Source organism: Janthinobacterium sp. 1_2014MBL_MicDiv (assembly GCF_001865675.1).
Lineage (GTDB): Bacteria > Pseudomonadota > Gammaproteobacteria > Burkholderiales > Burkholderiaceae_D > Janthinobacterium.
On record NZ_CP011319.1, the window covers coordinates 2,162,943 to 2,277,653 of the forward strand.

A 114,711-nucleotide genomic window follows, 5' to 3' on the forward strand; every position below is an offset into this window, starting at 1 on the left:
CAGCTGATCGAGCACGAGCTTTTCCGCATCGGAAAAATTCAGCGTCTCGATCGCATTTGCCATCGCCAGAGCGGCTTCTCGGTCTGACTGTTGTATGGCGGGGTGCAGGGCGTGGAAGCGGGCCAGCGCCTTCAGGTTGTTGTTGCGGATCAATACGAGCAGTTCGGCCAGGCCGGCGCGCAGGTCGACCTGCGCCGCGCCGGCCAGGTCAGCCGCCGGCTGGCTGCGCGGCAGGGGCAGGGTGCGCGCCGCTTCGATGACTTCGGCCATCGCCTGTTCCAGCCGGGCCAGCGCAGTGGCCGTGGCGTGCGCATTGCCCGTCTTCAGCGCCTGTTCCGCTTCGGCGGCGAGGCGCGCGATGTCCGCCGCGCCCAGGTTGGCCGCCACGCCGCACACGCGGTGCAGCAGCTGCGCCGCCTGCCGGCTCTGGCCATCGGCCAGCAGGCGCCGCGTTTCCTCGACGGCGTCGCCTTGCGAATTTTCGAAGCGCTTGAGCAAGGCCAGGAAGGCGCCATAGTCGCCGCCGAAGCGGTGCAGCGCCGCTTCGAGGTCGATGCCGGGCACCGTGGCCGGCACTTCCAGCGCACCCGTGGCCGCGTCGTCCAGGGCAGCGCCAGCGCCGCCGGCGCTGCCCTGGCGGGCCGGCACGAGGCGCGTCAGGGTCTGGATCATCTCGTCGACATCGATGGGCTTGGCCACGTGCGCATTCATGCCGCTGGCGATGGCGCGCAAACGGTCCTCGTCCATGGCGTTGGCCGTCATGGCGACGATGGGCAGGTCCGGCAAACCGAGCGCGCGGATGGCCAGCGTCGCTTCATAGCCGTTCATGACGGGCATCTGCAAATCCATCAGCACCACGTCGAAGGCGTGCGGCGTGCGCGCGAGCACGTCGACGGCCAGCTGGCCGTTGGCGGCCACGGCCACGCGCGCGCCCGAGTGCAGCAGGATGTATTGCGCCACTTCCTGGTTGATTTCATTGTCTTCCACCAGCAGCACGCGCATGCCCGCCAGCAAGCCCGACAGGGGAGTGGAAACGGGCAGCACGGCCGGCGCGTTGCGGCCATTGCGCCCCTCGCGCACGGCCGCCACGGCCGCCAGCAGGCGCGCCGGCGTGGCCGGCTTGGCGACGATGCCGGCGAGCATCAGGCTGTCGGCCAGGCGTTCGAGGTTTTCGCTATCCTGGTCGGCCACCAGCATGATCACGGGCGGCAGCGCCAGCGCGCCGTCGCCGCGCGCCTCGGTCAGCATGGAAATGCCATCCATGCCGGGCATGGCCGCGTCGAGCAGCACGATGTCCGCCGCCGGCAGGCCGCCCGTGCCGCTGGCGTGGGCGCGCAGCAGGGCCAGGCCGGCGGCACCGCCATCGGCGCTGCGGCTGTGCCAGCCCTGCGCCGCGCACCACGCTTCCAGCATGGCGCGCACGCTGGCATTGTCGTCGATGATCAGCAGCGACAGCGGCCTGGCGGCAGCCTTGCCCGGCGCCTCGGCCACGGCGGCCATGGCGGCGACGCGCTCGAAGCGGCAGCTGAAGCGGAAGTCCGAACCTTCGCCCAGCGTGCTCCTGACGCTGATCTGGCCGCCCATCAAGTCCACCATGCGCCGGCAGATGGCCAGTCCCAGCCCCGTGCCGCCATATTTGCGGCTGGTGCTGGTGTCGCCCTGCGAAAAGGCGTCGAAGATATGCTCCTGCTCGGCCGCGCCGATGCCGATGCCCGTGTCGCGCACGGAAAACTCGAGCGTGACGCTGGCCGCATCCTCGGCCACGGCGCGGATGGAGAGCACCACTTCGCCCTGCTTGGTGAACTTGACGGCGTTGCCGACGAGGTTGATGAGGATCTGTTCCACGCGCAAGGCGTCGCCGACCAGCTCGGCCGGCACGCCCGGGTCGAGCACGAACACGGGTTCCACGCCGCGCGCCCAGGCGCTGCTGGCCAGCAGCACGCCGACGCTGCCCAGCATGCGCTCGAGCTGGAAGCGGCGCTGCTCGAGCACCATCTGGCCTGCCTCGATCTTGGAAAAATCGAGCACGTCGTTGACGATATTGAGCAGCGACTGCGTGGCCATCTGGATCTTGCTGACGTAGCTGCGCTCGCGCCGTTCCAGCGGCGACTCTTCCAGCAGGCGCGCCAGGCCGATGATGGCGTTCATCGGCGTGCGGATTTCATGGCTCATGTTGGCGACGAACTCGCTCTTCGCGATGCTGGCCGCCTCGGCCTTGTCGCGCGCGCGCACCATCTGTTCGTTCAATTCGTGCAGGCGCAGTTCCGTGCGCTTGAGCTCGGACACGTCCGAAGCCAGCACGAAGAAGCCCCGCACGCCGCCGCTGTCGTCGAAATCGGGAATGTAATTGGTCCAGGTATGGCGCACCTGGCCCGTGGGGTCGAGCAGGTCGCGCTCGAAGCTTTGCGGCCGGCCCGCCAGCACGCCTTCCACGTGGGGCGCATACACGTCGAACAGCTCCTGTCCCAGCAGCTCGCTCATGTGGATGCCGGCCAGCTCGGCGCTGCTGCGGCCAAACCACTCGTTGTAGAACTTGTTGGCAAAGCGGCAGCGCAAGTCGTGGCCCCAGTACGACACCATGCCGGGCAGGTTGTCGGTGACGGTGCGGATGAAGCGCTCGCTCTGTTCCAGGCGCCAGGTGGTGGCGTGCAGCACTTCGCTGGCGCGCTTGCGCTCCGTGACATCGATGGACACGCCCAGCACGTGGCTGGCGCGCCCCGCGTCGTCGCGCAGCACCACCTTGCGAGTGGTGAAATGGCGCGTCGTGCCGTCGGCCGTGTTGATCGCTTCCTGCTCGATTTCCACCATCTGCCCCGTCGCCAGCAGCTTGCGGTCGGCGCTGATGAACGCGGCCGCCTGCTGCGGCGGGAAGAAATCGTGGTCGGACTTGCCCAGCAATTGCTCGCGCGAGCGGCCCAGGGTCAGTTCCGTATGGCGGTTTACCATTTCAAAGCTCAGCTTGTCGGCGCGCTTGACGAAGACCATGGCCGGGATGTTTTCGATGATGGTACCGAACAGGTGCTTGGAACGGCGGAATTCCGCTTCGCTGCGCTTGCGTTCGGTAATGTCGAGCCACAGGCCGGACACGCCCAGCAATTGCTGTTCCTGGCCGAAGATCGGATGGTAGGAAACGATCCAGTGGCTGGCCTGCTCGCGTTGCTGTCCGCTATGGCCTTTCAGTTCGACATCGACGATGGCTTGCCCCGTTTCCAGCACCTGGCGCAGGCAGCGCTCGACTTCGACGCGCACGACGGGGTCGAACAGCATGGCGCCCACGGGACGGCCGATGTGCTGCGCCACGCTGGCCGCGTTGATGGCGGCCAGGTACTGGTTGATCATGACGATGTGCAGTTCGCGGTCGACAAACAGCATGCCGATGGGCGCCGTCGCATACACGGTTTCGAGCAGGCGCGTGGATTTCTCGAGCGCCAGCGTGCGTTCGGCCACCAGGCTTTCCAGTTGCGTGCGGTGGCGCCGCAAGTCGCGTTCGAGCGCGCCCAGGGCGCTCGCCATGTCGACTGATTCGCGGTCCGTATGTTTGCCCAGTAGCAAAGGTTTGCCTTGCGCCAGCGTCTGTATCTGCTGCGTCAGTTCCTGCAAGGTGCGCGCCAGGCGTCCGCCCATGCGCCACGCCAGGGCGAAGGCGGCGCCCAGCAGCAAGGCCAGGATCGCCGAACCCGTGACCACCGAGCGCAGCAGGGCTTCGGCCACCGTGCTGGTGCGCATGGTGACGGCCACCGTCCAGGCGTCGTCGCGCGCGCGGCGGAAGCCGGAATAGACATCGATGCCATCGAGCGTGACATGGCGCAGCACGCCTTCGCGCGCCTGGCGTATCTGCTCGAGCAACGGTGCCGCGCTGCGCTGGCCCACATAGCGTTGCGGCGCCAGCGTGCGGGCCACGTTGATGCCGTCGGCGTTGATGATGGCCGCGCCCAGGTAGGCCGGCAAGTTCAGTTCGCGCAGCAGCATGGGCAGGTAGTCGGCCGGGTACAGCGCCGTGAGCACGTAGGCGCCGCCGCGCGCGCGCGGCAGCGGCAGGTTCAGGGCCAGTTGTGGCACGGCGCCGGGAGCGTCGAGCAAGCTGGTCAGGCGTGGCTTGCCGTAATCGCGCGCGCGCTGCATGCTGGCGGTCCATTTTGGCGGCAAGGGCGGCGGCGTTTGCGCGGCCGGCAGCGCGGTATTGACCAGCGGGCGTCCCGCCGCGTCGGAAATGATGAAGGTACTGACGGCCACGCCCGGCTGCAGCAGGCTGGCCGCCAGCGCGCGCAGGGCGCCGGTGTCACCGTCCTGCAGGGCGGACGAGCTGGCCAGGATGCGCGCGGCCATCTGCGCGCCGCCCAGGTCGCGTTCGACGGCGGCGGCCACGGCGCGCGCCGCCTGCGCCGTCTCGCTGACCACATGGTCGCGTTCGCGCGTATAGCTTTGCGCCACAAGCAGGATAAATACCAGGGCCGTCGGCATGCCCCAGGCGAGCACCAGCCATGAAATTCTTGAGCGTATCGAAGGCAAATCTTGCACCCGGAAGGCTCCCAGAATGGATGAGTCGACAGGCCGGCTCACGCTGGCGCTGGCTGACGTAGAATGAAAAGATGCTAGACGAAATTGATTGTTCTGACAAGCCTAGTTTCTGGCAGTAAAAAAAGGTTGCGCGGGGCACACAGAAGCGGGGGCGGGCGGAGGAGGCGATGGCGGGGAAAGCGTCCCGCCGCAGGAGCGGCGGGAGGATAAACTGGCTTATTGCACGACGGTCAGCACGTCGACGTCGATTTCCGGGCTTTCCAGGAAGTCCTTTTCCACTTCGCCGCGGATTTCCACCTGGGTCTTGGCGTCGATCTTGCGGTTCATGAAGACCTTGTCATCGATTTCCACGCGGATTTCCGCCGTGCCGTCGGAGAAGCTGTATTTTTCATTGCCGACCTTGCGCAGCAGGTAGCCGCGCAGTACGACGGCCTGGTCGTCGACGGGATTTTTCAGGATGGCGGCCACGTTCTTCGGCGCTTCGGGACCGCTCGACGGACCCACGTATTGCGCTTGCGCGCCGCCGGCCAGCAAGGCAGCGGCGGCGGCCAGGGAAATGATCAAGGTGCGGTGCAGTGGCATGGTGTTCCTTTCAGTGATGCGCGACGGGCGCGGAGCATGCGGCGGGATGGCGCTGCGCTTGCGCAGGCTCCCGGCATGATAGTGACTGCCTGCTCAGAAAAACACGGCGGTGCGGGGAATGATAGCACCGGTATTGCCATATGGCATGTTCGCCCGGACGGAACCCGTGCTGGCCATGCCATCGTCGAGTTTGCTGTCGATCTGCTCCGCGTAGCCTTCGGGCAGGTTGTCGAAACGGATGCCGTTGCCCGCCCGTCCGCCCACTTCGTCGTTGTACAGGTAGACGGCGCCGCCCTGGGCGCTGGTCATGAATTGCGAGGTGCCGTTGTAGGAACCCGTGATGAAGCCGCCCAGCGCCAGGTGCTGCGGCGCCAGGGTGAATTCGCGCGGCTGGCCGTCGCCGATCTGGCCGTCGCCATTGCCGTTGCCGGCCGAATTGGGCACGTGCACGGTGCCCTGGATATCGTCGCCGGGCAGGGCGCGGAACTTGTCCTGGTAGGCGTTGACGGCGGCCGTCAGCGAATTCGACTGCTGGATGATGTTCTTCACCTTGGCGCTGTCGATCAAGCCTTGTCCCTTCAGCACGCCGCCGAGCAGCAGCCCGATGATGACCAGGACGATGGCGATTTCGACGAGGGTAAAGCCTTGCTGGCGGCGTGGAGTCATGGGATTTCCTTATCAAGAGCATGGACCTGCGGGGCAGGTCATCGGCAGTTTACTGCAAATGGCCACGCGCGGGGGGCGCTCCCGTCGCGTTGCCGGTGGCTGTATCAGTGCGTCGAGTGTGCTTTCTTTGCGCTAATTTGGACGGCAAGTTCGTCGAGGCGGCGCGCGAGGAAGGCCAGCTCGTGCGGGTCGGTGATCTGGCCGCTCTGGATCAGGCCGCCGATCACGAGGCGCGCGCTGTCGAGCTGGTCCATGTCTTCCAGGATGAACGCTTCCATCTCGCGCACCCACGGCGGCACGCGCGGCCCCGTCGCCAGCAGGCGCAGCTGGCGCGCATAGGTCAGGGCCAGCGGCAAGTCGCGCAGCTGGTGCTTCGCCGCCAGCACGGCTTGCGCCATGGCGGGCCAGCGGCGCGCCGGATCGGCCGCGAAACTGGCGGCGACAAACGCCAGCATGATGCGCGCGCGCCGCGGGTCGGCCACGCCCGCATACACGGCGCTGGCGGCCACCAGCGCGTACTGGCTGCGCGGGTCGAGCGCCTGCGCCGTCTCCAGCCAGGCCGCCAGGCGGTCGTAGTCGAGTTCGCGCCACGCCAGGCTGACGCCGGGCTGGTCCTCGAACGCCTGCAGGTACAGCAGCATCGCTTTCGACATGGCCAGCGGTTCGCCCAGGCTGGCCAGGCGCGCCACGGCCGCCGGCGGCGGCGCGGGCAAGGGACGCGCCTGTGGCGGCTCCGCCTGCCGCGCCAGCTGCCAGCCCAGCTGCAGCAGCAGGCTGGCCGCCAGCAGCCAGCGCAGGGCGCGCGGCACGCCGGACCAGGGGCGCAGGGCGATTCTCATCAGATATTCCGGCGGTAAAAGTCGCACAGGGCGCAGCTGGCCAGCAGGGTGACATAGATGGCCGTCTGCGCCGCGATGTGCGCCGCCGCGTGCCAGCTTCCCGTGGCGTACAGCAGCCATTCCGTGCGCGTGAAATCGTCGAGGCGCGGCAGCAGCAGGGCCAGCACGTCGACGGCGCCCGCCATCGTTTGCCGCGGCCAGGACGGACCCGCTTGCGGGCCGTGCGCCAGCAATTGCAGGCTGCCCACCGTGCGCGCCAGGACATAAAAGCCGCCCGTCGCGGCCAGCGCCGGCAGCGCCTGCTGCAGGCTGGCCGCGCACAGCAGGCTGAAGGCGGCCATGATCCACAATTCTCCCAGCAGGGAGGCGGCCCACAGGGCGCTGGCGGCGGGCGCGGCGAACGCGCTCATCAGCGCGCCGAACAGCACGGCCGGCACGGCCGCCAGCGCCGCGTAGCCCAGCAGCTTGCCCAGCAGGTAGGCCCAGCGCGGCATGGGCAGGGCCAGCAGCAGTTCCAGGCCCTTGTCGGCCGCTTCGCGCGCCATGCTGGTGACGATGAAGGCGGCCAGCAGGAAGACGCTGGCCAGGCGCAGCACGGCCGCCAGCAGGGCCGCCTGCACGGCGCCGCTTTCCGTCAGCGCCAGTTGCTGCAAAAAGCCGGCCAGGCCGGCGCCGGCGCAGGCGGCCAGCACGAATAGCCACAGCAGGCGGCTGCGCAGCGCTTCGAGCACGGTGTAGCGGGCGATGGTGAGGGCGGGGGCGAGCATGGCCATCAGCGGGGCAGCCTTTGCGCCGCCACCATGCGGTTGAACAGGATGTTCGGCGACAGCCAGACGACGAGGTCGTCGAACTCGCCGCCGGCCTGCGCTTCGCCGCTGGCGGCGCGGCTGATGAAGATGTTGGCGCTGGCGGCGTTGCTGCGCTCGTCGATGTGCCGGCCTGCGGGCTGCGCCTGGCGCTGGCCCTGCTCGCTGGTGGCGCCCAGGCCGTTCTTGCCGTGGGACATGATCATGGCGGGAATGTCGTTCAGCGCCGTCGCCTGCACCAGCGCGCCGCCGTTGCGCGTGACGATGCTGATGTCGCGCGGCGTGCCCAGGCTGAACTGCTGCTCGCTGTCGCTGAAGGCCGGCGTCACGCTGTAGCGGAACAGGTGGTTCCAGCTGTCGCTCTGGCGCAGTCCCAGGGTGGCCCAGGGCAGGAAGCCGACGCGCTTTTCGCCCGTGCAGCGGGTGCCGCGCCGGTCTTCCAGGCCATTCATGGCGGAAATGGCGGGGCAGGGCAGGTAGCCGTAGCGCAGCGCATGGCCCATCAGCGCTTCCTTCGCCTCGTCCAGCGCTTTTTGCGTCTCGGCCACCTTGCGCTGTTCCAGCTGCACCGTCAGCGGCGTGACGAGGCCGCCTATCATCAGGCCGACGATGACCAGCACGATGGCGATCTCGATCAGGGAAAAGCCCCGCTGGCGGGCGTGTTTGGCGGGGCCGTTCATGGCAGGTTGCGCGCGGCGCGCATGCGTTGGTAGAGGGCGGGCACGGTAATCCAGGTCAATTGGTCGTCGAAGGCGCCGCCTGGCATGGCGTCATTGCCGCTGGCGGGGCGCGAGATGAAGCTGCGGCTGGCGCCGTCATTGGCGGCCGCGTCGATGGCGCCGCGTGCCGCAGGGCGTTGCGCGACGCCGGCGCCGGACGTGCCATGGCCGTCCTTGCCTTGCGAGAACAGCACGGCGGGCAGGCACTGGGCGCTGACATCGCACTGCTCCTGTCCCGCCACGTAAATGAATTGGCCGCCGCCATCGCGCCCCAGCACGACGCGGTTGGCGACGGCGGAAAACGAGACGATGGGCGCGCGCGCCATTTCCGGCGTGACGCTGTAGCGCAGCAGCTTGCCCCAGGCGTCGACACCGGCCACGCCCAGCGCCACCCACGGCAGGAAACCGCTGCAATCGGCGTCGCCGGCGCAGTCGGCCGGGCGTTCGCGGCCATCGAGGGCGGAGGCGGCCGGACGCGGCAGGCGGCCATGCGTGGCGGCAAAGCCCAGCAGGGCCTCGCGCGCCTGCGCCAGGGTGGACAGGGTGCGCAGCTGGCGCTCCGCTTCGGCCGTGTTGCGGCCGAAGGCGCCGATCAGCAGGCTGGCGGCGCCCAGGCCCAGCACGGCCACCAGCAGCAGCAATGCGGTGCCGCGCTGGCGGCCGTATGGCGGCAGGGGTTTCATGGCTGTGCCTCGGGTGCTTCCGTGACGCTGCCGCTGGCCGGATCGTAGCGCTGGCCCGGTTTCAGCACCACCAGCTGGCCATTCGACAGGCGCAGGGTCAGGCTGCCCGGCGCTCCCGCCTTGCCGGGCGTCAGCTGGTTATGCGGCTCCTGCTGCGGCGTCTGGTTCAGCCAGATGGTGGAGCGCCCGCTGCTGCGCTGCACCACCCCGTTCAGTTCCACGGGCGGGGCGGGCGGCGGCGGTGGCGGAGGTGGCGGCGGGGCCAGGACGGGCGCGCCGGGCGGCGGCCCGTAGCGCTGGGCATCGAGCTGCGCCCGCTGTTCGGGCGAGGAAAACAACCGTCCCAGCGGCTGTCCCTGGGCGTGGACGGCGCTTGCCGCGCCGAGCAGCAGCGTCCACAGCATGGCGCGGCCCTTCATGGCCGCCCCTGCGCGGGCACGGGGGCGCTGCCCAGGGTCAGCCACAGCAGGCTGCAATCGGCGCTCAGCGTGGGCGCCATGGCTGCCGCGCCGCCGCCCGCGCCATGGCGCTTGAGCATGCAGTCGTGCACGGCAAAATAGCCGGCCTGGCGCAAGTCGCCCAGGAAATTCAGCAGATCGAGCTCATGCAATAAATCCATATGCAGCTGCATCTTGCTGGCGCGCAATTGATACTGGCCCGTGGCCACGGACGACGGCAATTGCAGCAGCTGCTGCGCGCCGATGTCGTAGCTGATCGGCAGCAGCTTGCGCTGTTCCTGGCTCAGGCGGATGGCGTCGATCCAGGCCAGGCGGTTTTCCTCGCCGATCAGGCCGCGCAGGCGCAGGGCGAGGAATTGCGGTTCATAGGCGCGGATTTCCTGCTTTTCCGCTTCCACGTGATTGAACAGGCTGGCGGCCGCCGAGCGCGCGTGGCGCGCCGTTTCCAATTCGTCGGCCTGGCGTTCGCGGTAGCCGATGCTCAGGCTGAGCAGCGCCAGGCTGGCCAGCATGGTCGCGGTAAAGCACAGCAGGGCGCGGCGTATCAGCGCCAGTTCGCCCAGCCACAGGGGCAGGGTGCGCGCGGGTGCGGCGGCTTTTTTCATGCCGGGCAGCGGCGGCTGCTTGAGGGGGCCGCTCATGGCTGCCACACGAGCAAGAGGGTGAAACGGGCCTGGCTGTCGGGCGCCGGCGTGGCGCTCCTGCCCGACAGGGCCACGCTGGAGCGCAGGTCCAGCGGCGCTTCCTCGATCGCCACCTGCAGGCCCGGCTGGCGCGCCAGCGTCTGCGCGAAGGCCGTGATGGCGGCCAGCGCGGCGCGGTAGTCGTTGTTCGGCATGTCGACATCCGCTTCCAGGCGCAGGGCCTGCGGCGGCGCGACGGGAATACCGGCCAGTATGCCGCCCAGCGGCGCGGCGCCGGCGCCATGCTGGGGCGGTGGCGGCTGCTGGCTGGCGGCCGTGCGCAGCGGCGCCGCGCCCGCATTCCATTGCAGCTGGCCCAGCTTGACCTGCGGCGCCTGGTCCAGCGCCGCGCTCAGCATGCCCAGCAGCCTGCCCGGCTCGGGCGCCTGGCTGGCGATCATGCGGCCCAGGGTCACGGCCACCTTCATGTTCTGCGTCTGCGCCGGCGCCGGCGGCAGGTTGGCCATGGTGCTGCGGTAGCGTTCCTGGTAGGACGCCGTTTCCTGCCGCAGCCGCTGCGTGCCGGCCGCATCGTTGATGCCGCCGAGCAGATTGATCACGCACCACAGGGCCGCCGACGTGCCGATCAGGGCGCTGGCGCCATACAGCGTCTTGCGCGCGCGCTGGAAGTGGTAGTAGCGGGCCAGCGGACCCGGCGGATAATGGCTGGGCGGCGGGTGCTTGCCCAGCAAAGTCAGCATTAACTGGTCGGCCAGGGCCGGCGTTTGCCGCAGGCCCACGCGCTCGCTGGCCAGCTGCAGGTCGATGAAGTGGTAGGCCACTTCGACGCCGTTGTCGCACAGCAATTCGAGCTTGGCGATCTGCGCGGCCGGCGCCAGGATGACGGTATTGAGCACGTCGCCGCGCGCCAGCATGCGCGTGCTGGTGAGAAATTGCCGCGTTTTTTCCGTTTCCAGCACGATGTTCACGGCCACGCCGTCGAGTGCGATGGTCGCCGTCTGGCGCGAAAAGCGCAACTGGCCCTTTTCGTAATAGCTTTGCCGCAAGCCGCCCGATTGCTGCGTCACGAGCAGCAGGTGTTCGTGCGTGAGCGCCAGTTTTTTTACCAGGGCAATACTCAGCAGGCTGGTCGAATACAGGCCGGCCACGGGGATGCGCAAGTGTTCGAGCGCTTCCGTCCACGGCTGCAGCAGCGAGGGATTGGTCAGCGCAAAGAACAGCACCTGGTCGTCGTGGCGGCCCGTGCTTTCGCGGCCCAGCAGGGCGCTGCCCCGGTAGGGCGTGTCGCGGTGCAGCTGTTGCTTGCGCCGTTCGAGCAGGGCGCGCCCCGCCTTGCCGCGCACGTGGGGCAGCAGCTGGCGCTGGAAGTCTTCCTCGATCAGGTCCGTCAGCAGGTAGGCGGGCACGTCCAGCCGTTGCTCGCGCGGGTCTTCCAGCCAGGCGGCAAAGCCGTCCAGCCCGGCCGCGCTGGCGGGAAAGCACTGGCCCGTGCCCAGCGCGCCGTTGCGCCAGTCGTAGGCGCACAGGGCTTCGCTGGTCAGGTAGAGCAATTGTTTGCGGAACACGGCGGCCTCAGGTTTTGATAGTGCTGATGGTGTCGTAGATGGGACCGAGCACCGAGAGCATGATCCAGCCCAGCAGCAGTCCCAGGATCACCGTCATCGTCGGCTCGATCATGGCTTGCACTTTTTCTATCAATTCCTTCACTTCGCGGTTGTAGAAATAACTGACATTGCGCAAGGCCGTGTCGAGCGAACCCGTCGCTTCACCCACCTTCAGCATGCGGATCACCAGCGGCGGGAAGATGCCCGTGTGCTGGAAGGCGGCCGTCACGCCATGGCCTTCGCTGATCAGCCGGGCGGCGCGGCGCAGGCCGGCGGCCACCACCTGGTTGCCGGCGATGCCTTCGGACAAACGGATGCATTCGAGGATGGTGATGCCGGACGCATACATCAGCGCGAAAAACGTGGCGAAACGGGCCAGGATGATCTTGTGCAGCACGGGGCCGACCAGCCACAGCCGCAGTTTCAAGCCGTCCCACGCATAGCGGGCCGCCTCGCTGCGGCGGATCGCCGCGCGCAGGCCGAAGAACAGCAGCAGGGGCAAGGCCAGCAGCACATACCAGTAATCGATGAACACATTCGACACGGCAATGAGCACGCGCGTGTGCAGCGGCAGTTCGCCGCCCATGTTGCGGATGAAGGCCGTCAGCTGGGGCACCAGGTAAATCATCAGGAAAAACGTCACGGCGCACACGACCACGGCGACGACGACCGGATACATGACGATCTTGCGCGTCTGCGAAGCCAGCTCATCCTGCCACTTCAGGCTTTCCGACAGGTTCTTGAAGACGTCGGCGATCTTGCCGCTTTGCTCTCCCGCAAGGATCAGGCTGGTAAACGTGGCGTCGAAGATGTCGCCATGCTGGGCCAGCGCCCCCGACAGGGGCAGGCCGCCTTCGATGCTCTCGATCAGGTCCGTGACGACTTCGCGCAGGCGCGGGTGATCCGTGCTTTCGCGCAAGTCGTTCAAGCCCTCGAGGATGGGCACGCCCGCGCCCGTCAACTGTTCCATGTGGAAACAGAAATTGATCAGGTCGCGGCGGTGGATGACCCGCTTGCCCAGCAACACCAGATACTGGCCCGTGATCTTGCAGTCGATCAAGTCGAGCTGCATGCGGTGCAGGCGCGCCTCCAGGTCCGGCACATTGGCCGCCTCCATGCTGCCGGGAATCATCTCGCCGGCGGCATCCATGGCGCGGTAGACATATTGCGCCATCAGCTGAGCCTATCCGTCAGGTCGACGACGCGGGCGACTTCCTCGAGCGTCGTCACGCCTTCGCGCACGCGGCGCATACCGTCGTCGACGAGGGCCTTGAAGCCTGCCGCGCGCGCGGCGGCCTTGAGTTCGCGCAAGCTGGCGCGGCGCGCCGTCAATTCATCGAGTTCGGCCGTCATCTTGAGGATTTCCATGATGGCCAGCCGTCCCTTGTAGCCCTGGTGCGCGCAGCGCTCGCAGCCGGCGGCGCGGCAGATGTTCACCGGCGGCGCTTCGGACGCCAGGCCCAGCAGGCGGCGCTCGACGTCGTCGGCGATCGCCGTTTCCTTGCAATGCGGACACAAGCGGCGCACCAGGCGCTGCGCCACGATGCCGATGATGTTGCCGGCCATGATGTCGGGCAGGATGCCGATGTCGAGCAGGCGCGAGACGGAGCCGATGGCCGAGCTTGTATGCAGGGTGGAATACACCTGGTGCCCCGTCATGGCGGCGGCAAAGGCCATTTCCGCCGTTTCGCGGTCGCGGATCTCGCCGACCAGGATGATGTCCGGGTCTTGCCGCATCATCGAGCGGATGCCGTCGGCAAAGCCCAGCTTGACGGAATCGTTGACCGAGGTCTGGCGTATCATGTTCATCGGATACTCGACCGGGTCTTCCAGGGTCATGATGTTGACGCTTTCCGTATTGATATGGTTGAGTATCGAATACAGGGTGGTGGTCTTGCCGCTGCCCGTCGGCCCCGTCACGAGGATGACGCCGTCGGGGCGGGCGATCATCAGTTTGAGCAGGTTCAGTTCCGTTTCGGCCAGGCCCAGCGCGTCGAGCGGGACGATGCCTTTTTGCCGGTCCAGCACGCGCAGCACGAAGTTTTCGCCATGCGTGGTCGGTTGCGCCGAGGCACGAAAGTCGATTTGCCGGCCGGAAAACTTGATGCTGATGCGCCCGTCCTGCGGCGCGCGCGCCTCGGCGATATTCATGTTCGACATCACCTTCAGGCGCACGGCCATGGCCGGCCAGTACGATTTGTGCAGGCTGCGGATTTGCCGCAGGATGCCGTCGATGCGGTAGCGGATGCGCAGGAACGACTGTTCCGGTTCGAAATGGATGTCGGACGCGCTGTTTTGCACGGCATCGGCCAGCAGCGCGTCGATCAGGCGCACCATGGGCTGGCTGTACTCGTCCGAAGGCGAGGCCATGCTCTGGTAATTGACTTCGCCCGTCTCGATCTCGTGCAGGATGCCGTCGATCGACAGCTCGAAACCGTAATACTGGTCGATGGCGCGCGAAATGTCCGATTCGTTGACCAGCACCGTGGAAATCGTGATGCCCTTGACCAGCATGGCGCTGATCTGGTCCAGCGCAACGATGTTGCTGGTGTCGGCCATGGCCAGTATCAGATTGTCGGCTTGCCGCTCGTAGACGATGGGAAAGACGCGGTAGCGTTTGGCCACGTCCTTCGGGATCAGTTTCAGGGCGATGGCGTCGACCACCAGGCTGGACAGGTCGGCGCTGACTTGCTTGAGGTTTTCGCTGAGTGCTTCGCGCACCGTGGCTTCCGTGACGAAGCCCAGCATGATGAGCAGCTTGCCCAGCGGTTCGCTGCTGCGTTTCTGCTCGATCAGGGCGATGCGCAGCTGGTCTTCGCTGATCACGCCTTTCTGGATCAGCAGCTTGCCAAGTGGAAGTTTTGCTTGTTCTGCCATGTAATGCTTATTCCTGACGGATGATGACGATGGCCGGGTCGGCGGGCGCGGCGGAGGAGGCCGCCGTAGGTGCGCCGCCCAGTTCGCGCAAGCGCGTCTGCACGACGGCGCGGTCGAAGGCGGCCGGCGCCGTTTGCGCCAGGACCAGCGCGCGCTGGTAATAGGTGGCGGCCAGCTTCGGCTGGTTCAGCCGGTCCAGGCCGACGGCCAGGTTGAAGGCATAATCGGGATTGCCGGGCACGGCGCTGTAGGCGCGGAAGAATTGCTGCTGCGCCTCGGACCAGCGGCGCTGCTTGGCGTACACATTGCCCAGTGCAAACAAGACGGGGCCGCTGTCGGGCGAACGGGCCAGGATGGCTTTCAATTTCGCTTCGCTCTGCACGACGTCGCCCTGGCGCAAGCCGATCAGTCCCGCCAGCGCCACGCCATCGTCGGGATTGATCTCGAGCAAACGCACATACAGGGCCGCCGCCTGCGCGCCCTGGTTTTCGCGCTGGGCCACGGCCGCCAGGCCCAGCAGCGCGTCGCGGTTGCTGTCGTCCTGCTGCAGCACGGCTTCATACTGCTGGCGGGCCGTGCCCAGCTGGCCGCCGTTCAGCGCCTGATACGCCTGCTGCACGCCGGGATGGACCTGCGGCGCGGGCGCGTTGCGCAGCACCTGGATCTGGCTGTTGTCCGGCGCCATCACGGGCGGCAGGCTGGGCGGTGCGGGCGGAGGCTGCTGCGCCAGCTGCGCGGCCACGGCCGCCTGGGCCGCCGCCTGTATCATCGCCTGCTGTTCCGCCGCGGCCGACGGGCTGCGCGCCTCGTGGCGCGGCTCTGGCGGCGCATATTCCGGCGCGGTGGCCGCTGCGGTGGCTGGCGCTGCCGCACCTGGACCGGGCAAGACGAGGATGGGACCGGCGGCGCCGGCCGTGCCCGGAGCGTCCGTCAGCGGCATGGGCACGCCGGGCAGGTTGGCGCCCGCGCCAGGACTGTTGCTGGCGCGCCAGTACCAGTAAGCCATGGAACCGGCCACCAGCAGCAGGATGGCCAGCAGCACGGCCAGGCGCACGGTGGCCGGATCGACGCTGATGGGTCCGCGCGGCGGCGTCTTGCTGCGGCTGGCGCCGGCCGCGGGGCGTGGCCGGGCCGGCGGCGCTTCGCTGCGCGCGCGCTGTGCCTCGGGACGCGGTCCCGCGCCCGGCTGGGCCGCGCTGGGGTCAGGTTGGGGCCTGGCCGGCGGCGCGGGCGTCGGTGTCGGTGTCGGTCCCGGTCCCGGCGCCGGTCCCGCTGAAGGCGCCGGCGCCTCGGCCAGCGGTTCCAGGCTCAGGGTGCCTGACGAGGGCGCCGGCGGCGCGGCGGCTGGTGCCGGCCGCAATGGCGCGGCATCGGCTGGCGCCAGTGCCAGCACCTGGTCGTACGCTTCGGACGGCTTTTCCAGTTCGTCCTCGTGCAGGCTGTTCTGCTTGGCGCGTTCGGCTTTCTTCAGCGCCTGCATGAGCAAGCTCATGGGACATCTCCCTGCAGGCGGGCCTGCGGCTGGACGGCCGCAGCGGGCTGCCCATCCGAGTACGGCTGGGTGTTCAGCGGCGCCTGGCCCGGCAGCAGGTAGCGGTAGTCGCGGTAATCGCCGTCGATGCTGGCATCCTTGACGACCACGGGGCGCATGAAGATCACCAGCTCCGTCTTGCTGCTTGCTTCGTTACGATAGGTAAACAAGTTGCCCACCACGGGCAGGCTGGACAGGCCAGGTACGCCATCCTTGGCATTGTCGATGGAATCCTGCATGAGGCCGCCCATCACGGCGATCTGCCCATTGCCCACCTTCATGATCGATTCCAGCTCGCGCGCCTGGATCACGGGCACGCGGCTGACCACGCTGGCCGTGGCCAGGGCCGGATTCGGATCCTGCACATAGCCGACGATGCGCGTGATGGTGGGGCGCACGTTCAAGGTCACTTCATCGCTGTCGGAAATCTGCGGCGTGACGCTCATGACGAAGCCCACGGGCACGGTTTCCAGCTTCGATTCATAGGTGGCCGGCGTGGTGATGGTGCCGGTCGAGCTGATCACGGCCGGCGTCACCTTGATGGTGAAAAAGACATTGTTGTCGACCACCTTCAGCATCGCCGTCTGGTTGTTCAGCACGCTGATCTTCGGGCTGGACAGCACTTTCACCTTGCCGAACGATTCCAGCAGCTGGATGGTGGTGGTAAAACTGTCTTTCAGATAATTGAGCACGAAGAGGCCGGGCGTGGTGCCGGGCACTACGCCGCTACTGAGCGGGGTAGTGCCCACTTGCTTCTGGGTCAGGCTCAGGCTGCCCGTCAGGCGCGACCAGTTGATGCCCTGCTGGTATTCGTTGCTCAGGCGTACCTCGATGATGGTCGCCTCGATCAGTACTTGCCGCTTGGCGCTGTGCAGCACGACGTCGAGGAATTCGGCGATTTTCTCATGCTGGCGGCCCGTGGCCCGCACGGCGATCAAGCCGCCCTCGACATTGACCACCACCGACGACGGGCTGCCCTTGTTGGCCAGTTTTAACAGGGGCATGCCGTTCGCATCCGTGGGCTGGGCCTGGTTCGCGCCGGGGTTGGCCTGCTGCTGGCCCGGCGCTGCCTGGCCTTGCACATACTGGCCGCCATTCTGCTGCGGGAGCTGGTTGCCGTACTGGCCGCCATATTGCCCGCCATACTGGCCCGGCACAGGCTGGTTGCCGCCCTGGTTCTGGCCCTGTTGGCCCTGCTGGCCTTGCATCGTCGTCAGTTGCTGGTTCAGCTGCGCCAGCGGATCGACTTGCACATCGTTAAGCGTGGTTTCGCGCAGCAAGTCGCGGATATTCCTTTCCAGGCTGTACCAGAAATTATTCTCTGAACGATTCACCACCAGGGTAGTCGAATTGTTATTGCCGTTGCTGCCGCCCTGGTTGCCGCCATTCGGATTGTTTCCGCTATTCGTGCCGCCGCCGGCCGTGGAAATCTGCGTGGCGATATTGACGCTGCTGTTGGTGCTGCGCGCCATGTTGACGTAATCGATCTTGTAGTTGCGCCAGACGGGCGCGTCGGGCAGCACCAGCAGGTTCTTGCCATCGATTTCGTAGCGCATATCGACTTGCTTGCTGATACGCGCGAGCAATTGCGGCAGGGTCTGGTTCAGCGCGTTGAGCGTTACGCTGCCGTCGATCTGCGGGTGGATGTCGATATTCATGCCGGCATCGCGCGCCAGCGCGAACAGCAGCGACTGCACGGGCACCTTGTGCACGGTGACGCTGTAGGTTTCGGCCTTGGCGGCCGGCAGTGGCGCGGCCAGCACGCTGCTCTGCTGTACGGGTTCGGGAATGGCGCCAGCGGGGCGCGGTGCTTCATTGATATGTCCGGGCGATACGGGCATTTGATGCGAAGCACAGCCGGCCAGCATGGCGCAGCAGGCAACGGTGACGCAAGAGGCCAGCACAGGAATAGGGTGTTGAGTCATGAAAAGTTCGCCCTTGGAGTCGTGTTGTGCTTTTGCAATTTTAACCACCATGATCCTCTAAAAGCAATCGTGTGTGCAGGCCCGGGAGGGAATATGAACAAATAAAGTTGGTAACCACCACGTCAGGGTTTTTCCTGGGAAATGGATATCATTTCCTTGCGGATACTGTCGATGTTGCTGAGTAATGGTTTCTGTGGTGAGGTAGTCGTCAATCTCGCCCACACGGCCTGTGCGCTGGCGCGGTCGGCGAAGCTGCCATAGACGATGGCCAATCGCCAAGCGGCGCTTGCCGGCGTGTCCTTGGCCGCGTTGGCGCGCGTATGGGCGCTGGTTTTGGCAGTGGCACGCGCACCGGCATGCAGATCTGCCTGTGCCGCGGCAAGCGTGGCGTCGGGCGCGTCGGGCGCGTTGGCGCGCAGGCGAAAGACGTGGATGTCGCGCAAGCCGATGGCTTGTTGCGCTTGTTGCAGGAATGCTTCCGCCGTCGCCGCGTCGCTGGCGGGCATGCTGGCGACATGCAGCACCAGCTGCTGCGGCTCTTGCCGCGCCAGCCATGCGCGCGATGCGGCCAGGCTGCTGTCGAGCAGCGGCGTGGGTGCCGGCCGCTGTGCGGGCGCCGTTGGCCCGGGGCTGGCCTGGGCGCGTGCTTCGCTGCGTGACGGCCTGCTGCTGGCTGCTCCGGCCGGCGTACTGGCTGTTGCCAGCAGTGGCGCCGCCGATGCCGATGCCGATGCCGATATCGATGCTGGCGCGCTGGCCGGCCTGACGGGCGGCGCCGATGACGGCATTGACGCCGGTGCTGGTGCCGGTGCCGGTGCCGATGCTGCGGCGGTGGCCGGCGCCGATACGAATGCGAATGCGGCGCTTGGTGTCTGTGCTGTATCCGATGTGCCTGGCGCCTTGCCCGCCCGTGTGCCTGGCATGCTGCCAGCCGGCACGTTTGCCGGCGCACCTGCCGGCGCCGGTGTTGCCAGCGGTGCGGGCGTCGGTGCGGGCGCTTGTCCATCCGTGCGCACTGCCGCCGTCGCAGGCGCGCCTGTGCCTGTAGCGCCTGTGCCTGTATCCGCTGCCGGCCGTGCCATCGACACAGGGGCAGGGGGGCTTGCCGCCAACGGCGCCAGCCATTGCCACAGCAACGCTCCGGCCAGCAGCAGCATGACGGCGATCAAGGCGCGCGCCAGCAGCGTGCCGGCATGCCATGGCGCGGGGCCGAGCGTGCCGAACGGGCTGTCGGCGATCGCCAGGCGCAGGTGGCGCGCCGCCACTTGCTGCGCATCGTCGGCGTACGCGGCCAGCAAGGCCTTGTCGGCGAGGATGTTGATCCTGCGCACGATTCCCTGCGACGCGCGGGCCAGTCGCCGCAGCGCCTGCGGCGTGAAGACGAGCGGCGTGGCGCGGCCGGCGGCCGCCAGCCGGCATGCCAGGTAGTCGCCCAACAGGGAGGGCGGCAGGCGCGGCACGGTAAAGCTGTGCGTGATGCGTTCCTTCAATTGCCGCAGCTGCGGCAGGGCCAGCGTGTGCTCCAGTTCCGGCTGGCCAAACAGCACGATTTGCAGCAGCTTGTGACTGGCCGTTTCCAGGTTCGTCAGCAGGCGCAGAGCTTCCAGGGTGGCCACCGGCATCGCTTGCGCCTCTTCGGCCAGCAGCACCACCTGGCGGCCCGCCGCATGCCTGGCGATCAGTTCGCCGTGCAGGGCGCGCAGCACGGCATCGGCGCCATGGCCGGTCGTGTCGAGCCCCAGCTCGGCGGCGATGGCGTGCATGACCTCGTCCGCTTCCAGGCTGGGGTTGAGCAGGTACAGCACATCGACCGGCGCCGGCAGCCGTTCGGCCAGCATGCGGCACAGCATGGTCTTGCCGCTGCCCACTTCGCCCGTCAGCTTGATGATGCCTTCGCCTTGCGTGACGGCGTACAGCAGCGCGGCCAGCAGCTCGCCCCGCGTATTGCCCGGATAAAAGAAGGCGGGATCGGGCGTGATGCCGAACGGGGCCGTGCGCAAGCCGAAATGGGCCAGGTACATGCCGTGCGGCGACCTTGCGGGCTTCATGCCGCGATGCAGTTCAGGAACGCCTGCTCGAGGCTGGCATCGGCCGCGCCGCCGTGGCGCGCGCGGCATTCGGCCGGCGTACCCGTAAACAACATGCGGCCTTCATGCAGGATGGCCATGCGGTCGCACAGTTCGTCGATATCGGCCAGCGCATGCGAGGTGAGCAGGGCGCCGCGGCCCTGTGCCCGCAGTTGCCGCAGCGCCTGCTTGAACAGGGCGCGCGCCTTCGGGTCGAGTCCGCTCATCGGTTCATCGAGCACCAGCTGCGGCTTGCCTGACAATAAACAGGCAGCCAGTCCCAGTTTCTGCATCATGCCTTTCGAATAGTCGCGCGCGGGCCGGCTCAGGGCGGACGGCGCCAGGTCGAGCGCGGCGATGGCCGCTTGCACGGCTCCCTCGTCGTAGCGCACTTTGTGCAAACGCAACAGATAGCGCAGGAAATCGCCGCCCGTCAGGTAATGCGGCGCCTGGAAGCGTTCCGGCAGGAAGGAGATGGGCTGGCGCGCCGCGCTGTGCCGGTGCGGCTGGCCAAAGATGGCGATGCTGCCCAGGTCGGGCGTGCAGAAATCGAGCAGGCATTTGAGCAGGGTGGTCTTGCCCGCGCCATTCACGCCCACCAGGCCGAACAGCTCGCCGGCGCGTATGTCGAGGTCGACGCCGCGCAGGACGGCATTGCCGGCCAGCTGCTTGTGCACGTTGTGGTACTCGATGGCGCAGGCGTTCATAGGGGCAATGGTGGATGGGGACGGTGAACGACCGCCATTATTGCCATGCGTTCCGGCGCCCGGCAAGTGTTTCCTTGTCGTCTGCGGAAATGCGCAAATATCAAACGATGGAATGTATTTTCTTTAAGAAACAACAGGTTCTGGAATAAAATACCAGCGCACGCCGTTGGCGTGCATCGTCTGTCGAATCTGTCGAGGAGCAAGCATGGCAAGGCCAGAGAAAGTCCGGCTCGGTGAAATTTTGGTGCAGCAGAAATTGCTGACGGAACAACAGTTGGGCCAGGCCTTGACGGAACAGAAGCGCTCGGGGCGCAAGCTGGGGCGCGTCTTCGTCGAGCACGGCTTTGTCACGGAAGAGCAGATTTCGGGTGCGCTGGCGCGCCAGCTCGACATTCCCTACATCAATCTGAAGTTTTTCAACATCAATCCCGAACTGGTGCGGCTGTTGCCGGAAACCCAGGCGCGGCGCTTCCGCGCGCTGGTGCTGGAAGACCGCCGCGAGGGCTTGCTGGTCGGTATGTCCGATCCGACCGACCTGTTCGCGTACGACGAGATCGCGCGCCTGGTCAAGCGCCATATCGAACTGGCTGTGGTCAACGAGACGGAAGTGCTGGCCGCCATCGACCGCATTTACCGCCGCACCGAGGATATTTCCACCCTGACGCGCGAGCTGGAGCAGGACCTGGGCGACGTCTCCGTCGACTTTGGCGCGCTGGCCGTCAATCCGGGCCTGGAAGAGGCGCCCATCGTCAAGCTGCTGCAATCCGTGTTCGAGGATGCCACGCAGGTGCGCGCCTCGGACATCCATATCGAGCCGCAGGAGGGCCGGCTGCAGATCCGCTTCCGCATCGACGGCGTGCTGCATCTGCAGACGGAGGCCGACAGCAAGATCGCCAGTTCGCTGGCGCTGCGCCTGAAACTGATGTCGGACCTCGATATTTCCGAGAAACGCCTGCCGCAGGATGGCCGCTTCGCCATCCGCGTGAAGAATCAGCGCATCGACGTGCGTATCTCGACCATGCCGACCCAGTACGGCGAGTCGGTGGTGATGCGGCTGCTGAACCAGGGCGGCACGACCCTGCGCCTGGACGCCATCGGCATGCCGCCCGCATTGGTGGACCGGTTCCGCGCCATCGTGCACCGGCCGAACGGCCTCGTGCTGGTGACGGGACCCACCGGCAGCGGCAAGACGACGACCCTGTACTGCGCGCTGGCCGAACTCAATTCGGTGGAAAAAAAGCTGATCACGGTGGAAGACCCCGTCGAATACCGCTTGCCTGGCATTAACCAGGTGCAAGTGAACGACAAGATCGAGCTGAACTTCGCCCGCGTGCTGCGCTCGGCCCTGCGGCAGGATCCCGACATCGTGCTCGTCGGCGAGATGCGCGACCAGGAAACGGCGCAAATCGGCTTGCGCGCCGCCATGACGGGCCACTTGGTGCTGTCGACCCTGCATACGAACGACGCCATCAGCACGCCGCTGCGCCTGATGGACATGGGCGTGCCCCGCTACATGGTGGGCAGTTCGCTGCAAGCCGTGCTGGCGCAGCGCCTGGTGCGCGTGATCTGCGAAAGCTGCAGCACGCCGTACGCGCCCACGCCCAACGAATACGAATGGCTGCGCCTGGAACTGGGCGAGCTGGTCGAGCGCAACCAGTATTTCCACGGCAAGGGCTGCTCGCATTGCAATGGCATGGGTTACCGGGGCCGCACGGGCGTCTACGAATTGCTGGAAATCACGCGCGCCGTGGCCGACGCGGCCAACCATGCCGATCCGTCGCATTTCATGAAGGTGGCATCGGCGCAGATGGCGGGCGAGACCCTGCGCCGCCACGCCGTGCAGCTGGTGGTGCAGGGCCGCACGACGGTGCTTGAAGCGATGCGCATCAGCAACCAGAGCGAGGATTGACGTGCCGTTCTTTGCCTACAAGGCGCGCAATGCCAGCGGCGAGCTGCTGACCGGCGTGATGGAAGGCGCCGACAGCGGCGCCGTGGCCGACCAGCTGATGGCGGGCGGCATCACGCCCGTCGACATCAGCGCCACCAAACAGACGGTGACGGGCGCCGGCGCCAACCAGCTGGGCTGGTGGGCCAGGCTGACCGAGAAAAAAGTCACGCCCATGGACGTGCAGCTGTTCAGCCGCCAGCTGTACACTCTGCTCAAGGCGGGCGTGCCCATCATGCGCGGCCTGGCCGGCTTGCAGGAATCGGCCATCAGTCCCGCGTTCGGCCGCATCATCAAGGATGTGCGCGAATCGCTGGATGCGGGGCGCGAGCTGTCGGCCGCCATGGCGCGCCACCCGGCGGTCTTCACGCCGTTCTACCTGTCGATGGTGCGCGTGGGCGAAATGACGGGGCGCCTGGACGAAGTCTTCCTGCGCCTGTTCGACCACCTGGAATTCGACCGCGACATGCGCGCGCGCGTGAAGACGGCGACGCGCTACCCGACCTTCGTCGTGTTTGCCATGATCGCGGCCATGGTGGTGGTGAATATCTTCGTCATACCCCAGTTCGAGAAGGTGTTCGCCAGCTTCCACGCCGAGCTACCGCTGATGACGCGCATCCTGATCGGCGCCTCGCGCTTTACCGTCACCTACTGGCCCCTGCTGCTGATGGCGGCGCTGGGCGGCTTCTTCGGCTGGCGCGCCTGGCTGCGCACGAAGGATGGCCTGTACAAATGGGACCGCGCCAAGCTGCGCCTGCCGATCGCCGGCAAGATCATCCTGAAGGGCACCATGGCCCGCTTCGCGCGCAGCTTCGCCCTGTCGAGCACGAGCGGCGTGCCCATCGTGCAGGCGCTGACGGTGGTGTCGCAAACCGTCGACAACACCTACCTGAGCGCGCGCGTGGAACAGATGCGCGACGGCGTCGAGCGGGGCGAAAGCATCTTGCGCACCTCGGTGGCGGCCGGTGTCTTCACGCCGGTGGTGCTGCAGATGATCGCCGTGGGCGAGGAGTCCGGTTCGCTGGACGACCTGATGGACGAGATCGCGGACATGTACGAGCGCGAAGTCGATTACGAGCTGAAGACCCTGTCGGCGCAGATCGAGCCCATCCTGATCGTCTTCCTCGGCGCCATGGTGCTGGTGCTGGCGCTGGGCATCTTCCTGCCGATCTGGGACCTGGGCAGGGCGGCCCTGCACTGATGGCCGCGCCCGCCCGCCAGCGCGGTTTTACCCTGTTCGAACTGGCCGTCGTGGCGGCCGTGTTCGCCCTGCTGGTGACGGTCTTCCTCAGCCGCGTGGCCTACTACCAGCAGCAGGCGCAGCAGACGTCCGTGGCGCAGATGCTGGGCGTCTTGCGCACCAGTCTGCGGGTGCAGGTGCTGCAGCTGTACCTGGCGGACCGGCGCGACCAGCTGCCGGCGCTGGCGCGGCAAAACCCGTTCGACTGGCTGGCCGACAAGCCTGCCAATTACCTGGGTGAGTTTGAGCAGCCGGCGCTCGATAAATTGCCAGGAGGGAATTGGCTGTTCGATAAAAAAGAACAAAAAATCATCTATTTGTTAAGTAATGGCAATATTTTTTCCCCCACAAGTGTTGATCCAGTGAAATTTAAGGTAACCTTGCCGGGTGCAGACGCCGATATTGAAAAGCTCGCCCAGGAACCCGATATTGTGGTGTGGAAATTGCCGGACCCGGTGGCACACTGAGTCCCGTGCAGCGACAGTTTCATGTTTAGTTTGATGTTTTTAAATTGATTTTGGAGAGCAGGTATGAATAAATCCTTACGTAGTTTCAAAAGCGGCGCCCAGGCAGGTTTCACCCTGATCGAACTGGTGGTCGTCATCGTCATCCTGGGCATCCTGGCGGCGACGGCGATTCCTAAATTCGTCGACATGTCGACCGATGCGCGCGTGGCCAAGATGCAGGCGGCCGCCGGCGCCATCAAGGCCGGTTCCGCGCTGTACCACGCGCAATGGCTGGTCAAGGGCGGCGTCGATACGCCGAAAGTGCAGATGGAAGGCAAGGACATCGACGGTGCGTTTGGCTACCCTGCGGCAACCGCGGCAGGCATCGGCGAGGCTGCGGGCATCAGCAATAAAGACTACGTGATCGCCACCACGGCAGGCTTCGTCGTGACCCCGGATGCCACGCGTAGCACCTGCACGGTGACCTACACGGCGCCAACCGCTGCAGGCGGCGCACCGGTCATTGATATCGCGGCAGACAAAACCACCTGCAAGTAATATTTGAGCAATCTGCAAGGAAGGCCAGGCCCCGCGCCGGCCTTCCTTGCGCACCACCAGCCCAACCCCAGGCTTGGCCAGTTGGGCTTTTTTACGGGCCATCCCTTGCGACCAGCACCACAGTTCACGGCATTTCCTGAAGCACGGCGGCAACTGTTGCCGCGGCAGGCGCGCGCGCGCGGCTTCACGCTGATCGAACTGGTGGCCGTGCTGGTGATGGTGGGCCTGATCACCACCTTTGCCGCTTCCCGCTTCTTCCAGCGCGACACCTTCGATGCGCGCGGCTTTGCCGACCAGGCGACGAATATCGTGCGCTATGGACAAAAGCTGGCGGTGGCGCAAAACCGCGCCGTCTTCGTGCGCATCGACGCCAACAGCGTGGCCCTGTGCTTCGACGCGGCCTGCAGCGCCGCCAACCGGGTGCTGCCGCCCACGGGCAGCAACAGCGGCAGCAATGAAACCCTGCAATATTGCAACGGGCAGCGCAACTGGCTGTGCGAAGGCCGTCCGGCCAGCGTGGCCCTGTCCACCGTGCCCGCCAATACGCCCGGCTTCTATTTCGATGCGCTGGGCCGGCCCTACGCGCTGGCGAACGTCTTCCCCGCGCCATCGACTTTCCCCGCCCGGCTGGCCCTGCGCATCGCGGGCGATGGCGCGGCGCGCAACATCATGGTGGAAGGGGAGACCGGCTATGTGTATTGACATGCCGCGCCCCGGCCGGCGCCAGCGCGGCTTCACCCTGATCGAGCTGGCGCTGTTCATCGTCATCGTCGGCGTGGCCGCGGCCGCCATCCTGGGCGTGATGACCGTGACGACACGGCACAGCGCCGATCCGCAGCTGCGCAAGCAGGCGCTGGCCATTGCCGAAGGCATGCTGGAAGAGATCCAGCTGGCGCGCTTCACGTACTGCGATCCGCAGGACTCCAATGCGGAAACGGCCACCGGCCCGGCCGGCTGCACCATCCCGGAAGCGGTCGGACAGGAGGCGGGCGGCGTGCCGCGGCCGTTCGACAATGTCAACGATTACGTGGCCGCGTACGGCACGGCCACGGCTTACACGACGGATGCGCAGGGCACTGCCTGGGTGCCCGGCGCCGGCCAGCCGTATACGGCCTGGGTGACGATCACGCCGGCGGCCCTGAACGGCATCGCCGCCACCGAGAGCCTGCGCATCGAGGTCAGGGTGCCGTATGCCGACCAGCAGATCGTGCTCGACGGCTATCGCGTGCGCTATGCGCCGAACAGCATCCCATGAGACATTTTCCGCTTCCCTTCCGCCGCGCGCGCGGCTTTACCCTGGTGGAGATGGTCATCGTGATCGTCATCATGGGCATCATCGGCGCCATGGTGGCCGTCTTCATCCGCGTGCCCGTGCAAGGCTATGTGGATGCCACGGCCCGCGCGGCCCTGGCCGATACGGCCGATACGGCGGCGCGCCGCCTCACGCGCGACGTGCGCCTGGCGCTGCCCAACAGCGTGCGCGTGTCGGCCGATGGCCAGTTCCTGGAATTGCTGCTGACCAAGACGGGCGGGCGCTACCTGAGCGACGGCGATCCGCCGGGCCTGGGCGACGTGCTGGGCTTCGACCCGGACAGGACGTATACGGGCAGCTTCACCATCATCGGCGCCGCGCCGGCCGATGCGCTGGGCACGCGCCAGGCCATCGCCGTGGGCGACCATATCGTCGTGTATAACCTGGGCCAGCTGTACGGGCCGAACAATGCCTATGCGTGCAGCGCCGCGAATGGCTGCAACCGGGCGCAGGTCACGGCCGTGGCGGGCAGCCTCGTCACGCTCGGCAGCTATCCGTTCGCCACCAGCCCGGCGCCGCAGCCCTCGCCATCGAACCGCTTCCAGGTGGTGACGACGCCCGTCACCTACGCCTGCGACACGCAGCGGGGCACGCTGACGCGCTACGCCGGCTACGCCATCGCGGCGACCCAGCCGCTCAGCGAGACGGCCGCGCCATTGGCGGGCGCGCAGGCGGCCCTGCTGGCGCGCCAGGTGGCCGCTTGCAGTTTCAACTACACCGTGCTGGCGAATGTGCAGCGGGGCCTGGTGAATGTCAGCCTGAGCCTGGGCGCGGCGAACAGCAACACGGGCGTCGTGCGCCTGGTGCAGCAGGTACAAGCGAGGAATACGCCATGAAGCACGTGTCCGTTCCGGGCTTGCGCGCGCGCCGCATGCGCGGCTTCAGCCTCGTCACGGCCATTTTCCTGCTGGTCGTGCTGGCCGGGCTGGCGGCCGTGATGGTGAATGTCTCGACCTTCCAGCAGACGGAGTCGGCCATGGACGTGCAGGGCGTGCGCGCCGAGCAGGCTGCGCGCGCGGGCCTCGAGTGGGGCTTGCAGCGGCAGCTGGCCGCCGGCCTGGCGCCCGGTGCGGCCTGCATCGCGCCCGCCGCGTTTACCTTGCCGACGGGCACGACACTGTCCGCGTTTACCGTCAGCGTGCAATGCACCACGGCCACGGGACCCGGCACGCTGGCCAACTGGACCATCACGGCCACGGCGTGCAACCAGCCGGCCGCGGCCGCGCCGCGCTGCCCGAACCCGGGCAACAACGCCGATTACGTGCAACGCCGCCTGCAAGCCGTGCTGTCGCTGTGAGGGTTTGCTGACAAAAAAAGATCGCTAATTTGTTGTTTTTACACAATAAAGTTGGTTTCATGAATTAAAATTGGTTTGCTGCATTATCTGCGCGACAAGATCGGGCAGGCACTTACACTGGATAGTACGCATGGGTTTATTCGCTAGAGCAAAAAAACACGATGGATGGCTGGCGACGGCGTTTGGCCGTGAAGGCGTCAGCGCCGTCGTCGTCGAGCGTCCCGCCGGCGCCATGCCGCGCGTGCTGGGCGCCAGCTACCAGGCGGCCGAGCGTCCCGCCCCTGCCGAGGCGCTGGAAAAACTGGGCAAGGACTTGCAGGCGGCCACGCGCCACTGCACCACCGTGCTGGCCGGCGGCGAATACCAGTTGCTGTCGCTGGAAGCGCCAGCCGTGCCGCGCGAGGAATTGAAGACGGCCGTGGGCTGGCGCCTGAAGGACATGCTGGACTTTCCCCTGGCCGAGGCCACCATCGACGTGTTCGATATCCCCGGCGACCCGAACGGCGTGCAGCGCGGCAGCAGCGTGTTTGCCGTCGCCGCGCGCAACGCTGCCGTGTCGCGGCGCCAGGCGTTGTATGCGCAATGCAAGCTCGGCCTGTCCGTGATCGATATCCCGGAAATGGCCCAGCGCAATATCGCCACCTTGCTGGAAACGCCGGGCCGCGGCATCGCCGTGCTGTCCTTCGACGGCGATGGCGGCTTGCTGACGATGAGCTTCAATGGCGAGCTGTACCAGGCGCGCCGCATCGACGTGAACCTGGCGCAATTGCAGGCGCCCGAGGCCAGCCAGTACTACGACCGCGTCACCCTGGAACTGCAGCGCTCGTTCGACCATTTCGACCGCCAGTTCCACTTCATTTCCCTCTCGCGCCTGATGCTGATGACGGGCGCCAGCGAGGGCTTGCACGGCTACCTGGCCGACAATCTCTACATGCCGGTCGAACGGCTGGACCTGGCCAGCGTGCTGGACCTGAGCCAGGTTGCCGAACTGCGCGACCCGGCCATGCAGGCGCGCTACTTCCTGGCGCTGGGCGCCGCCTTGCGCGAGCAGGGCAAGAGCGAAGGGAAGGGCGCATGAGCCAGCAGATCAATCTGTTCAACCCCCAGTTCGAACAGAAAAAACACCAGATGTCGGCGCGCGCGGCGGGCCAGATCCTCGGCGTCATGACGCTGGGTTTGCTGGGCTTGAGCGTGCTGGGCCAGCGTTCGCTGGCGGACCTGGAACAGCGCGAAGCGGGCGTCAAGACTGCGCTGGCGCAAGCGGAGGCAAAGCGCGACCAGGCCTTGCGTGATTTTCCTCCGCGCAAGAAAGACCCGGCGCTGGCGCAGCAGGTGGAAGCGGCCGAGGCGCAGCGCCAGTTGCTGCAGGATGCCTCCGCCTTGCTGGCCAGCGGCGAACTGGGTAATACCCTGGGCTATGCCGGCTATTTCCGCGCGCTGGCACAAGCGAGGGTGGAAGGCGTGTGGCTGACGGGCATCGACATCGCCGGCGCCGGCAATGCCATCGGCTTGCAGGGCCGCGCCTTGCACGCGGCGCTGTTGCCCGCGTACATCACGCGCCTGGGCCAGCAGGAAATGCTGAAGGGCAAGACCTTTGCCAGCCTCGATATCGGCCCGCCGGACGAGCCGGCGCCCACGCAGGGCAAGGCGCCGGCACAGCCGTATGTGGCGTTCAGCCTGCAATCGGCGGCCAGCGCTCCAGGTCCGGCTCCGGCCGTGGCCGCCCCGCCAGCGGGAGGGATGCGCTGATGCTGCCGCTGCTGAAGAAATGGGCTGCGGCCTTCGATGCGCTGAGCCTGCGCGAGCGGGTGATGGTCTTTGGCGCGGGCGCCGCCGCCGTGCTGTTCGTGTTTTATTTCATGTCCTTCAGTCCCTTGCTCGCCCAGCGGGCGGCGCTCGACGCGAGCATGGCGCAAAAGCAAAGTCTGCTGACCGCCGTGGACAAGGAAATCGAACTCACCATGCTGGCCCACGCCACCGATCCCGACCGGGATGCGCGCGCCCGCCTGACGGCCGTGCTGGCGGAAACGGACACCTTGAAGGATGGTCTGCGCCAGAAACAGCATGGCCTGGTGGCGCCCGAACGCATGGTCACCTTGCTCGAGCATTTGTTGCGCCAGCATGCGCGGCTGCGCGTCGTGTCGCTGAAAACCTTGCCTGGCGACAGCGTGGGCACGCCTGCGGCAGCGGCGCAGCCGGCCGATGCGGCCGCCAAGGCGGACGCGGCCAAGGCGCCAGCCGCCTTGCTGCACCGGCATGGCGTGGAAGTGGTGTTGCAAGGCAGCTATGCGGACATGCTGCAATACATGCAGGCGCTGCAAGCGATGCCGACCCGCGTGTTCTGGGGCAAGGCCCACCTGGCGGCGGAAAGCTATCCCGACGCCACCCTGACCCTGACTTTATATACCCTCAGCATGGATGACACATGGATCGCACTCTGACGACAGCGACCACTGGCCGCGCGCTGCTGGCGTCGCTATTGGTGCTGAGCCTGGCCTGGGGCGGCGCGCAGGCGCAGGCTCTGGACGACCCCACGCGTCCGCCCGCGGCCCTGTGGGCGCCCGCGGGCGCCGCAGCCGTGGCTCCGGCGCGGCCGCAGCTGCAGTCGGTGCTCATTTCCAGCAAGCCGGGCGGGCGCCGCGTGGCCGTCATCGATGGCCAGGTGGTGCGCGTCGGCAGCAAGGTGGGCGACGCCGTGGTGACGGATATCCGCGACACGGCCGTGCTGCTGCGGCGCGGCAAATCGCTGGAAACCTTCAAGCTGTATCCGGACAGCAAGACCGACAAGATGACCGACCGCAAGACCGACCGCAAGCAGGAGTAGACGAAGTGGCCAAGCAATTCAATCAACACAAGGCGAGCATGTTCAAGATCAGCACGATGGCGGCAGTAATCAGTGTCAGCCTGGGCCTGGGCGGCTGCAATGTCGCACCCGTCAAACGCGATACCTACAACGCGATTAACGATGCTGTGAAAGGCGCGGCGGCCACCACCACGCCGGCGGCCCAGCCGGACGCCGTGGAAGCGGCGCTGCTGCCGCCCGTCGCGGCCCTGGCCCAGCAATTGCCGAAGGCCCGCGCGGCGCTCGACGAGCGCTTCAACGTGGCCTTCAACAATGTGCCGGCGCGCCAGTTCTTCACCTCCATCGTGGCCGGCACGCGCTACAACATGCTGGTCCATCCCGAGATCGGCGGCACGATTTCCGCCAACCTGAAGGACGTGACCCTGTTCCAGGCGCTCGACGCCGTGCGCGAACTGTATGGCTACGACTACAAGGTCGAGGGCACGCAGATCTACATCAAGCCGCTGACCATGCAGACGCGTTTGTTCCACGTGAATTACCTGACGGGCGCGCGCAAGGGCAGCTCCAACCTGCGCGTCTCGTCGACGTCGGTCTCGTCCGTGGGCGCGACGACGTCGGGCGGTTCTGGCAGCACGGGTAATAACGGCAACAACAACACCGTGCAAAATCCGGGCGGCCTCGTGCCAGGCGAGGACAGCAGCAACCTGACCACCACTTCGAACGCGGATTTCTGGCGCGAGCTGAAGATGTCGCTGGAAGCCATCGTCGGCAGCGCCGATGGCGGCCGGCAAGTGGTGCTCAGCCCGCAGTCGGGCGTGATCGTCATCCGCGCCATGCCGGAAGAGCTGCGCAATGTCGACATGTACCTGAAGGCCACGCAGCTGTCCGTCGACCGTCAGGTGATCCTGGAAGCGAAAATCCTCGAAGTGCAGCTCAATAGCGACTTCCAGACGGGCATCAACTGGGCCTCGTTCGCCTCGATCAAGAGCGGCCACACGAACCGCATCTCGACCGGATTCATCCAGCCGGGCGGCACCCTGGCGCCGCTGCCGTTCAATGGCGGCAAGCCGCCCAACATGACCACCGGCAACGGCTTGACGGCCAGCAGCGGCTTTGGCCTCAGCTCGGCGGCGACGGCGGCCGGCTCCATGTTCGGCCTGGCGTTCCAGACGGCCAACTTTGCCGCCATGATTTCCTTCCTGGAGTCGCAAGGCACGGTGCACGTGCTGTCGAGCCCCCGCATCGCCACCATGAACAACCAGAAGGCCGTGCTGAAGATAGGCACGGACGAGTTCTACGTGACGGGCGTGTCGACCACCACGAATACGACGGCCAGCGGCGCCACCACCAGCCCCAACGTGACCCTGCAGCCGTTCTTTTCCGGCGTCGTGCTCGACGTGACGCCGCAGATCGATGCGGATGGCAACATCATCCTGCACGTGCACCCGTCCGTCAGCCAGGTGACGACCATCAACAAGGAAATCGACCTGGGCAGCGCCGGTTCGCTGAAGCTGCCGCTGGCCGCGTCCAGCACCTCCGAGATGGACAGCATGGTGCGCAGCCAGGACGGGCGCATCGTCGCCATCGGCGGCCTGATGCGCCAGGCGACGACGGCGGACCGCTCGCAAGTGCCGGGCGCGGGCGACATTCCCGTGCTCGGCGCGCTGTTCCGCAACACGGGGCAGGTGATCCAGAAGCGCGAACTGGTGGTGCTGATCAAGCCGACCATCGTCGATGGCGCCAACAGCTGGAACGAGGACTTGCTCGAATCGGGCAAGCGCATCGAGGCGCTCGATCCGCGCAGCCTCGGGGAGCGGCGCTAAATGTACGAGGCCCATTTCGGCTTGCGCGAGGCGCCGTTCGGCCTCACGCCCGATACCAGTTTCTTTTTCAATGGCCCGCAGTCGCAAAAGGCGCTCAACACCCTGCTGGTGGCGGCGCGCAATGGCGAGGGTTTCATCAAGATCACTGGCGAAGTGGGCACCGGCAAGACTTTCCTGTGCCGCAAGTTCATGCAGTCGCTGGGAGCGGATTTCGTCACGGCCTACATCCCGAATCCGAATTTGCCGCCCCGTTCGCTGATCCTGGCCCTGGCCGACGACCTCGACGTGTTGCTGGAGAAAGATGCTGATCAGCATCAACTGCTCAAATCCATTAACTTGCGCCTGCTCAACCTGGCGGCGCAAGGCAAGCGCGTGCTGCTGTGCCTGGACGAGGCGCAGGCGATTCCCGTCGACAGCCTGGAAGCGCTGCGCCTGCTGACGAACCTGGAAACGGAAAAGCGCAAGCTGCTGCAAATCGTGCTGTTCGGCCAGCCGGAGCTCGACGTCAAGCTGGCCCTGCCGGAAATCCGTCAGCTGGCGCAGCGCATCACCTTCCACTACCACCTGGGGCCGCTCTCGCGCGACGACGTGGATTTCTATGTGGCGCACCGCCTGCGCGTGGCCGGATTCGACGGCGCGCGCCTGTTCAGCCGCGGCGGCGTGGCCCGGCTTTACAAGGCTTCCGGCGGCATCCCCCGCCTGATCAACATCATGGCGCACAAGGCGCTGATGGTGGCGTATGGCGAAGGCCGGCAGCAGGTCAGCGGCCGCCACGTGGCACTGGCGGCCAGCGACACGCTGTCCAGCAAGCCCCGCTACTGGCAGCGGCCCTGGCCGTGGCTGGCCGGCGCCGGCGTGCTGGCCGCCGCCTGCGGCGTGAGCTGGACTTTATTGAACCGATGATGGAAATGAGCCTGTAGATGAGTCTGATTAACAAGATGTTGCAAGACCTCGATGCGCGCGGCACGCCGGATGGACGCGCTGACGCGGGCGGCATCCGCCCCGTGCCGGAACGCGAGCGCGGCGTGTCGCGCGCGCTGGTCTTCGGCGGCGCGGCCGGCTTGACGGCCGCTGCCATCGCCCTGGGCTGGGTCTACCTGAAACGCCCGGCCGTGCCGCCCATGCTGGTCAATGTGGCCAGCACGCCGGTGCCCGCAGCTGTGCCTGCTTCTGTGCCTGTTGCGCCTGCGCCTGTTGCGCCTGCGCCTGTTGCGGCCGTTGTGGCGGAACCTGTTGTACTGGCCGAACCGGAACCCGTGATGGAAGTGGCGGTGCCGGCGCCCGCCAAGGCGCGTCGCGTGATGGAAACCGTCGCCAAACCTGCCGCCGTGCTGCCTGCCAGGACGCTAGCGCCCGCCGCCAGCGAACGCATCATCGACGGCAAACAGGTCACTGCGCAGCAGCGCGTGGAAAACGAATACCGGCGCGCCCTGGGGCAGTTGCAGGATGGCCGCGTTTCCGAGGCGCTGGCCGGCTTGCAGCAGACCCTGCAGCTCGACCCGCGCCACCAGGGCGCGCGCGAAACGCTGGTGCGCCTGCTGCTCGAAGCGCAGCGCCCCGACGAGGCGGCGCGCCAGTTGCAGCTGAGCCTGACGCTGGACCCGAAACAGCCGGCGCAGGCGATGATGCTGGCCCGTTTGCAGCTGGATAAGCCCAACGGCGGCGCGGCCGCCCTCGACACCCTGACGCGCAGCTTGCCGCACGCCAGCGACAACGGCGATTACCGCGCCTTCCTGGCCGGCGTGCTGCAGCGCGAACAGCGCTACCGCGACGCGGCGGAGCAATACCAGCTGGCCTTGCAGACGGCGCCCGACAACAGCGTCTGGTGGATGGGCCTGGGCATCGCCTTGCAAGCCGACAACCATCCCACGCAGGCGCGCCAGGCGTTTGAGCGCGCCAGGGGCTTGCAAACCCTGACGCCGCAGCTGCAGGCGTTTGTCGAGCGCAAGCTGGTGCAGTTGACGGCGGCGACGGCGACGAAGTAGTCGGACACCGAACCAGCCATAAGCAATACGTTCATGAAGGAAACCCACTTGAAACTTCCCAGCCTGCTGATTGCGTGCTGCTGCCTGCTCAACAGCGCCCTTGCCGCCCCCGCCAGCGCGCCTGCCGGCTACGTTCTTGAGAATACGGAAGTGCGCGACATCCGCGCCCAGGCCTTGAAGCGCGACTACCAGCTGTACGTGGCCTTGCCCGATTCCTATCGGCAAGGGAGCAAGCGCTATCCGGTGCTGTTCGTCGTCGACGCCAATTATGCATTTCCCGTCGTGCGCAATATCGCGCAGCGCCTGAGCAAGCATGCGGGGATGGAAGAAGTGGTGGTGGTCGGCCTGTCGTACGCCAACGGTGATGGCGGCGTGTACAGCCGCCGCCGCGATTACACGCCGACCACGCCGCGCAAGCACGACTACCGTTCGGACATGCCGGGACGGCAACCGGCGTTCGGCGAAGCGAAGGCGTATGGCCAGTTCGTCTCGGGCGAGGTGTTTCCCTTCATCGCACAGCATTATCGCGTGAACATGCAGCGCAAGGTCTTCATCGGCCACTCGTATGGCAGCCTGCTGGGCCTGCAATTCCTGCTGACGGAACCGCGCACCTTCGAGCATTACATCCTCGGCAGTCCGTCGCTGTGGTACGACGCCGGCGTGATGTTCGACCGCGAACAGGCGTATGCGGCCAGCCACAAGGACTTGCCCGCCTCCGTATTCTTCGGCATCGGCGGCCTGGAAAAGCTGGCGGCAGGCAAGAAGCGTTCGCGTTCGGAGGAAGATGCCGACATGGTGGCGGACTTGCGCGAATTCGATGGAAAGTTAACATCGCGCAAGTTCCCCGGCCTGAAGACGCGCGTGCGCGTCTTTGCGGATGAAGACCATGCGAGCGTGTTTCCATTCGTGCTCACGCATGGGCTGCGGGCGTATTTGACGTCCGCAAAATGAAGGGCGCTTACGGGCGCATCAATGCCGGCAGGATCAGCTTGGTCAGCAGTTTTTCGCTGAGGCCATGGGCGTCGCGCACCTGGAAATTGGTCGTGGTGATGACGACCACTGCATCGAGTTCCGGCAGGACGAGCACTTTATTGCCGCCAGAACCCGCCATCCCGTAGCTCTGCACCGTGCGGCCATTGGCCGTGAACGGTTGCAGCCACCACAGGTAACCGTAGTCCATGCCTTCGCGCGCGTTGGCGTGGGGCGCGATCGAGCGCTTGACCCATTCGGCCGGCATCACCTGCTTGCCATGCCAGCGCCCGCCGTCGAGGTAGAGCTGGCCAAGCTTCATCAGATCCACGCTGCGCAGCTGCAAGCCGCCGCCCGTCATGGCGCTGCCCTTGGGCTGGAATTGCCATTTCACCTTGTCGATGCCCAGCGGCTTGAACAGGTTGGCGGCGGCGAAGTCCGGCACGCCCTGGCCGCTCGCCTTTTCAAGCAGCGGTCCCAGCAGGGTTACGCCGGCCGTGCAATAGCTCCAGGCGCGGCCATACGGCGATTGCTCGGGGCGGGGCTGCCATTCGGGAAAGCCGCGGATCGGCAGGTCCGCCACGAAGCGGCTCCAGTCTTCCACCAGATACATGCGCTCTTCGTTGCCGCGCGAATGCTGGTTGTCGTCGTCGCATTCAAGCAGCGAGCTCATGGTCAGGAAATCCTCGACCGTGATCTTGTCCTTGCGCGGGTCCGCATGGGCCAGCGGGCGCAGTTCCGGAAAGTAGGGCAGGACGGGGGTGTCGGCACGCAAGAGCTTGCGCTCGATGGCCAGGCCGACCAGCATGCCGGCCACCGTCTTGCCGACCGAGCGCGTGTTGCGCAGGCTTTCGGCGCCTTCCTTGTCGAAGTAATGTTCGTAGAGCAGCTTGCCATGCTGCGCCACCACGACGCTGGTGACCTGCTTGAAGTCGCCCGCTTCGATGGCGGTGGTGACGTCGTCCAGTTCGCCCGCGTGGACGCTGCTGCCGAAGGCCAGAAGAAGGGGGAGGTATCGTAACATGGGGGTACTCCGGGGTTGGAAAAGTTCAGTCTAGTCTTGCAATCTGGGCATTGTCTTGGACGTTTGAAACATTTGGCGGCGATAGTTGCTGGGCGTCATGCCGTAGCGGGCCTGGAAGGCGCGGCTCATGTGACTCTGGTCGGCAAAGCCCACGCTGAGCGCCACGTCGGCCATGCTCAGTTCCGGGCGGCGTAGCAGGCCGCAGGCCTGGTCGACGCGGCGCCAGCGCAGCAGGTCGCCCGGCGAGCAGCCCCAGGCCTGGCGGAACACGCGGGCCAGGTGCACGGGATGCACGTCCAGGGCGGCGGCCACGTCGGCGATGCGCAGATGCGTGTCATTGGCCAGGTCCATCACGGCTTCATAGGCCTGGTGGGCCCAGCCGGGCAGGGCGGGGCGCGCCTGCCGGGGCGCCTTGTGCAGGCTGGCCAGCATCTCCCACGCGCCCGCTTCGAGCAAGGCGCCATCGCCGCCGCGGCCGACTTCGCGCGCGAGCCGGAAGGCGGCGGCCGCGCTGGCCGTATCGCGCAATATGGTGGCGCACTCCTGGGCCGCATGCAATTCCTCGGCGCCCGACAGCAGGGCGGGGTCGAGCGATACCGTCATGAAACTGCCCTTGCCATCGACGAAGCGGTCGCGGTGCGTCGTGCCGGCAGGATTGAAGACGAGGGTGGGCGAAGGCGCGCGCGGCGGGGCGTGCAGGGCGCTGGAAATATACGTGCCGGACAGGACGAGGACGAAATGGGCATCGTCATGCCGGTGCGTTTCGACTTCATCCTCGCTACGCGTGGCCTTCAGGCGGCGGATATCGAACATGCTGCCGCGCGCGCCGTGATGCACGTCGCCATAGAATTGGCCGGACTTGAACTGGATTGGAATGGTCATAGCGGCATGGTAGGTGCGGCCGCCCCGCCGGGCGAGCGCGGGACGACGAATGGCGCCAGGCGCAGGATGAACGGTCGATACGGGGGAATGCACGGCATGCCGGATGGCGGCATCCGGCCGGCTTTGCGTGGCCGTTGGCAGGCGTGCAAGGGTGCCGGGGGGGGTATGTGTAAAATTTGCGCAGCGTTCCGGCGTCGTCATCGATACCGGCTCGCGCCAGGGGCGAGCCGCTGGAATGCCGGGCGCTGCCCGCCAGACCGTGCCAGCTTCGCCATGGACTCTCCGACCGCCGGAAGCGGTCATCGACAAGGTCAGGTGCAATGCGTACATTGAATGAATTATTGAATAGTGACGACCCGGCGTTTCCGCTGATACGGCAATGGGCCAGCGAGGCCGACATCCCGGTGGAATTGCTGCCGCCCTCGGCCGGCAGGGAGGATGTGCTGCTGAGACTGCAGGTCACCACGCGCTCCCCCCTTGGCGCGATCGCCTATGAAACCGGAGGCATCCTGGTGGATGATGGCTGGCTCCGCATATTGGGTTCGGGACATGGCAAGCTCGGCCGTAACATTGCCACGTGGAACGAAGGAAAGGCCGAAGGTTTTCTGCTGGTGGCCGACGACGTGCTCGGCGGCTTCTTTGCCATCAACGGCGGCGTACTCGGGGCCGACCAGGGCAATATGTATTACCTCGCGCCCGAGACACTGGCGTGGGAAGCGCTGGAGATCGGTTTCACGGCGTTTGTCGAATGGGCTTTTACCAGCCGGTTGCGGCAGTTCTACGGCCGGCAGCCCGGCGCTGTGGCGGAATTTGACGAATTGCCCTTGTCCGGCGACCTGTGCCTGAATTTTTATCCATTTCTGTGGACGCAAGAAGGTTCCCTCAAGACCAGTTCGCGGCGCGCCATTCCGGTGGAAGAGCAGTGGGCGCTCAACCTTGATCTGCAACAGACGTTGCTGGAGGGTCCTGTGGGCGCGGGCTGAGGCATGGCTTGCCGGCGTATCTGAAGGCATTGCAATGCGCATCCCGATGCGGCCATGGCGGGCGTGCAATCGAGCCGGCGAAATGGCGTTTCAATCCCCGATTCAAGCGGTTTGTCGCAATGGCATGCGCGAGAACAGGGCAAGGGGATAGCATGCAGTGGGCTTTCTCGCCATGCACGGCCCGCAAGCGAGTGTCCGATCCTGCCGCAGCAGGCAACGGACGCTTTTCAATGACCTCGACCAGGATGAATACGCATGAAATTGACCCTTCCACATGTCCTCACCACCGGCCTGCTGGGCGCCTTGGGCGCGATCGGCAGCGCGCACGCGGCTCCCGCCGATGCCGAACTGCTCGCCTTGGTGCAGCGCCATGCGCAAGCCCAGAACAGCTTCGATCTAGCGGCCTTGAAAGCCACCACGGCCGAGAATTATGTGGAAATATCGCCAGTCGGCGCGGTGGACGAACGTGAAAAAATGCTCTCCTTCTATGCGCCAGAGCAGAAGTGGCCGAGTCCTCAGCTCCAGGTCGATGAGCCGGCGGTTCGCGTCTTTGGCGAGACGGCGCTCATCTCGGCACGACTGTCTTACCGTCTCGATCAGGAGGGCGCTGCTCGCACCTTCGCCATGCGCGCAGGATATGTCGCCCGGCTTGTCGATAATCAATGGCTGCTGGTCAGCGCACAATATACCGGCATCCGTCCGCCGAAGCAGTAATCCGGCATTCCTCAGGGGGCGGGTCTGGCGCGTGCGCCGCGGAGCAAGCTTGCCGGCCGGTCTACAAGCGCGCCTCATCGCCCCACACATGCCGCATGCTGAAGTGCAGGCCCGCATCGTCTTCATGCAGTGAGGAAACGATGGCAAAGCGGCTGTCGGCCGTGTCGCGCGGGGGCAGTTGCGCCAGCTCGGCGGCGGCCAGCGGCGCGCCCAGCGGGTCGCTGAGCGGGTGCACGTGGCTGGCGCCCCGTTGCGTGACGACGCCCAGTTCGCCGCTGCGCAGGCGCACCAGGGTGCCCGGTGGATATTTTCCCAGCAGCTGGACGAATTGTTCGCCCAGCAGCGGGTCGACGGGTACATCCTGGTCGAGGAAGATGTGCTGCAGCGCCTGGTCGGGGACGATGGAGCGCCGGTAGTTGCGTGCCGAGACGCGGGCGCAATAGCGGTCGGCCAGGCCGATCAGCTTGGCGTTTTGCAGGATTTCATCGGCCGTGCGGCCCTGCGGATAGCCGCTGCCGTCGTCGTTTTCATGGTGCAGCAGCACGCAACTGAGCCATTCTTCATCGTCGATGCCGGCGCAGCGCAACAGTTCCGTGCTTTCCTGCGGATGCTGGCGCACGATGCGCATTTCCTCGTCGTTCAGGGGGCCGCGGCGGTCCTGGAAGCTGTCGTGGTGGCGCAGCATGCCCACGTTCATGGTCAGCGCGGCGGCGCCGACCAGCAACAGCTCATCGTGGGATTTATGCATGCCGCGCCCCACCAGCATGGCCAGCAGCGCCGTTTCTATGCAGTGGCGCACGGCGTAGCTGCCGGCGATCTGGTTGAGCAGGATGCTGGCCAGGGCGATGTCGGCGTCGTGTTCGAGCGCGCGCAGCAGTTCGCGGGCGATGTCGCGCACGTCGCGCTCGGCATTGTTTTCGCTGCGCAAGTCCAGCAGCAGCCGTTCCAGGCGCTGCGCCGCCTCGTTCAACAGGCGCAGCACGGACGGCTGGTCCGGCGCGCCTACGTATAAGCCCAGCTGCAGCAAGCGGCCCAGCTGCGTGCCGTCCGTGATGATCTGCCCCTTGCGCAGTTGCGGGCCGGCACTATGATCAGCCAGAAACAAATCCCAGGGCAGGGGTTCGCCGGGAACCAGGTCGGCCGGGCCGATGCGACGCTGTACCATGCTGTTGTTCCTCACTCATTGCCCTGCGTCGGCAGGGCGCTGCATCAAATCGTGCGCAGGCGCTCCAGCGCCAGGCGCAAGGTGTCGTCCTTCTTGGCAAAGCAGAAACGCACGATGCCCGATTCCTTGCCCTGCGCGTAAAACGCGGACACGGGTATGGCCGCCACCTTGATTTCCGCCGTCAGCCATTCGGCGAACTGCGCTTCGCTGTCTTGCGAAATGGCATCGTAGCGCACGCACTGGAAATACGTGCCGTCGGCCGGCAGCAGGGTAAAGCGGCTGCCCGCCAGGCCGTCGCGGAACAGGTCGCGCTTGCGCTGGTAGAAGGCGGGCAAGTCCAGATAAGGCTGCGGATTCGCCATGTAGCCGGCGATGCCGTGTTGCATCGGCGTATTGACGGTAAACACGTTGTACTGGTGCACCTTGCGGAACTCCGCCGTCAGGGCTGCCGGGGCCGCCACATAGCCGACCTTCCAGCCCGTCACGTGATAGGTCTTGCCGAAGCTCGAGACGATGAAGCTGCGCGCGGCCAGTTCCGTATTGCGGCTCAATGAAGCGTGCGGCACGCCGTCGTACACCATGTGCTCGTAGACTTCGTCGGACAGGATCAAAATTTGCGTGCCGCGCACGATGTCGGCCAGGGCCGCCACGTCGGCCGGGCGCAAGATCGTGCCGGTCGGATTGTGCGGCGTATTGATGATGATCAAGCGTGTCTTGCTGCTGACGGCGGCGGCCAGCTTGTCCCACGGCACGCTGTAGCCCTGTTCGCCCACTTCCATGGACACCAGCACGGGCACGCCGCCGGCCAGCGCGATGGCCGGCAAATAGCTGTCGTAGGCCGGTTCGATGACGATGACCTCGTCGCCCGGGTGCACGCAGCACAAGATCGCCGTCGTCAGTGCCTGCGTGGCGCCGGCCGTGACGGTGATCTCCGTGGCCGCATCATAGGCGTGGCCGTACAGGCTGGCGACCTTCGCGGCGATGGCCTCGCGCAGGGGCGCGGCGCCCGTCATCATCGGATACTGGTTGTGGCCGGCGCGCATGGCGTCGCCGACCAGCTCGACCAGGGCCGGGTCGCAGTCGAAATCGGGAAAGCCCTGGCCCAGGTTGACGGCGCCGTGCTGGGCCGCCAGGCTGGACATGCGTGTAAACACGGTGGTGCCGACGGCAGGCAAACGGGTGGTCAGGATGGGCGTGGCGTGGGGCAGGGACGGGCTGTTCATGAACGGTAGGGTCGCAGTGCGGAAAATAGGATCGTTGCCTATTCTAGCGCAGCGCGCCCCGTTGCGGGGGCGTCCGATCCGGCTCAGCTCGCTGGCGCCCAGCCTTCCGGCACCATGATCTTGAACATGCCGGCCTTGGCCGTCTTGCGGGCCAGTTTCAGCAGGGCCTTGTCCTTGGTGATGAGGATGTCGGCGTTGGCGTCGCGCGCCAGTTCGAGGAATTTCTGGTCATCCCTGTCCGTGCAGACGGGCAGGCGCACGCCGGAGACGGGCGGCGCCACCACGGTGATCAGCGCATCGAAGCGGGCGGCGGCGACGGGGCGGCTCGCTTCATCGAGCGGCAGATGCTTGTAGTGCAATACGACAAGATATTCTGCGCGGCAATCCTCACGCGTGATGGCTTGCACGGCGCCGCTTTCCATGGCGGCCAGCAGGGGCGCCCAGCGCGGGTCGTTGAAGACGAACAGGTCGAGGCAAACGTTGGTGTCGAGGACGAGTTTTTGTGGAGCAGGTATCATGTCGGCAATTCTATTCTGTAGTGATAATTTATGTTGATCGTGCTTTCGCCCGCCAAGAGTCTCGACCTGGAGACGCCGCCAACAACCTCGTTGCACAGCACCCCCGATTTCCTTGACCATTCCGCCCAGCTGATAGACCGCATGCGCCAGTTTTCGCCGGCCGAAGTGGGCAGCCTGATGGGCATTTCCGACGCCCTGTCCGCCCTCAACGTGGCCCGCTACGCGTCCTGGACGCCCAAGCTGGCCGAGGCGCGCCAGGCCATCATGGCTTTCAATGGCGACGTGTATGCCGGTTTCGAGGCGCGCAGCCTGCAGCCGGCCCAGCTCGACTACGCCCAGTCGCGCGTGCGCATCCTGTCGGGCCTGTACGGCTTGCTGCGCCCGCTGGACCTGATCCACCCGCACCGCCTGGAAATGGGCACGCGGCTGTCGACGGCGCGCGGCAAGGACCTGTATGCGTTCTGGGGCGATACCATCACCAACGGCCTGAACCGCACGGCCAAGGAGCAGGGCGCGAAAGTGCTGGTCAATCTTGCTTCCGAGGAATATTTCAAATCCGTCAAGCCGCGCCAGCTGGACGTGCCCGTCATCGCGCCCGTGTTCGAGGACTGGAAGAACGGCAAGTATAAGATCATTTCGTTCTACGCCAAGCGCGCGCGCGGCATGCTGGCCCGCTATGCGGCCGTGAACGCCATCCGCGACCCGGAACAGCTGAAGCGGTTCGACGTGGACGGCTATGCTTTCGTGCCGGAAGCGTCGAATGACAAGAACTGGGTATTCCGCCGCCGCGTGGGGGACTAGTTGGCAAGAAAAAAACCGGGCAAGCCCGGTTTTTTCTTATCTTACTGCCAGAACTTCCACCACTTGCGTTCCTTGTTCACCCCTTCCGGGCTGAGGAATGCCGTGTTCGGGTAGTTCCTGGTCAGCACGCGCAAGGCGTCGTCGCGCAAGTCGGTCAAGCCCAGCTTGTCGTACGAGCGGTACATGATGAACAGCGCTTCCTCGATCGCCGGCGAGGCGGCGAAGTCGCTGATCGTCGTTTGCGCGCGGTTGGCGGCGGCCAGGTAGGCGCCGCGGCGGTAGTAATAGCGCGCCACGTGCACTTCGTATTTCGCCATCGCATCGATCAGATAATTCATGCGGGCCAGCGAATCGGGTGCGTACTTGCTGTTCGGGAACTTATCGACCAGTTGCTTGAAGGCCGCAAACGCTTCGCGCGTGGCCTTCGGGTCGCGCTCGGTCGGATCTTGCTCGTACAGGAAGTTCAGGAAGCTGATCTGGTCGTTAAAGCTGATCAGGCCCCGCAAGTAGTACATATAGTCCACATTGGCGTGGTTCGGATGCAACTTGATGAAGCGTTCGACGGCAGCCAACGCCTGAGCCTGGTCTCCCGACTTATAATACGCGTAAGCGATCTCCATCTGCGCTTGCAGAGCATAGTTGCCGAAAGGATAGTTAGCCTCCAGCTTCTGAAACAGACCGATTGCAGCTTCATAGTGCTGCCCGGACATTTCTTCACGCGCCTCCGAGTATAATTTCGTAACGGACCAGTTTTTGGTCTCATCCACTTTTTCAGGCAACAAGCTGCAAGCGGACATGCCGAGCAGAACGACTGAAGCGACTACCAACGATAATTTTTTTTGCATGACGTTTTGCAAGAAGGTTTTAACCAAGATTTTACAATAGGCTGATTATAGCCGATGGGAATGCTGTGATATTAACTCCGAAGCCTAATTTGGCTGACCCCGCGTTTGACTCCCTTTCTGACCATGGTAGCGAAGAGGCGTTTGACGGCGATTTTGCCGCCGACGACGTCTTCGAGGAAATGGCCCCGATTACACTGGAACTGACGCCGGACGCCTGCGGCCACCGCCTCGATAAAGTCATTTCCAAGCTGGTGCCGCAATATTCGCGCAGCCGCTTGCAATTGTGGCTGGAAGCCGGTTTCGTGACCGTGGACGGAAAAGTTGCCAAACGCAACATGACCGCCTATGGCGATGAAAAGATCGTCATTCTGCCGCAAAGCGCGCCGGAAGACGAGGCTTTTAAGCCGGAAGCGATGGAATTGAACATCGTGCACGAGGATGAGCATATCATCGTGATCAACAAACCGGCCGGACTGGTCGTGCATCCGGGCCCCGGCAACTGGTCGGGCACCCTGCTCAACGGCCTGCTGCACCACTGCCCGCAACTGGCGGGCGTGCCGCGCGCCGGCATCGTGCACCGCCTGGACAAGGATACGAGCGGCCTGATGGTGGTCGGCAAGACGCTTGCCTCGCAGACGGACCTCGTGCGCCAGTTGCAGGCGCGCACCGTCAAGCGCGAGTATTTCGCGCTGGTGTGGGGCACGCCGAAGGCGGCGGGCACCATCGACGCCTCCATCGCGCGCCACCCGCGCGACCGCGTCAAGATGGCCGTGTCGGAAAATTTCACGGCCAAGCCCGCCATCACGCACTATGAATTGATCGGCAGCGGCGAACTCGACCGCCGTCCCGTGAGCCTGATGCAGTGCCGCCTGGAAACAGGCCGCACCCACCAGATCCGCGTGCACATGCAGCACCTGGGCTTTGCGCTGGTCGGTGATTATGTGTACGGCAAGCAGCACCTGGTGTCCGTGTTCTCGCGCCAGGCGCTGCAGGCGCGCCGCCTGGGCCTCGTGCATCCGGGCACGCTGGAAGCGTGCGAGTGGATCGTACCGCTGGCCGATGACTTCGCGGAACTGATCGCCACCGCCGGCATTCCCGAGCCGGAACAGGTCTGATGACGGCACCGTTGTCTTGCCTGATTCCCCATTGGCCCGGCTTGCCCGCGAACGTGGGCGCGCTGGCGACCGTGCGCGCGGGCGGCGTCAGCCTGGGGCCATACGGTGACGGGCAGGGCGGCGGTGGCTTGAACCTGGGCACGCACGTGGGCGATGAGCCCGCGCACGTGGCGGCCAACCGCGCGCGGCTGGCCGCCATGCTGCCGTCACAACCGGCCTGGCTGTCGCAGGTGCATGGCGTGGCCGTGGCCGATGCTGGCAAGCTCGACGGTTGCGTGCCCGATGCCGATGCCAGCATCGCCACGCAGGCGGGTGCCGTATGCGTGGTGATGACGGCCGATTGCCTGCCGGTGCTGTTCAGCTCAAGCGATGGCCTCGTCGTCGGCGCGGCCCATGCGGGCTGGCGCGGCCTGGCCAACGGCGTCTTGCAGCGCACGGTGGAGCGCATGCGCGCGCAGGGCGCGACGGACATCCTCGCCTGGCTGGGGCCGGCCATTGGCCCCCAGCAATTCGAGGTGGGGCACGACGTGCTGCAGGCGTTTCGCGACGGCGCGCGCGACGCTGCCGAGCGACAAGTGCTGTCCGATGCGTTCAGCGCCATCGCTGGCAAGTCGGGCAAGTACCTGGCCGATATCTATGGCCTGGCGCGCACCATGCTGCTGCGCGATGGCGTGGCGCAGGTGGCGGGAGGGGAATACTGCACCGTCAGCGATGCGGCGCAGTTTTATTCGTACCGGCGCGATGGCGTCACGGGAAGACAGGCCAGCTTGATCTGGCGCAAATAATCTGCACGGCAGACACTTATGTGTCTGCCGTTTTTGTTTTATCGTCTGCTGAGGCAAGGGCGCGCGCGTGCTGTTCGGCGATGCGCGCCGCCTTGCGTTTGCGTCGCCGCGAGCCCGTCAGATAGAATAGGATGGACAGGGGGATGGCACAGTACAGCACGAAGGTCATCACCCCGGCGACGATGGACGGTTCCGTCAGCGCCATGAGGCCGACGACGTAGATCCAGGCAACAGCGGTCATGAGCATCATGAGTATTGACAGTCGGTAAGAGTTTGCATGCAGTTGATCCAAAAAGTATTTATTCTTCGACGACGTTTTCACGCCTGATAAAACCGTAGCGAGCGGAAGGGAGAGGTTGCCAAGACGCGCAACCGTACGACTGTACGGTGAGCATCGCAGGCCGCCCATGCCGACGCACAGTCGGTTTTGTTCGGCGTTCTCAATTCTTGAATGGACTTATATAGCTATGAATATGCCCGATCCTCAAATGATGACCAAAGAATGGATGGCGCAGATCAGCAATCCTGAGCAGTGGAAGACATGGTTCAACATGGTACCGCAGCCTTCCAGCAATCCGATTGCCGGCATTTTGCAGGATGCGGGCGCCAGCATCAAGCCGGAAGCGATCGAGCAACTGAAAAACGCCTACGTGGCCAAGCTGACGGGCTTGTGGGCTGACTTTATGGCCGGCAAGACGCCGGAACTGAAAGACCGCCGCTTTGCCGCGCCCGCCTGGCATGCGAGCCCCTTGTCGGCCTTCAATGCGGCCGCGTATTTGCTGAACGCCGAATTCCTCACCGCCATGGCCGAGGCCGTGGAAGCGACGCCGCATCAGAAGCAAAAGATTGCATTCGCCGTGCAGCAAATCGTCGACGCCATGTCGCCCGCCAATTTCCTCGCCACCAATCCCGACGCCCAGCAAACCCTGATCGAGACCAAGGGCGAGAGCCTGGCCAAGGGCTTGAGCAACATGCTGGCCGACATGCAGAAGGGCCGCATCTCGCAATCCGACGAATCGGCGTTCGAGGTGGGCCGCAACGTGGCGACCACGCCGGGCACGGTGGTGTTTGAAAATGCGCTGTTCCAGCTGATCCAGTACACGCCGACGACCGCCACGGTACACCAGCGGCCCCTGTTGATGGTGCCGCCGTGCATCAATAAATTCTATATCCTTGACTTGCAGCCGGAAAACTCGCTCGTGCGCTACGCGGTGGAGCAGGGCAACACCGTGTTCCTCATGTCGTGGCGCAATCCGGACCTGAGCATGCAGCACCTGACGTGGGACGATTACGTGGAGCAGGGCGTGATCGCCGCCATACGGGTGGCGCAGGAGGTGTCGGGCCAGGACAAGCTGAATATGTTCGGCTTTTGCGTGGGCGGCACCATCGTCTCGACGGCGCTGGCCGTGCTCAAGGCGCGCGGCGAGAATCCGGCCGCCAGCCTGACGCTGCTGACGACCTTCCTCGACTTCTGCGACACGGGCGCGCTCGATGTCTTTATCGACGAGCCGCAAGTGGCGTTGCGCGAGCAGACGCTGGCCAAGGGCGGCCTGATGTCGGGCCGCGACCTGGGCAGCACGTTCTCCAGCCTGCGGCCGAACGACCTCGTGTGGAATTACGTGCAGTCGAATTACCTGAAGGGCAAGGAACCGCCCGCGTTTGATTTGCTGTACTGGAATGGCGACGGCACGGGCTTGCCGGGCCCCATGTTCTGCTGGTATTTGCGCAATACTTACCTGGAAAACAGCTTGAAAGTGCCGGGCAAGCTGACCGTGGCCGGCGAGAAAATCGACCTCAGCAGCATCGACGCGCCCGCCTTCATCTATGGCTCGCGCGAAGACCATATCGTGCCCTGGGGCGCGGCCTATGCCAGCACGGCCTTGCTGAACCCGAAGAAGCCGAAGGCCAACCGTTTTATTCTGGGCGCTTCGGGCCATATCGCCGGCGTGATCAATCCCGCCTCGAAGAAAAAGCGCAGTTACTGGAGCAATGACGCAGGCAAAGGCGCCCGCACGGCGAAGGCCAAGCCCCTGAGTGCCGAGCAATGGCTGCAAGGCGCCACCGAGCACGTGGGCAGCTGGTGGCCGGAATGGGCGGCTTTCCTGGCGGAACACGGCGGCGCCCAGGTGAAGGCGCCAGGCAAGCCCGGCAATAAACGCCACGCGGCAATCGAGCCGGCGCCGGGGCGGTATGTTAAAGTCAGGGCGGACTAGGATTGCAAGTCCTGCCGGCAGGCAAGGCCGCAGTGAACTGTGGTCTTGTCAAGAACCTACTTTTAGTTGCGTTGCAATAAATGTGGGAATCTTCGCTCCGAATGTGCAATGTAGCCATTTTCCACTCTATAATGGAAAACGTAGGCAGGTGCGAAAGCGGACCCACGTTCGCTTTTTTTTCGGATTAACTCAGTATGCGCTGCGGCGCAATAAGTGGAACTTGTGATGAGTAGTGCAAAAAAAAGTATAGACCGCCTGATTAAAAAATACCCCAACCGCCGTCTGTACGACACGCAAACCAGTTCCTACATCACCTTGACGGACGTCAAGCAGCTGGTGTTGGACAATGAGGAATTCACGGTGGTCGATGCCAAGTCCAGTGAAGACTTGACGCGTAGCATCTTGCTGCAGATCATTTTGGAAGAAGAGGCCAGCGGCGTGCCGATGTTCTCCAGCGGCGTGTTGTCGCAGATCATCCGCTACTATGGCCACGCCATGCAGGGCATGATGGGGTCCTACCTGGAAAAGAACGTGCAAGCGTTCACCGATATCCAGCACAAGTTCACGGGCACCTCGGCCGGCAGCTTCGAAGGCAAGCCATTCAGCCCGGAAATGTGGACCCAGTTCATGAATGTCCAGGGTCCAATGATGCAAGGCATGATGAACAACTATATCGACCAGAGCAAGAGCCTGTTCGTGCAGATGCAGGAGCAGATGCAGAGCCAGAGCAAGAACCTGTTCGGTACCTTCCCGTTCGTGCCGCCAGTCCCGCCAACAGACAAGAAATAATCATCAGATGCTGGCGTATGGGGGGTGTTGCTGCCCATACGCCTCATTTGCGTGTGTTTTTGATATCAAATCAGCGTCATTCACAGCATAGTTCTGCCAGCAAGGGGCGGCTCGGGGTACAATAGCCGATTCGCCTCACCATTTTACTAGCTGCCAACTATGTCTGAAATTCACCGTATTCCCGTTCCTTCCGCCCAGCCCGAGGCCATGCTGGCCATGCCAGGTGCGGCACCGAAAGTGGGCTTTGTCTCGCTCGGCTGCCCGAAAGCGCTGGTCGATTCCGAACAAATCCTGACCCAACTGCGCGCCGAAGGTTACGAAACGGCGAAATCCTACGCTGGCGCCGATCTGGTGATCGTCAATACCTGCGGTTTCATCGATGCTGCCGTGCAAGAGTCGCTCGACGCCATCGGCGAAGCGCTGGCCGAAAACGGCAAGGTCATCGTGACCGGCTGCCTGGGCGCCAAGAAAGATGCTGCCGGCGACGACATCATCATGAAGGTGCACCCGAAAGTGCTGTCCGTCACGGGCCCGCACGCGCTGGCGGAAGTGATGGATTCCGTGCATTTTCACTTGCCGAAACCGCATGCGCCATTCCTCGACCTGGTGCCGCCGCAAGGCGTCAAGCTGACGCCGAAGCACTATGCCTACCTGAAAATTTCCGAGGGCTGCAACCACCGCTGCAGCTTCTGCATCATCCCATCGATGCGCGGCGACCTGGTCTCGCGCCCGATCGGCGAATTGATGATCGAAGCGGAAAACCTGTTCAAGGCCGGCGTCAAGGAATTGCTGGTCATTTCGCAAGACACCTCGGCGTATGGCGTGGATGTGAAATTCCGCTCCGGCTTCTGGAATGGCCGTCCCATCAAGACCCACATGACGCAGCTGACGGAAGCGCTGGGCGAGCTGGCCAAGTCCTACGGCGCCTGGGTGCGCTTGCACTATGTGTATCCGTACCCGCACGTGGACCAGATCATCCCGATGATGAGCGGCGGCCACATCCTGCCATACCTCGACATCCCGATGCAGCATGCGCATCCTGACGTGCTGAAACGCATGAAGCGCCCGGCCAGCGGCGAGAAAAACCTGGACCGCATCCAGGCCTGGCGCGCCATCAACCCGGATCTCACCATCCGCTCGACCTTCATCGCTGGTTTCCCAGGCGAAACGGAAGCGGAATTCGAGTACTTGCTCGACTTCCTCAAGGAAGCGCAGATCGACCGCCTGGGCTGCTTCGCGTATTCGCCCGTCGAAGGCGCGACGGCCAACGCCATCGCCAACCCCGTGCCGGAAGAATTGCGCGAAGAGCGCCGCGGCCGCGTCATGTTGCTGCAGGAAGAAATCTCGAAAAAACGCCTGCAAGCCAAGGTCGGCAAGACCGTGCGCGTGCTCATCGATGAAGTCACCCGTTCGGGCGGCGTGGGCCGTTCGTCCGCCGACGCGCCGGAAATCGATGGCGTCGTCTACGTCAAGCCGCCGTTCGAGCCGCACCGCAAGCTGGCGGTGGGCCAGTTCGTCGACGTGACCATCACCTCGGCCGACGCGCACGACCTGTGGGGCGCCGCCGAGTAAGCAGGTGTAACAGTCGTACGGCGTACAGGGCGCAAAGCCCTTACAATCAAGGCGGACCAGCAATTGCTGGCCCGCCTTTTTATTTGCCCACGCACGTAGCCGACGCCATGACCACACCAAAATCCCCGCAGACCGCGCTGATCCACAGCGATTACCAGGCGCCGCAAGGCTTTGCCGCGTTTCCGAATGCCATCCATCACGCGTCGACCGTGCTGTTCAAGGACGTGGCGGCCATGCGCTCGGGCGACTGGAAAGAGAAGAACGCCTACACCTACGGCCTGCACGGCACGCCCACCACGTTCACCCTGGAAGCGCGGCTGGCCGAGATCGAAGGCGGCACGCACTGCCTGCTGGCGCCGTCGGGCCTGGCGGCCATCGCCATGGCGGACTTTGCCTTGTTGAAGACGGGCGATGATGTATTGCTGCCGGAAAACATCTACAACCCGAACCGCGAGCTGGGGCGCTGGCTGGCGCACGATTTCGGCATCACGGCCCGCTATTACGATCCGCTCATCGGCGCCGGCATCGCGGCCCTGATCCAGGACAATACCAAGCTCATCTGGACGGAAGCGCCGGGTTCCGTGACCATGGAAGTGCCGGATCTGCCCGCCATCTGCGCGGCCGCCCATGCGCGCAGCGTGCTGGTCGCCCTCGACAACACCTGGTCGGCCGGCCTGGCCCTGCGCGGTTTCGACCTGGGCGTGGACATCATCATGCAGGCGCTGACGAAATACCAGTCGGGCGGCTCGGATGTGCTGATGGGGGCCCTGATCACGCGCGAGCGCGCGCTGCACGAGCGCCTGGCGCAGGCGCACATGCGTCTGGGCATGGGCGTGGGCGCGGACGACGCCTACCTGGTGCTGCGCGGCTTGCCCACCATGAAGCTGCGCTTCGACGCCCACGACGCGGGCGCGCGCACGGTGGCCGCCTGGCTCAAGGGCAGGGGCGAGATCGCCACGGTGCTGCATCCGGCGTTCGCCGATTGTCCGGGCCACGCCATCTGGCAGCGCGACTTCACGGGCGCGGGCGGCCTGTTTTCCGTGCTGTTCGATCCCCGCTACACGGAGGCGCAGACGGACCGCTTCGTCGATGCCTTGCAGTTGTTCAAGATCGGCTACAGCTGGGGCGGCGCCAACAGCCTGGTGATGCCCTACCGTATCGCCGCCATGCGCAAGGGCTGGCAGCTGCCGGGCCAGCTGGTGCGGCTGAACGTGGGACTGGAAGATCCGCAGGACTTGATCGCCGATATCGAACGGGCGTTCGCGGCGATGTAATGGAAGGGCGGCAGGCGGGGGCGCCTGCCGCGAACGCGCCCTACATGGGCACGGGGGTATTGTTGTTCAGATCGAGGAAGCCGCGCAGCAGGCGGTAGGCTTTCCACAGCCATGCCACGCCCCAGACGACGAAGGCCAGCGGAATGCCGATGATGGTGATCCACAGCACGGCGCCGACGACGATCCAGGCCACATACCACCAGAAGGAACGGATCATCCAGCTGTGATGGCTGTATACAAAGGTCCCGGCCGCTTCATCGCGCTTCACGTAATTGATGATGAGCGGAATGAAGGAAAAGGCGCCCAGCGAAAACACGAAGCTGGCGCCATGTATCAGGTACAACCACCAGGCCAAATTCTTGGTCTGCTGGAGTTTGCTATCGAGAATAATCTCTTGTGACATGGAGTCTCCCTTGCTTGGTCAGGTTTTTATTGTAGCAAGCAATGTTGGCACGGGGGGCGATCCATGCATGGAAAAGGCGGAATGAATTGGTGAAATCAGATACGACGACGATGGCCGCGCGCGCGCGCCGGTGGCTGCGGCGCGCCTTGCCGGCGCTGCTGCTGTGCGGCGCCGCGCAGGCGGGCATGCTTTCCGCTGCCCATGCCGCCGGCGGCACGCTGCAGGCCGATATGGCGGCCGGCTTGCAGGACGAGGCGCTGGCAGGCGCCGTGTGGAGTGAAATCCTGCCCGACGGGAGCATGCGCATGGGCGCGGCCGGCTTGCGCGATGCGGCCAGCAAGGCGCCCATGCAGGCGGACACGCGCGTGCAGGTGGGCTCCGTGGCCAAGGTGGCGCTGGCGCTCGGCGTGTTGCGCCTGATCAGCGAAGACAAACTCACGCTCGACACGCCCGTGCAGCAGGTGCTGCCCGAGCTGGCCCTGAAAAACCCGTGGCAGGCCAGCGACCCCGTGCGCATCCGCCACTTGCTGGCGCATACGTCCGGTCTGGACAATGTGCGCTTCTGGCAGGCGTTCAGCCTGAAACCGGCGCCGGATACGCCGCTGGCGGCCGCGTTTGACGGCGGTGGCGGCCTGCTGCGCGTGCGCGCCCGTCCCGGCAGCCGCTATGCGTATTCGAACATGGGCTATGGCTTGCTGGGCATGGTGATCGAGAAAATCACGGGCCAGCCATACGAGCGCTATCTCGATGCGCAGCTGCTGCAGCCGCTGGGCATGACGGACAGCACGTTTACCTTTGTCACGCAAATGAGCACGCAGGCGGGAACGCAGGCCGACCCGCGCCTGGCCATGGGCCACTTCGAACGCGGCGTGGCGCAGGCGGTCGTGCCCCAGTACCTGCGCCCGGCCACGCAGTTCACCACGACGGCGGCCGACATGGGCAAGCTGGCGCAATTCCTGATGGGCGACGGCCAGCTGCAGGGCAGGCAGTTCATCGACCTGGCCCTGTTGGGCGCCTTGTCGGAGCCGGCCGGCACGGACGCGGCGCAGGCGGCCCTGGAAACGGGGCATGGCCTGGCGCTGGCCGTGCGCGACCGCCACAATGTGGTGGGCGCCTGCCATCCGGGGACGGGCGTGGGTTTCCGCGCCATGCTGTGCATCTACCCGGAACAGAAAAGCGCGTTTTTCGTGGCCTTCAACACGGATGCGGAGCAAGCCGATTACGAACGCTTCAACCGCCTGCTGCTGCGCGACCTGGGCTTGCCGCTGCGGGCGCCGGCCGCGCGCGTCATCCCCGCGCCCACGGTGGAAAATTGGCAAGGCGTGTATGTGCCGTCGCCCAGCCCCATGGCCAGCATGGCCTGGGTCGACGCCGTCTTCGGCTTCACGCGCCTGAAATGGGATGGCGAATCGCTGTTCCTGATTCCATTCCAGGGCGAGCCGAAGGAGCTGGAACCGGTGGGCGGCTTCCTGTTCCGCGCCAGCGACCGCAGCGCGCCGTCGCACGTGCTGCTGCAGGAAGAGGGCCGGCATGTGCTCAGCGACGGCTTGCGCAGCTATGAGCGGGCGTCGATGCTGCGCATGCTGGTGTTGTGGGGCAGCCTGGCGCTGGGCGCGGCGGGCTTGCTGTACGTGCTGCTGGCGGGCCTGTATCGCGCCGCGCGCCGCACCCTGGGACGTGGCGATCACCTGTTTGCGCCGCTGCTGTCGTTGCTGTCGCTGGCCTTGCCGCTGCCATTTTATTTCTTCCAGTCCTGGCTGCGCCTGGGCGACGTGACGGTGGCCAGTGTGCTGCTGGCGCTGGCCACGGGCGCGCTGCCGCTGGCGATGGCCTTTGGCCTGGCGCGCTGCTGGCGCAGCCGTGGCACGGCGGCGGAGGCGGGCACCCTGGAAAAATGGGACTGGGTCGCCTTGCTGGCGGCCCTGCAACTGCTGCTGGTGCTGGCCTGGTGGGGCTTGCTGCCGCTGCGCATGTGGCAGCTGTAGGGGGACAGACGGCAAGTCTGTCCGACTGCAAGCCTGTCCGACTGCAAGTCTGTCCGACGGCAAGTCTGCCCGATTGTAGGCCTGTCCTGCGGTCAGTCTGTCGGTCTGCCAGCTTGTCCGTCTGTCCGCCGGTCAGATCCAGCCTGCCAGCAGGCGGCGCCACCAGCGTTGCGCCGGCCTGGCCTGGGTCCCATGTCCGGCGCGCTTGGCGCGATAGCTGGCCGCCGCCATCTGCAGGCCGATGCGGTCCATCGCCGCCATCGCGTCCGCTTCCTGCGCCGACAAGCCATGCAGCAGCGCTTGCGCATGCGGTGCCAGCAGAAAGGCGCGGCGCAAGGCGTCGTCCGTGTACAGCTGCGCCAGGTAGGTTTCCAGCGCGGGGGAGCTCATGCGTTTCGCCCCGCGCGCAAGGCTGCGCGCGCCAGTGCCAGCTGGTCCAGCACATGCGCGAACGACGGGTAATTGCCGTCGCGTTCGACGATCACCGTCAGCGGCTGTGGCGCATGGCGCGCCAGCAGGGTCAGTAAATCGAAGACGGCGGGCGGCACGTCGTGCAGATGGTCGTCCAGCAAGCGCCTGCCCGCGCCGTCCGGCTGCGCCACCCAGTGGCCGCCGCTCAGGTGCACGGCGCCGACCCTGGCCAGGGGCAGGCGCAGCAACAGCTCTTCCGGCGCCTCGCCAAAATTGACGGCGTTCGCATACAGGTTGTGCAGGTCGAGCAGCAGCGGCACTTGCGCGCCGTCGACGATCTGCGCCAGCCATGCCGCTTCGTCCATCGTGCTGGCCGGCGGCTGGACCAGGGTGGCGATGTTTTCCATCAGCGGCGCGCTGCCGACGATGCGCGTGGCCAGCGCGATATTGGCGATTGCGCCGGCGGCGCTGTGCGGCGTGCGCGGCGGCGCCGCCAGGTGGCCGATTTCGACGCCGCCGGCGCGCACAAAACTCAGATGCTCGGACCACGATTCGGCTTGCACCTGCCGCATCAGGCGCGCCATCGCGTGCAGGCGGCGCGGATCGGCGGGTATCGTCGACGCCAGTCCCATGCCGACGCCGTGCAGGCTCAGCGGGACCTGGCGCGCCAGGCTGCACAGCGCGGCGATGCCGGCGCGCGAGGCGCGGTAATAGTCGTCGGCGATCACTTCCAGCACGTCGATGTGCGCCAGACTCGACAGGATGCCGGCAGCCAGTTCGCCGCGCCAGCCCAGACCGACGCGGTCCGGTGCTACCGCCATGCTAGCTGCCACAGCCGCCGCCACCGCCGCACCCGCCACAGCCGCTGCCGCACGACGAACCGCCGCCATCGCCGCCCGATGAAGAGTCGCCGGAACTCGAACTGCCCGATGCACTGTCGCTGCCGCCGTTGCCGGACCGTGGCGCCGGATACAGTTCGGCGATATACGTGTACACGGACAGCGGCAAGGCGCCGATGCCGAAGATGGCGGCCAGCAGCGCCATGTCGGCGCTGCCGTCGCCCGCCTTCAGGCGCGACGAACGCATGTTCAGCCGACCAAACAGCATGCGCAGGTCTGCCAGCAGCCGCTGCGCGCTCCAGCTGGACCGCCGGTTGCGCAGGCCGCGCAAGATCAGCAGGAAGAGCGCCAGCAGCAACGCCAGGAACAGCAGGTTGTAATGCCCGTTGGCGATGGCGACGATGGCCTTGATGGCGGCCACCGCCAGCAGCAGGTAGTGCGCGATCCCGGTGATGCGCGCGCGCCGGCGCAGCAGCGGCGGCCCGACCAGCAATTCCTGCTGCGTCAAGCTATCCAGGTAGGCGCGGCACGCTGGCAGCGTCGCGGCCTGCACGGCCAGTTCCCTGCTGTGGCCCTGGCGGCCCAGGAAGAGCCGCAGCACGTCGCGCTCGATGTCATGGCTGGCGAATCGCAGGCTGTCGGCGCTGGCCGTGGCCAGCAGCGGCCCTTCGGCGCGCAGCAAGCCGCGGTCGACCAGCACGATGGCGGCGATCTTCACGGCTTCGAGCGCGCCGCCGCGCAGGAAGGCGATACGGTAGGGATCCTCGGCGAGCGTCAGCTGGGCATGCGGATTGCGCAGTTCCTGGCGCATCAGCAGCTCGCGCACGAGGTACAGCACGAGCACGCCGAAGAGCAGGTAGGCGAGCAGGAACCACGGCCCGCTCCAGTAAAACGGATTGAGGCCGTTCACCGCATCTGCTCCGCGTGCTCGCGCAGGCGTTCGGTAATGGCCATCAGGCCGGTAAAGGCGGGCAGGGCCTGCCCCGGCGCCAGGCGCGCCGTTTCGCGCGCCGTCGACATGGCTTGCAAGGCCGCGTGCAAGGCCGGGTCGCCCAGCCCGTCGACAAACGCTTCGAGCGCCTGCTTGCCGGACAACGGCGCCAGGCCGTCCAGCTGCGCCAGCGATGCGGCGGCCGAGCGCAGGGGGCCGGCGGCGTCGGCGATGGCGCCGGCCAGCTGTTCCTCGTTCAGGCTGAGGAGCAGGTAGCGTTCGCGCATGCGCAGCTGCTGGTTCAGCAGCACCTGCCGCAGGCGGCGCAGCACGGCGTCGCGGCTGGTGTGCAGGCTGGCGAAAGGATCGGCGCCATGCAGCACCTGGTGGCGCGCGATGATGTCGGCGAACTTGACGGCGAAGGCGTCGGCCGCCTCCGCCAATTCGCTCTCGAGCAGGAACATCACCTGCAGATCGATGGCGGCGTGCGCCATGCGCAAGGGCCCGCGCAGCGCATCGGCCGCTGGCGGCGCAAAGCGCTTGAGCAGCAACAGCAGGTTGACGTCGGACGTGGCGCGCAACTGGCCGTCCGCGGCCGAGCCAAACAGCACGGCGGCGGCGAGGTCCGCGCCGAAGGCGTGGTGCGCGGCGGCGACAAACAACGCCAGGTGGCGTTCTATCTCTTCTGGCAACGATGGCGGCATGCGGTGTTCTTTCACGGTGGACAAGCTCGGTATGCACAAGTTTGCAATATAGCAAAAATATGCAGCCGCCCGCTGCCTTGCCATCTGCCGCCAGCCCAGGCCAACTCAGGCCGGCACCAGCTCAGCTCAATACATTGAGCAAGCCATCGAGGCCGACAAAGTTCAGCGCCACGTCGGCCTGCGAGCGCACGACGGGCTTGGCGCGGAAGGCCACGGACAGGCCGGCGATGCCCATCATCTTCAAATCGTTGGCGCCGTCGCCCATGACGATGGCCTCGGACGGGGAAATGCCCATCTCCTTGCACACGCGTTCCACCGTGCGCTGTTTTTCCCCGGCGTCGACGATGCCGCCCAATACCTTGCCCGTCAGCTTGCCGTCGACGATTTCCAGTTCGTTCGCGTGCGTGTAGTCGAGGCCCAGGCGTTCCTTCAGGCGTTCCGTGAAGAAGGTGAAGCCGCCCGACACCAGCAGGGTTTTCAGGCCCGCCTTCTGCACGGCCGCCAGCATGGTTTCCGCGCCGGGCGACAGTTTCAGGCGCTCGTCGTAGACGCGCTGCAGGGCGGACGCATCGAGGCCTTCGAGCAGGGCCACGCGCTGCGTCAGGCTGGCGGCAAAATCGAGCTCGCCGCGCATGGCCGCTTCCGTGATGGCCGCCACTTGCGGCTTCAAGCCTTGCATGTCGGCGATTTCATCGATGCATTCGATGGTGATCAGGGTCGAATCCATGTCCATCGCCACCAGCTTGAACTCGGCGAGTTCACGCTGACCCATCATGTAGGTGGCGTCCAGCTGCGCCGCCTGCGCCGCCACTTCGATGGTGGGGCGCAGCGCGGGCGAATAGGCGATCTTTTCGCAGCGCACGGCGTTCGGCCCCAGGCGCGTGATGGACGTCGGCGCGGCCAGCGCGGCGATGCGCTCGAGGCGGGCGCTGTCGCCGTCCAGGCCCTGCAGGATCAGATTCATGGTGATGGTCTTGGTATTGGTCATGGGTCAGCCCTGCATAAATGGTATGAATAGTCTAAACCGTCAATTGCTTGATGGTGGTCTTGATCTGCGTCACGCGCGCGGCCAGGTCCGGCATGGCGGCCGTGATTTTCAGCTTGTCCTGGCCATGCAGCTTGATGTGGCGGTTTTTCTGGATCAACTCGATGATGCGCATCGGGTCGATGGGCGGCTTGGCCATGAATTGCAGGGTGGCCGCCTCGCCATGCACGTCGATCTTGACGATGCCCACGGTCTTGGCCGCGATGCGCAGGCGGTGCGTCTCGATCAGCGCCTTCACCGGGTCGGGCAGCTTGCCGAAGCGGTCGATCAGCTCTTCCTGGATATCGTCGATCTTGTCCTGCGTGGCGCAGTTGGCCAGCCGCTTGTAGATCGACAGGCGTTCGTGCACGTCGCCGCAGAAATCGGCCGGCAGCAGGGCCGGCACGTGCAGGTTGATTTCCGTCGTCGACGCCAGCGGCGCCGCCAGGTCCGGCTCCTTGCCGGCCTTCAGCGAACGCACGGCTTCGTTGAGCATGTCCGAATACAGCTGGAAGCCGATCTCCGTCATCTCGCCCGACTGGCTCTCGCCCAGCACCTCGCCGGCGCCGCGGATTTCCAGGTCGTGCATGGCCAGGTAAAAGCCGCTGCCCAGCTCTTCCATCTGCTGGATGGCGTCCAGGCGGCGCTGCGCCAGTTTTGTCAGGCCCTGCACATCGTGCACGAGCAGGTAGGCGTAGGCCTGGTGATGCGAGCGGCCCACGCGGCCGCGCAGCTGGTGCAGCTGCGCCAGGCCGAACTTGTCGGCGCGGTGCATGATGATGGTGTTCGCCGTCGGCACGTCGATGCCCGTCTCGATGATGGTCGTGCACAGCAAAATGTTGAAACGCTGGGCGACGAAGTCGCGCATGACCTTTTCCAGGTCGCGCTCGTGCATCTGGCCGTGCGCCACGGCGATGCGCGCCTCGGGCAGCAGTTCCGTCAGCATGGCCAGGCGGTTCTGGATGGTTTCCACCTCGTTGTGCAGGAAGTAGATCTGGCCGCCCCGTTTCAGTTCGCGCAAGCATGCTTCGCGGATGATGGCTTCGCCTTCGCTGCGCACAAAGGTCTTGATGGCCAGGCGCTTTTGCGGCGCCGTGGCGATGATGGAAAAGTCGCGCAAGCCTTCCAGCGCCATGCCCAGCGTGCGCGGGATCGGCGTGGCCGTCAGCGTCAGCACGTCCACTTCCGCGCGCAGCGCTTTCAGCGCTTCCTTCTGGCGCACGCCAAACCTGTGTTCCTCGTCGATGATGACCAGGCCCAGTCGGGTAAACTTCACATCGTCCGACAGCAGTTTGTGCGTGCCGATGACGATGTCGATGGTGCCGTCGGCCATGCCCTTGAACGCCTGCGTGATCTCCTTGCCGGTGCGGAAGCGCGACAGCTCGGCGATGCGCACGGGCCAGTCGGCGAAGCGGTCGGCGAAGGTTTGCGCATGCTGTTCGGCCAGCAGGGTGGTGGGCGCCAGGATGGCCACCTGCTTGCCGCCCATGACGGCGATGAAGGCGGCGCGCAGCGCCACTTCCGTCTTGCCGAAGCCGACGTCGCCGCACACGAGGCGGTCCATCGGCTTGCCCGAGGTCATGTCCTTGATGACGTTATTGATGGCCTCGGCCTGGTCCGGCGTCTCGTCGAAGCCGAAGCTGTCGGCGAAGCGCTGGTAGTCGTGCGCCGAGAATTCGAACGAGTGGCCCTGGCGCAGCGCGCGGCGCGCATACAGGTTGAGCAGCTCGGCGGCCGTGTCGCGCACCTGTTCGGCCGCGCGTTTTTTCGCCTTTTCCCACTGGCCCGAACCGAGCGAGTGCAGCGGCGCGTCTTCCGGCGAGGCGCCCGAATAGCGCGAGATCACATGCAGCTGCGACACGGGCACGTACAGCTTGGTGTCCTTGGCGTATTCCAGGTGCAAAAATTCCGTTTCGCCTTCGCCCAGATCCATGCTGGTCAGGCCCATGTAGCGCCCGATGCCGTGGTTGATGTGCACCACCGGGTCGCCGATCTTCAGCTCCGACAGGTCGCGCACCATCGACTCGACCTGCGTCACGCCTTCCTGTTTCTTCGTGCCGACGCGGCGGCCGGAACCGGCATACAGTTCCGTCTCCGTGATGAAGGATAAATTACCTTCCGGCGTGAACAGTTCGAAGCCCGCGTGCAGCGGCGCCACGCCCAGCATCAGCTTGGCGTCGGATTGCAAAAAGCCGTCGCAGCCTTCCACCGGCGTCAGGTGCAAATCGTATTCGGTGAAGTACTGCTGCAGGGTTTCGCGGCGGCCATTCGATTCGGCGCAGATCATCACGCGGCGGCCCGATTGCAGCAGGTAGCTGCGCAGGTTGGCCAGCGGATCGTCGGCGCGGCGGTTGACGGCGATGTTCGGTACGGGCGCCGACAGTTCGGACGCCAGCGCATCGTTGGACTTCGTGATGGCCAGGCGCGGATACGGCTTGGCCAGGCCGAAGAACTGTTCATCCGAGAGGAACAGCGCTTCGGGCGCCAGGATGGGCCGCTCGCGGTCCGCCTTTAAAAAGCGGTAGCGCGACTGCGTATCGGTCCAGAAGCGCCCGATGGCGGCGTCGATGTCGCCCACCAGGGCCAGCGAGGCGTCGGGCGGCAGGTAATCGAAGAGGGTGGCCGTCTGCTCGAAGAACAGGGGCAGGTAGTATTCGATGCCGGCCGAGGCGATGCCGCTGCTGATGTCCTTGTAGACGACCGAGCGCGAAGGGTCGCCTTCGAACTGCTCGCGCCAGCGGTTGCGGAAGGTGGTGCGCGCCGCCTCGTCCATGGGGAATTCGCGCCCCGGCAGCAGCCGCACTTCGTGCACGGGATACAGCGAACGCTGGGTGTCGGCGTCGAAGGTGCGGATGGTCTCGATGGTGTCGCCGAACAGGTCGAGCCGGTAGGGCAGGGCCGAGCCCATGGGGAACAGGTCGAGCAGGCCGCCGCGCACCGAGTATTCGCCGGGCGACATCACTTGCGAGACGTGGCTGTAGCCGGCCAGGGTCAGCTGCGACTTCAACCGCGCCTCGTCGAGCTTTTCGCCCTTCTTGAAGAAGAAGGTGTAGGCGGCCAGGAAGGATGGCGGCGCCAGGCGCACCAGCGCCGTGGTGGCCGGCACGATCAGCACGTCGCACTGGCGGTTGCCGATTTCGTGCAGGGTGGCCAGGCGTTCGGACACTAGGTCCTGGTGCGGCGAAAAGGCGTCGTAGGGCAGGGTTTCCCAGTCCGGCAGCAGGTGGCAGCGCAGTTCCTTGCCGCCAAACCAAGGGATTTCATCGAGCAGGCGCTGGCCGTCGCTGGCCTGCGCCACCACCACGGCCAGCATCTGGCCGCGCGCCTTCAATGCCAGCGCGGCCAATGCCAGCGCATAGGCGTCGGATGAACCATACAGGGCGGGCAGCGCAAAGCGGCTGCCGGGCTTGGGGAGGGATTTTGTTAAGTCTAAGGACATGCAGGCGACGACGCTAGTGGCAGAGGCAGTTGAGTGGGACGGCTGTGGTGCGCGCAGCGCCGCCAGTGACGGCGCCGACAGGCAAGATTATAGACCATCGCCTCTATCCCCGCGCTTGAGAAAACCGTCGCGAGCGGCAGTGATTCGTGGCCAGGAAGCGCAAGCGTACTTTCGTGCGGTGAACATCGCAGGCCGCATAGCGCGACGCGCAGCAGGTTTGATCAGGCGCGGGCATTGGCGATGCCGAACGGGACATGCACCATCGGTATCGTGCCGCCCGCCGATTTCAGATGGCTCATCTGGTCATCGAAGAAGATATGCGGCTTGAACACGGCCAGCACGCGCGACTTGTCCATGCCGCCGAGGAAAAACGTCTCGTCGGCCGCCACGCCCCAGCTTTTCAGCGTCGTCACGACGCGCTCGTGCGACGGGGCGTTGCGCGCCGTGATGATGGCGATGCGCAGCAGCTTCTTGTAGCCGGGGTCGCGCCGCTGCGCCTTTTCCTCCAGGCGCTGCATGGTGGCCAGCTTCTGGAACAGGTCGGCCAGCGGACCGGGGCGGTGCGGCGTGCCCACGTTCAGGGTTTCGTGGGCGTGGAATTCATCGACGTCGTTGTTGCGCTTGAACACGGTTTCCGCTTCGTCGTCGGCGATCACGCCGTCGAAATCGAAGGCCACGCGCAGCTCTTCGTCGCTGACATCGTCTTCCGTGCGCGACGGCAGCACCAGGCCGGCAGGGTAGCCGCAGTCCAGCGCGCTGCGCACGTCGTCTTCATTGGCGCTGAGGAACAGCGACGCGTTGAAGGCGGGCAGGTAGGGATACGGCGACTGGCCCGTCATGAAGGCGGCGCGCGAGATGTCGAGGCCGTAATGGGCGATCGAGTGCATGACGCGCAAGCCCGTTTCCGGCGAATTGCGCGAAAACAGCACCACTTCCACGGGCGACTGGCGCGGATAGTGCTTGTTGATGTTCAGGAAGCGGCGGATGAAGGGGAAGGCCACGCCCCGCGGCAGCACCTCGGTTATATGCGCTTCCTGGTACTTGCGGTATTCCTCGGGGCCGCTGTCGAGGTAGACCTGGTGCGACTCGGACAGGTCGAACAGCGCGCTCGAGGCGACGCCGATGACCAGCTTGTGTTCGATAGGATAAGCCATGGTGTGCCTGTTGTTTGCTTGTTGACCATCTTATACGACTATTAACTGCGTAGCCAATAGCGGCACGCCGCGATTTTTTGCACCAAAGCGGGGCGTCGGATGAATTTTTGATGCCACTGTGCAAGGTGCGCCACAGTCAGGAAATAAATATTGTCTTGTATCAAGTATGTAACAGTCAGCGCCCGCATTTTCCACTATGCTTCCTCTTATGAAATCTCGCCAATTGTAACGAAGCGTACGCCCCATCCCCGCCACCTTTATACAAGTGTCAGCTGTTTTACTCGAACATGCCAGCCCCAACCTCGCCAGCAGTTATCGTGACTTTATAAAGGACCTAGCCATGTTTAAGAATTTACTGATCAAATGGAAGTTGGCGACGCTCGTCGCCGTGATGATGGCGGCGCTGCTGGTGGTGGGCATCTGCGGCTATACGGGCATCGCCACCGTGGGCGATGCCGTCAATGAAATCGGCGTGGTGCGCCTGCCGTCGATCCAGGGCTTGCTGATGATTAACGAAGGCCAGACGGCCGTCGCCGCCGCCACCCTGACGGCGGCCATCTATGAAAACAATTACCAGGCACAGGACAAGTTCGCGGAAGCGCTGCAGCTGCGCACCAAGGCCTGGACGAATATCGAGGCGGGACGCAAGCTGTACGAGCCGCTGCCGCAGACGCCCGAGGAAGCCGTGCTGTGGAAGCGCTTCCTGGACGAGTGGACGGCCTGGAAGGCGGACGACGACAAGGTGCGCGCCATCCTGCGCCAGCTGGCCGACAACCGCGACGAACAGCAGCAAAAGACCCTGTTCGTGGCGTTCTACAAGCAATACCAGGATTCGCGCAGCCTGTTCAGCAAGGCCGAGGGCAGCCTGAACGAAATCATCAAGCTCAATAACGGCGTGGCCGAGGCCAGCGTGACGGCGGGCGGCGCGGCCGTGGTCCGCTCGGAAAGCCTGATGCTGATCCTGGCGCTGCTGGCGTCGGCCGTGGGCATCGCCTGCGCCGCCTACATCACGCGCGCCATCACGCAACCGATCAACTCGGCCGTGAAAGTGGCGCAGACGGTGGCCTCGGGCGACCTGACCAGCCATATCGACGTGCAGACGACGGAAGAAACGGGCCAGCTGCTGCAGGCCCTCAAAGACATGAACACGAGCCTGGTGAGCATCGTCGGCCAGGTGCGCAGCGGGACGGACACCATCGCCACGGCCTCGTCGCAGATCGCCAGCGGCAACCTGGACCTGTCTTCGCGCACGGAAGAGCAGGCCAGCTCGCTGGAAGAGACGGCGTCGTCGATGGAAGAACTGACCTCCACCGTGCGCCAGAACGCCGACAACGCCCAGCAAGCGAACCAGCTGGCGCGCAGCGCCTCGGGCGTGGCCGTCAAGGGCGGCGAGGTGGTGGGCAAGGTGGTCGAGACCATGGATGCTATCAACGAATCGTCGCGCAAGATCGTCGACATCATTTCCGTCATCGACGGCATCGCCTTCCAGACGAATATCCTGGCCTTGAACGCGGCCGTGGAAGCGGCGCGCGCGGGCGAGCAGGGGCGCGGCTTTGCCGTCGTGGCGACGGAAGTGCGTAATCTGGCCCAAAGATCGGCTGGCGCAGCGAAAGAAATCAAGACCCTGATCGGCGACTCCGTCGTGGCGGTGGACGCGGGCAGCAAGCTGGTGGCCGAGGCGGGCAGCACGATGGCGGAAATCGTTTCCAGTGTGCAGCGCGTGACGGACATCATGGCGGAAATCAGCCTGGCCACGCAGGAGCAAAGCTCGGGCATCGACCAGATCAACCAGGCCATCGGCCAGATGGACCAGGTGACGCAGCAGAATGCGGCCCTGGTGGAAGAGGCGGCCGCCGCGGCCGAATCGTTGCAGGAACAGTCGGGCCAGCTGGCCGGCGTGGTCAGCGTCTTCAAGCTTGACGGCATGCAGGCAGCGCCGGCGCGCGTGGCGGCGACGGCGAGCAAGCCGCGCGTCGTGGCGGCGCCCGTGCGCGCGGCCGCGAAACCGCGTCCCGTGCTGCGCGCCGTGCCGTCCGGGCACAAGAACGCATCGCGCGATGACGAGTGGGAAGTATTCTGATCGTGGGATAGGGTGACGGCGGCCTTGCCGCCTGCCCGATACCGGACGGCCGCCTTGCGCGGCCGTTTTTTGTGGCCGCGCCACATGCCGGCATGGCGCCGGCGCTGTTTTCTTTGCGCGCGCTCAAAGCCGTGGCGCAGGAAGGGGATTGAATAGGCAGTTCAGGCCAACCATCCCGGGTATTCCGGTCGTTGCTGTCTTGCGCCGGCGTCTGCACAGACGCCATGCCCCCATGGTTGTCGCCGACAGGTCCGGCTGATCAGGCACAGCTGCAACGATTCCCATCTCCCTGCTCCAGCACAAGCGGTCGCGGTCGCGTCTGGGCATGCCTATGGGGCGTTATTTGGCCGGCAAGCCACCGATCACGGCGGCCCGGCATTCATCGATCGCATGCAAACCAACGAGAGGAGGGCGCGCCATGAGCCTAGCCATGATAGATTTCAGTACCCGAAACTGGGTCGATATTCCAGCCGACACGCGTCGCATCCAGGTGCAGTTGCTCGCCAAGCCCCCGGTGGGCGCCAATCTCAAGATCGTCATTTTCAGCAGGGAAATTTCCGAGTCCTCCGAATGGGAGAAGATCGGCGCCTCGTTCCTGGACAACCTGGCCCATACGCCCGACGTGCAATCGACCTCGTTTCCCGTCAAGCCAAGGCGCTACTATTCGTTCAAGGTACAGGGCGAGGCGCACCTGCTGATGCCGCAGGTGGACAAGCTGCGCGTGGGGTTGTCGGTCCTGGCCGATGATGACGAGCTGTTCGACTACGGCTCTCCTCAGGCGATCGACGGCAATGCGGCGGGATTGATCGGCGTCACCTATCTGCAACTGGTGAACTAGCCATGCGGCCCTTTCTGGCGTATGGCATGCCGCTGTGCCTGTGCCTGTGCTGTGCCAGCGCGGCCGCGGAAAAAATGTCGCTCGGCAGCCTGCTGCAGAAAGCCGTGGTCGACATGCCGGCGACGACGGCGCCCGCCGCCTTCCTGTTGGGCGCTTCGGGGCAGCAGGTGCCGCGCCTGTCGACTTTCCGCGAATTCGGCACGCAGATTGCGCGGGCTTACGATGAAAACGGGGAACTGGCCAATGCGGTGGCGGCTGAAATCGCGCCCAGCCTGGTGCTGGGGCATACCAGCTGGGATGGCATCGTGCACAGCTGGCCTACCCGCGTACTGTCGCGCACCACGGTATCGTTTGCCACCAAGGTGGGGGAAAACAATGGCGCCAAGCAAACGGCGCTGGGCCTGCAGTCCGTCCTGTATTCGCGCGAAATGGATGGCGTGTTGCTGGTGGCGGCCGACGACCGGTGTCGGGGCGCCGCCCGTTCCTTCGACGACAGCGCGCCGCCCCTGGCGCCGCCGGGTAATGCGCCGGGGGCGCCGTCGGCCGCCGTGTCGATGTCCGCAGAAGTCCAGGCGGGCATTGAAAAGTGCCAGGAAGAAATTACAGGCATCCTGAGCAAATGGAACCAGACCATGCTGGCTTTCGGCGCGGGCCGGGTCTTTTCCTCCGGCGATGCGCCCGACGCCAGTGCCGCGGATGCCTCGGCCTATTGGCTGACGGGAAGCTATGGAGGCGATCTTGGCAAAGAAAGGCTCGATACCGGCAAGCGGCTCGGTTACCTGCTGACGGCGCACGTCCGGCACACGCGCAATGCGGCCATGAAAGACATCGCGGGCAATGACATTCTGGCCCGCCAGCGCGTCGCCGGGCTCAATTTACGCTATGGCAATCCACGTCTGGCGGGCATTGCCGAGTATTCCATTCTCAGGAGCAGTGCGCCCGGCTTGATTCTCGATGATCGCAAGCGCGCATTGCTTGGCCTGGAATACAAGGTGGCTGACGGCATGTATCTGACCCTGGGCGTGTCCAGTGACAGGCAAGCAGGGCAAAGCAAGCGTTCGATGCTGGCCAATGTTAACTGGGGGATCGCCAAGTCATCCGTCATCTTTCCCTAACGGGCGTGGCCACCTTCATTCGTAGGCGCCCAGCCTGCGCTGTTCGTCCGGCGTGAAACTGGCGTCGCGCAGCTGCTGTACGGCCGTCGCGTCCTGCGCGCCGCCGGGCAGGCTGGCCTTTTGCGCCTGATAGGCGATGATGCGCTGCTGCCATTGCGATTCTTCGCGGTCCAGCTCGGCCAGGCGCGCCGCCGCCGCCGGCGTGAACGTGCTGGCGCGCAGGCGGTAGACTTCATTCTCGCCGCCGCCCTGGGCCCGCAGCGCCTGCACCGAGGCGTCCAGCTTGGTCACCTGCAGCGGCGCGTCGCGCGCGGCGCGCTGGGCCGGCGACAGGTGCTGGTCCAGCGCCGCCAGTTTCGCCTGGCGCTGCGCCTCGTCCAGCGTGGCGTCGCCGAGTATCGTCATGCGCGCCACGGCATCGTCGTCATACGCGTCGCTGGCGCCGAACAGGCCCGCGCTTTCCTGCGCCGTAAAATAATTGCCGCGCAAGGCACGCATGGCTTGCAGCCGCGCGCGGGCCGCCATGGCGGGGTCGGCTTGCGCGGGCAGGGCCTGTTCCGCGCCGGCCAGCGCCTGCCTGTAGTCGAGGTAAGCGCCCAGCAGGCGCTTCGCTTCGCGCGCGGGGACGGGCGCCAGGCGCTGGTCCAGCTCCGCCTCGATCTGGTTGCGGATGGCGGCCAGCGGCTTTTCGCCGAGGCCCGCCAGGTAATAGTCGAACAGGTGGCCCAGTTCCGCGTCGACCACCAGCTTGTCGCCGGCGGCCACCGTCACGTTGCCGTCGGGCCGCGTGCCTTCCATCGAGCGCACGAACGCAAACAGGTCCGGCTCGGCCTTTTCCGGCGGCGGGGCCGGCGGCTCGCCCGGCCGCAGCGCCAGATACAGGGCCAGGGCCGCCACGCCGCCCGTCATCATCCATTTCGCGTTCGTGCGCATCGCCGTCTCCTTACAGTCCCAGGCCTTGCAGGCGGTTGGCCTGCTGGCGGAAGACGGTGACGGGGCTGGTCTCGAACAGGTTGACGATGCCGACGAACTGGTTGACTTCATCGAGATGGTTCATCGCGTAATCGTCGCGGATCACCTTGCCCAGGTGGCTCGAGCAGCTGCTGACGAGGCCATCGTTCTTGGCGCCGCCAAAGGCCAGGCTGATGGCGGCCAGCAGCGGGTCGCCCACGTCGAGCACGTTCGTGTACGGCTGCGCGCCGCTCCACGAAAAGTAGTGCACGCCCTGCACCTGGTAGGCGCCTTCGCCGCAGGCCGTGGCCGGGATGCCTTGCGGATGGCGGCTGTTGAAGGCCAGCGAACCGGCCGTGGACAGCGAGGCCAGCGAGGCGCCCGCGTTTTGCGGCAGCCCCTTGTTGCCCGACAAAATGCCGATCAGACTGGCGAGCGCATTGCCCAGCGCACCACTCGTGTTGGGGGCCGCGCCGATGAGGATGTCGGCCACCTTCGAACCCTTGTTGACGCCGGCCACGCTGGTGACGGACGCCACCAGGTCGGGCCGCACGGAGGCCACGTAGCGGGCCGTGGGGCCGCCGTGGCTATGGCCGATCAGGTTGACCTTGGCCGCGCCCGTGGCGGCGAGGATTTGCCGCACCTGCGACAGCAGCTGCTCGCCGCGCACTTCCGTGCTGTTGGCGGCCGACACGGTGGTTACATAGACTTGCGCGCCGCCGCTGCGCAGGGCAGCGGGGACGCCATAGAAATATTCGACGGGACCCAGCTTGTCGAAGCCGAACAGGCCGTGCACGAGCACGATCGGGTATTTCGTTTGCGTGTAGCCGGCCGCGCTGGCGCTGCCGGGCAGGATGGCGATGGCGAGGAGCAGCGTGGATAGCAGTTGCCAAAAGCGAGTCTTCATTTTGTCTCCGTTCTTATTAATAGTCGATTGAATTAATAGTGGAAATGTCGATGCTGTAGCGATTACCCGTGTGCCCACTGCACATTCTATCGATGCATGAAATATAGCGAGCGCTCGGTTTTTTGAATGTAGCACCGCTGGATTTAAATTGCATTTAAATTGCATGATGCAGCGCAATATCTGTGCGCATTCATCGTTGCTTATGCACTCATTGCATAGTTGAAAAGTAAAATAGTTGTTTTCCTGAGCTATAATCGGCCCCGCATCAGCCGTCCCGCCGTCTTGCAGCGCCGCCCAGGCACTGTATTTACACCGCTCATAACCGTTACTTGGGAATGCACTTGTCGACCCATTTTAATTTCGAACAGTTTCAGCAGATGACGCCCTTGAATGGCGAAAACATCTGGGAATATATTCTTGACCGCCACGCGGGCCGTATCGGCGTCAAGCGCCGCAAGCCGGCGCTGGAAAATCTCGAACGCATCTTCGGCGCCACGTTCCGCCTGGCCAATGACGTCGGTTTCCGCGCCATGAGCTTGCGCGACCTGTGCCGCGAGACGGGGCTGTCGATGGGCGGCCTGTATGGCTACATCACCAGCAAGGACCAATTGGCCGAAATGATCGAGGACGTGGTGCGCCACGCCACGCAGGCGTTGCCGCTGCTGTTCGCCGACGTGAAGTCGCCGCTGGACCGCCTGGAAGCGATGATACGCTCGTCGATCTACCTGTCAGAAGTGCTGCAGCCGTGGTTTTACTTCGTCTTCATGGATTCGCGCGTGCTGCAGGTGGAGCAGCGCAGCATGGCGAAGAACTCCGAACTGTTCGTCCAGACCCTGATCGCCGCCACCATCGCGGAAATCGAGCCGAAGCCGCATGGCGATCCCACCTTGCTCTCCGCGCACTGCCTGGCCCTGTTCCAGGACTGGTACGTGAAACGCTGGAAGTACCGCGCCGCGAAAGTCAATGTCGACGATTTTGCCGATAGCGTGGTCAGTACGGTGCGCAGGTATTTGAGCATGAGCGGCGAGGTAGGTCGGACTAGCGCAGCGTAATCCGACACGCACGGACGGCGGCTCATGCCGGGTTACGCCGTTCCGGCTAACCCGACCTACGCGAACTGCCCTTTATCCATCAGTTCGTGGTTTCCGGCGGCAGCGTCTCCGGCACGGCCGCCGGATCCGTCGGCGTCTCGGCCTCCATATCCAGCGTTTTCACGCCGTTCATGTCGATGAATTCATCGTACATCCATTCGCCATCGACCTGGCTCAGGCCCGCCGGCACGGCGCGCGCGACTTGCGGGCGCGTCGACAGGGCCGTGCGCATGTAGTCGATCCAGATCGGCATGGCCAGGGTGGCGCCGAATTCGCGCCCGCCCAGCGATTTCGGCTCGTCATAGCCCATCCACGCCACCGCCACGATGCCGCCGCCGTAGCCGGCGAACCAGCCGTCGACGGCGTCGCTGGTGGTGCCCGTCTTGCCGGCAAGGTCGCTGCGTCCGAGTTTCTTCGTCGCCGCCGCGCCCGTGCCCGAGCGCGTCACTTCGCGCAGCATGCTGTCCATGACGAAGGCGTTGCGCGGGTCCAGCGCCAGGGTCTTGTCGTCGTTCGGTGCCGGCGGCTTGGTCTGCATCAGGATGGCGCCCTTGGCGTCGACGATGCGGTCGATCAAATACGGTTCCACCTGGTGGCCGCCGTTGGCGAACAGGGCGTAGGCGCCCGCCATCTGCACGGGCGTGACGGAACCCGTGCCCAGCGCCATGGTCAGGTTGTTCGGCTGGCGCGCCGGGTCGAAACCGAATTTCTCGAGGAAGTCGTGCGTGTACGACACGCCCAGCGCGCGCAGGATGCGCACCGAGGCCACGTTCTTCGATTGCGCCAGCGCATAGCGCATGGTGATGGGGCCGTCGAACTTGAAATCGTCATTCTGCGGCGCCCACACCTTGCCGCCCGCCTGCAGTGCCAAAGGCACGTCGTTGATCAGGGTGGCCGGCGAAAAGCCTTTTTCCAGCGCCGCCGAATACACGAAGGGTTTCATGGCCGAACCGGGCTGGCGCCACGCCTGCGTGACGTGGTTGAACTTTTGCAGGTTGTAGTCGAAGCCGCCCACCATGGCGTGGTAGGCGCCCGTGTCGGCGTCCAGCGAGACGAAGGCGGCGGCCACCAGCGGCACTTGCGTGATGGTCCAGTTGCCCTTGGCGTCCTGGCTGATGCGGATCACGGCGCCCGGGCGCAGCTTGATGCCGGCGCCGGCCTTGGCGGACAGGGCCGGGGCGGCGAAGCGCAGGCCGTCGCCCGTGATGGTCTTGGCGTCGCCGTCGCCGGTGTCGGCCACCACCTTGCCGCTGGCGACGTCGGTGACGACGGCGGCGATCAGGCCGTCGCTGTCCGGGCGTTTTTGCAGCGCAGCATCGATGGCGTCGTCGCGTTGTTCCGCATCAGGCGGCAAGTCGATGAAGGTTTCCGGGCCGCGGTAGCCGTGGCGCTGGTCGTAGGCGATGACGTTGCGGCGCGTCGAGGCGTAGGCCGCATCCTGGTCCGCCTTCAAGATCGTCGTGTAGACGCTGATGCCCCTGGTGTAGCTGTCTTCCTTGTATTGCGCAAACACGGCCTGGCGCGCCAGTTCGGCCACGTATTCGGCGTGCGTGTCGAAACCCTGCTTGCCGCGGCTGTTGACATGCAGCGGCTGCGCCAGCGCCTGCCGGTACTGGCCTTCGCTGATGTAATCGAGTTCGCGCATGCGTTTCAAGACCAGCTGCTGGCGCGCGTGCGCCTTTTTCGGATTGCTGATCGGGTTGTGGCGCGAGGGGTTTTGCGGCAGGCCGGCCAGCATGGCCATTTCCGCGATTGACAGCTCGGACAGCGGCTTGCCGAAGTAGGTCTGCGCCGCGCTGCCGAAGCCGAACGAGCGCTGGCCCAGGTACATCTGGTTCATGTACAGCTCGAGAATCTGCTCCTTCGACAGGGCCGATTCGATCTTCAGGGCCAGCATGATCTCGTTCAGCTTGCGCGAGGCGACTTTTTCGCGCGTCAGGAAGAAATTGCGCGCCACCTGCATGGTGATGGTCGAGCCGCCGCCGTGGCCGAAGCCGTGGCGCAAATTCGACAGCACGGCGCCGCCGGCGCGCACGAAGTCGATGCCGTGGTGTTCGTAGAAGCGGCTGTCCTCGATGGCCAGCAGGGCCTTTTTCATCATTTCCGGCACTTGCGCGATGGGCACGAAGTCGCGGTGCTCCTCGCCGAATTCGCCGATCAGCACATTGTCGGCCGTGTACACGCGCAGCGGGATCTTCGGCTGGTAGTCGGTGATGACGTCGAGCGCGGGCAGGCGCGGTTTGACATACAGGAACAGGTAGGCGGCCAGCAGCAGGGCGCCAGCCAGCGCGGCGCAGCCGGCGAGGATGACGCCGCGCATGGCGGCGCGGCGCGAAGGCCAGGGAAATCCGGTTCGTTTGGCAGTCAAGGCAGTCTCACGTGAGCGTGCAAGGCACGGTGGCAGCGATTATAGACCAATGCGCCAGCGGCTCCGGCGCGGGCGGGGCGCCGGGGCCGCCCGCCGGGAGCGGGAGCAAAAAACCTTTTCATCGAAACGCGGCTGTGCGATAGTCTCGGCTTCAAGAAAATAGCCCGGGCGTCAATCCGGGCTGTTTATTTTATAAAATTAAGGATTTATTTATGGCAAAAGATGCAATGCCGAGCGCCGTGAAGCCGTACATCCCGGCCGATGCGAAGCTGCCCGAGATGACCTTCCGCGCGCTGTTCATGGGCGTCATCCTGGGGATGGTCTTTGGCGCCTCCTCGCTCTACCTGGTGCTGAAAGTGGGCCTGACCGTCAGCGCCTCGATTCCCGTCGCCGTGATCGCCATCACCCTGTTCGGCCTGGCCAAGAAGGTGGGCGGCAAGGATTCCTCGATCCTGGAAAACAGCATCACGCAGACGGCCGGTTCGGCCGGCGAGTCGCTGGCCTTCGGCCTGGGCGTGACCATGCCCGCCATCCTGATCCTCGGCTTCGACCTGGAAATCTCGCGCGTCATGCTGGTCGGCGTCCTCGGCGGCCTGCTGGGCATCCTGATGATGATCCCGATGCGCCGCACCATGATCGTCGACCAGCACAAGGAACTCAAGTTCCCCGAAGGGACGGCCTGCGCCGAAGTGCTGAAGGCGGCCGCCACGGAAGAATCGCGCATCGCCGCCGGCGAAAGCATCGAAAAGGACTCGGCCGCCGCGAAGGACGCCAAGCGCCGCGCCAAGATCATCTTCGGCGGCTTCGCCGTCGGCTTGCTGTACAAGGTATTCAATATCTCGTTCAAGGGCTGGAAGGACACGCCGGGCGTGGAATTCGGCGCCCCGCTGAAGGCCGGCTCCATCGGCGCCGAGATTTCGCCCGAGCTGCTGGGCGTGGGCTACATCATCGGCCCGCGCATCGCCGCCACCATGGCGGCCGGCGGCGTGCTGTCGTACCTGGTGCTGATCCCGATGATCAAATTCTTCGGCGACAGCCTGACCACGGTGCTCTCGCCGGGTACCAAATTGATCAGCGAAATGGGCGCGGACGATATCCGTAGCGCCTATGTGCTGTACATCGGCGCCGGCGCCGTGGCGGCCGGCGGCCTGATTTCGCTGGTGCGCGCCATGCCCATGATCTGGCGCAGCCTGTCGGCCGGCCTGAAGGGCCTGGGCAAGGGCGTCAAGGTCACGTCGACCCTGCGCACGGAGCAGGATATCCCGCTGAAGTGGGTCATCATCGGCTGCCTGTCCATCATCGCCGTGATCACCTTCGCCACGCCGCTGCACATGAATTTCCTCGGCGCGCTGCTGATCCTCGTCTTCGGCTTCCTGTTTGCCACCGTCTCGTCGCGCCTGACCGGTGAAATCGGCTCGTCGTCGAATCCGATCTCGGGCATGGCCGTGGCCACCCTGCTGTTTACCTGTTTGATCTTCCTGATCATGGGCTGGACGGGCGGGCGTTACTATGTGACCGCCTTGTCGGTGGGCGCCATCGTGTGCATCGCCGCCAGCAATGCCGGCACCACCTCGCAAGACTTGAAAACCGGCTATCTGGTGGGCGCCACGCCGCGCCTGCAGCAGTACGCGATCCTGGCCGGTGCGCTGTCGTCGGCCCTGATCCTCGGCCCGATCCTGCTGAAGCTGAACGAGGCGAGCACCGTCTACGTGCCGGCCGCGCAAGTGGCGCCAGGCCTGACGGTCGATGCGTCGAAGCTGACGGTGACGGGCGAGCTGCATGGCCCGCAAGCCGAGACCGACCACAATACGTATAAAGTCTGGCAAAAGACCGATACCGTGGGCGGCCCGGCCGGCAAGTACTTCGTCAAGGACGATGGCCAGCTGGCCTACCTGGTCGATCCGGGCATCAATGGCCATTACAGCAAGCGTCCGGACGGCTCGGAAGTGAAGAAATACGATGCGCCGAAGGCCGTGCTGATGTCCTACATCATCAAGGGCATCCTCGACCAGCAGCTGCCGTGGACCCTGGTGCTGTTCGGCGTGATGATCGCCGTGGTGCTGGAAATGGCCGGCATCCCGTCGCTGGCGTTCTCGGTGGGCGTCTACCTGCCGCTGTCGTCGACCCTGCCGATCTTCGTCGGCGGCCTGGTGCGCTGGCTGGCGGACCGCCGCAACAACAAGCTGGAACACAACGCCAGGCTCAATGACGAAGAGCGCCAGCTGGCGGGCGACCGCAGCTCGGGCGTGCTGCTGGCGTCGGGCTACATCGCCGGCGGCGCGCTGGCCGGCATCATCATCGCCATTACGGCCGGCGTGCTGACGCACTTCGACCAGATGATGGCCGACTGGGCCGAGCATGGCAACCCGTTCTACGCGGGCATGAACTCGGACGTGCTGTCGCTGCTGCCGTACGCTGCCATCATCGTGCTGCTGTATATCGTGGCGCGCGAGAAGAAAGCCGACAAGCCGCAGGCTTGATGTCTGGCTAAGCCCCATGAAAACCGCCCGGCTCGCACCGGGCGGTTTTTTTATGCGCGGCGCCGGCTGCTCCGGGTATTTTGTTGTAAAAATGGAATCAAATTACTTCAAGTAGTGTATTGTTCTTGCTATTTAAAATACAACACACTGGAGTTCTCCTCATGTCCAAGCTGCGATACCGTAACAAGTTACAAGGTTTTATCTCTGCTGCCTTGCTGGCCGCCAGTCCGGTCCTGCATGCCACGCCTTTCCCCGTCGAAGCCATGTTTGAAGCGGAGGGCACGGCGCCCGGCGCGCCGTGGGTGCTGGAAAACGAGGGCGGCAACGTGGTGTCCGGCGGCGCCTACCTGAGCACGCCCGCTGACCTCGTGCGCGCGGACACGCCAGGCGCGGCAGCGCAATTGTCGTATCCCGTGGCCGTGCCCCGCGACGGCACGTACACGATCTGGCTGCGCGTGCTGGCGCCGGCGGCCAGCGCCGCGTCCCTGTACCTGGCGGTCGACAGTGCCGCCTACGCCAGCGTCGCCGTGCCGGTGCCCGTTGGCCAGCCAGCGCGGTGGACCTGGGTGCCCGTCACCCGCTGGCTCGCTGCCGGCGCGCGCGAATTGAAGATCAAGTACCGCGAGGCCGGCCTGGGGATCGACTGCCTGCTGGTGACGGCGCTCGCCGATTTTGTCCCGCAAGGCTATGGCGTGTACCCGCTGCCCACCGTGCTGCCGCCCGCCGGCGAACATCCGCGCCTGTTTGCCAGGGGAGGCGACCTGGCCGCGATACGCGGCCGTTTCGAGTCGGACGCGCAGGAGATGGCGACGCACCGCGCCGCCCTGACGACGTTCATCGAGGCGCCGGCCGTCGTGGCGCTGCCCCTGTTCGTGCCCGGCGGTCCGGCCAGGAGCAACCACCAGACCGAGCTGGTGAGCCGGATCAAGGCGAAAGCGCTGCACTCGCTGCTGTACGAACACGGCTTCCCTGCCGCGCAGGCGCCGCGCGGCAGGGAAGCCGTGCAAATGCTGCTCGACTACCTGGCGGCCGTGCAGTTCGCGCCCGGTTACAATCACCCGAACGAAAAGGGCGAGGTCATCCTGGCCAGCGCCATGGTGTATGACTGGTGCTTCAATCTGATGAGCGCGCAGCAGCGCGCGTATGTCGTCACGCGCTTCACGCAGCTTGCGGCCACGATGGAAATCGGCTTTCCGCCATCGCGGCAGGGCGCCGTCGTGGGCCATGGCAGCGACAACCAGCTGTTGCGCGACCAGCTGTCCGCCGCCATCGCCTTTTATGACGAGGCGCCGCTGGTCTACAACATCGTTGCCGGGCGTTTTTTTGCCGACTATATCGCGCCGCGCAACTACGCCTACGCTGCGCAAGCCTATCACCAGGGCGCGTCCTACGGTACGGTGCGCTTCCTGGCGGACATGTACGCCGCATGGCTGTTCCGGCGCATGGGGGCTGCCCCCGTGTTCGATCCCGTCCAGCAGATGATGCCCTACCATTGGCTGTATGCGCGCCGCCCCGACGGGCAATGGATGCGTGATGGCGACGTCTACCATTCCTCCTACACCAACAGCACGCAGTACTGGAGCGAGCCGCTGGCCTTCCTGCTGCCGGCGACCTATTACAATAACTCCACGTTAAAGCATGAGTACCTGAAACAGTCGCTGCAGCAGTCGACGAACTTTATCCACACCAAGGACAGCATCTGGCCCGTGTTGCTTGGCAATACGACCATGGGCAGCACGCCCAGCCCCGCTGTGTTGCCCTTGACCAAGTATTTCCCTGATCCGGCAGGCTTGATGATCGCCCGCACGGGCTGGACCGATGGCGAGCGCATTCAGGTGCAGTCGGGTAACGTGATCGCGACGATGAAGCTCGGTGGCGACTGGTTCGGCAATCACGAGCATTATGACGCCGGGCATTTCCAGATTTACTACAAGGGCGGGCTGGCCATCGATTCGGGCATCTATAGCGGCAAGGATGTTGCCGACCCTTCCATCCCCCTGGAATACGGCAGCGCGCACGACATGAACTATCACAAGCGCACCATCGCGCATAATTCGATGCTGGTGTACGATCCCGGCGAGCATTTTGACGGCTATGCGAATGACGGCGGCCAGCGCTTTCCGGGCGAAGAGCCGCAAACCCTGGCGGAACTGGCCAACGGCTACAAGGTGGCCTCTGTCCTGCGCCAGCAGCAGGTCGGCACCGAGGCGGGGGCGCCGGACTTCAGCTACATCAAGGGTGACCTGACGGCCGCGTACAGCAGCAAGGTGCGCCAGTTCCAGCGTTCATTCGTGTTCCTGAACCTGAAGAACGCGGACCACCCGGCGGCCCTGATCGTGTTTGACAAGGTCAGTGCCAGCGATGCGGGGTTCAAGAAGACCTGGCTGCTGCACAGCCAGGGCGAACCCGAGATCAGCGGCGACACCGTGGTGATCCGGCGCACGGAATGGGACTACAACCACACCTTGCAGTACAACGGCAAGCTGATCAACCGCACCTTGCTGCCGGCGAATGCCGTGCTGGCCAAGGTGGGCGGCAGCGGCAATGAATTCAGCGTCGGCGGGACCAATTATGCGATCCAGCCGGAAGCCGAGTATTCGACCGAGGAGGCGGGCGCGTGGCGGCTGGAAGTCTCGCCGCCGGGGCCCAGCGAAACGGATCTGTTCCTGAACGTGATGCAGGTGATGGACGCCAGCAGCGCGCTGCCCGCATTGCCCACGACGGCCATCGATTCGCCCTTGCTGGCCGGCGTGAAAATCAAGGACCGCGTGGTGCTGTTTTCCAAGAGCGGCTTGCCGCTCGACGGGACGGTCGCCGTCGAGCTGCCGGCACAAAGCGCATCCATGCAGGTGCTGGTGACGGATTTGCAGGCGGGAAGCTGGACGGTGAGCAAGCGCGGCACGGGCGGTCCCATCGAGGATGAGGTGAATGCCGATGGCGGCACCTTGTACTTTATCGCCAATGGAGGCGGCTGGTACGACCTGCGGCGCGGCGCAGGCAGCACATCGAGGGCGGCCGCCGCATTGCCCGCATCACCGGCCGTGCCGTGACGGGCCGGCAGCAATAGGCCGCGCCGCCAGCTGCGCCGCCGTAGCGTAGATCGTCACGTGGTCCGACGCCAGCTGGCGCAGGTGGTCGAAAAACCCCTGCGCCGGTATCAGCCACGACGCCGCATCGCCCACCTGGCCGTTGCTGCGCAAGCCGGCGGCGTCGAACTCGCGCTGGAAATACGCGCGCAAGTCGGCCCGGCCGGGATGGTCGATGCGGCGCTGCGCGACGACGGGGTCGAAAGGGCGCACGGGCACTTCCCAGCGCTGGCCGCCGTGGTCCAGGCAGGCCAGCAGCGCCGTGTTCTTTTCCCAGACTGGGACGGGAAAGGCGTCGCCCATGGCGTCTTCCAGCGCATGATAGAACGTCACCGGGCCCATGGAAATGCCCAGGCCCAGCACTTTCGCATGCTCGCAGCCGATGAAGCGCTGCCACGGCGAACCGGCGCCGAAGATCGAGGGCGCGCGGTGATGTGCTTCGGTCAGGTCGCCCGCATGGCGGCCCCACGCGGAGACGGAATGGGTGGGGTGGATGCTGCGGCAGATGCCGGCGCTGGCCAGGAACGCCTCGGGCAGGCGCCCCATGTGCGTGCCATGGCGGCGCGGGTCGAATACATAGTCCTGCATCTCGCAGGTGGCGCGCACCGTGCCGCCGGGCAGGTAATAGGTGGGCAGCAGCAAGCTGCCTTGCGGGCCGACGGCGTCCTGCAGGGCATGGACCACGGCCGCCGCGCCGCCTGCCACGTAGCCGAGGCTTTTCAGCGAGGAGTGCACGAACAGCGTGTCGCCTGGCGCCACCCCGAGCCGCAGCAGGTCGGCCGCCAGTCCGGCGCGCGTCACATGGCGCCCGCTCTGGCGGACGCGATGGGCGCTGGCGGCGCGCCGCCAGGCTTCCAGCACGGCCCTGGCGGCGCGCTGTGCCTGTTCATGCATCGCTGACTTCCCGCTTCAGTTCCAGTTCCAGTTCCAGCAGATTCGCGTCGATGCAGAACTTGGCCGCCCAGTTCAGGTAAGCCCAGGTGCCATAGTCGCCATCGACGGGAAACGAACCCTTGACGCCACCACGCGCATGCGGCGGACCGTCGACGCTGATCGAGCGCCGCACGAAGCCATTCAGCCGGCGTGCCGCGTCGAGAAAGCGCCGCTCGCCCGTGAGCTGGTACAGCAGGAACAGGCAGTGCGCGTTTTGCGCGGAACCGGTCAGGCAAACGTAGTCGGCCCCGGGCTGGAAGTCCGGACCCAGGCGGCCGGCCAGGTAGCCATCGGCCGCCACGGCCCTGGCGATGCCGGCACCGGTGCGCACGGCGGCGTCCAGCAGGTCCGCGCGCGCAGAGAACCGGTGCGCTTCGAGCAGGCCGCGCAAGGCGTAGCCGATGGTATGCGTCAGGGGCAGGAGCGGGTTGTCCAGGCAGTTCGAGGCGAACCAGCCGTTTGGCCGCTGTTTGCTCAGCGCCCAGTCGACCTGGCGCAAGCCCGCCGCGCCGTAGCCGTGGCCAGGCGCCGCGCGATCCGCCTCGAACAGTCCCCATGCCACATGCGTTTCGTAGGCCTTCTCGCCGGCGCTGGCAAATGGCGTCGGATGTTTGCGCCAGCAGCCGTCCGCGTCCTGGCTGTCGCGCAGCCAGCGTGCCGCCCGATGCATGGCATCCTGGTAGACGACGCCATATGCCACGACGCCGGCCGCCAGGCCCAGCAGGATCTGGCCCGTGTTGAAGGTGACGGGCACGCGCGGCGTGGAATCGACCTTGCCGCCCTGGAAGCCGCCTTCCGCGAACTGGATCGCCACGCACCAGTCGAGCATGTGGCGCGCGCGCTGGTGCAGCGCCTCGTCGCCCGCGCGCTGCGCCAGGGCGATCATGGTGGGGATGATGTAGCCGGTGGTCTCCGGATAAGAGCTCGACCATCCCGTTAGCAGGCTGTAATCGCGGGCGACGCCGCCGTCGGCCGAGGTGGAATGGTCTTGCGCCGCACCCAGCCAGGCCGTGCAGGCCTGCACGACGGCTGCCGGGCCGGGATCGAAGGCGGGCAGGCCACGCGCATCCGACAGGCGCGCCATGCGTGCCGCCACCGGCAGGCTCGTCGGCGGCGCCAGTGTGTTCCTGATCTTCGCGAGCAAGGTGCGCATGGCGGCGATGACGTGGTGGTTGGTTCAGGCTACTGTAGCCCTGGTGGGCAGCACGGTTATTGACTTGCCGCAAGCGCAGCGTGTCCGTGTAGCGCAAGGGGCGGCAAAGCGTGTCGTCGCATTGCCGCCCCCAGAATTGACGCATAATGGAGGCCTCACCACCGTTGACGAGGCCCGCCATGAACAAGGTCACGCTTGAGTACTCGGTCGTTACCAATCCCGACACATTTGTCGGCTTCAAGTATTACGTCAAGGCGGGACAGGCATTCGACGCCGACGATTTCGCCTATTCCTACAAGTTGAACCGCTCCGACCTCGATCCGGACAGCGTGCTGGCGACCCGCGAAGCGGCGGCGAACCTGTTGCCTGGCGAGTGGCTGACGGTGTCGCATTCGATTGCTGCGTAGCCTGTCTTCCTGTTTTACGCTTGTGCCACTTTGACGGGCCCGCCAAGGACCGATGCACCTGACTCTTACAGTATTTCCTGAGATGTCCATTGTTCCAACGCTGGCAGAACATGCCGAAGCGCTCGCCACGCTGGTGAGCGAAAACCGTGGACACCGGCACTTGCCTGTCCGCCGTGGCGCAGCCGGACTCGTTCGGCGAGACGCCAGCCTATCCGCTGGCCGCTGCCGCGCGCGCCGCAGCGGCGCAGTACTGGAATGGCAGAGTTTCCCGGCACGGTCTTGTGCGCAGCATCCGCCTGAAAGAAATCGACGACGCCGACCGCAAGGCAAAATAGGCTGTTGCCTGGTCCGCCAATTCCAGGGGGCGGGGCAGCGCCAACGCGTCGCTGCGCGCCATCCTGGTGCTGTCCGGTGGCCGGGATTTACGCACGAAGGCGTGTTGCGGCAATGAAGTTGTTAAATGGGGCTGATGGTTTGCCGTGGACGGATTTTGCGCCGGCTGGTGCGGCATTCCATTATGACGGTGTTTCCGAATTGTTGAAATTGCGCGGCCGTTGGTCATTGTTCACGCAGAATGGAGTGGATATAATGACGGCGGCGTGTAATCCGATGATCGATAAGGATGGCGCGTGAAAAAATTATTCCATGTAATTGTCCTATATTTTAAGGAATCAATGAAACGTATCCTTTCTGTTTGTATGTTAATGTCGGTAATGTCGGTAATGGCTGGATGCGCAACCTCCAGTACCGGACCAGTTGCGGCTGGACCTGATACCTTTGTTGTGTCTCGTCAAGCTGGTGCATTTCCGAGCGGAAGGGAGCCACTCCTGGCAGAAGCCCTTGTTGAGGCGAATGCCAAGTGTGCGACTGTCGGTAAAACAATGAAGTTGTTATCGACCGTTGAAAATCCGGGCCCTTATGTCTTCGGAAACTATCCGAAGGCTACTGTTGTATTCTCGTGTGCCTAATTAAAAATAAAATTCAATTGGATATGGATTAGCATGAAGAAATCTGTTTTTGCCTCATTTGTCTTGGTGACAGTTTTATCCGGCTGCGCGACGCAGCTCGATGCTGGTGCGGAAAAAGTACGCATAGTAACGGCTACGCAAAAAGACGATTGTGAATCGTTGGGCGTCGTTAGCACAGATCAGCAACTGGGACTCAATAAAGCCTCCAATTCAATGAATAAGGCGATTAATGAAGTTGCGCGACGGGGCGGTAATGCGATATTTTTGGTGTCGACGGGAACGAGCGGTCTGGATGGTGTCGCAGTCACTGCCGAAGCTTTGCGCTGCAAAAGCCGCTAATTGTTTCTATTTGAAGTCTGAAGGCCCCGCCGATACCGCCGAGGCCTGATTTTTCCGCTACTGCCCGAGTCGGGCAGTAGCGATAGCAGCGACGCCAGCGATTATTTGGCATATGCTGGTCGCGCAACCGTGTGCGGCCACACGAACCGCTGACTTTCACATCGATGCTTTCTTCGCCTGGTGCACTGCCCAGTCATTTCCCTACTATTTCCCCGGCGGGCACACTGGCGCAAACCAGGCCCGCAGCTCCGCCTCGGCCTGCTGCGCAGTTGCCTGCGTCAAGGTCAGCACGATGATCTTTTCCTGCGCCGGCCGGCTCCCGTCGCCATCGGCCAGCTCGATGGCCTGCTCGAAGCTCGTGTAGCCGTGGCCGCATTCGCGCGGGCATTGCTGCACGATGCGCGCCGCCTTGCCGGCGATCCTGTCAGCCAGATTGACGATGGGATTGCCGTCATAAAATGGCTGGCCGTTGGCAAAGGCGGTGCGCAGATAGGGCGCGCACTGGCCGTCGAGGAAGGCCAGGCGCGCCTGCCAGTACGCTTGCACGGCCGCATATACGGCGTGGTCGTCGAGAAAATCGGCAAACAGGAAGTCGTTCATCATGGTTTCTGCGGCTAGATGCCGAACACTTTCAATAGGGCGTCCGTCAAACCCTCGAACCAGCTGCCCACCTTGCCCGGCTGCTTGCCGTGGCGCGGGGTTTCTTCGTACAGGTAGACGCCGTTGTCGCCGTCGAAGCGGTCGTTGAGCAGCGCCTGCTGGCCGCGCAAATACGGGATGAAGGTTTCGCTGCGCAGGGTCGAGTACAGCACGTCGGTGCTAAATCCCAGGGTGGCGGACTGGCTGATGGAGCGGCCCTGGCCCGCGCGTTCCAGGCGCACGCCGCGGCAGCCACGCACGACCAGGGTGACGGGGCCGCGAAAGACGATGAAGCGCAGCTGCAGGGTAAGCCAGGCGTGCAGGCTGCCCAGGCGCCAGTGGCTGGACATTGCCAGCGGCTGGCCGGCGTCGCAGAGCAATCCCACGAGGCCCCGAGGCTGGAACACCAGCGCGCTGCCGGCCGGCAGGTGGACGATGGCCACTTCCAGCAGCGGATCGTCGCTGGCGGAAATCGTCACGGACGCCGGCTCGTCACTGTGCAAACGCGTCAGCGCCACCATGCCGGCCGCCAGGCTGGTCAACGGAAAGCGCCAGTCCAGCAACCACTGCGTGCGCTTGCGCGTGCTGACGGGCGACGATTGCAGGTATTCGGGGTGGATCAGCATGACCTGGCCCGGCGCCAGCCGCAGCGCCTGCGACACGGCGGAGATGCGCGACTCGCCAGGCAGCGATGGCGACAGCGGCAGGGCGCCGCCCGCCAGTTGCAGCTCGCGCGCGATCGACAGCGGCTGCAAACGCGAGGCGAGGGGCGCCAGCACGAAGTAAAAGAAGGCCTTGATCGCCAGCGGCAGCAGGATGGCCGACAGCACCAGCAGGGCGGCCGTGGGTGCCACGTCGAGCACGGGAGCGCGCCAGCGGCCGATCCAGTTGCGCGCCAGCTGCGTCTCGGTGGCCGCCATCGCCGCATGCATGGGCGCCAGCGCCCCTGTCAGCGCCGCATGATCGATGGCAAATGGCGCGGGCCGGGCGGCGTTGGTGGCGTCGCTGGTGCGCGCGCGCTGCGCCAGCCAGGCCCGGTACGCTTGCAGGTTGATTTCGCGCAAGCGCTGGCCTTGCGCTTCGAGCCGCGACAGCTGCGCGTAAGCGTCGCTGCCGGGCAGGCGCGCCGCCAGCGGATGCTGCGCTTCAAGCTGCTGGCGCTGGCGTATGTTTTGCTGCAATGCGGCATAGGCGCTGACGTGCGCCGCGTGCAGGCGCGCCAGCGTGTGCCGCGCATCCTCGCCGCTGATGGCGGCCTGCAGGGCAAGCAGGTAGCGCGCTTCCTGCGCCAGCACTTCGATCTCCACGCGGCGCCTGGCCTCTTCCTGCGCATGGGCGGCCAGGACGCCGGCGTCGGGCAGGGGAATGGTAAACAGCGACGGTTGCTGCTGCGCGCGCAAGGCGGCCAATTGCGTTTGCACTTCGCTCAGGCGGGCCGCGATGGCCGCTTGCGAGGCGTGTGTCAGGGCGTGCATGCGGGCCGTGGCGGCACCGGCCAGGCTGGCGCCATGGCCGTCGGCCGTGACGGACGCCAGCCTCAGCGCGGCGATGGCATCGCTGCTGGCGCTGTAGGCGCGCCATTCGGCCAGCAACAGGCGTCCGGCCAGCAGGATGACGATGAACAGCGCGAACTGCAGCGCATGGCGCAGCAGGAAGCGCAGGATGGCCGTCAGCAGCTGGCGCAAGGAGAGCGCGCCTCAGCTTGCCGCGCTATCGGCGTCGGCGCAGCATTTCTTGTACTTCTTGCCGCTGCCGCAGTGGCAAGGGTCGTTGCGGCCCGTCTTCGGCACTTCGCGCAGCACAGTGGCGCCGGGCTGGTGCTGTACCTGGCTTTTCAGGTGGCGCTGGCGGGCCCAGGCCGCGTTGATGGCGATGACGGCGGGAATCACGCCATCCATGGCCGTTTCGGCCGCATCGTCGTCGAGTTCGCTGGCCGTGGCCAGGTGCTGGAACGGCGCCAGGTATTGCGGATGGCTGACGGCGAGGGCCGCCCACTGGGGCTTGTCCAGGGTCGTGCCCAGGATAAAACCGGCGCACCAGGCGGGCACGCTCCATTCGGGGCCGCAGACGTAGATCGGTTCGAAGCTGTCCGGGTCCTTCGCCAGCCATTCGACCATGTAGCCATGGTGGCGCTGCGCCAGGGCGGCGGCCCGTTCGCTGTCCGCGTCCTGTGCCGGCGCGGCGCTGCCGGCCGCCTTGTCCCATACCCAGGGCAACCATTGTTCAGGCGCGATTTGCTTCGGGCTCAGGGCCACGGCCGTGAGGAAACCTTCCAGCATCGACACGTCCATGGCGGCACCGGCCAGGGCTGGCGCCGCCAGCAGGGTGTCGAGTTCGGCGTATTCGTCGTCGGAGAGGGGCGTGGTGGTGGACATGCTGGACATGGGATTCTTCTGTAATGTGGGTGGAGTGGCCATCGGCCCTGGCGGTATTGTACCGCCCGGCCAGGGGGAAACGGTGGCCGGAATGAAAAACGGCGGCCCGCAGGCCGCCGTTTTGATCTAAAACAAGACGCTTATTTCACGCCGTGCATCAGTTTGTTGATCAACGGTGCGATCAGGAACAGCACGACGCCGGCGCCCAGCAGGGACCAGAAGCCGAAGGTGTAGCCGGACAGGGCCGACTGCACCGACATGCCGCTTTCGCCGCTGACGTGGCTGGCGAAGATGCCCGACAGGTTGTTGCCGATACCGGTCGACAGGAACCAGCCGCCCATGCCCAGGCCCACCAGGCGCACTGGCGCCAGCTTGGTGACCATCGACAGGCCGATAGGCGACAGGCACAGCTCACCGATCGATTGCAGCACATAGACGGTGGTCAGGGTCCAGAACGGGATCTTGTTGTCGGCGCCAACCAGGCTCGACAGAGCGAAGATCAGCAGGCCGAAGGCCAGCGCATTGCCCAGCAAGCCCAGGCCGAACTTGCGCGGGATCGATGGATTGACGTTGTGGCGCGCCAGGAAGACCCAGACGGCGGCGATGATCGGGGCGAAGACGATGATGGCCACCGAGTTGACGGTCTGGAAGTAGGCGGTCGGGAAGATCCAGAAGCCCAGGTCGCGGTTGACGATCTTGTCAGCCAGGAAGGTGAACGAGCTGCCTGCCTGTTCGAAGAACATCCAGAACAGGATGTTGAAGACAAAGATCAGCAGCATGGCGATGACGCGGTCGCGCGCCACCTTGCCGTTGCGGATGCCTTCGATCATTAGCATCACGGCCAGGCCGATGAACAGCACGGTCAGGACGATTTGCAGTTTTTGCGCGCCCACGGTCAGCAGGAAGTACACGAGCGGGATCACGCACAGCGAGCCGAGGGCTACCCAGATGACGCGCATCGGGTTGCCGGCACCGGTTTCCGGTGCGCCGATGCCCTTCAGGGCGCGGCGGCCGATGGCGAACCATACCAGGCTGATGATCATGCCGAAGCCGGAAGCCATGAAGACCATCTTGTACGAAGGCATGGCGCTGGTGCCGAAGATCGATTCGGCCAGCCACTGGGTGAAGACAGGGGCGACCATGGCGCCCATGTTGATGCCCATGTAGAAGATCGTGAAGCCACTGTCGCGGCGCGGATCGGCTGTCGTGTACAGCTTGCCGACCATGGTCGAGATGTTCGGCTTGAACATGCCGTTACCGACGATCACGGTGGCCAGGCCCAGGTTGAAGATGTCCTGGTTCGGTACCGAGATGCAGAACAGGCCGGCAGCCATGAAGACGGCGCCCAGCAGGATCGAGCGCTGGTAACCGATGACCCGGTCGGCGATGTAGCCGCCGAACAGGGCGCCGGCGTACACCAGCGCGAGGAAGGAACCGTAGGTAAGGTTGGCCGCTGCCTGTCCCGAACCGTCGCCACCGTGGAACTGGGCCACGATGTACAGTACCAGCGCCCAGCGAACTCCGTAGAACGCGAAGCGCTCCCAGAATTCAGTCATGAACAACATCCACAATGGGCTTGGATGGCCCATAATCTGCTTGAACTCGGGAATAACGGCTTCCTTGTTGGGCGTAGTCGCACCGCTCATGCGGTTCCTCCTGAAAAATTATTATAGTCAATCGATAAAACAAACTTATGGAAGCCTGCCGGGCTGCGGGCACTCTCATGAAGAACCGACCACACGGGAATTCCAATAGGCTGGCATTCTAATCTACAAATTGCGCTGAGCGAAGGTTTCCATTCGCATTAGCAAGAATGACTGTTTCATATTAGTCAAACCGGTTTGCATGCAAGGGGCGATCGCGGCGATTTTGCGGCACCACAGCACAACTTGCCTGACTTGTCGTATATTGCTAGTGCAATACCTTCGAGCATCGATTTTTAAAGGGATTTTTCGCATTATGGAACACGACGTTATCGATACTCTGGTTTCACCGGAAGGCCGCCTGGACGTGCTCTCCAAGACTGAAGTCAACAAACTGCTCGACACCAGCCAGGGCGGCCTGTACAACACGTTCCGCCGCTGCGCGCTGGCGGTGCTCAATTGCGGCAGCACCATCGACGATGGCCGCGCCTTGCTTGAGCGATATCAATCGTTTGAAATTTCCATCATCCAGCGCGAGCGCGGCATCAAGCTCGACATCAAGGGCGCGCCGGCCATCGCCTTTGTCGACGGCAAGATGATCAAGGGTATACACGAACATCTGTTTGCCGTCTTGCGCGATATCATCTTCGTCAGCGATGAAGTCACGGGCAATCCGAAATTCGACTTGCAGAGCACGGAAGGCGTGACGGACGCCGTCTTCCACATCCTGCGCAATGCCAACGTGCTGCAAACCCAGCTCAACCCGAACCTGGTCGTGTGCTGGGGCGGCCACTCGATCAACCGCGCCGAATACAATTATTCGAAGGAAGTGGGCTACCAGCTGGGCTTGCGCGGCCTCGACATCTGCACCGGCTGCGGCCCGGGCGCCATGAAGGGCCCGATGAAGGGCGCCACCATCGGCCACGCCAAGCAGCGCCTGCACAATGGCCGCTACCTGGGCATCACGGAGCCGGGCATCATCGCGGCCGAATCGCCGAACCCCATCGTCAACGATCTGGTCATCATGCCGGACATCGAAAAACGCCTGGAAGCGTTCGTGCGCGCGGGCCACGGCATCGTGGTCTTCCCCGGCGGCGCCGGCACGGCCGAAGAGATCCTGTATATCCTCGGTATCTTGCTGCACCCGGACAACGCCGACATTCCGTTCCCATTGATTTTCACGGGGCCGGAAACGTCGCGCGAATATTTCGTGCAGATCAACCAGTTCATCAGCGACACCCTGGGCCCGGAAGCGCAGCAGCGCTACAAGATCATCATCGACGACCCGGAGCTGGTGGCGCGCGAGATGCTCGAAGGCATACGCCAGGTGCGCGAATTCCGCAAGGCGCACAGCGACGCCTATTACTTCAATTGGCTGCTGAAGATCGACCATGAATTCCAGAAGCCGTTCCACCCCACGCATGAAAACATGCGCAACCTGAGCCTGCACAAGAACCAGCCCACGCACTTGCTGGCGGCCCAGCTGCGCCGCGCGTTTTCCGGCGTGGTGGCGGGCAACGTCAAGGACGACGGCATCCGCTCGATCGAAGAGCACGGCAACTTCGAAATCCACGGCGACAAATCCATCGCCGGCCCGATGGACGCGCTGCTGGCCTCGTTCGTGGCGCAGCACCGCATGAAGCTGGCGGGCACGGCGTATGTGCCGTGCTATACCGTGATTCAGTAGTGCGGGATGCGTAGGTCGGATTGGCGTGCGAGCGCGTCATCCGACATGAATGGCCAACAATGTGTCGGATGACGCGTAGCGCCAATCCGACCTACGTGGCGACAGAAGTGAAAAAGCCGCCTGATCGTGCGATCAGGCGGCTTTTTATTGGCCAGCGTCCGTGCTTATTCTTCGCGGCGCAGGTGCGGGAACAGGAGGACGTCGCGGATGTTCGGCGAATCCGTGATGATCATCATCAGGCGGTCGATGCCGATGCCGCAGCCGCCGGCTGGCGGCATGCCGTATTCCAGCGCGCGGATGTAGTCGGCGTCGTAGAACATCGCCTCTTCATCGCCGGCGTCCTTGGCCGCTACCTGCGCCAGGAAGCGGGCCGACTGGTCTTCCGCGTCGTTCAACTCGGAGAAGCCGTTGGCGATCTCGCGGCCCACCATGAACAGCTCGAAGCGTTCGGTGATGCCGGCCACCGTGTCGGAAGCGCGCGCCAGTGGCGACACTTCGACCGGGTAGTCGATGATGTAGGTCGGTTCCCACAGCTGCGCTTCGGCCGTTTCCTCGAACAGCGCCAGTTGCAGCGCGCCCAGGCCGGCCGTGGCGAACGGCTTGACGCCGAATTTTTTCAGCTCTTCCTTGATGAATTCGGCATCGTTCAACTGTTCCGGCGTGTAGCCTGGAGCATATTTGTTGATCGCTTCGACGATGGTCAGGCGATGGAACGGTTTTGCCAGGTCCAGTTCGCGGCCGCCATAGGTCAGCGTGGCGGTGCCGTGCGCGTCGATGGCGGCCTGGCGGATGACGGCTTCCGTGAAGTCCATCAGCCATTTGTAGTCGGTGTAGGCCGCGTAGAATTCCATCATCGTGAATTCAGGGTTGTGACGGATCGACACGCCTTCGTTGCGGAAGTTGCGGTTGATCTCGAACACGCGGTCGAAGCCGCCGACGACCAGGCGCTTCAGGTACAGTTCGGGCGCGATGCGCAGGAACATCTGCATGTCGAGCGCATTGTGGTGCGTGATGAACGGCTTTGCCGCGGCGCCGCCCGGGATCGTGTGCAGCATCGGCGTTTCCACTTCCATGAACTCGTTCTTTTCCATGAAGCGGCGGATCGACGAGATGGCGGCGGTACGCGCCTTGAAGGTGCGGCGCGTCTCTTCGTTCATGATCAGGTCGACGTAGCGCTGGCGGTACTTCGTTTCCTGGTCGGCCAGGCCGTGGAATTTGTCCGGCAGCGGGCGCAGCGACTTGGTGATCAGGCGCAGTTGCGTGACCTTGATGGTCAGTTCGTCCGTCTTGGTCTTGAACAAGGTGCCTTGCACGCCCAGGATATCGCCCAGGTCATAGTGGTGCAGGGCGGCCATGGCCGCTTCGCCGGTGAGATCCAGCGTGGCGTAGATCTGGATGCGGCCGTCGGCCTTCGGGCCGGAAGCGTCCTGCAGGGTGGCGAAGGCGGCTTTCTTGCCCGCTTCGCGCTTGAGCATCATGCGGCCGGCCAGCACCACGTGTACGGGGTTCTCTTCCAGCTCTTCACGCGACTTGCCGTCGTATTGCGCGTGCAGATCGGCCGCCTTGTGCTCAGGGCGGAAATCGTTCGGGAAGGCGACGCCTTGTTCGCGCAGTGCGGCCAGCTTGGCGCGGCGCTCGGCGATGATCTTGTTTTCATCGGGGGCGGCGGCTTGTTCTTGGATATCCGTAGTCATGGTGTTCTTCGTGATTGATGATTGATGGTTATGTCGTTGGCGTGCCGGCGGCAAACGCTGCCGGCTGGCTGGCGAACAGCGCCTCGACATCGAGTTGGCTGAAGTCCTGCGCGATGCAGATGATGTTGTCGAATGCGGCAAACGCGTCGGCCGGCAGGGTGGTGGTCAGGACCACGACCCGCATGCCGGCGCGGCGCGCCGCTTCCACGCCCAGGGGCGCGTCTTCGAAGACGATGCAGTGCTGCGGCAGTGCGCCGGCCAGCTGCGCGCCTTTCAGGAAAACGTCCGGATGCGGCTTGCCCCGTTCCACGTCGGCGGCGCCGACGATGGCGTCGAAGCGGTGGCGCAGGTCCAGGCCGTCGAGCGTGAACGCGATATTCTCGTTCGGCGCCGCCGTGCCCACCACCAGCCCGACGCCGGCCTGGCGTGCGCTGGCGATCAGCTGGTCGAAACCGGCCACCGTGGCCAGGTGCGGGCCATACAGCTCGCGGTAGACGACTTCCTTTTCGGCCAGCAGGGTGACATGGTCGGCATCCTCGCCCAGGTATTTGGCGATGATTTCGTGTCCCTGCCGTCCTGCCGTGTCGCGGAAGAAGGCGTCCGCGTCCAGCGCATGGCCCTGGCGTTCGAAGAACGCCAGCCACGATTGCGTGTGGAAGGCCATGTTGTCGACGATCGTGCCATCCATGTCGAACAGGAAGGCACGCTGCGCCACTGCCGGAGCGGAGGCGTTCATCCTTACACGCCCTGTTTCAGCGAGGCGGAGATGAAGTCGTCGATGTCGCCATCGAGCACGCCCTTGGTATTGCCCGTCTCGAAACCGGTGCGCAAATCCTTGATGCGCGACTGGTCCAGCACGTAGGAGCGGATCTGGTGACCCCAGCCCACGTCCGTCTTCGAGTCTTCCAGCTTTTGCTGCTCGCTCATGCGCTTGCGCAGTTCGTGCTCGTACAGCTTGGCTTTCAGCATTTCCATCGCTTCGGCGCGGTTGCGGTGCTGCGAACGGTCGTTCTGGCACTGCACCACGATGCCGGTCGGCGCGTGGGTCATGCGGACGGCGGAGTCGGTTTTATTGATGTGCTGACCACCGGCGCCCGACGCGCGGTAGGTGTCGACGCGGATATCGGCCGGGTTGACGTCGATCTCGATCGAATCGTCGACCTCCGGATACACGAACAGCGACGTAAACGAGGTATGGCGGCCGTTGGCCGAGTCGAATGGCGACTTGCGCACCAGGCGGTGCACGCCCGTTTCCGTGCGCAGGAAGCCGTAGGCGTGGTCGCCCTCGACCTTCAGCGTGGCCGTCTTGATGCCGGCCACCTCGCCGTCGGACTGCTCGAGGATCTCGACCTTGAAGCCCTTGCGTTCGCAATAGCGCAGGTACTGGCGCAGCAGCATCGAGGCCCAGTCCTGGGCTTCCGTACCGCCGGCGCCGGCCTGGATGTCGATGAAGCAGTTGTTCGGATCCATCGGATTGTTGAACATCCGGCGGAACTCCATGCTTTCGATGACCTTGCGGATTTCCTGCACGTCTTGCTCGATCGCTTCCAGCGTCTCTTCGTCGCCCTCTTCACGGGCCATGTCGAACAGGTCCTTCGTGTCGCGCAGGTCGGCGTCGGCCTTGGTCAGCGTGAAGACGATGGCTTCCAGCGCCTTCTTCTCCTTGCCGAGGTCCTGGGCGCGCTTGGGATCGTTCCAGACGGTAGGATCTTCCAGTTCTTCGTTGACTTGCTCTAGTTTCTCCGACTTGACAGTGAAGTCAAAGATACCTCCGAAGTTCGGCTTCGCGGACCGTGAGGTCGGAGAGCAGGGCGGAGATGAGATTGATGCGTTCGGCTTCCATAATGTTCTGGTCTTCTATGGTGAAATCAAACCCTGAATTATACGCGAGCGCGGGCCGTTTCCGATGCCGGTGGCGCCGAATCGGTGGCGCGCGCAGCAATAAAAGCACTAATTTGCTGCATTTACGACAATGTTCTACCCAGCGTCACGGCTGTTTTATGCCTTGATGGCCGCTGCCGTGCTGCGTATGATGCTGGCGATATTGTCTTTCCACAGGAATCCTCATGTGCCACCCCCTGCGCCAGCTCCCCCGTCTCGCCCTGTTACCGCTGCTGCTGGCCGGCTGCGGCGCCTTGCCGCCCGCCGCCAACAGCCCTATCCACGCGCCATCGGCCGCGCCGGCCGGCAGCAGCGCCACCCTGGCCCTGCTGGAGACGACGGATTTGCACGCGAACGTGCTCAGTTATGACTATTACAAGCTGCAGGCGGAGCCGTCGATCGGCCTGGAACGCACGGCGGCCCTGATCGCGCAGGCGCGCGCCGAATTCCCGAACACGCTGTTGCTCGACAACGGCGACACCATCCAGGGCACGGCGCTGGCCGACTACCAGGCGCTGGTAAAACCGCTGGCCTGCGACCAGACGCTGGCCATCTACAAGGCCATGAATTTGCTGAAAGTGGACGGCGGCGGCATCGGCAACCATGAATTCAACTACGGCCTGGCGTTCCTGAGCCAGGTGACGGGCAACCAGTTCGACGTCGACAGCGTCGATGCGGCCAAGCCGCGCTGCGCCGGCCCGCAATTCCCGCAAGTGCTGGCCAACGTCTACAGCGTCAAGAGCGGCAAGCCGCTGTTCGCGCCGTATCACATCATCGCCAAGCAGATCACGGCCACCGGCCCCGATGGCCAGCCCGTCACGAGCACGGTCAAGGTGGGCATCATCAGCTTTGCGCCGCCGACCATCATGGCGTGGGACAAGCGCTGGCTGGAAGGGCGCGTCTACACGCAGGGCGTGCGCGAGACGGCGGAAAAATTCATCCCCGAGATGCGCGCCAGGGGCGCCGAGCTGGTGGTGGCCATCTCGCACGGCGGCCTCGATGACAGCCCGTATTCGCCGACCATGGAAAACGGCAATTACTACCTGTCGCAAGTGCCGGGCGTGGACGCCATGCTGATCGGCCATTCGCACCAGCTGTTCCCGAACGCCACGAGCACCGTGCCGCAGTTCAATTTGCCCGGCGTCGACAAGGTCAAAGGCACGGTCAACGGCGTGCCCACCGTGATGGCCAATCTGTGGGGCAAGCACCTGGGCGTGATCGGCTTGCGCCTGCGCCACGACGGCCGGCAGTGGGTCGTCGACAAGGCGCAGACCACGGTGGAAGCACGCGGCATCCAGAACGCGGACAAGAGCTATGTGGCGCCCGATGCGGCCATCGCCAGGCTGGTGGCGGAAGAGCACGCGGCGACCATCGCCTACGTGCAGACGCCCGTGGGCGCCACCGACTTCCGCATGTCGACGTATTTCGCCGACGTGGGCGACGTCAGCGCCATCGAAGTGGTGAACCAGGCGCAATCGGGCTACCTGGCCGCCTACGTGAAGGCCAACCTGCCGCAGTATGCGCACTTGCCCGTGCTGTCGATGTCGTCGCCGTTCAAGAGCGGCTCGGCCGGCGTATCTGATTACACGGACGTCAAGGCGGGCAACGTGGCGCTGAATAACGCGGCCGACCTGTACCTGTACCCGAACGCGCTGTACGGCGTGAAGATGAATGGCGCGGAACTGAAGGCCTGGCTGGAACAGTCGGCGCGGCGCTTCAATACCATCGATGTCAACAAGACCGAGCCGCAGGAACTGGTCAACACGGCCCACCCGAGCTACAACTTCGACGCCATCACCAGCGCCGACGTGCGCTACCAGATCGACATCACGCAGCCGCCAGGGCATCGCATCCAGGGGCTGACGTACCAGGGCAAGCCGGTGGACTCCAGCCAGGAATTCCTCATCGCGACGAATAATTACCGCGCCAGCGGCGGCGGCAATTTCCCCGGCCTCGATGGCAGCAAGACGGTGGTGGCCTCGCCCGACAACAACCGCGAACTGCTGATCGCCTACGTCACGCAGGAAAAACACCTGACGCGCGCGAAAAACGGCTCGGCGCGCAGCTGGCGCTTCGCCAGGGCCGCCACGAAAGGCCCCGTGGTCTTCCATTCGGCGCCGAACGTCATCGAACTGGCCAAGGCGGCCGGCATCGCCAACGTCACGCAGCTGAAGGCCGACGATGGTGCTGGCAAGGGCTTTGCGCTGTACCAGCTCGACCTGTCGAAATGAAGCTGACGGCTTGGCTGCTGGCGGCCGCCCTGGCTTCCCCCCTGGCGTCGCCGCTGGCGCAGGCCGGCGCCGATCCCGCCGCGCAAGTGGTGCAGGCGAAGGCGCTGATGCGCGCCGGCGCAGCATCGCAGCCGGCCGCGCGTGCGCTGTTCCGGCAGGCGGCGGGGCAGGGCAGCGGCGCGGCCGCATATTATCTGGGCCTGATGCTGAAGAACGGCATGGGCGGCGCGCAGGACAGCGGCGCCGCCTTGCACTGGCTGCAACTGGCCGCGCAGCGTCAGGTGGCGCCGGCCATGTTCATCGTGGCGAACATGCTGCTGGACAGCGACGAGGACAAGGCGCGCTTTTGGCTCGATGCCGCCTGCGAGCTCGAATACCCGGAAGCGTTGCAGCAAAAATCCGTCGCCGTGGGCGAAGGCAGGATGGGCTATGCGCACAGCGAAGAGCTGGCGAACCTGTACCTGAAAATGGCGACGCATGCGATGGGGCACCGGGCCGCCGAACCTTGATGATGTGAGCCGAGCATTGCTTATTTTTCTCAAGATATATTTATTCCATTAAATAAGGCCATTGCTTATATTTTCTTCTCTATTTTTCACTGTTGGCGCTCAGTTATTGTTGTTTTCAAAAGATTCGTGGCAGTATGCGGGAAGTATTTTTTTGATAACTTCATGATGAAAATAGAGGAAACGCATGGCAATGCAAGCAATGGCAAGGCAATCCGGTTGTCAGGTTCCCGCGCGTCGGCCAGGCAAACGATGGCTGCATGCGGGCCTGGGCGTGCTGGCGATGGCGGCGTCTGCCGCGATGGCGCAACTGCCCGCGCCCGTCAAGACGGGCCATCCGAAGCTGTTTGTCAGCCAGGCCGGCTTTGATCTTCTCAAGGCACAACTGCCTTATTACCCCGCCGCGCGTTTCCCCGCCACCAGGGGCAGCATCAGTTTTCAGTTGCTGGCACAGCACAAGGATAGCCGCGACGGGGTGAATCAAAACATTTTCGGCCAGCACGTCAGTGTTGGCAATACGATTCTGATACGCCATGTGGATGGATGGGATGTGCCGGCCGTGGCGGGAAGCAAGGGGACGGTGGGTGTCCAGTTCGCATTGCTGAAGAATGGCGTGTATGCCTCGAGCACGCAGGTCAACTTGACGCCAGGCGTGCTGTCCAGGATGAAATTTTCATGGGATAGCCAGGCGCACCGGGTCGGGCTGACGGTGAACGATGTCGCCATTCCCACCATCTGGAATACGGCCCTGGGCGTGCCCGTCGAGTGGCAGGCGGATGCGCAGATATTCAGCCTCGGCGGCCGGTACAAGGAAGACATGCAGGATTTCGTCCTGCGCGACGGGCAGGGCACGGCATTGATCGGCTATCCCACCCGGGATACGGGTCTCAATACCGCCTGGAATGCATTTATCTATGCGGCAGACAGGCGCCTGGCGGAAATCCATAGCTGCGCCACGATCGCGCCCACGTCGGCCGCTTTTCCGAAATCGTGCAAGGTGGCCACCGGGCATCGCGGGACGATCTATGAAAGCGCGCAATTGCTGTCCATGGCATGGTTGCTGACGGAAAAGGACAAGTACAGGCAGGGCCTGCTGACGTACGCGGACATGCTGCTGGCGAGCCCACTTCCCGCCGGCAATGAATGGTCGATGGGGGGCAGGGTGGCCGCCATGGGGCTGATGTATGACTGGCTATATGACTTGATGGGCAGCGTGAATGTGCCCGCCGCGCTCGGCACGGGGCCGTACCGGAACATGCTGGCGCAGAGAATCAAGGAGACGATAGCGGCGGAAAATACGCTGCCGGCACATGATCACCTGGTGGCGTCCATGTGCGGCAGCGGGCAGCATTTGCGCGACACGAGCACGGTCTTCGATTGCGAGCAGAAACCCGTGTACGAACACTGGAACCGCGGCGCGACGCCCTCGATTGCCAATTACTATGTCAGCGGCCACGCCTTCAGTGCCGTGACGAACATGGCGCTGGGCTTGCTGGCCATCGCCGAGGAGCACCCCGAAGTCGTGCCGATGATCGACACGGCGTATGCGCATTTCGACAAGGGTTTCATGGCCGCGCGCGCCGCCATTTCCGCCGATGGCGGCCACCAGATGGGCTTTGCGTATGGCGTGTCGAGCATCCCTGAGCGCTTGCTGTTGTGGCGCACGGCGCTCGACAATGGCGACGGCACGCCGCTGTTGCAGGCGGACTGGCAGGATCAGTTGCTGTATCCCTATATCTACGGCTTGCGCAGCGACGGCCTGTTCCCTTCCAGCGGCGACAACTATGATTTCCCCGTAGGCAATCCACTGCTCGGGCAATTGGCGCGTGGCGTGGCCAGCGTTGGCGGCGATGGCGTCGCCTGGTCCTTCTATCGCGAGCAGGTCGCGACGCGTCGCGGCGGTGGCGACGAGATCCTGGAGCGCCTGTTCTGGCCAACCCCGGTGGCGCCCGCGCCGATACCAGGCCTGCCGCTGGCGCGCCATTTCAGGGTCTCGGGCCAGGTGCTGATGCGCGACAGCTGGGATTATGCGCAGGCCACCGTGCTGGACTTCAAATCATCGTCGTTCGCGGCGCAGAATCACCAGCACGCGGACCAGAACAGCTTTTCGCTGTATTACAAGGCGCCCTTGCTGCTCGATACGGGCTTGTATGACAGCTATGAAAGCGTGCACTGGTGGAATTACTACACGCGCAGCGTGGCGCATAACACGATCACGGTCTACGATACGGTGGACGATGCGACGGAGCTGCTCATGAACGGCGTGAGCGGCCTGAGCCGCGATGGCGGGCAGTGGCTGCAGGCGCGGCAACAGAGCTATCCGACAATCGACGAGATCCAGCCTGGCGGCGTGAATGCGCTCGATGGCATCGTGCGCTATGAAAATACGCCGGAATATACCTATACCAGCGGCAATGCCAGCAAGGCTTATTCGGCGACCAGGCTGGACCGGAATAACGGTTTCGTGCGCCAAGTCCTGTTTCTGCGCCAGCCGGCGTTCTGGCCCAAGCCCGTGACGCTGGTCTTCGACAGCGTGCGCAGCAAGCGTGGCTTGCCAGCCACCTTTTTGCTGCATACGGCGCATGACCCGGTGGCCAATACGGCCAATACGAGCAATCTCGGCGATGGGCACTACAAGCTCGGCTACAGTGAGGGACAGCGGCGCATCGCCACCGTGCGCAACGGCGAGGGCATGCTGATCGTGCAAACCGTGCTGCCGGAAAATGCCGTCGTGCACAAGGTCGGCGGCCTCGATCATGACGGCACCGTGTGTCGGCAGATGAGCCCGGTCAAGGCGAACGAACAATGGGCCAGCAGCGGCGATTGCCGCTTCATGGTGCGCCGCCGCCAGGCCGATGGCAGCGATCTGTGGTTCAACCATGCGCCGCAGACGAGCGAGCAAAAAACCACGAATGAGGATGTGGGTGTTTGGCGCCTGGAAGTCACCTCGGCAACGGCACCGGCGGCCAATGCGCCCGAGTATTTCCTGCACACGCTGTTTGTTGCCGACAACGATGGCGCCAGCGGCACGGCCCAGCCGCCCGATACGCGGCGCCTGGCGGCCGCGGCCAACACCGAGGCGCTGTTGCTGGGCAGTCAGCTGCACGTGCTGTTCAACCGCGACGTGACGCCCGCCGCCCGCATGGACTGGACTTCGCCGCTGGCGGCCGGCGCCATCCTGGCCACGGGCTTGAAGCCTGGCGTCCATTATGCGCTGACGTCGGCGCCCGCGGCCGGCGCGTTCGCCCGCAGCCTGGTCGAGGTGGTGCCAGGGCCGGGCACGCACCTGAGTTCGGATCAGGGCGTGCTCAGCATCGAGTAAGCCGCTTGCCTGCTGGCCGGGTCAGGCCGCCTCGTCCTTCTTCGGCTTGGCGCGCAAGGCCGCCGCCGCCTCGCCGATGGCGAACGGGTCGCGCGACAGGATGGCCGCGCCCAGGTCGACCAGCCTGGCCGCGGCGTGGATGGCGGCCTTGACGTCGGCGATGCGCTTGAGCTGCGCCTTGCCTTTGGCGATGGCGGCGTCGATGTCGCCGCGCGCCTGCTCGGCACCCTCGGCGATCAGCACGATGCCGAAGGCGCGGAACAGCGACACCATCTGGTCCAGGTGGTGCTCGTATTGTTCCAGCAGCGCGCGTTCCTCCGCCGACAGCGCGGGGCGGGCGCGGATGCGCAATTCCAGCACCAGGCTCGATGCCTGCGCCAGGCTGTCGGCGATGGCGAACGATTCGTCCTTCGTCAGTTCGGTCAGTTGGGCCATGGGATTCTCCAGTGGACGCGCCGCTTACCAGCGGACGGGGGCGTAGAAAACGGCTTGCCGCTGCAGGGCGTCGACGTGGCGCGCAAACTGCGCCAGCTGCGTTTCCAGCTCCGGTTCCTGCAGGCGGCCGATATGCGCGCGCAGCGCGGCCACGCTCGCTTGCAGCGACTCGACGGCGCGCACATAGGCGACGACGATCTTTTCCCTTTCCTGCAGCTGCTTGCCTTCCTGGTGCAGGCGGGTGCGGATGTAGTTGGCGGCCAGCGGTTCGCGCGCGGCGGCGCCATCGACGGCGCCGCGCAGCAGGGCCAGGTCGCGCAATTCATCCTGCAGCCCGGCGCGGTAGCTGCGCTGCGCATAGTCCTTCAGCGCATCGCTGACGATATTCACGGCGTCCTGCTGCTCGAGCAGTTCGCGCAAGGCCGACTTTTGCAGGCGCTGCGTGGCCAGGCGGCTCAGCAGTTCGCTCAGCTTCACGACTTTTTCCAGCTTGTCCGCGTCCAGCAGGGGAGCGCCGGCACCGGGCTGGGCGAGGCCGCCCAGCGCGTCGCCCAGCCCCGCAAATTCCTCCTGGTAGACGGGCAGCTTCTCGTCGGCCAGCGCCGCCAGCGTGTGCGCGTAGCGCAGCAGCACGTCATTGAGGCCGGCGATCGACAGGCTGGCCTGCGCGATGGCCGCGCAATCGGCGCGCGCGGCCTGTTCGCTCGCCTGCGCATCGAAGCGCTCGGCCATGATCAGGCGCTTGCGCATGGCCTTGTCCGTGCAGCTGTTGACGCTGCCAGCGAGCATCGGTTCGAAGTGCACCGACAGCTTTTGCGTCTGTTCGGCGAACGTGCGCACGGGCGCCAGCTTGCTCGCGCAGCCGCCCAGCAGCAGGCTGGCCAGCAGACTCGCCAGCAAGGCCGCGGCAGGCGGGCGCAGCGCGGTGGAAAGGGATGGTTTCGACGGGCGCTGCATATTGCCTCCATGCGGTAGGAGTGGCTGGACGGGGCCGCGCTTGAGCGCTGGCATGGCCGACCTTAGCATGCTGGACAGTGGCAGCATTGCGCCAGATCAGTGCACGGAAGAATCGCTGCCAGCACCCGTCCCGGCTGTCGCGTTTTGCCACAAACGTGTTGCCCGATGGCGCAGAGTGCGCCAATTTGCGTCATATTTTCCTTACAGAAGTCTGACAGCAGACAAGCAATTGGCTGTTTTACACATGCTGCGACGCGTCATATGTAGTTGTTGCTGGAGCATGTTTACTAACCTACAATGATTTATCGATGGGGCGGTTATCCAGCGTACGACTATAAAAATAAGTGGCATTAAAAACGTTGTATCACAGGAGATGACAAATGAATTTCAAACAGAAGTTGCTCGTGGCAAGTTTGGTTTTGGGTTTCTCGCAAATGGCTGTCGCAGCCGACCCCATCAAGATTGGCGTGTCCGGTCCGTTCACGGGCGGTTCCGCGCCGATGGGCGTGTCGATGCGCGACGGCGTGAAGCTGGCGGTCGCCGAAATCAATGCCAAGGGCGGCGTACTGGGCCGTTCGCTGCTGCTGATCGAGCGCGACGATGAAGCGAAGAACGAGCGCGGCGTGCAGATTGCCCAGGAACTGATCAACAAGGAAAAGGTCGCCGCCACTGTCGGCTACATCAATACGGGCGTGGCCCTCGCTTCCCAGCGTTTCTACCAGGAAGCCAAGATTCCCGTGATTAACAACGTGGCAACGGGTTCCATCGTTACCAAGCAGTTTGCCGACCAGCCTGAAAACTACATCTTCCGCAATGCCGCCAACGACCAGATCCAGTCGCACATGATCGTCGAGGAAGCCGTCGACCGCCGCAAGTTCAAGAAAGTGGCGATCCTGGCCGATTCCACCAACTATGGCCAGCTGGGCCGTGCTGACCTGGAAAAAGCGCTCGACGCGAAAGGCATCAAGCCTGTCGCCATTGAAAAATACAATATCAAGGACGTCGACATGACGGCCCAGTTGCTGAAAGCGAAGCAGGCGGGCGCGGAAGTGGTGCTGACCTATGGCATCGGCCCGGAACTGGCGCAGATCGCCAACGGCATGGAAAAACTGGGCTGGAAAGTGCCGCTGATCGGCAGCTGGACCCTGGCCATGGGCAACTTCATCGATAACGCGGGCAAGAACGGCAATGGCACGCGCATGCCGCAAACCTTCATCCAGGACCCTACCACGCCGAAGCGCAAGGCCTTCATCGACGGCTATGTCGCCGCCTACAAGCCATCGGGCGGCCGCATGCCGTCGGCCGTGTCCGCCGCGCAAGGCTATGACTCGATTTACCTGCTGGCCGCGGCCATCACGCAAGCCGGCGGCACGGACGGCCCGAAAGTGCGCGCGGCGCTGGAAAACCTGAACGAAAAAGTGGAAGGCGCCGTCACCACCTACAGCAAGCCGTTCAGCAAGACCAACCACGAAGCGATCACGGCGGAGCTGACGGTGTTTGGCGAAGTCAAGGATGGCAAAGTGGTCCTCGCCAAGTAACGGGCGGATAGTCCATCCATCGCCGTGGAATGGCCAGCTTGAGGATTCAAGGCTGGCCATTTTTGTATCGTTCGTCTTTCGGGGAATACCATGGAAATCTTCCTGCAGCTTGTCTTCAGCGGCGTCGCGCTGGGCATGATCTATGCCGTCATCGCCTTCGGCTACCAGCTGACCTTTGCCACCTCTGGCACGCTCAATTTCGGCCAGGGCGAATCGCTGATGCTGGGCGCGCTGGTGGGCCTGTCGCTGGTGGGCAGCATCCACGGCGGCCCCTACATGAGCTACCTGCTGATGATTCCCATCGTCATCGCCTTCGGCGCTCTGCAGGGCGTGTTCGTCGAGTGGATCGGCGTGCGGCCCGCCATCAAGATCAAGTCCGAATTCGGCTGGATCATGTCGACCATCGCGCTGGCCATCATCTTCAAGAACGTGGCGGAAAACATCTGGGGCAAGGATGACCTGATGTTCCCCTCGCCGCTGTCGGCCGCGCCGTTCCAGGTCTTCGGCGCCAACGTGCAGCAGATGCAGGTGGCCGTCATCATCGGCGCGCTGGCCATCATGCTGGCCGTCGAGGTGTTCAACCGCAAGTCGATCTATGGCAAGGCCGTGGTGGCCACGGCGAACGACCGCGACGCGGCCGGGCTGATGGGCATCAATACGGGCATGGTCATCACGTTTTCGTATGCGCTGTCCTCTGCCACGGCCGCGTTTGCGGGCGTGCTGGTGGCGCCGCTGACACTGACGGGCGCCACCATGGGCGCATCGCTGGGCCTGAAGGCATTCGCCGTGGCCATCATCGGCGGCCTGACGTCGGGCGTGGGCGCCATCGTGGGCGGCCTGATCCTGGGTATCGCGGAAACCACCACCGGCTATTACATTTCCACCGGCTACAAGGAAGTGCCTGGCCTGCTGCTGTTGCTGCTGGTGCTGGCCATCAAGCCGTCCGGCCTGTTCGGCAAAGCCGCGATCAAGAAAGTCTGAGGACGCCATGAACAAGAAAATCACCATGCTGGCGTTGAGCGCGGCAGGACTGGCCGTGCTGGCGCTGTTTCCCATCGTCATTCCGAATCCCTATTACATCCACCTGGCCGAGACCATTTTGATCTACGCCATCCTGCTGTTCGGCCTCGATATCGTCGTCGGCTACACGGGGCAGGTGTCGCTGGGCCATGCGGGCCTGTTCGGCATCGGCTCGTATGCCACGGGCGTGCTGGTGTTCAAGCTGGGCCTGCCGTTCTGGCTGGCCATTCCCGCCAGCATCGTCGGTGCGGCCGCGTTCGGCGCCATCCTGGCCTTGCCGGCCCTGCGCGTGACGGGCCCCTACCTGGCCATGGTGACCCTGGCGTTCGGCACCATCGTGCAAATCCTGATCAATGAAATGAGCTTCCTGACGGAAGGCCCGATGGGCATCAAGATCCACAAGCCCGTCATGTTCGGCCATAAATTGACGGAAGTGGAGTACTACTACATGGTGGCCGCGCTGATGGTCATTTCGCTGGTCGTCGTGCACCGCATCCTGAAGTCGAACCTGGGGCGGGCCTTCGAGGCGCTGCGCGACAGCCCCATCGCCTCCGACTGCATGGGCGTGTCCGTCTACCGCTACAAGGTGTACGCCTTCGTCATCAGCGCCGGTTTCGCGGGCCTGGCCGGCAGCCTGTATGCGTATTCGGAAGAGTATATCTCGCCGAATACCTACAACTTCGAGCTGACGATCCTGTTCTTGCTGGCCGTCATCATGGGCGGGCGCAAGACGCGCTCGGGCGCCCTGATTGGCGCCCTGATCGTCGTCATGCTGCCGAGCTTGCTGTCGGACATCGAACTGTTCCGCAAGATCGCCGTGGCCGCCGCCGTGCTGGGCGTGATCGGCTCGGCGTTCATGGTGGCGAAAAAGCGTTCGACCGTGCGCGGCGTGATCGTGCCGCTGGTCGCCACCATCGGCCTGGCCGCGTTTTCCTACAAGCTCGACAACATGGTCGACTGGCGCCTGACCATCTTCGGCCTGATGACCCTGTTTGTCGTGTACTACCTGCAGGACGGCATCGTGGGCTTCCTGATGAGCTTTGTCGGCAATGGGCGGCGCCATGTGGAAGCCGTCGCTTCGCACGGCGTGGCCCCGTTCCACCATGCCGAAGGCGGCGCCCAAGGCGCCACCCTGCTGCGCGTGGAGCAGGCGCTGATGCAGTTTGGCGGCCTGAAAGCGCTGAACCAGGTGGACCTGAGCGTGACGCAAGGTTCCGTGCATGGCTTGATCGGGCCCAACGGCTCGGGCAAGAGCACGATGATGAACGTGCTGACGGGCATCTACAAGCCGACGGCGGGCAAGGTGGAATTTGCCGGCGTGGTGATCTCGGGCCGCACGCCATCGGAAATCGCGCTCGGCGGCGTGGCGCGCACCTTCCAGAACGTGCAGCTGTTCGGCGAGATGACGGCGACGGAAAACGTGCTGGTGGGCTTGCACAACACCTTCCAGTCGAACGTGCTGGACGTGATGCTGCACACGCCGCGTTACCGGCGCGAAGAGAAGGCCGCGCGCGAGCGGGCCGCCAGCATCCTCGAATTCGTCGGCCTGGCCGACCTGGCCAATGAAGAGGCGCGTAACTTGCCGTATGGCAAGCAGCGGCTGCTGGAAATCGGCCGCGCGCTGGGCCTGAACCCGCGCCTGCTGCTACTGGACGAGCCGGCGGCGGGCCTGACGGCGCCCGACATCAAGGAGTTGATGGCCATCATCCGCAAGATCCGCGAACATGGCATCACCATCATCCTGATCGAGCATCACATGGACGTGGTGATGGCGCTGTCGGACGTGGTGACGGTGCTCGACTTCGGCCAGAAGATCGCGGAAGGCGTGCCGAGTGCCGTGCAGAGCGATCCGAAAGTGATCGAAGCCTACCTGGGCGGCAGCGCTGAAACCCTGGCCCCTGTGGCGCACTGAGAGGAAGACCATGCTGACCATTCATAATCTGCACGCCGCCTACGGCAAAGTCGAAGTCTTGCACGGCATTTCGCTCGACGTGCCGAAAGGCAAGCTGGTGACCCTGATCGGGTCGAACGGGGCCGGCAAGACCACCACCATGCGCGCCATTTCCGGCATGCTCAAACCGAGGTCGGGCAGCGTGACCCTGGGCGGCAAGGACGTCACGGGCCTCGATTCGCACCGCATCGCCCGCGCCGGGCTGGCCCATTCGCCGGAAGGGCGCAGGGTCTTCGCCTCGATGTCGGTGACGGACAACCTGCTGCTGGGGGCGTTTCCCCGTTTCACGCGGGCGCGCCCGAAAGGCGACATCAAGGGCGACCTGGACAAGGCCATGGAATTGTTTCCGCGCCTGAAGGAGCGGCGCGACCAGCTGGCCGGCACGCTGTCGGGCGGCGAGCAGCAGATGCTGGCCATGGCCCGCGCCGTGATGCTGAATCCGGAAGTGATCCTGCTCGACGAACCGTCGATGGGCCTGGCGCCCATCCTGGTGGAGGAAGTCTTCCGCATCATCACGCGCCTGAAAGCGGAAGGAGTGACCATGTTGCTGGTCGAGCAATTCGCCGCCGCCGCCCTGAACGTGGCCGATTACGGTTATGTGCTGGAAAACGGCAGCATCTCCGTGCATGGCCCGGCCGAGAGTTTAAAGACGGATCCGAAGGTGATCGCGGCCTACCTGGGAGGGCAGGGTCACGCCTGAGTGCCGGAGCAACATGCATGCAGGCACGGTGGGGGAGAGTGCTTTCCAGGCCGGCCTGCTGCGGTCAAGCCCGCTTTAATTGATGGGGTCAACCTGGGTGACCGTGCAAAATCCCGACACATTGCCGCTGGTATACACCATCACGCGGCGATTGCCGCTTGCAATGGACATCAGGGTGACGGCGATGATAGTCTTGCTCGCTTCGGGAATGAACATCCAGGTGGCGCCCGCACAATTGTCGGGCGATGCCGTGGTAGAGGGATTGAAGCGTATCAGCAAGCCGCCGGCGACCGCCGAGTGGTCCCATATCTCGCCCTCTTGCCACGTTGGCCCGGCATGCGCCGGCGCCAGCGACAGGGAACCGCAGAAGAAAACGGCGGAAAGCAGGAATTTGCGCAGCATAGTGTCCTTTAAGTCAGTATTTTTCTGAAATGATCATTCATGCATCGCCGCGCGACCAGGCGGCTACGGCACGGCCGATGCCAGCCTCGCGGCTGGCGTGGCGCTGTTATTGCATGATGTAGAGCGAGCGTAGCGTCGTGCCCCAACCCGCGCAGGCATCGACTTCCAGCTGGATTTTTTTGCCGGCCACCAAGGCTGACAGGGCAGCGGCGTACGCTTGCTTGGAGCCAGGGCGCGTATTGTCGATCGAAAAAACGTTGGTCCCGCAAAAGACGTCACTATCGAGCGAGATATAAATCCTTGCTTCGCCGTTGGCGGGCTCACTCATGTACGGCCGCAGTGACGTAATACCGACCGGTCCGCTTTCAGGGCCGGCGATGGCCAACGGTGCCGCCGCGCACAGTGCCCCGAGGAGGATTGCGTGTTTGATATTCATTTTAAGAAATATTGTTTTTCGGAAATGTGTGATTTTATAGCGATTTGTAAAAAATGCAATAGCCATGTCGCGTCTGGCGGGGCGGCAGGGAGGCGTGCGGGAGGGAGGGCCAGCGGCGTGCCGAATGTGGCGCGGCGGCGCGGCCGCTATCGGCCGGTCGTGCGGCGATGGAGCCGGCAGGCGGCTGTCTTTCCAGTATCGAATGCAGTGGCTAGGCCGGGATGACTAGTCATCCATGCGAAGAAGATTGAAGCCGCTGACATAGCTTCAGCGCGCGGGCAAGTCTGGACACACCGTGGCGGAATCGGTGACCCACAAGGTGACGCTGCGGCCACTGGCTTGTGCCGCCAACAAGGTGGCGTACATCACTTTGCAGGTGGCGGGATTGATGCCGTTGGTGGCCGTTTCCACATTGCACAGAAACCCCCATTGCACTTTCCCGATGCTCTCCGCGACCACGGCGCCTAGGCCGTTAATCGACACGCCTTCACCGGTCCGCTACACGTATGGTTTGCCGATGCGGGCATGGAAGTGATGGCCAGCATGGCGGCGAGATATTGTTCATTGAGCGCCAAGTTGGTGAAGCGATGCCGTCGCTGGCGGTACGCTGATCTTGCCCGGCAGCGCCCCGGCATGCTTGCCGCCCGGCGCTGCGCTTGTCCCGCGGTGCCTAGTGTTTGGTGGGTTTTTCCTGCTGCACCAGGATAAACGGGCTGACGACGACGGCCCACAGGGCCGCGTCGGCCGCCTGCCAGTCCAGCGCCTGCTGGTCCGATACCTTGGCGACCTTGCCGTCGGCCATCCATTGCGTGATGGTGGCCTTGTCGTCGTGCGAGATGCGCACGGCGACTTCCACCAGGTCCAGCTCGTTGGCGACCCAGACGACGTTGCCCTGGGCGAAGTGCTTTTCCAGTTCGCTCCAGGCCAGGCGGGCCGTTTCGCTGTTGACTTTAAGGCGCAGTTCGGTGTCTTTTTCAGGATTGGTTTGCATGCGAAATATCAATGTTCTGTGAGTCGGATGCCGCGCCGCACAGGGTTCTTTACAGGATTTCCACGTGCGGCGTTGGCGTACCCCGCCATGTTAACCGATAGGCGGCGCCTTTGCGAACATTGCCCACGAGGGCGGGGCGGAAGCAGGCCAGGTTGGTGCCGCCCGCCAGCCTCGTGCTGGGGAAGATGATGCCCATGGAGCCGGCCTCGAGCAGGATGGCGGCCAGGTCTTGCGAGGCGATATAGCTGGCCGGGTCGAGGCAGGCGCGGTAGCGCTCCTGGCCGCGCAAGTCGTGGAAGCTGGCGGAAAAATCGGCCAGCAGCGACTGGTAATTGACGCTGTCGTCGAAATAATCGATTTCCTGGTATTCCACGGTCTTGTGGAAAATGATCTCGGCCAGCGCCGTTTTCATGTCGAAGGCGCAATACCAGGCGCCCCGCTCGCCATCGTTGAAACGCGCGCCTTCCGGGCGGGCATAGGTGTAGGCGGCGTTGATGATGCGAAAGTGCGGCACGCCAAAAACCAGCTCGTCCACGCCAATTCCTGGCGCGCCGCCGTACTCGGCCACCAGGCGCGCATTCGTCGCGTTATCGAGTTCAAACAGCTCGCGCAAGTGATCGTCGTCTTCCGCCAGCGGCGCCAGCACGGAGTCTTCCATGTCGGCAAAGCGCGACGGGATCAAGCGGCAGGTATCGATCTGGCGCAACGCGGCCAGTGGCGGCAGGTTTTCAAGGGATGAGGGCGGCAAGATCACAACCCTCCACGCCGCGCATCGAGCAGCTTGCGCACCGTCTGCATGGCCAGCAAGCCGCCGGCCAGCATCTGCGACAGCGGCGTGCGGCCGCCAAACACGGGATTTTTGTTGGGCAGGCTCACCCATTCATCGGCCAGCTTGTCGCCGTACAGGATGTGCAGTGCCTTGTAAATGCCCAGCAGATACGAGATGCGCGTGATGCGGTCCACCTCCAGCACGCGGTCCGGATGCTTCTTCCATTCGTAATAGGCGCTGCTGGACAGGCCGCCCAGCAATTCGCGCGCATCGTCGTCGCGCAGCTTCCAGGCGGCGGCCAGCTTGAAAAACCCTTTCAAGGCCGCTTGCGACAGGCGTTCGCGTTCGGCTTTCGCATTCAGGTCGACGAGCACGGCCGGTTCGAAGCGGCTCTTGGGGTAGGCGTAGGCAAGATTCATGATGAACTCCTTTTATGGATTAATATTACTCCTTTTTTGGAATTATTGCTGTCCTGCTCCAATTGTGTGCGATAACACCCCTCATGCGTCAAAGAAGACCATGCCGGTGTAGGGCGCGGCACGGCAGGCGGCCAGGCGCTGCGCCAGGCTGCCTGCATGCGCTTCCAGCCGGTGGCCGTCCGGGTCGAGAAAATACAGCGAGTCGCCCTCGCTGCTGTTGCGCTGCCATTGCGGCACGTTTGCCGCGCGCAGGCGGGCGGCGAGCGGGCCAAAGTCGGCGGCAGCGATCGACAACGCGTAGTGCGTGTAGCCGGGGCTGGCGAGGGGCGCGTCCGCCGCCTGGGTGTCCAGCGACAGGCATAGCCACAAATCGCCAGCCGACAGGTAGGCGCCCCGGTCCCAGCGCGCATGCAGGCGCAGGGACAGGGCATCGCGGTAAAACGCGATGCTGCGCTCGAGTTCGCGCACGGACAGGGTGAGGTGGTTCAGGCCGCTCAGCATGGAAGTGGGAGCTGCTTTCAGGTGGGTGTGGAGGCCAGCGGTGGCGCTTGCGTTGCGCGGGCGGGGAGTTTGACGACGACCGTGCCGGCCATGAAGTCTTGCAGGGCCCGGCGCTGTTTATTCAGCATCAGTACGATAAATTCGCTGAGCATCCAGAGAAATGCAAGAAATATAGCCGACAGCTCCCAGGCGTACGCGTTCTCGAAGGACAGGGCTGTCTGCCCCGCCAGGCCAGGAAACGAGAGCCCCAGGAAGTGCCAGAGTTTCGGCAGGCTTGCCAGCAGATAGAGCGTGGCGACAACGCCGTAGCGCAGCCAGGCGGCGCGGCTGGTCACGGCCGATCCGTCCTGCAACTGCAGTTTTAATTTGCATAGCCACATGCCCGGCGCCACACCGTAGCGGGCGACAAGAAAGACGTTGTACGCCAGCATGACAGGTAACATACAAAGCGGCATGAATTCCTGGTAAATCAGTGTCGGCCCCGGAGTGTCGAGCGCCCAGGAGGCCGTTAGCACAATCGACACTGGAATAATCATGCTCAAGGATACGATTATTTGATCAATACAAAACGCGCCCAGCCGGCGCCAACATCCCCCGTATTCCATGCGATGTCTCCCATTCATGGCAACCGGCGGCTGCCTGTATGACTGGATACGCCATTACTTAGGGGAAATGTTAGCTATTCGCCGCAGCATTGAGGTGGAGCAATAAGACTAGCAAGGTCATCAGGCAGGCTCCGCATGCTCCACCATCAGTTGCACCTTGGTCGTGCCATTGTATTCATTCGCATCGAGGCGGAAGGCGACGCGCGTGCGTTCGCCGAGGGCGTCCGTGTGGCCGAACCAGATGGCGTCGAAGCGCACGCCGTTCTTTTCCAGCAGCAACTTCAAATGGCGCTCCTTCAGGATGCGCTGGCTGACGACGCGGAATTCGTCGCAGAAGACGGGCGGGGCGAAGCCCTGGCCCCACACTTGCCCATCCATCAGCTCGATGAAGGCCGTCGTGTAGTAGGCGTCTTCCAGCGGGCCGTCCGTTTCCACCACGCGCTCGAGCTGCTGCTGGCTGAGCCAGGCCTGGCCCACGGCTTCGAAGGCCTTGGAAAATGCGTCGAAGGCGTCGGCGCGGATGGTCAGGCCCGCCGCCATGGCGTGGCCGCCGAACTTGTCGATCAGGCTCGGCGCCCGTTTCGACACGAGGTCGAGCGCGTCGCGCAGGTGAAAGCCGGGGATCGAGCGGCCCGAGCCCTTGATCCAGCCGTCGGCACCCGGCGCGAACGTGATGGTCGGGCGGTAGAATTTTTCCTTCAGGCGCGATGCGACGATACCGATCACGCCCTGGTGCCACGACTCGTCGAACACGCTGATGGTGCTGCTGGCGGCCGGCTCGAAGTCATCGAGGTGGAGCAGGGCCGTATCCTGCATTTCCGCCTCGATTTCACGGCGTTTCAGGTTGATGTCGTTCAATTGCTGCGCCAGCGCCCAGGCGCGGCCTTCGTCGTCCGTGATCAGGCATTCGATGCCCAGCGACATGTCCTGCAGGCGCCCGGCCGCGTTCAGGCGCGGTCCCAGCGCAAAGCCCAGGTCGAACGGCGTGGCGCTGCGCGCTTCGCGGCCCGCCACGCGGAACAGGGCGGCCACGCCCGCGTGCATATTGCCCTTGCGCATGCGCTTGAGGCCTTGCGCGACGAGGATGCGGTTGTTCGTATCGAGGCGCACGACGTCGGCTACCGTGCCCAGCGCCACGAGGTCGAGCAGGTTATCGAGCTTGGGTTGCGTTTGCGCATCGAAAATGCCGCGCCGGCGCATTTCCGCGCGCAGGGCCAGCAAGACGTAGAACACGACGCCCACGCCGGCCAGGTGCTTCGATGGAAAACCGCAGGCCGGCTGGTTCGGGTTGACGATGACGGCCGCGTCGGGCAGGGTGTCGGCCGGCAAATGGTGGTCGGTGACGACGACCTGGATGCCGCGCCGGTTTGCCTCGGCCACGCCGTCGATGCTGGCGATGCCGTTGTCGACGGTGATGATGATGTCGGGCGACTTTTCGCGCGCCGTCAGCTCGACGATTTCCGGCGTCAGGCCATAGCCGTACTCAAAACGGTTGGGCACGATGAAATCGACATCGGCGCCCATGGCGCGCAAGCCGCGCAAGGCGACGGCGCAGGCGGTGGCGCCGTCGCAATCATAGTCGGCGACGATGACCATGCGTTTCTTGGCGGCAATGGCATCGGCCAGGAAGACGCCGGCAGCGCCGATGTGCAGCAAGCCGGACGGCGGCATCAGGGCCGCCAGTTCGCTCGACAGTTCTGCCGCGTCGGACAGGCCGCGCGAAGCATACAGCCGGGCCAGCACGGGATGGATGCCACCCTGGCGCAGCAGTTCGGATTCGCGGTAAGGGCAGGGACGGGTGGCGATGCGGGTACGGGTCATGATGCTTTCAACTTGTTCAGGGTGGGCGCGCGCCAGAATTTGCGCTGCGCATGCTTGCCGGTGGTGACGTCCAGCCAGGCGTCGCGGTGGCTCAGCACCAGGCGCAGGCGCCCCAGGCGGCCATCTTTGAGGGCCGCCAGCAGCGGCGCGAACCAGTGTGCTTCGAGCGCCTGCAATTGCTGCAGCCACAGGCCCCATTCCTGTGCCTGGGCCGGTTCGATCAGCCCGCCCAGCACGACGAGCGCGTCCTGCTTGCCCGCCAGTACACTGTTTGGACTGGCATGGCGCTGCGCCGGTTCCGCCAGCGCCGCCAGCCAGCCTGGCGCGTCCGCCGTATGCAGGCTGGCCGCGCACGGCGGACGCTGCGCCGTCGCCAGGCCGGCGCCCCAGACCCAGAAGGAATTGATGGCTTTCAAGCCGCGCTCTTCGCGCGCCGCATTGACCGGGTGTTCATGCCACAGCATCTGCACTTCGTTTTGCAGGCGGCGCGCGGCGCGTGCGTGCTCGCCTTCCGGCATCCAGACGGACAGGTCTTGCGTGGAGGCGCCGTCCGGCGACGCACATTGCAGGTCGGACCAGCCATCGGCGCGCATGAACCAGGTGCCGGCGTCGCCATACGCCAGCGGCTGGCCGATCTCGTCGAAATACGGGCGCGCCGTATCGAACAGGGCGCGGCCGTCCTCTTCGCTCAACTTGAGCTGGCGCAGGTCTTCCAGGCTGATATGGCTGCGGGCGATGGCCAGGTGGGCCGGGTGCAGCAGGAAATAGCGCGCGCCGGGCGCTGGCGCCAGGCCGTAGCCGCGCATCGCCTCCACGGCAAAGGCTGCCTGCGCCGCCGCGCCATTCGGCGCTGGCGCCAGGCCCAGCGCATGCGCCAGCCACGCTTCGTGCGGCAGCAGGCGCTGGGCGGTGTCAAATGTTTCTAAATTGGAACTGGAAGTGCGCGACAGGAGCGCCGCCAGCGCGGGCGCCTGCAAGACCTTGAGCAGGTCGGCAGCCAGTTCGGCATTGGGCAGGGCGCAAGGCAAGACGAGGGTAAGTTGATTCATCCCGAGATTGTAGGCGATTGGGCAGTGCCGGAGTAGGGGCATGTCATTTTCATCGGCGGCGGCAGCCATATCAAAAGTATCAAAAATACATCAAAATTATAATAATTTAATCATTATTGGTGGAAATCAATTTGCTTTTACAAATATCGACGATATAATTGCGCTAACTTAAATATCAGAAAGACAATCACCCCCTGCTGTGTGGTTGCGTCGTTTGGCTCCTGTGTCCCTCGAAACTGTATACAAGACGCTGCCGGCTTCATTTTTTAAACAAGTCTTTTTCTTGGAAGCCCACCCATGTATACATTCGCCGCTTTGCACGGCCAGGCTGATCGCGCCCTGGCCTCCCACGTTGCCACTCCTGCCGCCACCGTTGCGCACCGCCAGGAGGCCGCATGACTACCTACAATCTGTCGACCACGGTCCACGTGTGCGAAGACATCAACAAGAATTTCGACATCCGCGACTTGCTGGTGCAAGCCGGCTATTCGGTGCAAGGTGAACTGAACATCAAGAATTTCACCGTGCTGTTGCCCGACGATACGGAGTCGACCGTCAATACGCCGCTGTTCGGCATGCTCGACGCGGACACCGTGTACGTGCGTCCCGGCGACTGGGCCGCCAACTACAACGGCAGCTTCTCGACCATCCAGGTGACGATCGACAAGGGCAATGGCGATATCGTCCAGCTGAGCCTGCAAGTCATCATCGACCCCGTCAATGACGCCCCCGACGCGGCCGACAAGACCTTCACCCTGGTCGATGGCAGCAGCGTGGTACTGAGCGAAAGCGATTTCGGCTTCCACGACGACGTCGAGCATAACGGCTTCAAATCCATCGTCATCACGAACACCACCACGGCCGGGCAAGTCTTGCTCAACGGCGTGGCCGTCGCCGTGGGCACGGAAGTCTCCATCGACGCCATCCGCGCGGGTCAGCTGGTCTTCGTGCCGAGCCAGACCGTGGCCGGCGACTTCGACCTGGGCTTCAAGGTGCGCGACGATGGCGGCACGGAAGGCTGCAACGCGCAAGACCTGAGCCTGGCGCCCCATTATCTGACCTTCAAGGTGCCGATGGCCCACCTGGGCGACTTCGTGTGGGAAGACAAGAACGCCAATGGCGTGCAGGATGCGGGCGAGGCGGGCATCGCCAATGTCGTGGTGCAACTGAAGGATGCGGCCGGCAATGTTGTCGCCAGCACCACCACGGACGCCAGCGGCGGCTACCACTTCGACGTCAATCCGGGCACCTATTCGGTGACGGTGGTGGCGCCGGCCGGCTATGTGCCGACGGCGGCCAACCAGGGTGGCGACACGGGCAAGGACAGCAATATCGATGCGGCCGGCAAGATGGCGCCCGTCACCCTGGCGCCAGGCGAAACCAATCTGAGCCTCGATGCGGGCCTGTACCGCACGGCCGAACTGGGCGACCGCGTCTGGCTCGATACCAACAAGAATGGCGTGCAAGACGCCGGTGAAGCGGGCGTGGCCGGCGTGAAAGTGACCTTGCTGGACGCCGCGGGCAACGCCGTCGGCAGCCCGCTCGTCACGGATGCGAACGGCAACTATCTGTTTACGAATTTGAAGCCGGGCGCCTACAGCGTGCAGTTCGACAAGACCAGCCTGCCTGCCGGCTACGCCTTCACGGGCCAGGACCTGGGCGGCGACGATCAGCGCGACTCCGACGCCAATGCGCTGACGGGCAAGACGGCGCAAGTGCTGCTGGCCTCGGGCGACAGCAACCACACGCTGGATGCGGGCATCGTGGCCCTGCCAGCCACCCTGGGCGACCGGGTATGGCATGACAGCAACGCCAATGGCGTGCAGGATGCGGGCGAAGCGGGCATCGCCGGCGTCACCGTGCAGCTGAAAAACGCGACGGGCAGCGTGATCGGCTCGACCGTCACCGACGCCACCGGCTACTACAACTTCAATGTCGATCCGGGCACGTATTCGATCGCCGTCGTCGCGCCACCCGGCTATCTGACCACGGTCAAGGATGCGGGCGGCAACGATGCGCTCGACAGCGACATCAACGCGGCCGGCAACAGCTCGCTGGTGACGGTGGCCGCCGGCCAGAACTACAAGGACCTCGATGCCGGCCTGTACAAGACGGCCGCCATCGGCGACCGCGTCTGGTGCGACACGAACGGCAACGGCACGCAGGATGCGGGCGAGGCGGGCGTGGGCGGAGTGAAAGTCAACCTGTACAACGCGCAAGGCGCCGTCGTGGCCAGCGCCACCACGGATGCCAACGGTAACTATCTGTTCAGCAACCTGGTGCCAGGCAACTATTACCTGGGCTTCGTGCCGCCGGCCGGCTATGGCTTCACCAAGGCGGACATCGGCGGCTATGCCACCGATTCCGACGTCAATCCTGCCACCGGCCTGACCACCACCTGGGCCACCTTGAAGTCGGGCGAGACCCAGCTGGACTGGGATGCGGGCCTCGTCAAGCTGAACACGGCGTCCATCGGCGACCGCGTGTGGGAAGACAATAACTACAACGGCGTGCAGGATGCGGGCGAACTGGGCGTGGCGGGCGTGAAAGTCAACCTGCTCAATGCCAGCAACCAGGTCATCGCCACGACGACGACGAATGCCAGCGGTAACTATCTGTTCGACAAGCTGGCCGCCGGCAGCTACAAGGTGGAAGTCATCCGTCCATCGGGCTTTTATTACACCAAGGCCAATGTGGGCAGCGACGCGGCCGATTCCGACGTCGATACGAGCACGGGCCGTTCCGGCCTGATCAACCTGGCCGCCGGCCAGAACGACATGAGCTGGGATGCGGGCATCTACCGCAAGGCCAGCCTGGGCGACAAGGTGTGGCGCGACGCCGACCATGATGGCGTGCAGGACGCCAACGAGGCGGGCATCGCCAACATCAAGGTGCAGCTGTACTCGGGCAGCGGCGCCTTGCTGGCCACCACGTACACGAATGCCAGCGGCAACTATCTGTTCAGCAACCTCGATCCGGGCAGCTATTCGCTCAAGTTCGACAAGTCGGGCGTGTACCACGCCGGCTACGCCATGGACAGCTGGCGCTGGGGCGTGAAGAACGTGGGCAGCAATGACAACATCGATTCCGACGTCAACAGCAATGGCACCCTGGCCAACGTGGTGTACACGGACATCCTGAAACTGGCATCGGGCCAGAACGACATGAGCTGGGATGCCGCCATCACGCCTATCGTGATCGACCTGAACGGCGATGGCGTGCACACGATCGCCCGCGCCGATTTCCACGGCAGTTTCGACTTGCTGGGCACGGGCAGCGCCATCCAGTCGGGCTGGGTTTCGGCCCACGATGGCTTGCTGGCCATCGACAGCAATGGCAATGGCAAGATCGACAATATCTCCGAGTTGTTCGGCGGCAACGAGAAGGGCACGGGCTTTGCCAAGCTGTCCAGCTATGACTCGAACCACGACGGCGTGGTCGATGCCAAGGATGACAAGTTTGCCGAATTGCGCATCTGGCGCGACGCCAACAGCAATGGCGTGACGGACGATGGCGAGCTGATGTCGCTGCACGACGCCGGCGTGGCCAGCCTGACGGTGGCTTACACGGAACTGCCTTTCCTCGACGCCAACGACAACCTGCACCTGGAGCGCAGCAGCGCCACCCTGGTCGACGGCAAGACGGTGGACATGACGGACGTGTATTTCAACGTCGACGCCAAGGATGCAGCCAAGGCTGGCATCACCTTGCCGAGCATGGCCGACCTGCTGCGCGACGACCATGCGCTCGACACGGCGCTGGGCCAGGACGCGACCGTCGCCACGGTGGCCGCCGCGCCAGCCGCGCCGGCCGCGGAAGCCCAGGCCCAGTGCGAAATGGCCGACCTGTTGCGCCGCGCCATGGCGCACACCACCGCACAGCCCCAGGAAATGGCTGCCTGATGTTCCTTGCCGGGCCGTAATCCTGCCCGGCAATGCCGCACCGGCGCACCCGTCAAGGGGCGCCGGCGCTTTCCACACGTACTTTCTACACTTACATAATAGAAATAGGGAAACCACCATGAAACAATCCATGCACCTGCTCGTTCGCGGCGCCATCGCCGCAGCCGCCTTCGCCCTCGCCAGCGGCAGCGCCCTGGCGGCCTCCAACCTGCAAGTCGTCGATTCGCACAGCGTCAGCCTGTTTACGGCTGCCGGCGGCGCCTTCGGTTCGGGCAACGCCATCTCGCCGACCTTGTGGGAAGTCAAGTACGACAGCAATACCTTCCTGGCCTTTTGCCTCGATCCCCATGTGGCCGTGAGCAACAGCGCGAACAGCTACAGCAGCGGCGCCTTTGCCGCCAGCGATGCCGTCAAGCGCCTGTACGAGGGCTATTACGCGTCTTCGATCGCCAATGTGTCGACCAGCGCCAACAGCGCCGCCGCCTTCCAGCTGGCCCTGTGGGAACTGAATAACGACAACACGAACCTGTTGACGGGCGACTTGCGCTTCAAGAACCTGAGCAACGCCGTCGTCAGCCAGGCCAACAGCATGCTGGGCGTGGCGACGGGCAATGGCGCCATCCAGAATCTGTACAACTACACCAGCTTGACGAGCGTCAACCCGGCCTCGCAAACGCTGCTGGCCGTGTCGCCGGTGCCGGAAGCGCAGACCTGGGCCATGCTGG

The 114,711-nt window shown here is 64.7% G+C and carries 102 protein-coding genes (2 of these 102 running past the window's edge); 47 read left to right on the forward strand and 55 right to left on the reverse strand.

All coding sequences use genetic code 11. The features are described 5' to 3' along the window. The 16 genes from YQ44_RS09510 to YQ44_RS09585 form a co-directional block, all read right to left on the reverse strand. Positions 1–4,518: the 5' portion of a PAS domain-containing protein gene (locus YQ44_RS09510; protein ID WP_232251214.1), read on the reverse strand. Its footprint begins 21 nt before the window's first position; the window shows 4,518 of its 4,539 coding nt (coding positions 1–4,518); its start codon is at positions 4,516–4,518; the stop codon falls past the left edge of the window. Between the two features lie 216 nt (positions 4,519–4,734). Beyond that, positions 4,735–5,100, reverse strand: a complete 366-nt coding sequence (locus YQ44_RS09515) for a YgiW/YdeI family stress tolerance OB fold protein (protein WP_071323169.1) — start codon at positions 5,098–5,100, stop codon at positions 4,735–4,737. 93 nt (positions 5,101–5,193) lie between these two features. Then, a complete protein-coding gene (locus YQ44_RS09520; protein ID WP_071323170.1) occupies positions 5,194–5,766 on the reverse strand; it encodes a prepilin-type N-terminal cleavage/methylation domain-containing protein in 573 nt (190 codons plus the stop codon). Between the two features lie 104 nt (positions 5,767–5,870). After that, positions 5,871–6,605 carry a hypothetical protein gene (locus tag YQ44_RS09525; RefSeq protein ID WP_071323171.1) on the reverse strand — a complete coding sequence of 245 codons (735 nt, stop codon included), beginning with the start codon at positions 6,603–6,605 and terminating at the stop codon, positions 5,871–5,873. After that, on the reverse strand, positions 6,605–7,378 hold the full coding sequence (locus YQ44_RS09530; RefSeq protein WP_071323172.1) for an ABC transporter permease subunit: 774 nt from the start codon (positions 7,376–7,378) through the stop codon (positions 6,605–6,607). Before YQ44_RS09530 ends, YQ44_RS09525 begins: the two co-directional genes overlap by 1 nt. Then, positions 7,378–8,091: a type II secretion system protein gene (locus YQ44_RS09535; RefSeq protein ID WP_071323173.1), complete on the reverse strand. Its 714-nt coding sequence runs from the start codon at positions 8,089–8,091 to the stop codon at positions 7,378–7,380. Before YQ44_RS09535 ends, YQ44_RS09530 begins: the two co-directional genes overlap by 1 nt. Further along, on the reverse strand, positions 8,088–8,813 hold the full coding sequence (locus tag YQ44_RS09540; RefSeq protein ID WP_071323174.1) for a hypothetical protein: 726 nt from the start codon (positions 8,811–8,813) through the stop codon (positions 8,088–8,090). The genes YQ44_RS09535 and YQ44_RS09540 overlap by 4 nt, the downstream gene beginning before the upstream one ends. Then, complete coding sequence (locus YQ44_RS28775) at positions 8,810–9,232, reverse strand: hypothetical protein (protein WP_156894755.1); 423 nt, start codon at positions 9,230–9,232, stop codon at positions 8,810–8,812. Before YQ44_RS28775 ends, YQ44_RS09540 begins: the two co-directional genes overlap by 4 nt. Further along, positions 9,229–9,912, reverse strand: coding sequence for a hypothetical protein (locus YQ44_RS09550; RefSeq protein WP_232251217.1), 684 nt, complete (start codon positions 9,910–9,912; stop codon positions 9,229–9,231). The genes YQ44_RS28775 and YQ44_RS09550 overlap by 4 nt, the downstream gene beginning before the upstream one ends. After that, positions 9,909–11,480 (reverse strand): hypothetical protein, encoded by a 1,572-nt coding sequence (locus YQ44_RS09555; protein ID WP_071323176.1) that lies wholly within the window; start codon positions 11,478–11,480, stop codon positions 9,909–9,911. The genes YQ44_RS09550 and YQ44_RS09555 overlap by 4 nt, the downstream gene beginning before the upstream one ends. 7 nt (positions 11,481–11,487) lie before the next feature. Next, positions 11,488–12,693 (reverse strand): type II secretion system F family protein, encoded by a 1,206-nt coding sequence (locus YQ44_RS09560; protein WP_071323177.1) that lies wholly within the window; start codon positions 12,691–12,693, stop codon positions 11,488–11,490. Continuing rightward, positions 12,693–14,396 carry a GspE/PulE family protein gene (locus YQ44_RS09565; protein WP_071323178.1) on the reverse strand — a complete coding sequence of 568 codons (1,704 nt, stop codon included), beginning with the start codon at positions 14,394–14,396 and terminating at the stop codon, positions 12,693–12,695. Before YQ44_RS09565 ends, YQ44_RS09560 begins: the two co-directional genes overlap by 1 nt. Positions 14,397–14,403: 7 nt before the next feature. Further along, on the reverse strand, positions 14,404–15,888 hold the full coding sequence (locus tag YQ44_RS09570; protein WP_083411733.1) for a tetratricopeptide repeat protein: 1,485 nt from the start codon (positions 15,886–15,888) through the stop codon (positions 14,404–14,406). Beyond that, the gene (locus YQ44_RS09575; protein WP_071323179.1) at positions 15,885–17,852 is read right to left on the reverse strand and encodes a type II secretion system protein GspD; all 1,968 of its coding nucleotides are present in this window, start codon (positions 17,850–17,852) and stop codon (positions 15,885–15,887) included. Before YQ44_RS09575 ends, YQ44_RS09570 begins: the two co-directional genes overlap by 4 nt. Before the next feature lie 122 nt (positions 17,853–17,974). Then, a complete protein-coding gene (locus tag YQ44_RS29510) occupies positions 17,975–19,900 on the reverse strand; it encodes an ExeA family protein (RefSeq protein WP_232251220.1) in 1,926 nt (641 codons plus the stop codon). After that, complete coding sequence (locus YQ44_RS09585) at positions 19,897–20,625, reverse strand: ABC transporter ATP-binding protein (protein ID WP_071323180.1); 729 nt, start codon at positions 20,623–20,625, stop codon at positions 19,897–19,899. Before YQ44_RS09585 ends, YQ44_RS29510 begins: the two co-directional genes overlap by 4 nt. A 205-nt stretch (positions 20,626–20,830) precedes the next feature. Here YQ44_RS09585 and YQ44_RS09590 point away from each other — a divergent pair, with 205 nt between their 5' ends. The 16 genes from YQ44_RS09590 to YQ44_RS09665 all read left to right on the forward strand — a co-directional run bounded on the left by YQ44_RS09590 (position 20,831) and on the right by YQ44_RS09665 (position 34,985). Continuing rightward, positions 20,831–22,534: a GspE/PulE family protein gene (locus tag YQ44_RS09590; protein WP_071323181.1), complete on the forward strand. Its 1,704-nt coding sequence runs from the start codon at positions 20,831–20,833 to the stop codon at positions 22,532–22,534. A 1-nt stretch (position 22,535) separates the two neighbouring features. Beyond that, positions 22,536–23,771, forward strand: a complete 1,236-nt coding sequence (locus tag YQ44_RS09595) for a type II secretion system F family protein (RefSeq protein ID WP_071323182.1) — start codon at positions 22,536–22,538, stop codon at positions 23,769–23,771. Then, the gene (locus YQ44_RS09600; RefSeq protein WP_071323183.1) at positions 23,771–24,277 is read left to right on the forward strand and encodes a type II secretion system protein; all 507 of its coding nucleotides are present in this window, start codon (positions 23,771–23,773) and stop codon (positions 24,275–24,277) included. Before YQ44_RS09595 ends, YQ44_RS09600 begins: the two co-directional genes overlap by 1 nt. Positions 24,278–24,340: 63 nt before the next feature. Then, positions 24,341–24,814 (forward strand): type II secretion system protein, encoded by a 474-nt coding sequence (locus YQ44_RS09605; RefSeq protein WP_071323184.1) that lies wholly within the window; start codon positions 24,341–24,343, stop codon positions 24,812–24,814. Positions 24,815–24,919: 105 nt separating this feature from the next. Continuing rightward, positions 24,920–25,516: a pilus assembly FimT family protein gene (locus YQ44_RS09610; protein ID WP_232251222.1), complete on the forward strand. Its 597-nt coding sequence runs from the start codon at positions 24,920–24,922 to the stop codon at positions 25,514–25,516. Further along, complete coding sequence (locus tag YQ44_RS09615) at positions 25,506–26,069, forward strand: type II secretion system protein (protein WP_071323185.1); 564 nt, start codon at positions 25,506–25,508, stop codon at positions 26,067–26,069. The genes YQ44_RS09610 and YQ44_RS09615 overlap by 11 nt, the downstream gene beginning before the upstream one ends. Further along, the gene (locus YQ44_RS09620) at positions 26,066–26,962 is read left to right on the forward strand and encodes a prepilin-type N-terminal cleavage/methylation domain-containing protein (RefSeq protein WP_071323186.1); all 897 of its coding nucleotides are present in this window, start codon (positions 26,066–26,068) and stop codon (positions 26,960–26,962) included. Before YQ44_RS09615 ends, YQ44_RS09620 begins: the two co-directional genes overlap by 4 nt. Next, complete coding sequence (locus YQ44_RS09625) at positions 26,959–27,423, forward strand: hypothetical protein (RefSeq protein WP_071323187.1); 465 nt, start codon at positions 26,959–26,961, stop codon at positions 27,421–27,423. The genes YQ44_RS09620 and YQ44_RS09625 overlap by 4 nt, the downstream gene beginning before the upstream one ends. Before the next feature lie 130 nt (positions 27,424–27,553). Next, positions 27,554–28,501, forward strand: coding sequence for an agglutinin biogenesis protein MshI (locus tag YQ44_RS09630; protein ID WP_071323188.1), 948 nt, complete (start codon positions 27,554–27,556; stop codon positions 28,499–28,501). Continuing rightward, a complete protein-coding gene (locus tag YQ44_RS09635; RefSeq protein WP_071323189.1) occupies positions 28,498–29,172 on the forward strand; it encodes a PilN domain-containing protein in 675 nt (224 codons plus the stop codon). The genes YQ44_RS09630 and YQ44_RS09635 overlap by 4 nt, the downstream gene beginning before the upstream one ends. Beyond that, positions 29,172–29,864: a type II secretion system protein GspM gene (gene gspM, locus YQ44_RS09640; RefSeq protein WP_071323190.1), complete on the forward strand. Its 693-nt coding sequence runs from the start codon at positions 29,172–29,174 to the stop codon at positions 29,862–29,864. Before YQ44_RS09635 ends, gspM begins: the two co-directional genes overlap by 1 nt. Further along, a complete protein-coding gene (locus tag YQ44_RS09645) occupies positions 29,849–30,247 on the forward strand; it encodes a hypothetical protein (protein WP_071323191.1) in 399 nt (132 codons plus the stop codon). Before gspM ends, YQ44_RS09645 begins: the two co-directional genes overlap by 16 nt. A 38-nt stretch (positions 30,248–30,285) precedes the next feature. Beyond that, complete coding sequence (gene mshL / locus YQ44_RS09650) at positions 30,286–32,049, forward strand: pilus (MSHA type) biogenesis protein MshL (RefSeq protein WP_071326369.1); 1,764 nt, start codon at positions 30,286–30,288, stop codon at positions 32,047–32,049. Further along, on the forward strand, positions 32,050–32,952 hold the full coding sequence (locus YQ44_RS09655; protein ID WP_071323192.1) for an ExeA family protein: 903 nt from the start codon (positions 32,050–32,052) through the stop codon (positions 32,950–32,952). It begins immediately after the preceding gene. 17 nt (positions 32,953–32,969) lie between these two features. Next, positions 32,970–34,034 carry a tetratricopeptide repeat protein gene (locus YQ44_RS09660; RefSeq protein ID WP_071323193.1) on the forward strand — a complete coding sequence of 355 codons (1,065 nt, stop codon included), beginning with the start codon at positions 32,970–32,972 and terminating at the stop codon, positions 34,032–34,034. Positions 34,035–34,082: 48 nt separating this feature from the next. Next, a complete protein-coding gene (locus YQ44_RS09665; RefSeq protein WP_232251224.1) occupies positions 34,083–34,985 on the forward strand; it encodes an alpha/beta hydrolase in 903 nt (300 codons plus the stop codon). Positions 34,986–34,992: 7 nt separating this feature from the next. On the opposite strand, the gene YQ44_RS09670 is transcribed toward YQ44_RS09665, so the two are convergent. Both YQ44_RS09670 and YQ44_RS09675 read right to left on the reverse strand, forming a co-directional pair. Further along, complete coding sequence (locus tag YQ44_RS09670; RefSeq protein ID WP_083411735.1) at positions 34,993–36,027, reverse strand: serine hydrolase domain-containing protein; 1,035 nt, start codon at positions 36,025–36,027, stop codon at positions 34,993–34,995. Between the two features lie 30 nt (positions 36,028–36,057). Next, a complete protein-coding gene (locus YQ44_RS09675) occupies positions 36,058–36,909 on the reverse strand; it encodes a helix-turn-helix transcriptional regulator (RefSeq protein WP_071323195.1) in 852 nt (283 codons plus the stop codon). A gap of 320 nt (positions 36,910–37,229) precedes the next feature. On the opposite strand from YQ44_RS09675, the gene YQ44_RS09680 reads away from it, so the two are divergent. Then, positions 37,230–37,892, forward strand: coding sequence for a DUF2625 family protein (locus tag YQ44_RS09680; protein WP_071323196.1), 663 nt, complete (start codon positions 37,230–37,232; stop codon positions 37,890–37,892). A 255-nt stretch (positions 37,893–38,147) separates the two neighbouring features. After that, entirely contained in the window at positions 38,148–38,606 is a 459-nt protein-coding gene (locus tag YQ44_RS09685; RefSeq protein WP_083411737.1) for a nuclear transport factor 2 family protein, read from the forward strand. Between the two features lie 61 nt (positions 38,607–38,667). Here YQ44_RS09685 and YQ44_RS09690 read toward each other — a convergent pair whose 3' ends face one another. From YQ44_RS09690 to YQ44_RS09700, 3 genes are all read right to left on the reverse strand, one after another. Beyond that, a complete protein-coding gene (locus YQ44_RS09690) occupies positions 38,668–39,771 on the reverse strand; it encodes an HD-GYP domain-containing protein (RefSeq protein ID WP_071323197.1) in 1,104 nt (367 codons plus the stop codon). A gap of 44 nt (positions 39,772–39,815) precedes the next feature. Continuing rightward, positions 39,816–40,994, reverse strand: a complete 1,179-nt coding sequence (locus YQ44_RS09695; protein WP_071323198.1) for a pyridoxal phosphate-dependent aminotransferase — start codon at positions 40,992–40,994, stop codon at positions 39,816–39,818. Positions 40,995–41,077: 83 nt separating this feature from the next. Next, positions 41,078–41,512 (reverse strand): putative toxin-antitoxin system toxin component, PIN family, encoded by a 435-nt coding sequence (locus YQ44_RS09700; protein ID WP_071323199.1) that lies wholly within the window; start codon positions 41,510–41,512, stop codon positions 41,078–41,080. Between the two features lie 30 nt (positions 41,513–41,542). Between YQ44_RS09700 and yaaA the strand changes: the two genes are divergently transcribed. Further along, a complete protein-coding gene (gene yaaA / locus YQ44_RS09705) occupies positions 41,543–42,313 on the forward strand; it encodes a peroxide stress protein YaaA (protein ID WP_071323200.1) in 771 nt (256 codons plus the stop codon). 41 nt (positions 42,314–42,354) lie between these two features. On the opposite strand, the gene YQ44_RS09710 is transcribed toward yaaA, so the two are convergent. Beyond that, a complete protein-coding gene (locus YQ44_RS09710; RefSeq protein ID WP_071323201.1) occupies positions 42,355–43,158 on the reverse strand; it encodes an outer membrane protein assembly factor BamD in 804 nt (267 codons plus the stop codon). 89 nt (positions 43,159–43,247) lie between these two features. On the opposite strand from YQ44_RS09710, the gene YQ44_RS09715 reads away from it, so the two are divergent. Then, positions 43,248–44,273, forward strand: coding sequence for an RluA family pseudouridine synthase (locus YQ44_RS09715; protein ID WP_071323202.1), 1,026 nt, complete (start codon positions 43,248–43,250; stop codon positions 44,271–44,273). Next, positions 44,273–45,058 (forward strand): peptidoglycan editing factor PgeF, encoded by a 786-nt coding sequence (gene pgeF / locus YQ44_RS09720; protein ID WP_071323203.1) that lies wholly within the window; start codon positions 44,273–44,275, stop codon positions 45,056–45,058. Before YQ44_RS09715 ends, pgeF begins: the two co-directional genes overlap by 1 nt. Positions 45,059–45,074: 16 nt before the next feature. Here the strand turns inward: pgeF and YQ44_RS09725 are convergent, their stop codons facing one another. Next, positions 45,075–45,308: a hypothetical protein gene (locus YQ44_RS09725; RefSeq protein ID WP_335589265.1), complete on the reverse strand. Its 234-nt coding sequence runs from the start codon at positions 45,306–45,308 to the stop codon at positions 45,075–45,077. Positions 45,309–45,546: 238 nt separating this feature from the next. On the opposite strand from YQ44_RS09725, the gene phaC reads away from it, so the two are divergent. The 4 genes from phaC (at position 45,547) to YQ44_RS09745 (ending at position 50,906) form a co-directional block, all read left to right on the forward strand. Continuing rightward, complete coding sequence (phaC, locus tag YQ44_RS09730) at positions 45,547–47,271, forward strand: class I poly(R)-hydroxyalkanoic acid synthase (protein WP_083411738.1); 1,725 nt, start codon at positions 45,547–45,549, stop codon at positions 47,269–47,271. 225 nt (positions 47,272–47,496) lie between these two features. Further along, a complete protein-coding gene (gene phaR / locus YQ44_RS09735) occupies positions 47,497–48,060 on the forward strand; it encodes a polyhydroxyalkanoate synthesis repressor PhaR (RefSeq protein WP_071323205.1) in 564 nt (187 codons plus the stop codon). Between the two features lie 216 nt (positions 48,061–48,276). Further along, positions 48,277–49,632 (forward strand): 30S ribosomal protein S12 methylthiotransferase RimO, encoded by a 1,356-nt coding sequence (rimO, locus tag YQ44_RS09740; RefSeq protein ID WP_171985160.1) that lies wholly within the window; start codon positions 48,277–48,279, stop codon positions 49,630–49,632. A gap of 107 nt (positions 49,633–49,739) precedes the next feature. Next, positions 49,740–50,906 (forward strand): cystathionine beta-lyase, encoded by a 1,167-nt coding sequence (locus YQ44_RS09745; RefSeq protein WP_071323207.1) that lies wholly within the window; start codon positions 49,740–49,742, stop codon positions 50,904–50,906. Between the two features lie 40 nt (positions 50,907–50,946). Here YQ44_RS09745 and YQ44_RS09750 read toward each other — a convergent pair whose 3' ends face one another. Continuing rightward, on the reverse strand, positions 50,947–51,309 hold the full coding sequence (locus tag YQ44_RS09750; protein ID WP_071323208.1) for a DUF4870 family protein: 363 nt from the start codon (positions 51,307–51,309) through the stop codon (positions 50,947–50,949). Positions 51,310–51,398: 89 nt separating this feature from the next. Between YQ44_RS09750 and YQ44_RS09755 the strand changes: the two genes are divergently transcribed. Then, the gene (locus YQ44_RS09755) at positions 51,399–53,294 is read left to right on the forward strand and encodes a serine hydrolase domain-containing protein (protein WP_198043901.1); all 1,896 of its coding nucleotides are present in this window, start codon (positions 51,399–51,401) and stop codon (positions 53,292–53,294) included. A gap of 132 nt (positions 53,295–53,426) precedes the next feature. On the opposite strand, the gene YQ44_RS09760 is transcribed toward YQ44_RS09755, so the two are convergent. The 7 genes from YQ44_RS09760 to YQ44_RS09790 form a co-directional block, all read right to left on the reverse strand. After that, positions 53,427–53,684, reverse strand: coding sequence for a hypothetical protein (locus YQ44_RS09760; RefSeq protein WP_071323209.1), 258 nt, complete (start codon positions 53,682–53,684; stop codon positions 53,427–53,429). Continuing rightward, the gene (locus tag YQ44_RS09765) at positions 53,681–54,526 is read right to left on the reverse strand and encodes a DUF692 domain-containing protein (protein WP_071323210.1); all 846 of its coding nucleotides are present in this window, start codon (positions 54,524–54,526) and stop codon (positions 53,681–53,683) included. The genes YQ44_RS09760 and YQ44_RS09765 overlap by 4 nt, the downstream gene beginning before the upstream one ends. Position 54,527: 1 nt before the next feature. Further along, on the reverse strand, positions 54,528–55,454 hold the full coding sequence (locus YQ44_RS28780) for a TIGR04222 domain-containing membrane protein (RefSeq protein ID WP_071323211.1): 927 nt from the start codon (positions 55,452–55,454) through the stop codon (positions 54,528–54,530). Next, positions 55,451–56,203, reverse strand: a complete 753-nt coding sequence (locus YQ44_RS29685) for a hypothetical protein (protein ID WP_071323212.1) — start codon at positions 56,201–56,203, stop codon at positions 55,451–55,453. The genes YQ44_RS28780 and YQ44_RS29685 overlap by 4 nt, the downstream gene beginning before the upstream one ends. Before the next feature lie 97 nt (positions 56,204–56,300). Continuing rightward, positions 56,301–57,143: a phosphoserine phosphatase SerB gene (serB, locus tag YQ44_RS09780; RefSeq protein WP_071326374.1), complete on the reverse strand. Its 843-nt coding sequence runs from the start codon at positions 57,141–57,143 to the stop codon at positions 56,301–56,303. A 55-nt stretch (positions 57,144–57,198) separates the two neighbouring features. After that, positions 57,199–60,642 carry a transcription-repair coupling factor gene (mfd, locus tag YQ44_RS09785; RefSeq protein WP_071323213.1) on the reverse strand — a complete coding sequence of 1,148 codons (3,444 nt, stop codon included), beginning with the start codon at positions 60,640–60,642 and terminating at the stop codon, positions 57,199–57,201. A gap of 221 nt (positions 60,643–60,863) precedes the next feature. Then, positions 60,864–61,796 carry a 5'-nucleotidase gene (locus tag YQ44_RS09790; RefSeq protein WP_071323214.1) on the reverse strand — a complete coding sequence of 311 codons (933 nt, stop codon included), beginning with the start codon at positions 61,794–61,796 and terminating at the stop codon, positions 60,864–60,866. A 340-nt stretch (positions 61,797–62,136) separates the two neighbouring features. Here YQ44_RS09790 and YQ44_RS09795 point away from each other — a divergent pair, with 340 nt between their 5' ends. The 3 genes from YQ44_RS09795 to YQ44_RS09805 all read left to right on the forward strand — a co-directional run bounded on the left by YQ44_RS09795 (position 62,137) and on the right by YQ44_RS09805 (position 65,829). Continuing rightward, positions 62,137–63,876: a methyl-accepting chemotaxis protein gene (locus YQ44_RS09795; protein ID WP_071323215.1), complete on the forward strand. Its 1,740-nt coding sequence runs from the start codon at positions 62,137–62,139 to the stop codon at positions 63,874–63,876. Positions 63,877–64,306: 430 nt separating this feature from the next. Next, positions 64,307–64,714 carry a hypothetical protein gene (locus YQ44_RS09800; protein WP_071323216.1) on the forward strand — a complete coding sequence of 136 codons (408 nt, stop codon included), beginning with the start codon at positions 64,307–64,309 and terminating at the stop codon, positions 64,712–64,714. A gap of 2 nt (positions 64,715–64,716) precedes the next feature. After that, complete coding sequence (locus tag YQ44_RS09805; RefSeq protein WP_071323217.1) at positions 64,717–65,829, forward strand: hypothetical protein; 1,113 nt, start codon at positions 64,717–64,719, stop codon at positions 65,827–65,829. A gap of 15 nt (positions 65,830–65,844) precedes the next feature. Here YQ44_RS09805 and YQ44_RS09810 read toward each other — a convergent pair whose 3' ends face one another. Together YQ44_RS09810 and YQ44_RS09815 are read right to left on the reverse strand one after the other, a co-directional pair. Then, positions 65,845–66,762, reverse strand: coding sequence for a lipase secretion chaperone (locus YQ44_RS09810; protein WP_071323218.1), 918 nt, complete (start codon positions 66,760–66,762; stop codon positions 65,845–65,847). A 10-nt stretch (positions 66,763–66,772) separates the two neighbouring features. Then, positions 66,773–67,687, reverse strand: a complete 915-nt coding sequence (locus tag YQ44_RS09815) for a lipase family alpha/beta hydrolase (protein ID WP_071323219.1) — start codon at positions 67,685–67,687, stop codon at positions 66,773–66,775. A gap of 335 nt (positions 67,688–68,022) precedes the next feature. Between YQ44_RS09815 and YQ44_RS09820 the strand changes: the two genes are divergently transcribed. Continuing rightward, a complete protein-coding gene (locus tag YQ44_RS09820) occupies positions 68,023–68,739 on the forward strand; it encodes a TetR/AcrR family transcriptional regulator (RefSeq protein ID WP_083411741.1) in 717 nt (238 codons plus the stop codon). 79 nt (positions 68,740–68,818) lie between these two features. Here YQ44_RS09820 and YQ44_RS09825 read toward each other — a convergent pair whose 3' ends face one another. Continuing rightward, positions 68,819–71,098, reverse strand: a complete 2,280-nt coding sequence (locus tag YQ44_RS09825) for a penicillin-binding protein 1A (RefSeq protein ID WP_071323220.1) — start codon at positions 71,096–71,098, stop codon at positions 68,819–68,821. A 260-nt stretch (positions 71,099–71,358) separates the two neighbouring features. Between YQ44_RS09825 and YQ44_RS09830 the strand changes: the two genes are divergently transcribed. Together YQ44_RS09830 and hepB are read left to right on the forward strand one after the other, a co-directional pair. Then, entirely contained in the window at positions 71,359–73,626 is a 2,268-nt protein-coding gene (locus tag YQ44_RS09830) for an OPT family oligopeptide transporter (RefSeq protein ID WP_071323221.1), read from the forward strand. A gap of 161 nt (positions 73,627–73,787) precedes the next feature. Beyond that, positions 73,788–76,676, forward strand: a complete 2,889-nt coding sequence (hepB, locus tag YQ44_RS09835) for a heparin/heparin-sulfate lyase HepB (RefSeq protein ID WP_156894756.1) — start codon at positions 73,788–73,790, stop codon at positions 76,674–76,676. Here hepB and YQ44_RS09840 read toward each other — a convergent pair. Further along, a complete protein-coding gene (locus YQ44_RS09840; protein WP_071323223.1) occupies positions 76,659–77,606 on the reverse strand; it encodes an AAC(3) family N-acetyltransferase in 948 nt (315 codons plus the stop codon). The genes hepB and YQ44_RS09840 overlap by 18 nt on opposite strands. Continuing rightward, positions 77,599–78,798, reverse strand: a complete 1,200-nt coding sequence (locus tag YQ44_RS09845; protein WP_083411742.1) for a hypothetical protein — start codon at positions 78,796–78,798, stop codon at positions 77,599–77,601. The genes YQ44_RS09840 and YQ44_RS09845 overlap by 8 nt, the downstream gene beginning before the upstream one ends. Positions 78,799–78,977: 179 nt before the next feature. Here YQ44_RS09845 and YQ44_RS09850 point away from each other — a divergent pair, with 179 nt between their 5' ends. The 5 genes from YQ44_RS09850 (at position 78,978) to YQ44_RS28800 (ending at position 80,512) form a co-directional block, all read left to right on the forward strand. After that, a complete protein-coding gene (locus YQ44_RS09850) occupies positions 78,978–79,205 on the forward strand; it encodes a hypothetical protein (protein WP_071323224.1) in 228 nt (75 codons plus the stop codon). A gap of 146 nt (positions 79,206–79,351) precedes the next feature. Continuing rightward, a complete protein-coding gene (locus YQ44_RS09855) occupies positions 79,352–79,540 on the forward strand; it encodes a hypothetical protein (RefSeq protein WP_071323225.1) in 189 nt (62 codons plus the stop codon). Between the two features lie 112 nt (positions 79,541–79,652). Continuing rightward, on the forward strand, positions 79,653–79,838 hold the full coding sequence (locus YQ44_RS28790) for a hypothetical protein (protein WP_156894757.1): 186 nt from the start codon (positions 79,653–79,655) through the stop codon (positions 79,836–79,838). Continuing rightward, a complete protein-coding gene (locus YQ44_RS28795) occupies positions 79,835–80,173 on the forward strand; it encodes a hypothetical protein (RefSeq protein WP_156894758.1) in 339 nt (112 codons plus the stop codon). The genes YQ44_RS28790 and YQ44_RS28795 overlap by 4 nt, the downstream gene beginning before the upstream one ends. Positions 80,174–80,206: 33 nt before the next feature. Further along, complete coding sequence (locus YQ44_RS28800) at positions 80,207–80,512, forward strand: hypothetical protein (protein WP_156894759.1); 306 nt, start codon at positions 80,207–80,209, stop codon at positions 80,510–80,512. Positions 80,513–80,716: 204 nt separating this feature from the next. Here YQ44_RS28800 and YQ44_RS09860 read toward each other — a convergent pair whose 3' ends face one another. The 4 genes from YQ44_RS09860 to YQ44_RS09875 all read right to left on the reverse strand — a co-directional run bounded on the left by YQ44_RS09860 (position 80,717) and on the right by YQ44_RS09875 (position 85,082). Next, positions 80,717–81,115 carry a hypothetical protein gene (locus YQ44_RS09860; RefSeq protein WP_071323226.1) on the reverse strand — a complete coding sequence of 133 codons (399 nt, stop codon included), beginning with the start codon at positions 81,113–81,115 and terminating at the stop codon, positions 80,717–80,719. An 11-nt stretch (positions 81,116–81,126) separates the two neighbouring features. Further along, entirely contained in the window at positions 81,127–82,836 is a 1,710-nt protein-coding gene (locus YQ44_RS09865; protein ID WP_071323227.1) for a hypothetical protein, read from the reverse strand. 12 nt (positions 82,837–82,848) lie between these two features. After that, the gene (locus YQ44_RS09870; RefSeq protein ID WP_232251226.1) at positions 82,849–83,535 is read right to left on the reverse strand and encodes a UPF0149 family protein; all 687 of its coding nucleotides are present in this window, start codon (positions 83,533–83,535) and stop codon (positions 82,849–82,851) included. 131 nt (positions 83,536–83,666) lie between these two features. Further along, positions 83,667–85,082 carry a peptide MFS transporter gene (locus YQ44_RS09875; protein ID WP_442905911.1) on the reverse strand — a complete coding sequence of 472 codons (1,416 nt, stop codon included), beginning with the start codon at positions 85,080–85,082 and terminating at the stop codon, positions 83,667–83,669. Positions 85,083–85,485: 403 nt separating this feature from the next. Between YQ44_RS09875 and ppnN the strand changes: the two genes are divergently transcribed. Continuing rightward, the gene (ppnN, locus tag YQ44_RS09880) at positions 85,486–86,856 is read left to right on the forward strand and encodes a nucleotide 5'-monophosphate nucleosidase PpnN (protein ID WP_071323229.1); all 1,371 of its coding nucleotides are present in this window, start codon (positions 85,486–85,488) and stop codon (positions 86,854–86,856) included. A gap of 164 nt (positions 86,857–87,020) precedes the next feature. Here the strand turns inward: ppnN and lysS are convergent, their stop codons facing one another. The 3 genes from lysS to prfB all read right to left on the reverse strand — a co-directional run bounded on the left by lysS (position 87,021) and on the right by prfB (position 90,393). Beyond that, entirely contained in the window at positions 87,021–88,550 is a 1,530-nt protein-coding gene (lysS, locus tag YQ44_RS09885) for a lysine--tRNA ligase (RefSeq protein ID WP_071323230.1), read from the reverse strand. A gap of 28 nt (positions 88,551–88,578) precedes the next feature. Next, the gene (locus YQ44_RS09890; protein WP_071323231.1) at positions 88,579–89,286 is read right to left on the reverse strand and encodes an HAD family hydrolase; all 708 of its coding nucleotides are present in this window, start codon (positions 89,284–89,286) and stop codon (positions 88,579–88,581) included. Positions 89,287–89,288: 2 nt separating this feature from the next. After that, positions 89,289–90,393 (reverse strand): peptide chain release factor 2 gene (gene prfB / locus YQ44_RS09895; protein WP_156894760.1). Its coding sequence is split into 2 segments (ribosomal slippage): positions 89,289–90,311 and positions 90,313–90,393, totalling 1,104 coding nucleotides; the frame shifts between segments, so codons are not numbered across the junction. 223 nt (positions 90,394–90,616) lie between these two features. Here prfB and YQ44_RS09905 point away from each other — a divergent pair. The 3 genes from YQ44_RS09905 to YQ44_RS09915 all read left to right on the forward strand — a co-directional run bounded on the left by YQ44_RS09905 (position 90,617) and on the right by YQ44_RS09915 (position 96,490). Continuing rightward, positions 90,617–92,662, forward strand: coding sequence for a bifunctional 2',3'-cyclic-nucleotide 2'-phosphodiesterase/3'-nucleotidase (locus YQ44_RS09905; RefSeq protein ID WP_071323233.1), 2,046 nt, complete (start codon positions 90,617–90,619; stop codon positions 92,660–92,662). Continuing rightward, entirely contained in the window at positions 92,659–93,171 is a 513-nt protein-coding gene (locus YQ44_RS09910; protein ID WP_071323234.1) for a sel1 repeat family protein, read from the forward strand. Before YQ44_RS09905 ends, YQ44_RS09910 begins: the two co-directional genes overlap by 4 nt. A 280-nt stretch (positions 93,172–93,451) precedes the next feature. Then, a complete protein-coding gene (locus YQ44_RS09915) occupies positions 93,452–96,490 on the forward strand; it encodes a heparinase II/III domain-containing protein (RefSeq protein ID WP_071323235.1) in 3,039 nt (1,012 codons plus the stop codon). Between the two features lie 21 nt (positions 96,491–96,511). Here the strand turns inward: YQ44_RS09915 and YQ44_RS09920 are convergent, their stop codons facing one another. Together YQ44_RS09920 and YQ44_RS09925 are read right to left on the reverse strand one after the other, a co-directional pair. After that, positions 96,512–96,925 (reverse strand): hypothetical protein, encoded by a 414-nt coding sequence (locus YQ44_RS09920; protein ID WP_071323236.1) that lies wholly within the window; start codon positions 96,923–96,925, stop codon positions 96,512–96,514. 24 nt (positions 96,926–96,949) lie between these two features. Beyond that, complete coding sequence (locus YQ44_RS09925) at positions 96,950–97,882, reverse strand: hypothetical protein (RefSeq protein ID WP_071323237.1); 933 nt, start codon at positions 97,880–97,882, stop codon at positions 96,950–96,952. 380 nt (positions 97,883–98,262) lie between these two features. Here YQ44_RS09925 and YQ44_RS09930 point away from each other — a divergent pair, with 380 nt between their 5' ends. The 4 genes from YQ44_RS09930 to YQ44_RS09945 all read left to right on the forward strand — a co-directional run bounded on the left by YQ44_RS09930 (position 98,263) and on the right by YQ44_RS09945 (position 103,091). Further along, the gene (locus tag YQ44_RS09930) at positions 98,263–99,420 is read left to right on the forward strand and encodes an ABC transporter substrate-binding protein (RefSeq protein WP_071323238.1); all 1,158 of its coding nucleotides are present in this window, start codon (positions 98,263–98,265) and stop codon (positions 99,418–99,420) included. A gap of 90 nt (positions 99,421–99,510) precedes the next feature. After that, on the forward strand, positions 99,511–100,401 hold the full coding sequence (locus tag YQ44_RS09935; protein ID WP_071323239.1) for a branched-chain amino acid ABC transporter permease: 891 nt from the start codon (positions 99,511–99,513) through the stop codon (positions 100,399–100,401). A 7-nt stretch (positions 100,402–100,408) separates the two neighbouring features. After that, a complete protein-coding gene (locus tag YQ44_RS09940) occupies positions 100,409–102,352 on the forward strand; it encodes a branched-chain amino acid ABC transporter ATP-binding protein/permease (protein ID WP_071323240.1) in 1,944 nt (647 codons plus the stop codon). Between the two features lie 10 nt (positions 102,353–102,362). Next, a complete protein-coding gene (locus YQ44_RS09945; protein ID WP_071323241.1) occupies positions 102,363–103,091 on the forward strand; it encodes an ABC transporter ATP-binding protein in 729 nt (242 codons plus the stop codon). 75 nt (positions 103,092–103,166) lie between these two features. Here YQ44_RS09945 and YQ44_RS09950 read toward each other — a convergent pair whose 3' ends face one another. The 10 genes from YQ44_RS09950 to YQ44_RS09995 all read right to left on the reverse strand — a co-directional run bounded on the left by YQ44_RS09950 (position 103,167) and on the right by YQ44_RS09995 (position 110,084). After that, positions 103,167–103,493 carry a hypothetical protein gene (locus YQ44_RS09950; RefSeq protein ID WP_071323242.1) on the reverse strand — a complete coding sequence of 109 codons (327 nt, stop codon included), beginning with the start codon at positions 103,491–103,493 and terminating at the stop codon, positions 103,167–103,169. Positions 103,494–103,599: 106 nt separating this feature from the next. Further along, positions 103,600–103,995 (reverse strand): hypothetical protein, encoded by a 396-nt coding sequence (locus YQ44_RS09955; RefSeq protein ID WP_198043902.1) that lies wholly within the window; start codon positions 103,993–103,995, stop codon positions 103,600–103,602. Positions 103,996–104,196: 201 nt separating this feature from the next. Continuing rightward, a complete protein-coding gene (locus YQ44_RS09960) occupies positions 104,197–104,364 on the reverse strand; it encodes a hypothetical protein (protein ID WP_156894761.1) in 168 nt (55 codons plus the stop codon). A 235-nt stretch (positions 104,365–104,599) separates the two neighbouring features. Then, entirely contained in the window at positions 104,600–104,920 is a 321-nt protein-coding gene (locus tag YQ44_RS09965) for a DUF2288 domain-containing protein (RefSeq protein WP_070304968.1), read from the reverse strand. Between the two features lie 49 nt (positions 104,921–104,969). Next, the gene (locus YQ44_RS09970; RefSeq protein ID WP_071326379.1) at positions 104,970–105,668 is read right to left on the reverse strand and encodes an RES family NAD+ phosphorylase; all 699 of its coding nucleotides are present in this window, start codon (positions 105,666–105,668) and stop codon (positions 104,970–104,972) included. A 2-nt stretch (positions 105,669–105,670) separates the two neighbouring features. Beyond that, on the reverse strand, positions 105,671–106,108 hold the full coding sequence (locus YQ44_RS09975) for an MbcA/ParS/Xre antitoxin family protein (protein ID WP_034755432.1): 438 nt from the start codon (positions 106,106–106,108) through the stop codon (positions 105,671–105,673). 81 nt (positions 106,109–106,189) lie between these two features. After that, positions 106,190–106,609: a fosfomycin resistance glutathione transferase gene (fos, locus tag YQ44_RS09980; RefSeq protein ID WP_071323245.1), complete on the reverse strand. Its 420-nt coding sequence runs from the start codon at positions 106,607–106,609 to the stop codon at positions 106,190–106,192. 17 nt (positions 106,610–106,626) lie between these two features. After that, positions 106,627–107,151 carry an RDD family protein gene (locus tag YQ44_RS09985; protein WP_232251228.1) on the reverse strand — a complete coding sequence of 175 codons (525 nt, stop codon included), beginning with the start codon at positions 107,149–107,151 and terminating at the stop codon, positions 106,627–106,629. A 183-nt stretch (positions 107,152–107,334) separates the two neighbouring features. Beyond that, complete coding sequence (gene recJ, locus YQ44_RS09990; RefSeq protein ID WP_071323247.1) at positions 107,335–109,035, reverse strand: single-stranded-DNA-specific exonuclease RecJ; 1,701 nt, start codon at positions 109,033–109,035, stop codon at positions 107,335–107,337. Beyond that, positions 109,032–110,084: a hypothetical protein gene (locus tag YQ44_RS09995; RefSeq protein ID WP_071326380.1), complete on the reverse strand. Its 1,053-nt coding sequence runs from the start codon at positions 110,082–110,084 to the stop codon at positions 109,032–109,034. Before YQ44_RS09995 ends, recJ begins: the two co-directional genes overlap by 4 nt. A gap of 395 nt (positions 110,085–110,479) precedes the next feature. On the opposite strand from YQ44_RS09995, the gene YQ44_RS10000 reads away from it, so the two are divergent. Next, positions 110,480–113,986, forward strand: a complete 3,507-nt coding sequence (locus YQ44_RS10000) for an SdrD B-like domain-containing protein (RefSeq protein WP_071323248.1) — start codon at positions 110,480–110,482, stop codon at positions 113,984–113,986. A 118-nt stretch (positions 113,987–114,104) separates the two neighbouring features. Beyond that, positions 114,105–114,711, forward strand: the 5' portion of a protein-coding gene (locus tag YQ44_RS10005; protein ID WP_071323249.1) for a PEP-CTERM sorting domain-containing protein. Its footprint extends 59 nt past the window's final position; 607 of the gene's 666 nt are visible here — the first part of the coding sequence; the start codon lies at positions 114,105–114,107; its stop codon lies off the right edge, out of view.

Excerpts from the sequence above, each read along its gene's own strand:
- serB (WP_071326374.1), bottom strand. The coding sequence starts at position 57,143 with ATGAATCTGATCCTGCAGGGCCTGGACGGCGACAGCGCCCGCCTCGAG.
- YQ44_RS09750 (WP_071323208.1), bottom strand. The coding sequence starts at position 51,309 with ATGTCACAAGAGATTATTCTCGATAGCAAACTCCAGCAGACCAAGAAT.
- YQ44_RS09890 (WP_071323231.1), bottom strand. The coding sequence starts at position 89,286 with ATGAACGCCTCCGCTCCGGCAGTGGCGCAGCGTGCCTTCCTGTTCGAC.
- lysS (WP_071323230.1), bottom strand. The coding sequence starts at position 88,550 with ATGACTACGGATATCCAAGAACAAGCCGCCGCCCCCGATGAAAACAAG.
- YQ44_RS09910 (WP_071323234.1), top strand. The coding sequence starts at position 92,659 with ATGAAGCTGACGGCTTGGCTGCTGGCGGCCGCCCTGGCTTCCCCCCTG.
- YQ44_RS09795 (WP_071323215.1), top strand. The coding sequence starts at position 62,137 with ATGTTTAAGAATTTACTGATCAAATGGAAGTTGGCGACGCTCGTCGCC.
- YQ44_RS09645 (WP_071323191.1), top strand. The coding sequence starts at position 29,849 with ATGGATCGCACTCTGACGACAGCGACCACTGGCCGCGCGCTGCTGGCG.
- YQ44_RS09575 (WP_071323179.1), bottom strand. The coding sequence starts at position 17,852 with ATGACTCAACACCCTATTCCTGTGCTGGCCTCTTGCGTCACCGTTGCC.
- YQ44_RS09810 (WP_071323218.1), bottom strand. The coding sequence starts at position 66,762 with ATGCGCACGAACGCGAAATGGATGATGACGGGCGGCGTGGCGGCCCTG.
- mfd (WP_071323213.1), bottom strand. The coding sequence starts at position 60,642 with ATGTCCTTAGACTTAACAAAATCCCTCCCCAAGCCCGGCAGCCGCTTT.
- YQ44_RS09710 (WP_071323201.1), bottom strand. The coding sequence starts at position 43,158 with ATGCAAAAAAAATTATCGTTGGTAGTCGCTTCAGTCGTTCTGCTCGGC.
- mshL (WP_071326369.1), top strand. The coding sequence starts at position 30,286 with ATGTTCAAGATCAGCACGATGGCGGCAGTAATCAGTGTCAGCCTGGGC.
- YQ44_RS09630 (WP_071323188.1), top strand. The coding sequence starts at position 27,554 with ATGGGTTTATTCGCTAGAGCAAAAAAACACGATGGATGGCTGGCGACG.
- YQ44_RS09660 (WP_071323193.1), top strand. The coding sequence starts at position 32,970 with ATGAGTCTGATTAACAAGATGTTGCAAGACCTCGATGCGCGCGGCACG.
- YQ44_RS09930 (WP_071323238.1), top strand. The coding sequence starts at position 98,263 with ATGAATTTCAAACAGAAGTTGCTCGTGGCAAGTTTGGTTTTGGGTTTC.
- YQ44_RS09625 (WP_071323187.1), top strand. The coding sequence starts at position 26,959 with ATGAAGCACGTGTCCGTTCCGGGCTTGCGCGCGCGCCGCATGCGCGGC.
- YQ44_RS09725 (WP_335589265.1), bottom strand. The coding sequence starts at position 45,308 with ATGATGCTCATGACCGCTGTTGCCTGGATCTACGTCGTCGGCCTCATG.
- YQ44_RS09565 (WP_071323178.1), bottom strand. The coding sequence starts at position 14,396 with ATGGCAGAACAAGCAAAACTTCCACTTGGCAAGCTGCTGATCCAGAAA.
- YQ44_RS09765 (WP_071323210.1), bottom strand. The coding sequence starts at position 54,526 with ATGGCGGTAGCACCGGACCGCGTCGGTCTGGGCTGGCGCGGCGAACTG.
- YQ44_RS09615 (WP_071323185.1), top strand. The coding sequence starts at position 25,506 with ATGTGTATTGACATGCCGCGCCCCGGCCGGCGCCAGCGCGGCTTCACC.
- YQ44_RS09790 (WP_071323214.1), bottom strand. The coding sequence starts at position 61,796 with ATGGCTTATCCTATCGAACACAAGCTGGTCATCGGCGTCGCCTCGAGC.
- YQ44_RS09955 (WP_198043902.1), bottom strand. The coding sequence starts at position 103,995 with ATGGCTATTGCATTTTTTACAAATCGCTATAAAATCACACATTTCCGA.
- YQ44_RS09685 (WP_083411737.1), top strand. The coding sequence starts at position 38,148 with ATGAAATTGACCCTTCCACATGTCCTCACCACCGGCCTGCTGGGCGCC.
- YQ44_RS09635 (WP_071323189.1), top strand. The coding sequence starts at position 28,498 with ATGAGCCAGCAGATCAATCTGTTCAACCCCCAGTTCGAACAGAAAAAA.
- YQ44_RS09520 (WP_071323170.1), bottom strand. The coding sequence starts at position 5,766 with ATGACTCCACGCCGCCAGCAAGGCTTTACCCTCGTCGAAATCGCCATC.
- YQ44_RS09975 (WP_034755432.1), bottom strand. The coding sequence starts at position 106,108 with ATGAATCTTGCCTACGCCTACCCCAAGAGCCGCTTCGAACCGGCCGTG.
- YQ44_RS28790 (WP_156894757.1), top strand. The coding sequence starts at position 79,653 with ATGAAGTTGTTAAATGGGGCTGATGGTTTGCCGTGGACGGATTTTGCG.
- YQ44_RS09745 (WP_071323207.1), top strand. The coding sequence starts at position 49,740 with ATGACCACACCAAAATCCCCGCAGACCGCGCTGATCCACAGCGATTAC.
- YQ44_RS09600 (WP_071323183.1), top strand. The coding sequence starts at position 23,771 with ATGGCCGCGCCCGCCCGCCAGCGCGGTTTTACCCTGTTCGAACTGGCC.
- YQ44_RS09925 (WP_071323237.1), bottom strand. The coding sequence starts at position 97,882 with ATGCAGCGCCCGTCGAAACCATCCCTTTCCACCGCGCTGCGCCCGCCT.
- YQ44_RS09905 (WP_071323233.1), top strand. The coding sequence starts at position 90,617 with ATGTGCCACCCCCTGCGCCAGCTCCCCCGTCTCGCCCTGTTACCGCTG.
- YQ44_RS28800 (WP_156894759.1), top strand. The coding sequence starts at position 80,207 with ATGAAGAAATCTGTTTTTGCCTCATTTGTCTTGGTGACAGTTTTATCC.
- YQ44_RS09655 (WP_071323192.1), top strand. The coding sequence starts at position 32,050 with ATGTACGAGGCCCATTTCGGCTTGCGCGAGGCGCCGTTCGGCCTCACG.
- hepB (WP_156894756.1), top strand. The coding sequence starts at position 73,788 with ATGTCCAAGCTGCGATACCGTAACAAGTTACAAGGTTTTATCTCTGCT.
- YQ44_RS09965 (WP_070304968.1), bottom strand. The coding sequence starts at position 104,920 with ATGCAAACCAATCCTGAAAAAGACACCGAACTGCGCCTTAAAGTCAAC.
- phaC (WP_083411738.1), top strand. The coding sequence starts at position 45,547 with ATGATGACCAAAGAATGGATGGCGCAGATCAGCAATCCTGAGCAGTGG.
- YQ44_RS09570 (WP_083411733.1), bottom strand. The coding sequence starts at position 15,888 with ATGAGCTTGCTCATGCAGGCGCTGAAGAAAGCCGAACGCGCCAAGCAG.
- YQ44_RS09860 (WP_071323226.1), bottom strand. The coding sequence starts at position 81,115 with ATGATGAACGACTTCCTGTTTGCCGATTTTCTCGACGACCACGCCGTA.
- YQ44_RS09675 (WP_071323195.1), bottom strand. The coding sequence starts at position 36,909 with ATGACCATTCCAATCCAGTTCAAGTCCGGCCAATTCTATGGCGACGTG.
- YQ44_RS09560 (WP_071323177.1), bottom strand. The coding sequence starts at position 12,693 with ATGGCGCAATATGTCTACCGCGCCATGGATGCCGCCGGCGAGATGATT.
- YQ44_RS09800 (WP_071323216.1), top strand. The coding sequence starts at position 64,307 with ATGATAGATTTCAGTACCCGAAACTGGGTCGATATTCCAGCCGACACG.
- YQ44_RS09875 (WP_442905911.1), bottom strand. The coding sequence starts at position 85,082 with ATGACTGAATTCTGGGAGCGCTTCGCGTTCTACGGAGTTCGCTGGGCG.
- YQ44_RS09515 (WP_071323169.1), bottom strand. The coding sequence starts at position 5,100 with ATGCCACTGCACCGCACCTTGATCATTTCCCTGGCCGCCGCCGCTGCC.
- YQ44_RS28775 (WP_156894755.1), bottom strand. The coding sequence starts at position 9,232 with ATGAAGGGCCGCGCCATGCTGTGGACGCTGCTGCTCGGCGCGGCAAGC.
- YQ44_RS09995 (WP_071326380.1), bottom strand. The coding sequence starts at position 110,084 with ATGAATCAACTTACCCTCGTCTTGCCTTGCGCCCTGCCCAATGCCGAA.
- YQ44_RS09830 (WP_071323221.1), top strand. The coding sequence starts at position 71,359 with ATGGCAAAAGATGCAATGCCGAGCGCCGTGAAGCCGTACATCCCGGCC.
- gspM (WP_071323190.1), top strand. The coding sequence starts at position 29,172 with ATGCTGCCGCTGCTGAAGAAATGGGCTGCGGCCTTCGATGCGCTGAGC.
- YQ44_RS09915 (WP_071323235.1), top strand. The coding sequence starts at position 93,452 with ATGGCGGCGTCTGCCGCGATGGCGCAACTGCCCGCGCCCGTCAAGACG.
- YQ44_RS09680 (WP_071323196.1), top strand. The coding sequence starts at position 37,230 with ATGCGTACATTGAATGAATTATTGAATAGTGACGACCCGGCGTTTCCG.
- YQ44_RS09620 (WP_071323186.1), top strand. The coding sequence starts at position 26,066 with ATGAGACATTTTCCGCTTCCCTTCCGCCGCGCGCGCGGCTTTACCCTG.
- recJ (WP_071323247.1), bottom strand. The coding sequence starts at position 109,035 with ATGACCCGTACCCGCATCGCCACCCGTCCCTGCCCTTACCGCGAATCC.
- YQ44_RS09850 (WP_071323224.1), top strand. The coding sequence starts at position 78,978 with ATGAACAAGGTCACGCTTGAGTACTCGGTCGTTACCAATCCCGACACA.
- rimO (WP_171985160.1), top strand. The coding sequence starts at position 48,277 with ATGCCAGGTGCGGCACCGAAAGTGGGCTTTGTCTCGCTCGGCTGCCCG.
- YQ44_RS09590 (WP_071323181.1), top strand. The coding sequence starts at position 20,831 with ATGGCAAGGCCAGAGAAAGTCCGGCTCGGTGAAATTTTGGTGCAGCAG.
- YQ44_RS09550 (WP_232251217.1), bottom strand. The coding sequence starts at position 9,912 with ATGAGCGGCCCCCTCAAGCAGCCGCCGCTGCCCGGCATGAAAAAAGCC.
- YQ44_RS09840 (WP_071323223.1), bottom strand. The coding sequence starts at position 77,606 with ATGCATGAACAGGCACAGCGCGCCGCCAGGGCCGTGCTGGAAGCCTGG.
- YQ44_RS09540 (WP_071323174.1), bottom strand. The coding sequence starts at position 8,813 with ATGAAACCCCTGCCGCCATACGGCCGCCAGCGCGGCACCGCATTGCTG.
- phaR (WP_071323205.1), top strand. The coding sequence starts at position 47,497 with ATGAGTAGTGCAAAAAAAAGTATAGACCGCCTGATTAAAAAATACCCC.
- YQ44_RS09820 (WP_083411741.1), top strand. The coding sequence starts at position 68,023 with ATGCACTTGTCGACCCATTTTAATTTCGAACAGTTTCAGCAGATGACG.
- YQ44_RS09845 (WP_083411742.1), bottom strand. The coding sequence starts at position 78,798 with ATGCGCACCTTGCTCGCGAAGATCAGGAACACACTGGCGCCGCCGACG.
- fos (WP_071323245.1), bottom strand. The coding sequence starts at position 106,609 with ATGCTGAGCGGCCTGAACCACCTCACCCTGTCCGTGCGCGAACTCGAG.
- YQ44_RS09950 (WP_071323242.1), bottom strand. The coding sequence starts at position 103,493 with ATGCTGCGCAAATTCCTGCTTTCCGCCGTTTTCTTCTGCGGTTCCCTG.
- yaaA (WP_071323200.1), top strand. The coding sequence starts at position 41,543 with ATGTTGATCGTGCTTTCGCCCGCCAAGAGTCTCGACCTGGAGACGCCG.
- YQ44_RS09935 (WP_071323239.1), top strand. The coding sequence starts at position 99,511 with ATGGAAATCTTCCTGCAGCTTGTCTTCAGCGGCGTCGCGCTGGGCATG.
- YQ44_RS09805 (WP_071323217.1), top strand. The coding sequence starts at position 64,717 with ATGCGGCCCTTTCTGGCGTATGGCATGCCGCTGTGCCTGTGCCTGTGC.
- YQ44_RS09525 (WP_071323171.1), bottom strand. The coding sequence starts at position 6,605 with ATGAGAATCGCCCTGCGCCCCTGGTCCGGCGTGCCGCGCGCCCTGCGC.
- YQ44_RS09690 (WP_071323197.1), bottom strand. The coding sequence starts at position 39,771 with ATGGTACAGCGTCGCATCGGCCCGGCCGACCTGGTTCCCGGCGAACCC.
- YQ44_RS09695 (WP_071323198.1), bottom strand. The coding sequence starts at position 40,994 with ATGAACAGCCCGTCCCTGCCCCACGCCACGCCCATCCTGACCACCCGT.
- YQ44_RS09945 (WP_071323241.1), top strand. The coding sequence starts at position 102,363 with ATGCTGACCATTCATAATCTGCACGCCGCCTACGGCAAAGTCGAAGTC.
- YQ44_RS09815 (WP_071323219.1), bottom strand. The coding sequence starts at position 67,687 with ATGAAGACTCGCTTTTGGCAACTGCTATCCACGCTGCTCCTCGCCATC.
- YQ44_RS09605 (WP_071323184.1), top strand. The coding sequence starts at position 24,341 with ATGAATAAATCCTTACGTAGTTTCAAAAGCGGCGCCCAGGCAGGTTTC.
- YQ44_RS09585 (WP_071323180.1), bottom strand. The coding sequence starts at position 20,625 with ATGAACGCCTGCGCCATCGAGTACCACAACGTGCACAAGCAGCTGGCC.
- YQ44_RS09825 (WP_071323220.1), bottom strand. The coding sequence starts at position 71,098 with ATGCGCGGCGTCATCCTCGCCGGCTGCGCCGCGCTGGCTGGCGCCCTG.
- YQ44_RS09940 (WP_071323240.1), top strand. The coding sequence starts at position 100,409 with ATGAACAAGAAAATCACCATGCTGGCGTTGAGCGCGGCAGGACTGGCC.
- pgeF (WP_071323203.1), top strand. The coding sequence starts at position 44,273 with ATGACGGCACCGTTGTCTTGCCTGATTCCCCATTGGCCCGGCTTGCCC.
- YQ44_RS09670 (WP_083411735.1), bottom strand. The coding sequence starts at position 36,027 with ATGTTACGATACCTCCCCCTTCTTCTGGCCTTCGGCAGCAGCGTCCAC.
- YQ44_RS29510 (WP_232251220.1), bottom strand. The coding sequence starts at position 19,900 with ATGAAGCCCGCAAGGTCGCCGCACGGCATGTACCTGGCCCATTTCGGC.
- ppnN (WP_071323229.1), top strand. The coding sequence starts at position 85,486 with ATGGAACACGACGTTATCGATACTCTGGTTTCACCGGAAGGCCGCCTG.
- YQ44_RS09760 (WP_071323209.1), bottom strand. The coding sequence starts at position 53,684 with ATGAGCTCCCCCGCGCTGGAAACCTACCTGGCGCAGCTGTACACGGAC.
- YQ44_RS09530 (WP_071323172.1), bottom strand. The coding sequence starts at position 7,378 with ATGGCCATGCTCGCCCCCGCCCTCACCATCGCCCGCTACACCGTGCTC.
- YQ44_RS09700 (WP_071323199.1), bottom strand. The coding sequence starts at position 41,512 with ATGATACCTGCTCCACAAAAACTCGTCCTCGACACCAACGTTTGCCTC.
- YQ44_RS09870 (WP_232251226.1), bottom strand. The coding sequence starts at position 83,535 with ATGTCCAGCATGTCCACCACCACGCCCCTCTCCGACGACGAATACGCC.
- YQ44_RS10000 (WP_071323248.1), top strand. The coding sequence starts at position 110,480 with ATGACTACCTACAATCTGTCGACCACGGTCCACGTGTGCGAAGACATC.
- YQ44_RS09535 (WP_071323173.1), bottom strand. The coding sequence starts at position 8,091 with ATGAACGGCCCCGCCAAACACGCCCGCCAGCGGGGCTTTTCCCTGATC.
- YQ44_RS09920 (WP_071323236.1), bottom strand. The coding sequence starts at position 96,925 with ATGGCCCAACTGACCGAACTGACGAAGGACGAATCGTTCGCCATCGCC.